The following is a 115,343-nucleotide window of genomic DNA, read 5'->3' as shown; positions in this document are numbered from 1 at the left end:
CTCCAGTGGGGACTACAAAACCACGTGCTGGTGATGAATGGTATCCTCATGTAGCGAAAGAGTTAAAAAATACGGAAGTTGTAGGAACTGAACGTGATATTAATTTAGAGGCTGTAATGAAGCTTAAGCCAGATTTAATTATCGGAAATAAAATGCGTCACGAAAAAATATATGATCAGCTAAAAGAAATCGCACCAACTGTTTATGCAGAAACATTACGCGGTGATTGGAAAGAAAACTTTACGCTTTATACAAAAGCTGTAAATAGAGAAAAAGAAGGGCAAAAAGCTCTTGATGATTATAAAAAACGTATTGAAGGAATGAAAGAGAAGTTAGGAGATAAATTGAATTCTAAAGTTTCTATTATTCGTTTCGTGCCAGGTGATGTTCGTATTTATCAAAAAAACTCATTCTCGGGAGTTGTTTTAAATGATATTGGATTTAAACGACCACCATTACAAGATAAAGATGATTTTGCGATAAAAGGAATTACAAAAGAGCAAATTCCAAATATGGACGGAGACTACTTATTCTATTTCACGTCTGATAAAGATGCAGATAAGAATAATGAAGGAAATTCGTTAGCAAAGGAATGGACAGAAGATCCACTCTTTAAGCAACTACAGGCTTCTAAAAATAATAAAGTATTCCAAGTAGATGAGGTAATCTGGAATACAGCAGGCGGTATTAAAGCTGCGAACCTTATGTTAGATGATATTGAAAAATATTTCCTTAAATAAATGATAAAATACATCACTTTTACGAAGTGATGTATTTTTCATTTGTGAAAATACAGAAAATTCCTTCTTTCGGGGTGACATAAGTTGTACAATAAAATCAATCATGTGATAAAGGAGTGGGGAAGAATGAAAGCTACTCATAAAGATTGGATCTTGTTTAATGGGAGAATGATTAATACGAAGGAAGAACAGCCGATGGTCGCATTAGAAGAGCGCGGTTTCCAATTTGGTGATGGTATTTATGAAGTATTTAGACTATACGATGGCAAGCCTCATTTATTAGATTTACATTTAGAACGATTCTTTAACTCTATGGCAGAAATAAAACTAATTCCACCATTTACGAAGGAAGAATTAGTAGAAGAGTTATATCAAATGATTGAAAAAAATCAATTTCAAGAAGATGGAAATGTATATTTACAAATATCAAGAGGTGCACAACCGCGCAATCATGTATATGAATCAGATTTACAACCGACATATTTTGCAAATCTTGTTTCGTTCCCAAGACCAGTTGCTTCAATGGAGGCAGGGATTAAGGTAACAGTAGAAGAGGACATCAGGTGGAAGTTTTGCCATATAAAATCTTTAAATTTGCTTCCTAATATCATGATCAAAAACAAAATAAATGAACAAGGGTATCAAGAAGCAATATTAGTACGAGGTGGTATTGTGACTGAAGGATGTCATTCCAATTTCTTTATCGTGAAAAATAATAAGTTAATTACACATCCAGCGGATCATTTCATTTTACATGGTATTACACGTCACTACGTGATTACATTAGCGACAGAGTTACATATCGAAGTAGAAGAACGAGAGTTTTTATTACAAGAAGTATATGAAGCTGATGAGTGCTTCTTTACAGCGACGCCACTTGAAATATTCCCAGTCGTTCAAATTGGTGATGAACAGTTTGGAGCTGGTGAAAGAGGACCAATTACGAAAAAATTACAAGCTGCATATGAAGAGAGTATTCGTTTGTTTAAAGTGACAAATTAATCATGAAGAAAAAAGCTGGTATTCTTCCGGCTTTTTTTCATGATATAATTCAAGCATAGGACAAGTTTTGAAAACGCTGTAAAAAGGGGATTTAATATATGAATTATGAAGATTTTAAAGAAGTAATTCACGGAAGACGAAGTGTTAGAAAGTTTACAGATCAAGAAGTATCTACTAATGATATAAAAGAAATAATTGATTGTGCGCGTTACGCACCGAGTGATACGAATTCACAGACGTGGGAATTCTTAGTTATTATGAATCGAGAGAAGATTAAAGAAATTGAACAAATGACATGGGATGCATTACATAAACTTGCGGCAAAAGCAGCAGAAAATGGAGAAGAGAAAGCAGGGAAATTACTTACACGTTCTTTCGGACCATATGCAACAGCTTTCTCGGAGGCACCAGTATTAATCGTATGTTTGGCAACACCATATGAATCAAAGTTCCGTGAAAAGATATTTGATCCAATTGCTTTTGTTCCAGATTCAGTTTGGGAAGAAGAAGGGATTAAGAGTAGCTGTTTAGCGGCACAAAACTTAATGTTAGCTGCACATGCAAAGGGACTTGGTACTTGTCCAATGACAGGGCCAGTATTGCTAGCTCAAGATGAACTGCGCCAATATTTACAAATTGAGCCTGAAAAACAAATAAATATGGTTATTTCACTAGGATTTCCGAAAGATAAGCCAAAAAAACTTCCAAGAAAAGAAGTAGAAGAAATCACAACATTTGTTTTTTAAAGTGCTACATAGAAAAGACATTGGACATATCAATGTCTTTTTATTTTTGAGCGGGTATTATATCGATTTGTTGGGCTAAAATGATAAATAAGAAGGAATTACTATTTATTTCATAAAAAAAATTAATGTTCTATTAAGGAAAGTATGATACATTAATCGTGAGCAAGCTTCTATATGTTCATAAAAGTTTTAAAAGTTGTCTTAAAATTTAAAAGTTATTTTTGTATAATAAATTATAATCAAATGACAGGGGGGATGAATTTTGAAAAAATTCATAATCACTGGATTGTCTGTATTGTTATTAGTAGGTTGCGGTGCTCCACAGGAAAAAGAGGACGCGCAATCAAAACAGGAAGAACAAGTTGTAAACGCAAGTGATGAGAATATGGTTGTATTTCCTGAAGGTGCAATGTCAATTGGAGAAGGGAAAGTAAAAGTTATTACTCCAGATGGTACTTCTGAAAATGGCAATATACCGACTGTATTCATTAAAAAGGATACTTTAATTCAGCAAGTTGAATTAGAACTTTCTAATTTTCAAAGTGATAAAGAAACCTTCATATTTGTAGATCAAATGTATACAGATAGACATCAAGTAACTAGTACAACGCAGACAACAGTACAATTAAAAGAAAAGACGCTTGAAACAGGTAGTCATACGATTACTGCAGTTCAGTATGAAAACAATGACCCGAAAGGAAAGGTTATTAGTTTTAATCAAGCAACATTTGAGACAAAGCCTGCGTCTTAATAAGAATAAAAAGTACATTACTCAAAAAAGTAGTGTGCTTTTTTATTTGGACTAGAGTGTGCAAGAGTAAATAACTTGTTTCGTTTTCTAATACGATTAAATAGGAAGAAATCACTTGCTACTACTATGACAGAGAAAGAGGTTGAAGATGTAAATCGGTGTATTCGTATCGTCTTGATTAGTATAATGATGGCAGTAATTTGGTTTACGATACAAGAGGTGATTCAAATTACGTTTAATTACCAAATTCATGACTTAGTAATAGGAGCTAGTTGTTTTACCATTGTGTATCTATTATATCCCGCATTTATGGGCAGTAAGACCTCGCCTTAAAAATCGGTATATGTGAGGAGATTAGGTGGGAGATCAACTGTCCGATTGGTTTAACTAATAATCATTGGAGATGAACAAACTCTCCAATGATTAAAGTTTCACTTTATGATAAACTCGAATTAAGGTAAGTTTTACAAGAAAAATGTAGGTATTTCATTTGAAATGTCGAATAGTACATACGATGTCGTAATAACAAATTTTCTATTGTTTACTGTGAAACAGAAGAAGGAGAGATAGTAGTTATGAAACGAGCTCTTATTAATATTGATTATACATATGATTTTGTAGCGGAAAAAGGTGCTTTAACTTGCGGAAAACCAGGTCAAGAAATTGAGAAGGAAATTGTACATATAACGACGCAATATATTGAAAATGGAGATTACGTTGTCTTTGCGATTGATAAACATGAAAAAAATGATGTATATCATCCAGAATCAAAATTATTCCCACCCCATAATATAGCTGGTACAAGTGGAAGAGATTTGTTTGGGGAATTACAAGATGTATACGAAACATATAATAATGCTGAAAATGTATATTACATGGATAAAACACGATATAGTGCATTTGCAGGAACCGACTTAGAAATGAAGTTAAGAGAAAGAGGAATAGAAGAAGTTCATCTTGTAGGTGTTTGTACTGATATTTGTGTTCTTCACACAGCAGTAGACGCTTATAATAAAGGATTTAAAATTGTTGTTTATGAAAAGGCAGTTGCATCTTTTAATGCGCAAGGGCATGAATTTGCACTTGGACATTTTAAATCTTGTTTACATGCAGAAGTGAAATGAAAAAGAGGCCTTTAAAAAGGTCTCTTTTTTGCGTTTAAACTGAGACGACATTTTGTTCAATTAATTTTTTTATGAATGGGCTAATATTTTGTGGTAGCTCATTTACATTAAAAAATTGTACATGTAATGATTCGACTCCATCAGCTTTTAGCAAGCCACCTGTAATATCTTTGCAAAGGTAAGCGATTGTTATAGGGGAAAATTCATCTCCGTTCGGTAAATTCACAAAACATTCTTTACCTGAAAACACAGTTGCTAGCTGAAGTGTACCAATTTCGATTCCGGTTTCTTCAAGTACTTCTCGTCTTCCAGCTGCTTCTATAGATTCACCAAGTTCTACAAAACCTCCTGGAACGCCCCACATGCCATTTCACCTTTGTTGTAGTAGTATTTGTCCTTGTTCATTGAAAACAGCTACCGCAACGCCTGCTAAATTAAGCGGTCTTGATCCAACAACTTCGCTTAGTTCTTCAATATATCCCATTGCTTGTAACCCTCGTGAGTAATAATATTTTCAAATGAACTATTCGATATCATGTAAATATTTCCCTTTATTAGGGTGGGTTGTGTAGTCTTAAAGTGAAGTCATAAAAAAATTCAATTGCTAGCTCCCTTTAGGTTATGAAAAAGGGTATATTTATAGAAGAATGTCTAATGAATTTTAAAAATATAGCAGCTTTGTATAGAATTTTTATTAGTTAAGGAAGTGGATGGATGAGTTTATTAACGTATACTGAAGAATTTTTTAATTATGTAAGGGAGTTTTTACTTTTAAGATTTTTACTATTTGCTTTAGTTTTAATCATTATTTCGTTTGTAATAAACCGTATTATTGATTGGTTTTTTAGGAAATCAAGCTTTTTTGATGAAGAGGTAGAGCAGACGATTCAAAGTGTAATTCGATCTATTTTTAGATATATTATTATCATCAGTCTTATCATATATTTAATTAGCCAATTTGTAGATATAAAAAGTATTATTGCAGGTGCAGGGATAGCTGGAGTTGTCATCGGTTTTGCAGCACAACAGATGCTAAAAGATGTAATATTAGGCTTTGCAAGATTAGCGGACAAAGAGTTTCGAGTTGGTGATTTTGTAACTTTTAACGGAACAAATTCAGGAACTATTGAAGAGATTAGTATTCGTTTTATGCAAATACGTGAATGGTCAGGAAAACTACTTACCATCCCGCACGGAGAGATTAGAACGATACAAAATTTTAATAAAGGATGGATGCGTGTAATTGAACGCATCACGGTAAGTTATCAGGAAGATCCAACAAGAGTGAAGGAATTGTTAGAAGAAGTATGTGTTATATGCAATGAAAAATTGGATCAAACTCTTTATAGAGTAGAGGATGACGCTGTTGAACCATTTAAATACGTCGGTGTTACAGACTTAAATCCTAACTTGAAATATGTTGGCTATGAATTTTGTATTACAGGTTTAATAAAGCCAGAAGATTATTTTGAAACTTCTAGACAAGTAAGATTTGAATTAATGTCTATGTTTCATAAGAATCAAGTGCAAATGCCAGCAGCGAATATGGTTGTTACTACTGAAAATTTACAGCATATCCATGGTGGAAAATCTTTATCGGACAGCTAAAGTAGAATCGTTTGTTAACAAAAATTCTGATTCCAACATTGGATAGAATAACAATAATAAAATGATTGATATAAAGAAAGGGCTGAAGAGATTTGGTTCTTTTTTTATTTATAGAATTTAGAAATTTCTTAATGTTATAATTGTAGTTGGTGATGAGAATGAACTTTGAAGAAAAAGAGATGCATCGTTTAGAAGCATTAAAAGAAATTGCTGAATTATTAAATGAAGCAACAAACTTACAGGATATGTTAGAAAAAGTGTTGCATACATTGTTACAAGTAATGAATTTACAAACAGGGTGGATATTCTTTATTGATGAAAGTGGAAAGCATAGCATGCTTGTAGACGAAAATTTACCAGAGGCTCTTACGTGGCAAGAGAAGAAGCCGATGTGTGAAGGAAACTGTTGGTGTGTAGAACGTTTTGTGAATGGGAGATTAGAAAAAGCGACTAATATTATTGAATGTAAGCGAATAGAAGATGCAATTGAATGTAATTGGGGAGAGACAGAAGATGTTACACATCATGCGACAATTCCGCTTAGGTCTGGATCAGAAAAATTTGGTCTACTAAATGTGGCTGCGCCTCATAAGACTCATTTTTCAGAGGAAGAGTTAGCATTATTAGAATCAATTGCATTTCAAATTGGAACGACAATACAACGTATTCAGTTAGTTGAGAAAGAACGTAAATATGTAGTGGTAGCGGAAAGAAATCGACTTGCACGTGATTTGCATGATTCAGTAAAACAATTGTTATTTTCTATTATGCTAACAGCGAAAGGTACTCTGAATATGACGCAAGATAGAGAATTGCAAGAGATGTTAAGTTATATTGGAGAATTATCACAAGAAGCATTACAAGAGATGACTCTATTAATTTGGCAATTAAGACCTGAAGGATTAGAGAAAGGGTTAGCAGAAGCAATTCAAAATTACGGGAAGTTATTAGGAGTTCAAGTGGAAGTTCGAATTGATGGGATGGTTTCAATTGGGGATGAAATAGAAGAAGTTTTATGGCGTATTAGCCAAGAGGCGCTACATAATTGTAAAAAGCATGCTTCGTGTGAAAAGGTATATGTTCTTTTGAAAATAGAAAATAACCAGTTACATTTTTACATAGAAGATAATGGAATAGGATTTATACAAGAGCAAGTAAGGGAGTCAGCACTTGGCCTGAAAAGTATGAAGGAACGTATTCAGTTAATGAAGGGGTCGTTTCAAATTATAACAGAGCTGAGAAAGGGTACAAAAATAGAAATTCAATTGCCGATTTGAAGGGGAGAATAAGATTGAAGATTAAATTGCTACTAGTTGAGGATCATCATATCGTTCGAAGAGGACTTGTATTCTTTTTGAAAACGAGAGAAGAATTTGAAATTATTGGGGAAGCGGAAAATGGCGAAGAGGCATTACATTTCGTGCAAAAAGAAAGACCGGATGTCGTACTAATGGATGTATCGATGCCGAAAATGGATGGAATTGAGGCAACAAAATGTCTAAAGCAATACGATGAGACGATAAAGGTACTTATATTAAGTAGTTTTTCAGAGCAAGATTATGTTCTACCAGCACTTGAAGCTGGAGCAGATGGTTATCAATTAAAAGAAGTACAACCTGAGCAACTTGTCGCTTCTATTATTGCAGTACATCAAGGAAATGCGAATTTTCACCCGAAAGTAACACCTGCATTAATGGGGCGTACCGCAGTAAAGAAGGAAATAGAAAATCCTTTTTCAATGTTAACGAAAAGAGAGCAAGAGGTACTTCGCGAAATTGCGAAAGGAAGAAGCAACAAGGAGATTGCAGCAGAACTTCATATTACAGAACAAACTGTAAAAACACACGTTTCAAACGTTTTAGCTAAATTGGAAGTGGATGATCGTACGCAAGCCGCATTATACGCAGTGAAACATGGGGAGAATTATTCATAAGTATGAATAATTCTGTTACATCGTATGACAGAATACATAGGAGCAATTAAAATCTATAGTAATCCCTAATATAGGTTTTTCTTCTTTCAATAATTAGGTACAATAAAGTTAAACTAATCGGTTTTTACAGGATAAAGCTACGATAGAAGAGGAGGATATGCTATGCCTGGTACAAGGAGTGGGATTGGAAAGATTCAGGCTTCGTTGAATGGTTTATCACCGAAATTGCGAAGTATTGCCGAACATATTTTGAAACATCCACAAGATGTTGTACATAAATCTATTACAGAATTAGCTGAAGTTACGAGTAGTTCCGAAGCGACGATATTCCGCTTATGTAAACACCTTGGTTTGCAAGGTTTTCAAGATTTAAAGATTACATTAGCTCGTGAAATTGTACATACACCGATGCAAAATATTCATGAAGAGGTATCAGCAGAAGATAGTATGGTAACTGTTGCTAAAAAAGTTTTTCATTCGCATATTACAGGACTGCAAGATACTTTACATTTGCTAAATGAAACAGCACTTGAGCAGGCTGTACGAGCTTTGCAAGAAGTAAGTCGAATTGAGTTTTATGGAAATGGTGGCTCTGGTATTATTGCGATGGATGCGTATCATAAGTTTATGAGAACGGGTATTTCTTGTATCGCTCATACTGATTCGCATTTTCAAATTATGGGAGCAGGTTTACTCTCGGAAAATTCAGTTGTTATTGGCATTTCTCATTCTGGTAGCAATAAAGGGTTACTTGAAGCGTTAGAAGTAGCGAAAGCAAGAGGGGCCAAAATTATTGCGATTACGAGCTATAAGAAATCAGCATTAAGTCAACTTGCTGATATTACGTTATATACATCAACACGTGAGACTGAGTTCCGCACAGAAGCAAGTTCATCACGATTAGCACAGTTAAGCTTATTAGATACTTTGTATGTAGGGTTGTCGTTGCAGCGACAAGAAGAAACACTAAAAAATTTACAAAGTATACGTGAAACGATTTCGATGAAGCGAATATAAAAAAAGCTCTTCAAATGAAGTGCTTTCAGACTGTAGACAAACTATTTTTGGAGAGTTCAAATGCTAAAAAAATAGTTTGTCTCTTGTTTTATTGATAATTTATCCGATTATATTTATATATAGTAATTATTATATTGAAATTTACTATAGGCGAGGAAGGTGTCTTATGAAAATATCTGTTTATGTTGCAAGTGCATTTAGCAAGGATCATAAAGGCGGAAATAAAGCAGGAGTGGTATTTATTGAGAATACAAATACATTGACCACTACTCAAAAAAAGACAATAGCGAAACAACTGGGTTATGCGGAAACCGCATTTATATCAGAATCTGAAATTGCTGATTATAAATTTGAGTATTTTACTCCAAAAGAAGAAGTTGATTTATGTGGTCATGCCACAATTGGCTCTTTCGCGATACTGATGCATTTAAATAAAATTTTCAAGAATCGCTATACGATTGAAACGAACAGCGGTGTTCTTACTATTACCATAACAGATGACATCATATTCATGGAACAAAATAAACCGATATTCTATGATGTTGTATCTCCAAATGAGTTCACCGACTGTTTTGACATTAAAGATATAGACAATAAATACCCAATCCAAATTGTCTCCACGGGCTTAAAAGATATTTTAATTCCTATAAAAAGCGAAACACAATTACATGCACTGCAACCTAATTTTGAAAAAATTAAAGAAATCAGCAAGTATTATAATGTTGTTGGGATGCATCTATATACTTTTAATGACAATCGAATTATATGCAGAAATTTTGCTCCACTATACGACATTAATGAAGAAGCAGCGACTGGAACTTCAAACGGTGCATTAGCTTGCTACCTTTATGAACAGCACTATTTGCAAAAAGAAGTCTATGTATTTGAACAAGGTTATTCTTTACACTCGCCTTCCGAAATATTAGTTAAATTAGCAACCAATAGCAAAAATAAAATAGAAAAAGTTTATGTTGGCGGTAAAGGCTATTACTGTGAAACTAAGTGTTTAAATATAGAAAATATTGAGTGAAGAGCTTTTTTATCGATGAGAAGTTTGTTACTTTATTTTCTTTTAGAAATGTATGACTTACTTATAGTCAGTGATAAACTCTCATTTTTAAAAATTTAAAATAAAGACCGATTTGTGTAATAATTCAAATATTGTTCATAATTTCACAAGCTGTTTATGAAGTGTCATGTTATGATGAAGATGTAATGATGATTGAACACTTAAATTTGGTACAATAACTAGCCAAAGTAGTGAGGAAAGTAGTTGTGAGATAAACTCATTAAAAGGCTAAAACAATAAAGGGGAGATCACATATGAAAGCAGTAGTGGTTAATAAAAACAGCAAAGCAAACATCGAAGTGATTGAAAAAGAATTACGTCCGTTACGCTCAGGCGAAGCGTTAGTAGATGTAGAGTATTGTGGAGTTTGCCACACTGATTTACACGTTGCGAATCATGATTTTGGTAACACTGATGGCCGTATTCTTGGTCATGAGGGTGTAGGTATTGTTACGAAAATAGCTGATGATGTTAATTCGCTAAAGATAGGTGACCGTGTAAGTATTGCATGGATGTTCCAATCTTGTGGACGTTGTGAATATTGCGTAACTGGTAGAGAAACATTTTGCCGTGAAGTTAAAAACGCAGGTTATTCAGTAGATGGTGGTATGGCTGAACAATGTATCGTTACAGCTGATTATGCGGTAAAAGTACCAGAAGGATTAGATCCTGCTCAAGCATCATCAATTACATGTGCTGGTGTAACTACATATAAAGCTATTAAAGTATCAGATATTAAACCTGGTCAACCTATTGTAATCTATGGCTGCGGTGGATTAGGTAACTTAGCTATCCAATATGCTAAAAATGTATTTGGTGCAAAGGTAATCGCAGTAGACATTAATGACGACAAATTAGCCTTAGCGAAAGAAGTTGGTGCTGATATGACTATCAACTCAATTTCTCAAGGTCCTGCTGATAAAATTGTGCAAGAGGAATTTGGTGGCGCTTATGCTGCGGTAGTAACAGCAGTCTCTAAAGTAGCCTTTAACTCAGCAGTTGATGCAGTACGTGCTTGCGGTAAAGTAGTTGCAGTAGGGCTACCAGTAGAAACAATGGACTTAAACATCCCGCGACTTGTACTAGATGGAATTGAAGTAGTTGGTTCACTAGTTGGTACTCGTAAAGATTTGGAAGAGGCGTTTATGTTCGGGGCAGAAGGAAAAGTAGTGCCGGTTGTTCAAACTTGTTCGCTAGATAAAGTACAAAATGTATTCGAAGAAATGGAACAAGGTAGAATTCAAGGGCGTATGGTAATTGATTTTAAAAAACATAATTGTAATTGCAAATAATTCACTTTAAATATAAAAATTGTGAGTCTAGCACAGGACATGTAAAAAAAGTTAGACGGCATAAAAAGATGATCCCTGTATTTAATAGGGATCATCTTTTTTATTTTCTACTAATATCGATGCCAATTAATACTTGATTAATGAGAAATGATTAAAGGTTTACTTTATTTGCAAACGAAAAAGAATCTTTATGTTTAACAAATTTTTTATGATCTGGAACGTTTTGAATTGCTACAATTTGCGAATCTCTTGCTTTCAGTGCATCTTGAATCCCGATGGTCATAAGCTTAATAAATAGAATCGTAATAAAGAATGAAGCGAGAGTATAAAAAATAATCCACCATGAAAGATTCATTTCATTACGATTTAATCCAATAAGGCCTGCCCAATCATTAGATAGAGAAACAGGTTTGAGCACTCCGTCATAGAGTTCACGCATTTGTATGCCGCCAATTACAATGTTAAGCAACGCTAAATGGATAACGAGTATGAGTGTTTGGACAATATGTTCCATAAATAATACAAATAAGCGGTCAAGTAATAAGACTCGTAAGTGTTTTTTAATAATATGAAAACGACTAGCCCCCAGTAATTGTGAACTTAAGATGTAATCTTGTTTCATAAATTCATCAACCTCTGAAGATATGTATAAAGAAAGTGTAGGCAGAGCGACGAAAATAAGTACGAGTACTTGATAAAACGTAAATGAAATATTTGGATCTACCCCATCAGCATTTGATGTGATTATAATATTAACGGGCGTGATGAGTATGAATGCGATAAATAGAGTTGGAATATAATAAAAAACTTCTGAGCATGACTGGAAAAATCTCTTGAGTTTTGGAGCAAATAAACTTAAGAGGATTCCTATACATGTTCCGCATAAAATTCGAAAGAAGCTAATTGCCACGGCTAATAAAATAGTGAATTTTGCTCCTTCTACAATTTGTAAGAAAACAGACTCTCCAAAACGATCAGATCCAAAAGGTGGAATTAACGAAGGCGGAAAGGGGGCCTTTCCAAGTAATTCGTTATTGTCATTGTAAAGTAACTGAGGAGGTTTTGGGATGTTATCTTTAAAGAACCAACTATAAATAAAACTAGCTGAAATAAGTATGAATAGATAAGTAAAGCCGATTAAAAAGCGTTTTGATTTCCAAATAGATTTCATAAGGTTACTCCTTTCAATTGCTTTTTCCATCTATTCATCATGAATGAGACTATGTGGAAAAGGGCATAAAACGGTAAAATAATCATAACAAGTATGATAAATGCAGCGGGAGGTGAAACAAACGCCTTATTAAATAGAAATTGAATAATGCCTTCCATATTAAAAACAAATTCTAAAATGAATAAATTAGAAAGTAAGAAAACAAAAATCGTTTTTAAATGGTGAAAGAAGTGGATAGATATATTTTTGAATAAATGAATGCAGAGTATATAACTTGATGAAAGGCCTTTTCCATATGCAACCTCTACGTAATGTTTTCCTTGTTCTTCTTTTATGTATAACACCATCATCCGAAACATTTGTAATGTAGGTAAGACAGCTAATGATAAAATAGGGAGTAAATAAGCTCGATTTTCATTAAAAGAAATAATAGTGACAGGAGATTCCCCAAATTTCTGAAGTACCCATATGAAAAATATTTGTAAACAAATCATCATCATCATATCAGGGACAGCTTCTAATATGAACACAATTCGGTTTATCCATTTTTTTATATAATCTTTTGCTAAAAAATAAAAAAATGCCGTGCTAGATGATAAAAAGAGAGCAAGAAAAAAGGCTAAAAATAATATAGTAAATGAATATAGGTAAGGTTCTAAAACAGTTGGAAATAATGGTGTTTTTTTGAAATGGCCAAACTTCGGGTCTGATCCTATAATCACTAATGATTCAGGGGAGAAGACCTGTTTTAACATGGTAACGATCTGATTAAAAAAATAAATTGGTTGAAAGGTAAACCCTTGTTGAGTGATAAATAAATAAGGTAAATTTAATAATAGTAAGAGTGATAAAAGAATTGATGAAAGCTTAATTGTGAATTGAGATATTTTATTTAACATTAAATCCCTCCGACATCTTTTTACAACATTATACAATAAATTCTATATTATTGTTTTATTTTTCTGAAAAATAAAAATACTATTAAATTTTATAGTATGTAAGATATATTTACAAGATAAAAAAGTGATAGCAGGGGGGCCGCGCTCTATGTTTATCAAGATAAAAGGACTAGTGAATCTAAAACAATAAACAAGAGCAAAATGCACAGAATTCTCATTCTGCGGGTAGTTACTTTTCTTGGCTTGATGGTTATGTAACGTGATCCCTAAAAATGAATATTGCTTTTCAACGCTTTTTCATGCAAATGAGTAGAACGTATGGAGGACTATGTATGTGTTGTTAATGAGAGGAAAGAGTGTATTGCGTAAAGAAGATAACGTAATTTTACCGCACGGAAAAGCTAAATTTAGTATATAAGTGAAATGGAATGAGGGGATTTACTTTTTATTGTGAAAAAAATTTTCTTTTTATAACTTGATAAACGAAAAAATATTTTATATACTAATTCATGTAAACGGTTTACTAAATCGTATTTTGCTAGAAATGAAGGGAAGATTCGCATGGAAACAAGGGGGAGAGTAATCGGGATTGATATCGGTACCACAAGTACAAAAACGGTTGTGTTCACAGAAAAAGGAAAAGTCATTGCATCACATGCAATCGATTACCCAATTATTCAACCGAATGTAGGATGGGCTGAGCAAGATCCTGATGTAATATGTGCCGCTGTATACAAAAGTGTAAGCGTTGCCATTGAAAAAGGTAATGTATTACCAGAAGATATTTCTTCAATCGGTATTAGTACAGCTATGCACGCATTAATTGCAGTAGATGAAAATGGTGCGCCATTAACGCGTTCTATCATTTGGGCAGATAATCGAAGTACGAAGCAATCAGAAAAATTATTACAACAAATGAATGGGCATGAAATTTATAGACGTACAGGTACACCGATTCATCCGATGTCACCACTTTCTAAATTGTTATGGATGAAAGAAGAGGAACCAGAGTTATATACAAGTGCCTATAAATTCATTTCCATTAAAGAGTATGTGATTTACCAATTATTTTCACGCTACGTAGTTGATTATTCGATTGCTTCTGCTACAGGGTTATTTAATTTAGAAACATTAAACTGGGATGAAGATGTTTTGACTATGTTACATATGTCACCAGAACAATTATCAACCCCTGTACCAACTACATATATTTTATCAGGTATGAAGCCAGAATTAGCACAGAAGATGGGGATAAGTGCAGAGACACCAATTGTCATCGGAGCAAGTGATGGGGTTCTTGCAAATGTAGGAGTTGGTGCGATATCACCGGGTGCGGCTGCAATTACGATTGGAACGAGTGGTGCGGTTCGAACAATCTCATCAAATATAAATACAGATGAGAAAGGGAGAACGTTTTGTTACGCATTAACAGATGAGCACTGGGTAATCGGTGGTCCAACGAATAACGGCGGAATATTACTGAGATGGTTACGTGATGAATTTGGTAGTCCAGAGCAAGAAGTAGCAAGAAAGCTCGGCATTGATCCTTATGATTTATTAATTAAATATGCAGAAAGCGTACCAGCTGGAGCGGATGGGCTATTGTTCTTACCTTTCTTATCTGGAGAACGCGCACCTTACTGGAATGCAAACGCTCGTGGTACATTCTTTGGAATCAATCTTCAACATAAACGAGAACATTTTATACGTGCAGTGATGGAAGGTGTTTGTATGAGTGTATATTCAGTAGCACTCGCAATCAGGGATTGTACAGGGCCACTTACTGAAATACGAGTTTCAGGAGGGTTTGCAAAATCTGCATTTTGGAGACAAATGTTGTCCGATATGATGGGAAAAGAATTGTTTGTACCTGAAAGTCATGAAGCATCTGCGCTTGGGGCAGCGGCAGTTGCTTTATATGCTGTAGGAAAAATTGATTCTCTTGAAGAGGTAAAGGGTTGGATTGATATTGTCCATCACCATGTACCGAATAAAGAAAATACGGCTATATATTTAGAAATGTTTTATATGTATGAACGACTTTACAATCGCTTGAAAGAAGAATTTGATTGTATAGCTGCTTTCCAACGTAAACAATAGGGGGATTGGGAGAAATGGTAGTTGGGATCGTACTAGCGGCAGTTGTCATACTACTTTTACTTATTACGGTAGTAAAATGGCATCCATTTGTCGCATTAATTTTAACAGCAATTGGTGTAGGTTTAGCAATGGGAATGCCTTTAATTGGAACTTCACCAAAAGATCCAGGGATTATTGATTCTATTAAACTAGGGCTTGGTAATACGTTAGGCTTTTTAGCGATAGTTTTAGCACTAGGAACGATGCTTGGAAAAATGATGGCCGAATCTGGCGGTGCTGAACGTATCGCTAACACATTAATTAATCGTTTTGGGAAGAAACGAGTTCACTGGGCGATGATGTTCGTTGCATTTTTAGTAGGGATTCCGGTATTTTTCCAAGTTGGATTCGTCCTATTAATTCCGTTAGTATTTACAATTGCGTTAGAAACTGGGGTATCACTTATTACAATCGGTATTCCGCTAGTAGCAGGACTGTCAGTCGTACACGGACTTGTCCCACCGCATCCAGCGGCAATGGCGGCAGTGGGTATTTTTAAAGCAGATGTAGGGAAGACAATTTTATATGCGTTAATTGTCGGACTTCCAACTGCAATTATTTCAGGTCCACTTTACGGGAAATGGATTGGTGCTCGTATACATAAGGAAGTACCATTAGATATAGCGGAGCAATTTATTGAAAGAGATAAGAAGAAAGAACTTCCTAGCTTCGGAAATACATTGTTTACTATTTTACTTCCAGTATTTCTTATGCTTGGTGCATCCATTGCTGAAGTAGCGTTACATAAAACGAGTCAACTTGCACAAGTGTTACACTTTATTGGAGATCCAATAGTCGCTTTATTAATTGCAACGATTTATTCTTTCTTTAGCCTTGGTTATGCAAAAGGATTTTCTAAAGATAAAGTATTACAATTTACAAATGATTGCCTTGGGCCAATTGCAAACATACTGTTAGTAATTGGTGCTGGTGGTGCATTTAATAAGGTATTATTAGATTCTGGAATTGGTACTACAATTGCTGAAATGGCGAAAGAATCACATATTTCACCAATATTACTTGGATGGGGAATTGCTGCACTTATCCGAGTTGCGACAGGATCGGCAACTGTTTCTATGATGACAGCAGCTGGTATTGTTGCGCCGATTGCAGCAAGTACACCAGGTGTAAATGTTGAATTACTAGCACTTGCAACAGGTGCAGGGTCATTAATTTTATCACACGTGAATGATTCAGGATTTTGGATGATTAAAGAGTATTTCGGAATGACTGTGAAAGAAACGTTATTAACATGGACTGCAATGGAGACTATATTATCTGTAGTAGCACTTGGGCTAATTTCGATATTAAATATATTTGTATAGAATAGGAGATTGATTAATATGAAACTAGGATTAATTGGATTAGGAAAAATGGGATTCCCATTAGCTGAACACTTACATGAAGACAAGCATGAAGTAGTTGTATACGATGTAAATAAAGAGCTTGTAGAAAAGGCAGGAAAACTAGGAATTACTGCACGTCATACATTAAAAGAAATGATCGCTGAATTAGAAGCTCCTCGTACGATCTGGGTAATGGTGCCTGCAGGAGAAGTTGTAGAGTCAGTATTAAAAGATGTGTATCCGTTATTAGATGAAGGTGATATCGTTATTGAAGGTGGAAATTCATTCTATAAAGATACGTTACGCCGTGCTGAAGAAGCAAAAAGCTTCGGATTACATTATGTAGATATCGGTACATCTGGCGGTGTAGAAGGAGCTAGATACGGTGCTTGTTTAATGGTTGGTGGAGAAAAAGAAATTTACGACCAATTAGAACCTTTATTTAAAGATTTAGCAGTAGAAAATGGCTATTCTTATGCTGGCCGCGTTGGTAGTGGTCATTTCTTAAAAATGGTTCATAACGGTATTGAATACGGCATGATGCAAGCAATTGCTGAAGGATTTGAAGTACTAGATAAGAGTGACTTTGATTTCAATTATGAAGATGTTGCAAAAGTATGGGCGAACGGATCAGTAATCCGCGGTTGGTTAATGGACTTAACTGAAAAAGCATTTGCAGATGATCCTAAACTTGATGGCATTAAAGGTGTAATGAACTCTTCAGGAGAAGGGAAATGGACTGTTGAAACTGCGCTTGAGTTACAAGCAGCGGCACCAGTAATCGCGATGTCATTATTTATGCGCTATCGTTCTCAGGAAGATGATACATTCCATGGAAAAGTAGTTTCAGCACTACGTAATCAGTTCGGTGGACATGAAGTTGTAAAAAAATAAGGATGTTTTTGAAAAGAAACTTGTGCATAAGCGCAAGTTTCTTTTTTATAGTTTAAGAAATTACTAATTTAAAAATACCAATCAATCATCGTTTTTTTGTCACAAATGACAGCTTCAACATTCATTGATTGAACAATATATTCTATATTTTCTTCTTTAGCTAATAATAAGGTTGTAAAGGAATCGTATATACTCATAAACGCATACTCATTGTCTTCTCCAGTAATAATTAACTCATTATTGCTAATGTCCCAAATATCTAATGGAGTAGTATTATTTACCTGTAATAATCCGTTTGTATCAAGAATTGGTTCAGAGAAATATAGATTTTTTGCACCTTTAGAACCGAGGAGTTTAAGTAATTTGTGTAATAAAAATATAGACGTATAATCTTCTGTTGGATAATAAAGATCTTTTTTTTAGTTTGAATGTAGCTTTTCAGCTAAATCCTCTCTTTTATATTCTTCTGAAAAGGCACTAATGGAAGTCAACATGGCCATTGCTAGGTCTGCGTATGAATGTAATCCACTACAAGACATCATTTCCTTCCAAGAAACGGATTTCCCATTGTGAATGATTTCTTCAGCGCTAGGATAGATGTGCTCATATGGTCTTTTTCTCACAGACTTTTCCCATCCTAAAGGCATTTGGACAAATGGATGTAGCAATATAGCTGCAGATTTAAAATTACTTGGTAGTTGTTCTAAAATTGGTGATTTGTCATCTAGCCAAATGTAATCCAACAAAATATAACCTCCTCTTAGACTTTGAAATGTACGGATTCCCGTATTATGTTTTTTTGTATTGATTGTATCAAATATAAAGCGAAGCATGAAATATGTCCCAACATAAAAGTAAGAATAAATAAAATGAAGTTTTCATAAATAGTAAAAGGGTGCTTATGTCATCAGTATAGCTAAAAAATGTTGTTACATATGAGAAGAGCGTGTTAATAAAATATGAGGTGGTTAAATGGGAAATGAGCAAGTGAAGTCTGTAAAGGAAGAAAAAAAGTTATGTCTTTGTATGATTGTCAAAAATGAGTCTAGAATTATGGAAAGATGTTTAAATGCAACAAAATCAATTGTAGATTATGTTTCTATTTGTGATACTGGATCGACGGATAATACGCCTGAAATTATTGAAAATTGGTGTAAGGAAAATGAGATACCTGGGACGGTTCATCATGAGCCGTTTAAAAACTTTGGTTATAACAGAAGTTTAGCTGTTTCATTAGCGCAAAAAACATATCCAGAAGCAGATTATTTATTAATATTAGATGCGGATATGATTTTAGAGGTTGATCCGAATTTCGATAAAACGAGCTTAACGGAAGATCATTATCTTACATTGCAATATGATGTTCATATTAAATATTGGCTTACACGTCTTTTGAAAGCTTCTTTACCATGGAAATCTGTCGGTGTTACTCATGAGTATTGGGATATAGATCGTTCAAAAGTTGGAGCGAATTACAATACGAGGGTAGATCGGTTAGAGACTCTTGTCGTGAATGATCCCGGAGATGGCGGGAGTAAAGCTGATAAATTTGAAAGAGATGAGAGGTTGTTGTTACAAGGAATAAACGACCCAGAAACAACGCCAGATTTGCATATAAGATATTTATTTTATTTAGCCCAAACTTATTTTCATTTAAGTCAATTTGAAGATTCGATTAAATGGTATAAAAAACGAGTGGAAGCAGGGGGTTGGGTTGAAGAGGTATTCTATTCGTTATTGCGAATAGGGTTTTGTTATGAGCAGTTAGCAAATCGTTCAGCAAATAAACAAAATGAAGTGACAGATGCTGATGAAAAAGAAACTGTTAAAGGGCAAGAAGAGCAATATTTAGCATTAGCTGTTTTTTATTTTCAAAAAGCGTGGGAATATAGACCAACCCGGGCTGAACCATTATACCAACTTGCAAGGTTGTATCGATTACGATCTCAAAACAATATTGCTTTGATGTATGCTCTGCAAGGGAAGGAAATTCCTTTTCCAAAGGATGATCTTTTATTTGTAGATTATCATGTGTATGATTACTTATTTGACTATGAAATTTCTATTAGTGCTTTCTATATACCTCATAAAAAACATTTAGGGGCCGTGTCGCAAAAGTATTTGGAATCGATTAAAGAAGAGATTCCATTTCATATAGCAAATGTAGTAGAGAATAATGCGAAATTTTATTAAATACATTTTCGGTTAAAGGAGTAGTGGAGTAATCATGGAATTAATGCGATGGGCGATTGAACTAGGAGAATCGGTGCATGGAAATACGTATGAAGAATTGATGCCACTACTAGACTATTATTATGACCGTGATCATTTAAAAGCGTATTGTATCGCAAATCTTCTTTTAAACATGGATGTATTAGATGAACATCGTGAAAGAATCGAATTAAGAAGATGCATCGCTGCTTATTATGCTGGATTATATAAAGTAGCAAGAAAACATGCAAATGAGTTAGTGCTTAAACATCCGGATGTAGATTTATATAAAAATAATTTAAAATTAATGGAAGCTTATTTGAATAAAGAATATGATTATTGTCTTTTTATATGCCCAAAGACATACGGTAGTTTCATAGATGTTGCGCGAGCTTTAAAGTGGCGGTTGGAGCAGGAGGGAAATACAGTAATTATATCAGAAACAATACTAGAAAATGTAAAGAATACAGTTGTTTTTGGAGCACATACATACGCATATAACCCGAATCTTCTTCCGAAAGATGCAATTATTTATAATTTAGAACAGCTATACGAAGGAAGTCCATATGCGCACCCCCTTTATTTAATATTATTAAAAGATAGAGTGATTTGGGATTATAGTAAACAAAATATAGAATGGCTAAAACAAAAAGGGGTAGGAAAAGAAATAAAACATGTAAAAATGAACTATGCTCCAACTTTGGAAATAAAAAAAGATGCATTTGAAGATGACATTACTGAAGATATTGATATTCTGTTTATAGGTGCTCTTAATCCGAGGCGGCAAGCTATTTTTGATCATCTAAAAGCGATTGCCCCAAATTTAAATATAGTTTTTAAAAATAATGCGTGGGGAATTGTTAGAAATGAATTGATTGCTAGAGCTAAAATTATATTAAATATTCATTTTTACTTATCAGGAATTCTTGAAACACCTCGCGTGTCTTATGCAGTCGCAAATAAGAAATTTATTATTTCTGAAAATAGTAATCCAGAAGATGAGGTAGAGTGGCCGGGAATTGTATTTACTCCGTACGAAAAAATAATTGAAAACGTAATGAAATATATAGAATTACCAGAAGAACGGAAAAAATTAGCGGGAAAAGCATATAATCATTTTGAAGCAAATGAAAGTTTAGGTACATTGAGTCTGAGAGATGAAACGAAGTAATTGTGCGAAACTCATACGAAAGTATGAGTTCTTTTTTGTTTATCATACTATTTTATGAAACAAGTTAACTCTTTATATTGTGTTTTGTATAGAAATTTCTGATAATATATAAGTAGAACTTGAAAACAAAGGGGAGAAATAATCATGAAACTAGTCGTTATTAACGGTACACCAAGAAAATTTGGTAGGACTCGCGTGGTGGCAAAATATATTGCGGATCAATTTGAAGGGGAATTATATGATTTAGCAATTGAGGAGTTACCTTTATACAATGGTGAAGAGTCACAACGTGATTTAGAGGCAGTAAAAAAATTGAAAACGTTAGTGAAAGCTGCGGATGGGGTTGTATTATGTACACCAGAATATCATAATGCGATGAGCGGTGCGCTGAAAAACTCTTTAGATTACTTAAGTAGTAGTGAATTTATTCATAAACCAGTTGCGTTGTTAGCGGTTGCTGGTGGCGGTAAAGGTGGAATAAATGCATTAAACAGCATGCGAACGGTCGCTAGAGGTGTTTATGCAAATGCCATTCCAAAACAAGTTGTGCTTGATGGATTACATGTGCAAGATGGTGAACTTGGGGAAGATGCCAAACCATTAATTCATGATGTAGTTAAAGAATTAAAAGCATATATGAGCGTATATAAAGAGGTGAAAAAGCAACTAGGAGTGGAGTGATATGTCCTCACTTTATCATGATTCTCGCTTGTATTACATTCTAGGGGCCAATAGTCTATCTGCTATTGGTTCCGGAATTGTTATGATAACGATTCCGTGGCTGTTAATTAAAGAGAGTGGAGGAGAGACAACGTTTGGTTATGTTTCTATCATTGCAACCCTCGTTATGTTTTTATTAACACCATTCATTGGGCAAAGTATTGATCGTTTTTCAAGAAAATCTTTATTGTTATGTAACGAAGGAATCGGAATAGCCGTAATCGGAATAATGGTTATTTGGGGATTTGCTGGGCAACCTTATCATTCTATTCACTATATTCTTATTTATATAGCCGGATCATTCTACTATTTATTATTTTATCCTACAATATTTGCGTTCAACCAAGAGATATTTCAAGCAGAACATTATAAAAGTTTAAGTGGAACGATGGAAATACAAGGACAGTTAACACAAGTTATTTCTGGAGCGGCCGCGAGCTTCTTAATTGAAATTGTATCTTTGAAGTGGATTTTGTTAGTAGACATGTTAACTTTTGCTGGAGCATTTTTTCTTTTCTTATGTATACCGTACGTAAAGAAAAAAGAAGTGAAAAGAAAAATAACATTTAAGAAGCAATTGTTTGAAGGAATTCACTTTATGAAAAAACGTCCTAAGCTCTTTTGGTTCTTACTGGCCACTTATATGCCGTTTATAGGTGTTATGATGGCAAATTATTTAATACCAGTTTATATTTCGGATATACTTAAAGCCAATGCCTCTGTATACGCAATAGAGGGGATGATGTACGGTGTTGGAGCGGTTGTTGCAGGAATCTGTATTCCATTCATAATGAAATATGTAAAAACAGAAGTTTCAATCGTTATAACGATGTTTATTTATGTAATTTCAATTACCGCAATGAGTATTGAACCTTCCGTAATTTTCTTATATGGACTTGCAATTTTTCATGCAGTTGGAAATGCGGGTACAAGAGTGGCGAGAAATGTATTGATGATGGAGGAAATTCCAAACGAAGTAATGGGACGTGTAGACAGCTTATTTCGCCTAATTGGTACTGGAATACGAATTTTATTATTAATGTTGTTTACAGCGGGTGTATCTAAAGTCGGAGTCATGCTGTCGTTTTACGTATTAAGCTGCATATTGATTTTCTCATTAGGAATCGCTATTTATTATGTACTATCACAACGTAAAGTAGCGGCGCATGTTTCTAATAAATCAATCGTTTGAAAAAACACTTCTGCCTCCCTTTCTTTTTCTATATAATAACAAGAAAGGGAGTGAATACTTATTTATGAACAAATGGATCTTTCTTATGATTTTATTATTACCGCCACTATACATCATTTATATGACGTTTCGAATGAACAAAGTTGCTCGTGAAAAGTTGAGCTATCACTCTCCGTACGTTCTTATACTGGGTGCAAAGTTATTTGGAGATAGACCGTCTTTATCTCTTCAAAATCGTTTGGATGTAGCGTTGGAGTATTTATTTTCCCATCCTGAAGCGAAAGTAATTGTTTCAGGTGGTCAAGGAGAAGATGAAGATATACCGGAAGCTCATAGCATGAGAAATTATTTAATGGTACACGGTATAGATGAGAGTCGTATTTTAATAGAAGATCAATCTACAAATACGTATGAAAACTTAAAATTTAGTATGGATTTATATAATGTGAAACATGCGGTAGTTGTAAGTAATACATATCATTTATATCGAACGAAAATAATTGCAAAGCGTTTAGGTATGAAGATGGAGGCGCTAGCTGCTGAAACACCAATTCGTTCTAAGAGAAAAATGTATGTTCGCGAATATGCTGCTATTATGAAAACAATATTGTTCGACCGTTAGAGCTCAAATGCGAGCTCTTTTTTAATTTAAAAGCGTATCATTTGAAATGAATGCCATCTTCCATCAAAATAAAGGAAACAACAGTAAAGGAGTTGTGTTTGTGATTCAATTTAATCATGTGTCAAAATCGTATGAAGATGGCACGAAAGCAGTGGATTCATTGCATTTAGAAATTAAAAAGGGAGAATTTTTCGTTCTCATTGGTCCGAGTGGTTGCGGGAAAACAACGACAATGAAGATGATTAATCGTTTAATCGAAACGACTGAAGGATCGATTTTAATCGATGGAAAAGATATTCAACAATATAATATAAACGAATTACGTTGGGATATAGGATACGTGTTGCAGCAAATCGCTTTGTTTCCTCATATGACAATCGCTGAAAATATTGCAGTTGTTCCAGAAATGAGGCAATGGAGCAAAAAGGAAATAAAAGCACGCGTCGATGACTTGTTACATATGGTTGGATTAGATCCGGATATATATCGAGATCGTATGCCTGATGAATTGTCAGGAGGACAAAAACAACGTGTCGGTGTCGTGCGAGCATTAGCCGCAAACCCGAAAATCGTTCTTATGGATGAACCATTTAGTGCGTTAGATCCATTAAGTAGGGAACAGCTTCAGAAGGATATTGTACAGTTGCAAAAAAAGATTCAAAAAACAATCGTGTTCGTAACACATGATATGCAAGAAGCATTATCACTTGGAGATCGCATTTGTATTATGAAAGAAGGAAAAGTTGTTCAACTAGATACACCAGAAGGAATTATACATAATCCGAAAAATGAATTTGTAGAGGAGTTCATTGGAAATCGTGGACGAACTTGGTATGAGGAGAAAAGTGTAGCAGATGTATTGCCGCTTGATCAAAGTGTGCAATTAGAAGGGCAGGCACTATCATTACATTCTTCTTTACAAGAAGCGTTAGTTCGTGTGCGTGATGAGGAAATCGTTCCAGTTGAAGAAAACGGTCAATATATTGGAGCGTTAACAAGTCGTCATATCGTCAATTACATTGTTGAACAAATGAAGGAAAGAGGCTAAACAGTGACTAATTTTATACAAACGTTCCAAGAACGAAAAATAGAATTACTAACTGCATTAAGTGAGCATTTACAAATATCGCTTATTTCATTATTTTTTGCAGTAATTATAGCGGTGCCACTTGGCATTTTATTAACAAGAAAAGAACGAATGGCTGAATTTATAATAGGAACTTCTGCAGTAATGCAGACAGTGCCGTCACTTGCATTACTTGGACTATTAATTCCGTTAGTAGGAATCGGAAAACTTCCAGCGATTATTGCATTAGTTGTGTATGCACTATTACCTATTTTACGAAATACATATACAGGAATAAGGGAATTAGATGAATCACTAATAGAAGCCGCGAGAGCTATGGGGATGAATAGTTGGAGAAGGCTGTGGAAGGTAGAGCTTCCTCTTGCATTGCCTATCATTATGGCCGGTATTCGTACAGCGATGGTATTAATTGTTGGAACGGCTACATTAGCAGCTCTCATTGGTGCTGGTGGGCTCGGTAAGCTTATATTATTAGGCATAGATCGAAATGATCATGCACTTATCATTTTAGGGGCCGTACCAGCCGCGTTACTCGCTTTATTCTTTGATATAGTACTTCGCATACTTGAACGACCGAAACGCTCTTCTAAGCGTGTTATATTGACGATATGTATAGTTGTAGTAATGATTGCTTCTCCATTTCTTTGGAGTACAGAAAAGAAAGATATTGTTATTGCGGGCAAACTTGGATCAGAACCTGAAATTTTAATTCAAATGTATAAGCAGCTTATTGAACAAGATACCGATTTAAACGTACAATTAAAACCAGGTCTTGGAAAAACAGCATTTGTATTTGAAGCGTTGAAATCCGGGGAAGTAGATATATACCCAGAATTTTCAGGAACAGCTTTATCTACTTTCGTGAAAGAAGAACCAAAGAGCACAAATCGTGATGAAGTATATGATCAGGCTCGCATTGGAATGGAAAAGAAATATAATATGGTTATGTTGAAGCCAATGGAGTATAACAATACATATGCACTAGCCATGCCGAAAAAAATAGCAGATCAAAAGAATATAAATACAATTTCTGATTTAGGGAATGTTGCGCAGGAAGCCAAAGTAGGGTTTACATTGGAATTTACTGATCGTGAAGATGGTTATAAAGGAATGCAAAAATTATATAACTATAAGTTCTCGAATGTTAAAACGATGGAGCCGAAGCTGCGTTATAGCGCAATTCAATCTGGAGATGTTAACGTAATTGATGCATATTCAACAGATAGTGAATTGGAGCAATACGGACTGAAAGTGCTAAAAGATGATAAAGGGTTATTCCCACCTTATCAAGGAGCACCATTATTAAGAAAAGAAACGTTACAGAAATATCCTGAACTTGAAAAGGTATTAAATAAATTATCTGGAAAGATTACAGATGGAGAAATGCGAAAAATGAATTATGAAGTTAACGTAAATGGTAAAAGTAGTGAAGAAGTCGCAAAACAATTTTTAGAAAAAGAGAATTTACTTCGTTAAATTTACAAGAAATATACAAATTTATATGTTTGAAATGACCGTTCATTACAAAATGAGCGGTTTTTTTGTGCATACTTATACATTTTTTCAAAAAAGTATTCCATTTTTGTTCATTTTCTTTTAGAATAAGTAATGTTTTCCTGAAAAAATATAAGAGAAACGTCTATTAGAGAAAAAGGTGACTTTAATAGTTGAACGAACATAACACCTAGAATGACAGATGGGGTGGTACAAATAGAAAAGAAGTTAGGATTTTTTCCGTTAATCGCATTAGTAGTTGGAACAATGGTTGGTGGCGGTGTTTTTAGTTTACCGCATGATTTAGCAGTAGGAGCAAACAGTGGTGCAATAATAATTGGCTGGTGTATTACAGCGATGGGAATGATTCCACTTGCGCTCGTATATCAAACGTTAGCAAGACAAAAACCGGAACTTGAAGGTGGAATTTATAGTTATGCACGTGCTGGTTTCGGTGAATATATTGGATTTAATAGTGCTTGGGGATATTGGCTAGCAGGAATCTTAGGTAATGTCGCAACAATTATGTTACTGTTTAGTACATTAGGTTATTTCTTTCCAATTTTCAAAGGAGGAAATAATGTTGCATCTATCGTTGGGGCATCACTTTTATTATGGACACTTCATTTTCTAATTTTATTTGGAATCCGTGAAGCTTCTATTATGAATGTTATCGCAACAATAGGGAAGTTAGTTCCAATCGTTTTATTTATTGTTGTAATGGTAACAGCCTTTCGCTGGGACACATTTACACATGATTTTTGGGGAGAAGGAACCTTCTCACTTTCTGCTATACTTGGTCAAGTGAAAAATACAATGCTTGTAACACTTTGGGTTTTCATTGGAGTTGAAGGAGCGGTTGTATTATCCGGAAGAGCGAAGAATAGCCGAGATGTTGGTAAGGCAACAGTAATGGGACTTATTTTAGTAATGTCCATATATATTTTAATTTCTGTTCTGTCAATGGGAGCGATGACAAGAAGCGAACTTTCTGTGCTAGAAACTCCGTCAATGGGACATGTATTAGAGCATGTTGTTGGTTCATGGGGTGCAGTTGCGATTAACATTGGGTTAGTTGCTTCACTTGTCGGTACATTAATTGGCTGGTTTTTACTTGTTTCTGAAATTTCTCATGTAGCCGGAAAAGATGGCGTATTTCCGAAAGTCTTTACGAAAACAAATAAAAAGCAAACACCGCACATGGCATTATGGATTTCAAATGGTGTTGCCCAAATTATATTTATCATCGTTCTGTTTTCAGAATCAACATATCAAATTATGTATTTCATTGCATCAACATCAATTTTATTACCATATTTATTATCAGCGTTATTCCAATTTAAATTAGTCATTACAAACGAGCTAAAAGACGCTAAATTAAAAAATGGAGCGTTAGCTTTAATTGCTTCTATTTACTCTGTATGGCTTCTTTATGCAGCTGGTTTAAAGAATTTACTACTCGTTTCAATTGTATATGGAATTGGAATTATTGTTTACACGTTTGCAAGAAAAGAACAAGGGAACCGTTGCTTTGCAGGTGCAGAGAAATATGTGATGTGGGCAATTATTATTGCGGCTATCACATCACTGTATATGTTATTAACTGGAAATATAAAAATGTAAAAAGTCCTTTTCATTTAAAGGGCTTTTTTCTTTGTTTAGAGAATATTTACTACATAAGATATTCAGGAGGGATGAGAATGGAAGAAAAAGAACAGTTGTCTAGAATAATTGATTTAGCTAGTGAGTTAAGGAAAGTATTAGTGCAAGAATCTTTTTTTAATCATCATCCTGAACTGAGAGGAGTCATTGAGAATTTAGCAAGTTCTGTTGAAAATTTGGCGGAATTGCAAAAAAGTAAAGATGAAAATGCTGAAGATCGATTACGTTACGTACTTGCTAAAATGAAAATTGCTCATAATGCAATTTTACAAGAGAAAAAAGCATTTCCTTCTCATTAATATACGTTTTAATTTTGAACCTGGCGGATAACGTCAGGTTTTTTATTTCTAGTTTTTCGTTTCTTTCATACACTAAGAATAGTATGAAAAAAGAAGGTGACTAAGGTGAAATTACATAAAGCTCTTCAGCCAAGTTTTATAAAACGAATGTACTATATGAGATTTTTAGGGAAATTTACAAAAGCTGAAAAAGAGAAGAGTGGAGAGAATTTCTTTGTACAATGCTTATCGCCAATACCATTCACTTTACAGGAACAATTTGCAAATGAACCATATGTATTTGAGGGGTTATGTAGTAATAAAAAGAATGAAAAAATCTTTTTGGAATTAAAGAAAAGAAAACTAGAAAAGCAATTAGTGATGTTTCGTCTTTATTATGAAAGAGGAAATGTATACGTGGAGTTAATATGTACAGAAGAACCGAAAGAAATAGCAAGCAGCTATAAAATGATTCCGGCACCTAAAGTTACAAATAATAAAAAAAGAGAATCTTTAGAACGAAAACTTAGCAACGGTTATTTATCATTTCTTATGCCAAAATTTCCGAAAGACTTTGAGCCTCCCGAATTATTGTGGCACGATGGAAGACTGTATGGAAACATATCCTTAAAGTCATCAATTAGCTCAATCGCATATTTTGAACAGAAACGTGAATGTAAATATATAAACTGTAGTGACTGGACGAAGTATGTAGAAATAGCGGTAGAAGATCAATTATATTTTGTAAGTGATCATGTGTATGAGCAATTAAAAAAACGAATGCATGAAGAAGGTAAGCTAGTTGAAGTAGAGGATATAAAAGTGCAAAAAGATGAATGGGATGAGCGTGAATCGTCCTTTTTACAGTATGTACAAAGTATGGTGCATAATAAAGGGCTATATTTGGATGCAACGGATATTTATAATTTCCATATAAGTGTAAAAACAAATATGTTAACGATTCTTGGTGGTATACCGGGCGTTGGGAAATCACGTTTTGTGCAAACTTATGCAGAAGCATTAGGATTACAGTATGGGGAAGAATTGGTTTGGATTCCAATTTCACCATCGTATCAAGAACCACATGATTTACTTGGTTACCTTCATCCAAATGGTACTTTTATTGAAAGTGAAACGAAGTTAGTTAGGACGTTAATGAAGGCGAAAGAAAATCCCAATCAACTGTATATTATCGTTTTTGATGAAATGAACATGTCACATATTGAGCATTGGTTTACTCCATTTTTATCTGTTCTTCAACTTGAAACAAAAAATCGTATTTTAAACTTGTATGAGGGTGTTCAGGACATTGAGAATTCAATTCCATCAACAATTGAAATTGGAGAAAATATTATATTTGTAGGTACTGTGAATTTTGATGAAACAACGAAAGAGCTCTCCGATCGATTATTAGACCGAACGAACTTAATAACGTTACAAAAAATTCCGTTTTGTGAGATGGGCATGGAACTGGGGAAAGTCGTATTACACCCACCTTTGAAAGTAACAGCGGGAGAATTTCGGATAAATTGGATGAGAAATAAAGCGATGATTGAAGTGTTTTCTGAAGAAGAATTAGAGCTATTAGATAAGTTGCATGTCGTATTGTCATCACATGATGCGTCTAAGGGAATTTCTTTCCGATGTGCAAACGCAATTGCGACTTATTTGCAAAATATACCGTTCCAAAATAACCATACCTATATGATCAGTAGAGAAGAAGGGTTTGATTTACAAATAAAGCAGCGTGTATTGACGAAAATCAGAGGGACCGAAATGATGGTTGGTTCTTTACTTTCTGAAGAAGCAAAAAGGGGAGCGACCTTAGTACCTCTTTTGCAATCTGCACTTGCAAACAGAGTATCTACATTTGAACACTCTTTAGCATATATACGAGAAAAACGTAGGGAACTGGAGCTGTATGGATATGCAAAATGAAGGGCGTTACGAAACAAAAATCGTTGATACGAATGAAACGCTCCCTTTTGTATTAAAGTTAATCATTGGAAATGAGGGGAAAGGAGATTATATTTTATTAAATCGTCTTTGTACATCTACTACAGCATTAGTTCAATGCATTTATAAAGTACAAGAATTAAAACCGATTAGATTGCAGTACAATTATGAAATCCCAATGAATATTACTTTTATATGGAATAAAGTATATGAGGGACAGAAAAATATAAAAGAGGCTCAATATGAAATAAATGAAAAAAAACAAAGAGTATTAATATATGAACATGGGAAAACAGAATTCTTTTATCCATGGCGCTGTGGTTTATACCATTTTGAAGTTCGTATAGAAGATACAACGTATTATGGTGCTTTTCAAATCGTACCGAAAAACTTTTTTGATGATCAATTTGAAATGATTCAAGACTATGTGAAGTCAATTTTAAATGAGTTGATTTTGGATAGAGGTTATTATAAAAAGACTTTCTCTGCACTTAGCGATATTGAGGATTCTTCTTATTTAGTGTTGCTTAGAAAGTTACCCCAAAAAATGAAGATGATAAAGCAAATCTTTAAGAAAATAGAATCAAGCTCAAAATTTATAAATGCATATAAATGGGAAGGAAAAGAGAGAAAGCCAACAAGAAAAGGAACCATAGTGGCAGAAAGAAAACCTTATGCAAAACATTATAATCGTAAGTTTATGGAACAAAAAAATAGTAAGGAAAATGCATTTCTTAAATATAAATCGATGCAATTTTATCATTATTTAATTGAAGCTAAAAGTTTTTTACGTCAAACAATTGAAATATTAGAAAGAGAAAAAAAGAAAAAATCAGAAGAGTTTCAAGCCGTAAAAACAATTATACAAACAATTGAGCGTAATGGATCAGTAACCGATAGAGAGAAGCAAAAATATAAAAATATACATTTACTAAAAGAAGCCGATTTACGAAAGAGCTCAATGAAAATACAAGAATATAAAATATTGGCGCACATTGTTCATGAAAATGTACAATACTTTCAAATGTTAATGCACTCCTCGTTTTGGAGGGAAGTTACTGAAACAAGTAACATGAACTTACATGATTTACCGATACCACATCAACAATTACTACATCATTTAGAAGTACTCCCGCAATATACGGATCAATCTCCATCGTTATTATTTGTTTATAAGCCAACGTTTTTAGTGTATGAATATTACGCTTTTTTTATCGTTATTTCAATTTTAGAGCAAATTGGTTTTGAGGCTAGAAATTCCATTCGTGAACAAATACAAGAACATTTTTATGTAGATGGATTACAAGATGGAACGACAGTAGTTTTACAACGAGATGATTTAAAGGTGCATGTCGCATTTAATGACTTAATTGAAACACATCCTCTTATTGCATTAAGTAAAGGGAGTAATTTTTACAATGGTGAGGATACGAAGAAGCCAGATATTCGCTTAGACTGTTATGTAAAAGAAGATGGGAAATACGTATATAAATCTTCTATTATTATTGAAGTGAAGTATAGTCCAATGTACAATATTTTTCAGCACGTCGGAAATACGAAAGCAACTGAGCAAATGTATAAGTATTGGTCTATAAAGTATGTAGAAGAACAGGATGGAAAGCGAGTCTATTATCGAAGGTCAATTTATGAAGTCATTTGTGTATATCCAGGAAGCCATATGCATAGTAAAAAAATTGAGTCTGGATGCGGTGTTTTCTTGCAGTTATATCCATATAAGACGAAACAAGGGGAAGAGAAATTAGCTGGAAAACATGGGATGGTACAAATTTTTGAAAAGTGGTTAAAAAGCATTGAGAAGTAAAAAAAATCCTTTTTCATAAAGGATTTTTTTAGATTAAGAAGAATTATATGCTGTATGGAAAGAAACATATTGTAAGTTAGATTTGAAAAGTGATACAAATGTGTTATTAAAAGGAATGTGAGCGCGGGATAAAAGTCGATTAAATTGGAATCTAATTCATTTTGCAGAATATAATAAGTAATAAATATTTTTAGTTGCATACGAAGATTTGTTCTTATATGATAGATAGTGAAAGCGTTATCAAAAACAGAGCGACGATGGGAAAGGCGGTTAAATATGTTCCAGCGTGTTCAAACAAAGGAAGAACATTTTGGGTTCGAGCAACTATGGGGAGATTTTTGTGAAGAAAGAAACTTAATGTTCGTAGAACGTAATTTAAATCCATCACGATTTTTATTAATAGAAGATGAACATCCTATTGGTACAGTAGAATGTATTAAGTATACGGTACCTGAACAATCAAATTCTGAGTTTTTCTATCCGTTTTCTAAAAATGATTTAGTAAAAGATTTGAAGAATGTGTATGAAATAGGCAAGTTAAGTATTTCGAAAACGTCTCGTGGGAGAGGACATTTCAAAAGGCTAACAGCTATTTTATTTATACATGCGTTAGAAACAAAAGCTGAATGGTACATTGCAGCAGTAACAAAAAGAATGTATATGTATTTACTTACACTCGGTTTTCCAATTGAACCGATAGATAATCCATTTCAGTTTCATGATACTTTACAAGGTGTACCAGTAAGAATTCATGCTCGAAAAGGGGTTACGCATTTGTATTCTTTAAAAGAATTTCGCGATGTGATTCAAGGGAATGCTCATGCACAGGCATTAATTGCAGAATACAGTAAAAATATTATGTTAACGAAATAAAACGAAGTGAATATGTATAATAAAGAGAATAATATTTTTATAAGATATAACTCTTCATAAAAAAAGACCCTTATTATTTTAATAAGGGTCTAAAAATTATAATCCAAATATACTAAAAATCATTTTGCGGCGCTTCGGTTTCTTTTCTCGTTCGTATGTTGGTTTTGAATCAGGAGTAATATAAATGGGTTCTTCTTTCGTTAGGGCAGCTTCTAACTTTTGAATTCGTTCTAACATTTCCTCCATTTCACGACGGTGTTGTAAAAGTTGGTACGTGACGACATCATTTGCCTTATCTTGCATTTGTTCTTCCATTCGATCGAGTCTTCTCGTAATAGTGTTTAATTGATCAGCTAATTGTTCAAAATCATTCGATGATATGTTTTGAACAATTGTATTGACTTGAGTTTTTAATTCTTCAACCTCATTTGAGGAAGTCTTTTGAGTAGGTTGAGGATTTTGAGACTGCTCTATTTGAAATAGATGGTGTTCTAACATTTGATCGACATCATCTTGTGTAAAAATAAAGTGGCCATATTTGTTTTTTTCTATCGTAAGATTTAATTGTTGCGCGATCCGGACAACAGCCTTTGGGCTAACACCTAATTTTTTTGCGATAAATGGTGTTTTATATTCCAAAATAATCCCTCCTATATATATCCTGTTGAATGATTTCGAGCTATGAAGTAAGTTCCCTTCTAGTGCGACAAAAGAAGTGTGGAATCGGCAAAGAAAGTGTTTTTTCACGAAATTGAGTTGAGAAGAATAGTTAGTTTAAATAAAAATGTTTTATCGTAACATTTAGAATAATTTGACGAGTGTAAATGAATTAGATTATCATAATGATAAATATCTTTTTTATGTATGCATATAATATATAAAAAGGTGGTTGCTAATGTAGAATTTTGTTAGAGTATTAGAATGCTTACTTCACTTGAATAAAATTAAGTAGGAGGTGGCTTCCTTGCTTACAATGTAAGTAAGGAAAAGTATTTGGACATATATAGTATAAGTATAGTGATTGTTTTAATTGCCTTAACGGCATTTTTCGTTGCAGCAGAATTTGCAATTGTTAAAGTGAGAAGTTCACGAATTGACTATTTAATTGCAGAAGGAAATAATCGTGCAACATCGGTCAAAACAGTCATTACAAACTTAGACGAATATTTATCTGCTTGTCAGTTAGGAATTACTGTTACAGCTTTAGGAATTGGGTGGTTTGGTAAACCTGCGTTAAAGCAAATGTTTGATACGCTTTTTGCAAATTGGAATATCTCTACTCAACTAGCAGACATTTTTGCTGTAACTTTAGTATTTTTGTTAATTACTTTTTTACATGTTGTAATAGGGGAATTGGCCCCAAAAACATTTGCAATTCAAAAATCTGAACAAGTGAGTTTGCTTGTTTCTAAGCCGTTAATTTTCTTTTATCGTATTGCATTCCCATTCATTTGGCTATTAAATGGTTCAGCTCGAATCATTACGAAGCTGCTAGGGCTGAAACCGCCGAAGGGGCATGATGAGGTTCATTCAGAAGAAGAATTACGGTTGTTAGTTTCAGAAAGTTATAAAAATGGTGAGATTAATCAATCTGAATATAAATATGTAAATAAAATTTTTGAATTTGATGATCGGATTGCAAAAGAAATAATGGTACCTCGAACTGAAATGAATATTATAAGTAAAGAAATGCCTGCTGAAGAAGCTTTGCAAAAAATGTCTCGCGAAAAATATACAAGGTATCCAGTTGTTGATGGCGACAAAGACCACGTAATAGGTTTTGTGAATTTTAAAGATATTTTTACTGAGTTTGTACAACATAAAGCTGTTAATAAGAAGACAGTAGAGCAATATATGAGACCAATTATTTTAGTTATCGATTCTATTCCAATTCATGATTTGTTTTTAAAAATGCAAAAAGAAAGAACACATATTGCTATATTGATAGATGAATATGGTGGGACATCTGGACTTGTTACTGTTGAAGATATTTTGGAAGAAATTGTTGGAGATATTCAGGATGAGTTTGATACGGATGAGCAACCAGAAATTCAACAAGTTAGTGAAACGAAGACGATACTAGAGGGAAAAGTACTTGTTAGTGAAGTGAATACGTTATTTGGTTTAGGGATTGATGATGATGGTGTTGATACAATCGGTGGTTGGATTTTAACGAAGAATATAGAGATTGCTGAAGAGGATTCCATTGAAATTGAAAATTATAAGTTTTGTGTGAAAGAATTAGATGGACATTATATAAAAAGATTAGAAGTTACAAAGATAGTAGAATCGATTGTTATTTTAGAAGATGAAAAACAAATTCCGTTACAAGAGCAAATTAGCTCGTAAACTCTGCTATATAGCAGAGTTTTTTTGAGCATAATGTTTTTTGAGGGATAGGGGCTATGATACAATGACATAAGTTGAACCTTTCACTAGGTGAAGTATTGTTGTATACATATATTTGGAAGGAGAAGAAGTATGAAAAAGCATTTATATATAAACGGAAATTGGAAATCTGTAAACACGTATAAACCATTATACGCACCATATTCTGAAGAAACATTAGCGGAAATTGCACAAGGAACGGAAGAAGATGTAAAAGAGGCTGTTACTGCTGCAAAAAATGCAATGATAAAAATGAATAAATTATCTGCATATGATCGTGCGACTATTTTAGAGAAAGTTGCACAAAAAATGGATGAAAGAAGAGAAGAATTTGCAGAGATTATTGCAAAAGAAGCTGCAAAACCAATACGTGCTGCAAGGGGAGAAGTAGATCGTACTGTTCAAACGTACAAATTTGCAGCTGAAGAAGCGAAGCGTATATATGGTGAGACATTGCCATTAGACGCCGCACCTGGTGCGGATGGGCGTATTGCATATACAATCCGAAAGCCGATTGGGGTTATAGGGGCTATTACACCATTTAATTTCCCGTTAAATTTAGTAGCGCATAAAGTTGGACCAGCAATTGCTGCTGGAAATACAGTTGTATTAAAGCCAGCTGATCAAACGCCATTATCATCTTATGCATTAGTTGAGTTATTTGAAGAGGCAGGATTGCCAAATGGAGCTTTAAATATCATTTCTGGCCCTGGTGCCACGGTTGGTGAGGCAATCGTCAAAAATGGTTACGTTGCTTCTATTACTTTTACCGGAAGTCCAAAAGTTGGAATCGGAATAAAACAAAAGGCTGGGCTAAAACGAGTTACGTTAGAACTAGGCTCAAATGCTGCTGTTATTATTGATGAAGATGTAGAGTTAACAGATGAAATAATTGAACGTGTAAAATGGGGAGCATTTGTTAATAATGGGCAAGTTTGTATTTCCGTACAACGTGTTTTTGTACATGAAACGAAAATGCATGAATTTCTCTCGAAGCTAAAGAAAGCGATGGAATCAGTTGTTGTTGGTGATCCACTGCTTGAGGAAACGGATGTATCAGCTTTAATTTCAAAAAAAGATGTAGAGCGAATTGATATGTGGGTTCAAGAAGCAATCAAGGAAGGAGCAACTGTTTTATGCGGTGGTAAGAAGCGGGATGCAAGAATTTTTGAACCGACTGTATTAACAAATGTTCCAGATCATGTATCTGTGCAGTGCCAAGAAGTATTCGGTCCACTCATGACAGTAAATACATTTAAAGAATTTGATGAAGCGATTGAGCAAGTAAATAATTCGCGTTACGGCTTACAGGCAGGAGTATTTACAAATAATTTATTTAAAGCAATGCGTGCAATTGATGAGCTAGAGGTTGGTGGTGTCATGATTAATGATATTCCAACGTTCAGAGTAGATCATATGCCTTATGGTGGTGTGAAAGAAAGTGGCACGGGGCGCGAAGGAATTAAATATGCAATAGAAGAAATGACAGAAATGAAATTAGTATGTATTAAAAAATAAAATAGAAAACTTAAAATTTGTGCTAAAAAACGAGTAGGGAATGTTTACGATTCCATACTCGTTTTTTTACGCTTTTAGTAACTATTTAATTAAGTGTAACTTTTACTTCATTTCTTGTTTGAAAATAGTATCTTCTACATAAATTTGTTCTTTATCTACAGCAGTAGCATGAGTTAATACTAAACCGATTGGTGTTTCTGTATCTTTATTTTGAACAATTGTAAAAGGAACATTTTTTTCGTTTGCTAATTTAATGTATTTTGATAAATGTGGGTAAGCAATGCTACCATTTAGGAGGAGTTGTAATGATTGAGAAGAGCGCATGCTACCTGCCACTTCAGAGTATACATTACTTTGCATTACTTGACCGATCGTTAAAGCGATTTCTACACGCTCACGTAATGTAGTTAAATACATATTACGTTCTTCTGGTTTGTTTTGCTTTTGGCCGTAAATGCCTTCTTGGAGATAATCTTCCACATTTTTATTTACCATATTTTTCACACCTTTCATTTTCTATTGTACGCAAGAATTAAAAATGATGCAAAAAAAAGTCGTTTTGACTACGGAAATAATGAAAATATGTGAAGGAAAAAGGGAATTTGCATACAATTAGTTAAATAAGAAAGAAAAAATAATTTTATCAACAGAAATTAACAAAATGTGACAAAAATCTATTAACGAATCGTATTTTTTGTGTTAATATTCAAAATATAAAGGGTATTCGTCGTATGGAAATGGAGGGAATGGAGGTTTTTCCAATCGATAAGGATATTAAAGAAATATTTTGTTCACACTTGAAAAACAATAGGCACCAATTCGTAGAGAACTGGAAAAACAAAATGATAATTTCCGAAAAAGATCCATTTAAACTAGAAGTAGTTCAAAATGGAGAGGATTTACTAGAGTTAATTATCGAACTTACTATGGAAGATAAAGATATAAATTATCTTCAACCGTTATGCGAGAAAATTGCTATTGAACGTGCTGGAGCAGATGCGAATATTGGAGATTTTGTTTATAACGCAAACGTGGGAAGAAATGAACTTTTCGAAGCGATGTGTGAATTAGATGTTAGCGCTCGTGAATTGAAACCAATTATGGCAAAAATACATACTTGTTTTGACAAATTAATTTATTATACTGTTTTAAAATACTCGGAAATTATATCGAAGAATTTAGAGGAAAAACAGCAATATATTAACGAAACACATAAAGAAAGACTGACGATTTTAGGACAAATGTCAGCTAGTTTTGTACATGAATTTCGTAATCCGCTTACTTCCATTATGGGGTTTGTCAAATTATTAAAGGCAGATCATCCGAGTTTATCGTATTTAGATATTATTTCGCATGAATTAGATCAATTAAATTTTCGTATTTCGCAATTTTTACTCGTATCGAAAAAAGAAATGTGGAATGAATCGGAACGGTTTTGGCTTAATGACTTGTTTCAAGACATTATACAATTCTTATATCCGAGTTTGGTCAATGCGAATGTTTTGATTGAAAAGAATTTACCGTATCCAATTCCGCTTGTTGGTTATCGAAGTGAAGTGAGACAAGTATTTTTAAACATATTAATGAATTCAATTGATGCTCTTGAATCAATGAAAGAAGAACGAAAAATTATCATTGATGTATTTGAAGAAGATCAAGCTATTCGAATTGTGATAAAAAATAATGGACCAATGATTCCAGCTGAAAATGTAGAAACGATTTTTGAACCATTTGTAACTACTAAAAAGTTAGGAACTGGTATTGGATTATTTGTATGTAAACAAATTGTGGAAAAACATAATGGATCCATTATGTGTCGATCAGATAACGATTGGACAGAATTTCAAATTGCATTTCAAAAATAAACAGTCTACACCAAATGAATGGTGTAGACTGTTTTAATTTGTAAGTATAACGGCTTCTAATTTAGGATCTTTAGTTGAATAACCTACTATTGAAATTGTATAAATAACATTTGGTTCAACATTGAATTTCGGTATAGTCAATAAAACGTTTTTATTATCTGCGAGTGAAATTTCAATATCTGCTGTACCAGGGCTAACTTGTAAAAAATCTGTTATTTGTTTAAAGAGTACATTTTCAAATAAATGATCTCCATCTTTTAAATCTACATTTACAACAGGGGTATCTGGAGAGAAATGTGCAAAGCGTATTTTAGCTTGACCAGCTGGTAAATGTGTATTATCAAGTATAGGTTGTAATTGTAGGTGATTATCACTATTTATTGCAGCAAGAGTATAAGTATGATTTCCCATTATTGGTACCAACGCTGAAAAGATTGGAGTTTCATTTCCGACAGGAACAATATCTATACGGTATTTACCTTGCACTAATGATAAATAAGGGCTGAATTGCTTAAATGAAATATTTTTAATAACTTTTTGTCCGTTTACTAAAATGTCAACCGCTGGTATATTTGGATCGGCATGAAAAATTCTTATATGTGACGGTAAAGCAGCTTCTTGTGAGTCTCTTGTTTCATACGCCTGTACAAGTTTTGATAGTGCATCGTAATATTTCATATATAATTCTATATATTTTTTAGGGTTACGAAACTGATAATAACGTGCGAGCTGTTCGTATTGTGTAACTTCTTGTCCATATTTTTCGATTTCAGATTGAGACATGAACATTCCTCCTTTGTCATCATTAAAACTATATGCGAAGCAAGAAAGCGGTTATGCAAAAAAAATGATTTTATAAAGGGAAAATTAAAAATTGACAACAAATATGTTTTCATAAAGAGGTGCTGGTGCTTACGAGAATTTCACAGAGTAAAGCAGTACATATGACTGTACGAAAGTAAAATAAATGCCAATTTGAAAGTGCATTTCAATTAACATATTGAATACATGTCCAAAAATCGCTAGAAAACTAGGGATTTTTTTAATTATAGGCAAATACACATACAAAGTGATAATTGTCCTACATAAATTATAAAGGAAAGATACTTTGAATCTGAGGAAAGGAGTGCCACTTCGGGATAGGGATATCCCGATAGTAATTGTGAATGAAGTTATGAAAAGGTTTTGTGTTATAGGCTGTAGGATGAATTTGTAAACTTCATTTTTCTATTTATTTTAGCAATTGACAGTATTAACCCATAAGAGAGCGTCATGACGAACTGATTAGTGTGGTTAATCGGTTCTTTTTTTATAGTTTAAAACTGAAAAGTTTACATAATGAATAGAAATCTGAATTGATTAGTAAGGTGGGTGTCGAAATTTGTTTTAAAATATGCAATTTAAAGTAGGATAATAGGAAGGAGTTTAACGGGAGTTCCGTCGAAGTGTACACAATGTCGGCATTTAAGGGCAGCTGGCATTATGCTATAAAAACATTTGGTGATGTAGTCATTTCATATAAAAGGGAGGGTTATTTGGGCGTATAGAAAAGGGTTGGTCTTCGCTTTGAGTTCTGAATTTTCTGTTTTATAAATATTTTTAAGCACTCATTTGTATATTTTATAATAGTTTTTTGATAAATTCACTGCTTTTGCAGAGGATTCTTTTTTATGAAAGAAACGTCAATTTTCTTCATATATATATACAAATTGGAGAAATGGGGGAGCGCTATGCGCGATTACTTAATTAAACCACTTGTTGGTCAGCCGTATCCAATGATTTCACATGGAAAAGGTGTTTATTTGTATGATCAAAATGGTAATAAATATTTTGATGGTTCGTCAGGAGCAATTACGGCAGGTATTGGGCATGGCGTAAAGGAGATTGCAGACGTTATTAAAAAGCAAGCTGAGGAGATTGCTTTTGTTTATAGATCACAGTTTACGAGTGAACCGGCTGAAAAATTAGCAAAGAAGTTAAGTGATTTAAGTGTAGGAGATTTGAACTGGAGTTTCTTTGTAAATAGTGGTACGGAAGCAAATGAAACAGCTATGAAAATTGCAATTCAGCATTTTCAAGAGCGAGGTATTCAAGGGAAACATAAAATATTATCAAGATGGATGAGTTATCACGGTATTACGATGGGTGCGTTATCGATGTCTGGTCACCCACTACGTAGACAACGTTTCGTATCTATTTTGGAAGATTATCCGACTATACCAGCTCCATATTGTTTCAGATGCCCTGTTCAAAAGGTATATCCAACTTGTCAGCTGGCATGTGCGACTGAACTAGAAAGATCAATTGAAAGAATTGGTGCAGAGCATATTGCTGCTTTTATTGCTGAGCCGATTATCGGAGCAGCTGGAGGCGCGGTTGTTCCGCCGAAAGACTATTATAAAGTCATTAAAGATATTTGCGACCATTACGATATTTTATTTATTGCGGATGAAGTGATGACTGGGCTTGGTCGTACTGGAGCATGGTTTGCAATGGAGCATTGGGGTGTAGAACCGGATATCATGACACTTGGTAAAGGGTTAGGAGCGGGATATACACCGATGGCAGCGACAGTTGTAAGTGATCGTGTTATGGAACCAATATTACGTGGGTCACGTTCAGTAATGAGCGGTCATACGTTAAGTGCCAATCCATTGTCTGCAGCAACGGCTTTAGCTGTTATTGAATATATGGAGAAACATAATCTCCCTGAAAAAACAGCAGAAAAGGGAGAGTATTTAATAAAAGGCTTACAGAAAGTTCAGCAACAATCGACAATCATTGCTGATGTGCGCGGAAAAGGGTTGCTAATCGGAGTAGAATTGCAACCGTTTACAAAAGCGTCGGAGCTTATTTCAGTTGCAGCTAAAAATGGCCTACTTTTATACCAAGCAGTTTCAGGGCAAGCAGGAAAAGAAGATAGTGCACTGCTTGTAGCACCGCCAATGACAACTACATATTCCGAGTTAGATGAATTACTTTCAATTTTCTCTAAAAGTGTGGAAGAGATGATGCAAAAAGGAGGGCATAGTATCGCATGACAACTATTACAAATACATTCGGTAAATTAAAAGAAATTGAGGAAGTAATTTCTTTGTTCCATGATGATATGACATTAATGTTTGGGGGATTTGGAGGGATTGGATCCCCTCCATCTTTAATACAGGCAATTTTAGAAAAAGGCGTTACAAATTTAAATTTGATTGGAAATGACACTGGATTCCCTGATGTAGGTATCGGTCGTCTTGTTACAAATGAAAGAGTTAAATCACTAATTACTTCTCATATTGGCTCCAACCCAAATGCAGGAAGGCAACTAAACGAGGGAAGATTACAAATTGAGTTTTCTCCGCAGGGAACATTAGCAGAGCGCATTCGCGCTGGTGGCGTTGGTCTTGGTGGTGTTTTAGTTGATGTTGGTGTTGATACGATTGTGGAAGAGGGAAAACGAACAGTTGAAATGAATGGTAAGACCTACTTAGTTGAAACAGCATTAACTGCTGAAGTTTCAATTGTATATGCGAAAAAGGCAGATCCGTTTGGTAACCTTGTATTTGACAAAAGTGCACGAAATATGAATCCTCACGTAGCGATGGCTGGGGATATAACAATTGTAGAAGCAGAAGAAATAGTCCCGCTTGGAAGTTTAGATCCAGAGGAAATTGTCGTTCCAGGTGTTTTCGTAAATTATATTGTACCGTCGGAAGGAGTGAACTGGAAATGGGTATGGGCGTAGAAGTGAGGGATAAGATTGCTAGGCGAGCGGCGAAAGAAATACAAAATGGCATGATTGTAAATTTAGGTATTGGCATACCATCGCTTGTACCAAATCATTTGCCTAACGATATAAATGTTATGTTTCATGCGGAAAATGGAATCGTCGGTATGGGACCAACGCCAAGTAAAGGGAATGAAGACGAAAATTTGTGTAACGCGGCAGGTTTACCAACTTCTCTTATAACAGGAGCGAGTTATTTCGATAGTTGTACAGCGTTTGGTATGATTCGAAAAGGTTTGCTAGACATAACGATTCTTGGTTCATTACAAGTAAGTGAAAACGGTGATTTAGCAAACTGGATTGTACCTGGAAAACGTGTTCCAGGTATTGGTGGAGCAATGGATTTAGCACAAAAAGCGAAGCGGGTCGTTGTTGTGATGAATCATGTTGATAAGTACGGAAATGCAAAAATTATTTCAGAGTGTACATTGCCATTAACTTCAAAGAAATGTGTAGATTTAATTATTACTGATATGGCGGTCATGGAGGTAACTCCGAGTGGACTTATATTACAAGAATTAATGAGCCCATACACAGTAGAAGATATAAAACGACATACAGAAGCTGATTTTCAAATTAGTTCTAACTTACTAGTAATTGAATGAAGGGAGATGTAATATATGGAGCAATTAAAAAAGCAAGTTTGTGATTATATTGAGAGCCATGAAGAGGAAAGTGTGAAATTTTTAAAACGATTAATTCAAGAAAAGAGCGTATCTGGTGATGAAAGCGGTGCGCAGGCGATTGTGATTGAAAAATTACGTGAATTAGGTTTAGACCTCGATATATGGGAGCCTTCTTTTTCTAAAATGAAAGATCATCCTTATTTTGTATCACCCCGTACAAGTTTTTCAGATAGCCCAAATATTGTAGCAACTTTAAAAGGAAGTGGCGACGGGAAATCTATGATATTAAATGGGCATATTGATGTAGTTCCAGAAGGGGATGTGAATCAGTGGGAACATCATCCTTATAGCGGTGAGAAGATAGGAAATCGTATATATGGCCGTGGAACGACGGATATGAAAGGTGGAAATGTCGCACTCATGCTTGCGATGGAAGCGATTATTGAATCTAGCATTGAATTAAAAGGAGACATCTATTTTCAAAGTGTAATAGAAGAGGAAAGTGGCGGAGCAGGGACATTAGCAACTATATTACGAGGATATAAGGCAGATGGTGTCATTATTCCAGAGCCTACTAATATGAAGTTTTTCCCGAAACAACAAGGTTCCATGTGGTTTCGTTTACGTGTAAAAGGGAAAGCTGCACACGGTGGAACGCGTTATGAAGGGGTTAGTGCAATTGAAAAAAGTATGTTTGTTATAGAACATGTAAGAAAGCTAGAGGAGAAAAGAAATAGTCGAATTACAGATCCGTTATTTAAAGGGATTCCGATTCCAATTCCAATTAACATTGGGAAAATTGAAGGAGGGAGTTGGCCAAGTTCTGTTCCAGATGAATTAATTTTAGAAGGAAGATGCGGTGTTGCGCCGAATGAGACTATAGAGGCGGCAAAAGAAGAGTTTGAGAATTGGATTGTTGAATTAAATGATGTGGACAATTGGTTTGTTGAAAATCCAGTAGAAGTAGAGTGGTTTGGAGCGAGATGGGTTCCTGGTGAATTAGAAGAGAATCATGAACTCATTACAACACTTCATCACAACTTTGTTGAAATCGAAGGGAAAGAACCAATTATTGAAGCATCTCCGTGGGGGACTGATGGAGGTTTATTTACACAAATTGCAAACGTACCAACAATAGTATTTGGTCCAGGAGAGACGAAAGTAGCACACTATCCAAACGAATATATAGAAGTTGATAAAATGATAGCTGCCGCAAAAATTATTGCATGTACATTACTAGATTGGTGTGAGGTGAAAAAATGAAATACTATGAATCTTTTAGAGAACAGACGAATTGTTATACAGTAGAAGGCGTTTTAGATTATTTTAATAAGCGTATTCGGGTAGATCACTATACAGGAAATGTTGAAAGTATTATACAGACAATTGACGAACTAGCAGAGGAACATTCTTTCACTAAATGTATTATTAAAGGAAAGGGAGAGCATGTTTCAACATGGCTCTCTTTCGGTTTTTTGTTGGAAGCAACGATACCTCATTATTTTCAAGGACACGATGCATACTTTTTTGTGAAATATAATAATGATGAAAGACGAAATAGTATGCATTGGACTGAGGAAGATACTATATTAAGCGGTGTAAAAGGAAAAGAAATAAAAGAAAAAGTAGTTCCAGAGAAATTTTTGCTGAGAAAAGCGACTGAAGAAGATGCAGAAGAATTAGCAACTGTATTCGGAAAAGTATTTGAAGTGTATCCGACACCTTTAAATGAAGCGAGTTATGTATTACAGACGATGAAAGAAGACGATACAATTTACTACGTATATGAATATGAGGGGAAAATTATTAGTACAGCATCTGCAGAAATGAATATAAAAGAAGGGAATGCAGAATTAACGAATTGTGCTACTTTACCTGAATATCGTAAACATGGATTTATGAAAAGTTTACTAATTAAATTAGAGGAAGAGCTTCGAGAAAGATCTATTTTCTGCTCCTATACAATTGCTCGATCGCTTTCTTTCGGAATGAATGCTGCCTTTCATCAATTAGGTTATACGTATACAGGAAGACTGGCGAATAATTGCTACATTTTCGATAAGTTGGAAGATATGAATATATGGGTGAAAGATCTTTCTAGCTATTCGAAAGCAGTAAAACTTCCGCCTCAAAATTCGGCTGTAAAGCAAAACAGTTAGGTGGAGCTGGGTGTTCGAAAAGCTGTACTAATTAGAGTTTCGAGTTATCTAATGAAAATATAAAATTGGTCAAAATTATAGAACGGAATCGTCATGCTTACAATCGCACATAGGTGTGCCGAAAATTCGGCATGTAATTGCTGGATTTTCGGCAAGAGGGGGGATGACATTGCTAGCAGTTTCGACACAAGAAGTCATTGAAGCGATTTTGGGCAGTATTGATGAGGCTATACACGCTGTAGATGAGAATGGAATTACAATATTTTATAATTCTGTAGCTGCAAAACACGATGGATCGAAGATTGAAAAAGTGTTAGGGAAACATCTGTTAGAAGCGTTCCCGTCTTTATCAAGGGAAACGAGTACATTGATGAAAGTACTAGATACAAAAAAACCTATCGTACATCAAGCACAGCATTATCAAAATTTAAATGGTGAAGATGTTTGTACAGTAAATACGACGTTACCTATTTTTATAGATGGGAATATTGCTGGGGCTGTTGAAATTGCAAAGGATTACTCTACAATTCAAAAACTTACTGACACAATTGTTGACTTACAGTCGAAAATAAAGCGATCATCTAGAAAAAAAGTGATTAAAAAGCATGCTGCATTTGAGACGATAGTGACAAATGATACGCGGTTTAAACAGACGAAAGAGTTAGCACAAAAAGTAGCACCAACAGACGCAAATGTTTTAATATATGGTGAAACAGGAACAGGAAAAGAACTGTTCGTGCAAGCAATTCATGAAGCTTCTAAAAGAAAAAACAAGCCATTTATCGCACAAAACTGTGCAGCTTTACCAGAGTCGCTATTAGAAAGTTTATTGTTTGGAACGACAAAAGGAAGCTATACAGGAGCGATTGAAAGAGCTGGGCTATTTGAACTTGTTGATGGTGGTACATTATTTTTAGATGAACTGAATTCAATGCCTCTTGATTTGCAGGCAAAAATGTTACGAGTGTTAGAAGATGGAGTCATTAGAAGAATTGGTGATAATAAGACGAGAAAAGTAGATGTTCGTGTTATTACCGCAATGAACCAGCCTCCAGAAATATGTTTACGAGAGAATAAAATTCGCACTGATTTATATTATCGCTTAAACGTATTTTCATTATATATCCCACCGCTTCGTGAAAGAACTGAGGATGTACTATTATTAGCATCTTATTTTTTGAAAGAATATAATAAAAGTTATAAAAAAGGTGTACTTCAAATTGATGAGGAAGCGAAAGATAGACTGCAAGCTTATCAGTGGCCTGGAAATGTCCGAGAGTTAAAACATACGATTGAACATGCTGTTATTATTGCAGAAGGGAATACATTAACAGCCAATTGTTTACCACGTACATTTCGGAAAGAGAATTTTTCGAAGAAGAAGGGTATAATGCCACTTAGAGAAGCACTTCATCAAACAGAAAAAGAATTAATAGATCAAGCGTTGATTGAAACGGAAGGGAATATATTACAAGCCGCAAAAATGTTAGGTATCCCTCGTCAAACGCTTCAATATAAACTGAGCAAGTACGACAAAACCGCCGAATAATCGGCGGTTTTTGTGTGTTTGCACGAATAAAAGAGCGTTTACATATATAAAAAGTAATGAATATGATGTTAAGTATTGATTTCATACAACGCTTAAAAATATTTTTTCGCTTATGTAATAGGGTTCTCCGCACATTTACTTATCAACAATGTAAAGTTGGCATAACTATTGCTTATATAAAGGATGAGCGTATAAAAAGGGGGAATAGCAATGTTACATGATGTATACAAACCAAATCGTCACTGGAAGGATATCGAATTATGGAAAGATGTTACTGAAGAGCAATGGAATGATTGGGTTTGGCAATTAACGAATACGATCAAAACGTTAGATGACTTAAGAAAAGTAATTAACTTAACACCTGAAGAAGAAGAGGGCGTTAAAATTTCAACGAAAACGATCCCGTTAAACATTACACCGTACTATGCTTGGCTAATGAATCCTGATGATCCACGCTGTCCGATTCGGATGCAATCAGTACCGATTTCGGAAGAGTTATATAAAACAAAATATGATTTAGAAGATCCGCTTCACGAAGATGAAGATTCACCAGTTCCAGGGCTAACACATCGTTATCCGGACCGTGTACTATTCTTAGTAACAAATCAATGTTCTATGTATTGTCGTTACTGTACACGCCGTCGTTTTAGTGGACAAATTGGAATGGGTGTACCGAAGAAACAATTAGATGATGCGATTGCTTATATTAGTGAAACACCACAAGTACGAGATGTATTAATCTCCGGTGGTGATGGACTTCTAATTAACGATAAAATTTTAGAATATGTATTAAAAAATTTACGAGAGATTCCGCATGTTGAGATTATTCGTATCGGAACGAGAGCACCAGTAGTATTCCCACAACGTATTACAGAAAATTTATGTAACATTATTAAAAAATACCATCCAGTATGGTTAAATACACATTTCAATACATCTATTGAAATTACTGAAGAATCGAAAAAGGCATGTGAAATGTTAGCGAATGCTGGTGTTCCAGTCGGAAACCAAGCAGTAATTTTAGCTGGTATTAACGACAGCGTCCCAATTATGAAAAAACTTATGCATGACTTAGTAAAAATCCGTGTACGTCCATATTACATTTATCAATGTGATTTATCTGAAGGTATCGGTCACTTCCGTGCACCAGTATCTAAAGGTCTTGAAATTATTGAAGGTTTACGTGGACACACATCTGGTTATGCTGTTCCGACATTCGTTGTTGATGCGCCAGGTGGAGGCGGTAAAATTGCACTTCAACCAAACTATTTAATCTCACAAAGTGCAGATAAAGTTGTACTTCGTAACTTTGAAGGTGTTATTACGACGTATCCAGAGCCAGAGAGCTATATTCCAGGAAGAGCGGAAGGATACTTTAAAGAGATTTATCCGAACTACGAAGAAAAACGTTCAGATGTTGGTATCGCAGGTCTTATGAGCGATAAGAAATTTAACCTCGTTCCAGACGACTTACAGCGTATGAACCGTCGTAAAGACTATGAAGATAATGATACGCATGCATCTTTAAAAGATAAACGTGATAAGCGTGATCAATTAAAAGATAAAAAATATCAAGCACAAATGGCTAAATTAGAAGAAAACGACAAAAAAACTGAGGGTGATGCAGTATGAATTGTATGTGGTGTGACAGTACAGAAGCGAAAGAAAGCTTGAATACTGTATATTGGGAATTACCAGATGGTACGAAAGCCATTGAAATCCAAAAGACACCATGTATTTCTTGTTCCTCGTGCGGGATGGACTATCAATCAGACCATACAGTAAAAGAAATTGAAGATCAATTATTTTTAATTTACACGAAAGATTTACCAAAACAACTAACGTATGAAGAATTAATGGGAAGACCACGTCTATTAAAAAGAAATTATTTCGACTTTTAACCAGCTTTTATGCTGGTTTTTTTCTTTTTTGCCTTGTATAATGTACCCAAGTTAGAAAGGTAGGGAATATTTTTGAAAAAAACATTTTACCATTATATGATGAAGCATCGTGCAGCTTTATTTAGAAATGAAATTTCAGATTTAGCAGAGGCGATGTATGATGATTTAAGTTTTCCGAAGCAATCTGAAGACTATGATGAAATTAGTTCATACTTAGAGTTGAGCGGAATGCTAGAAAGTATGTCTATATTTGATGAAGCCTGGGATTTATACATACAAGATAGATAAAAACTATTTGAAAACATACAGAATACATTACTTTGTGTAAAGTGAAGTATTCTGTATGTTTTTTTATACGAAATTTGTTGATTTAAAGCTAGTCTAGTTACTAGCTTTTTTTTGAGTGTAACGTAAATTTTATAAGATTATAATTTTTATTGAAAAAATTTATGAATATAAGCTTCTGTGATAAGCGTTTTTATGTAGGTTGCATATACTGATATCAAAATCACGACGTCAAAAAAAGGAGAGATAGAGATGGCAAGAAAAAAACAACCTAAATACAACGTAGGGGACATAGTCGTGATTACGCTATATGGAACCGTTGGGAAAATCACAAATATGAAGGTTTTAGATGGAGTTTATGTATACGAAGTCAATAATCACGATGGATTTTACGTAGAGCAAACATTGCAGCACGTTACAGAGCAAGATATGAAAAAGGGCGATACGGAGTGGATTGAATTAAATTATAATTTCACGTTTGGTGATCTTGTGCAAGTAACTGGATATGATAAAGATGTTTTCCGTATTGTTGGTTTTCGTACAGAAGTATGGAGATATAAGAATGACGCCTGGGAAGATACAATTTATGAATTGTCACGGATTACGGATGGTGAATGGTTAGAAGCGGATGAGTCAGATTTAACGTTACTTGCGAATGCTCAAACGGCAAATGCAATTTTGAAGAAACTGAAACAAGATAAAGCAGGTATGAATAAATTAGATTTAGGTAAGTTAAAGTCAATTAACAACTCGAAAAAAGTGAGTGTTAAGACGAATCGTCAAGAAATCATTGATGGGTTACTTGATATTTATAACGATTATCAATTATTGTTCGATACATTTAAAGATGAAGAATATAAAATTGTAATGGATGTTGTTCATAATTATTTAGTTAAATTGACAGAGAAAAAATAGTTAACTAGAAAGAGAGAATAAATTGAACAACAACATATGCAGTATAAGGTATGCCTACAACTATTAAAAAAATAAAAAGCCACTTTATAAGAGAGTCTGCCCATTGATCTTCATGCATGAACTCTTCTTTTGTTTGTCCTACTTCATATTGATTTTCCATTATTATTTCCCCCTTTGAATAGCTTGTACTACAATCGTATGCATCTCGTCCAAAGCTTATGACCTATAAAAAAATAAAATCTATTTTTCTAATCTCATATACATAATTTTGAGATTTTTTCATAAAACAGAAATAAAGGAGTGATGCTCATGAAGGAAATTGAAGTCGTGATTGATACGGAAGAGATTGCGGAGTTTTTTTATGAGCAACTAATTGAAAGAGGGTACGTCCCAAAACGAGAAGAAATTGAAGATCTCGCAGATATTACATTTGAGTATTTATTAGAGAAATGCATGATTGATGAAGTTTTTGATGAAGAGGATGAATGAAAGTAACGACGGGCATAACTCGTCGTTTTTTACTCTTTACAAACCTGTCACAAATATAGTCAATAATTATTGGTATAATGAAAAGGAAATTTTACTCAAGAGGTGAAGGGATGTTCAAAAAAATTATTGATTCTTTATTAGGAAAGAAAAAATATCGTTCGTATTCAAGTAGTGATTATCGTCGTAGAGGGCGCTCTTATTCAAGTAGCGATTATAAACGACGTTCATCTGGTTATGGACATCAACATTATAAAAGAAAACGTAAAAGCCGTAGCTTCTTTTCAAGTAGCTGATGAAATGGCGTCGTGTACTAGCATTATTTGATAGACCACTGCGAAAAAATACAATTGTTGCAGAACGTTATAAAATTGAATCAGTAATTGGAATGGGCAGTTATGGGGTTACATATGTCGTTAATGATTTACAAATAAATAGATATAAAGTCTTAAAACAATTAAGACAAAGTAAACAAAGATATGAGTCTGGTAGAAAATCATTTGAACAAGAGAAAATGATTTTACAAACATTGAATCATCATGCAATTCCTAGTCTATATGATCATTTCATATGGGAGAAAAAGAGCTTCTTTGTGATGGAGTACATGCCTGGTAAAAATTTTGAAGATTATATTTTCATAGATGGGTATGTATATACAGAACGTGAAGTTTTTGAGATTTTATATAAAATATTAGAAATTGTATCGGTGTTTCATAGTGAAGGCATTATTCATCGAGATTTACGCATTCCAAACATACTAATGAAAGAAAATCAAATTAGTATTATTGATTTTGGATTGGCTAAATGGAAAGGTGAGGATGATGAGCGAGCTACAACTTACGAAGGTGAACAAGCTTTGATGCGAGAAGTTCACTTTCGTAGCGACTTTTATGCGCTCGGTCATTTCTCATTATTTTTATTATATGCAGGATATGAATCTAATGAAAAACAGGAAAAACCATGGTACGAAGAATTAACTTTGGAAAATTATAATCGCGAAATTCTTATGAGAATGTTACAAATAAAAACGCCGTACTATGAGAATGTACAAGATTTAAAACAAGATGTAGCTTCTGTTTTAGAAAGGATGGAGACTCCATGTTTCAAAAGTTTTTAGCAAGCGTTGGTATTGGAAGTGCAAAGGTAGATACTGTTCTTGAAAAAGATGAGTATATTGTTGGGGAAGAAATAGTTGGAAAGGTTCATATAACTGGAGGTTCAGTTAGCCAACAAATTGAAAGCATTTACTTAACATTATCGACGTCGTATGTACGAGAAGTGGATGATAAAAAAGTAACAGCAACATATGATTTAGAGCGAGTACGCTTAACAGAACCTTTTTCTGTAGAACCGAATGAAAAAGTTGAAATTCCATTTTCTTTTCCAATGCCAATTGAAGCACCACTTACACTTGGTATGAAAACGGTTTGGATTCATACAGGTCTTGATATTAAACGTAGTATAGACCCAAGTGACCGCGACTACGTTCAAGTGTTACCCAATGCATTATTAAGTAGTGTTTTAGATAGTGTAAATGAATTAGGATTTAAAGCACGTCATATAGAATGTGAAGAATTACCGCATCGATTACGTAAGCAAGTTCCATTCGCACAAGAATTTGAGTTTATTCCGGTTTCTGGAGAGCATTATGGGAAATTAGATGAATTAGAATTATTAATCTTGCCATGTGCATACGACAGACTAGAAATTATTATGGAAGTAGATAGAAAATCCCGTGGTTTAGCTGGATTATTCGCTGAGGCGCTTGATCTTGATGAGAAGGTGATTCGTTTTACCGTAACAAGAGAAGATATCCCTGAGATGAAGCAAAAAATTAATAATTATATTTTTTAATAAACTATGCATAAAAAAGAAATGGAGAGGAAAACTAAAACAACCGCTCCATTTTTTTGCATAGTGAGGTTATGTATGTGAAACGATATCGACATTTATACTTGCTAAGTTTTACGTTACTCATTTGTTTTGTCGTATTATCACTTTCGTATCATACCGCTTGTATTGAGAATTTTGACAATATAGTCGCACATTTTATTCAAAGCTTTCGAAACGATTATTTGACGACCTATTTTACTTGGGTGTCTTTTATCGGTTCCAAAAGAATATATTTTCCATTACTCATTATTCTTGTAATGTATTTTCTCGTTAGAAAAAAGTTGCTTAGTGCGTTACTTCTAACAATTAATTACTACGGATCTCGTTATTTAAACAGTATGCTTAAACTATGGTACGAACGAGCAAGACCTGATGTCACGCAGCTTGTTACTGCGACTGGATATAGTTTTCCGAGCGGTCATACGATGAATGCTACTGCTTTTTTAGGATTTATTGCATACGTCACAATTACTGAAGATCGTATTTCGTTGCATAAAAAATTATTAATTATTCTTATAGCAAGCTTTGTTGTATTATCTATTTCAGTTAGCCGAATATATCTTGGCGTGCACTATCCATCTGACGTATTAGCAGGATGGGCAGCTGGCGGTAGCTGGCTCGTTTTATGTGTTATATTTCATAAAACGTTCATAAAAAAAGAACCTATGTCATAATAGGTTCTTTTTTCATTGGCTCAACATGAATGTGTGCATGGTAAATTCCAAACTTTTTGCGAAGCATAGCCTCGATATTGTCAGTAATACAGTGACTTTCTCCAACATCCATACGAGCATCTACTTCAATTGTAATATCAACGTACGTTTGATTCCCGTACATACGTGCTCGAATATCTACAATGTTTTCCACACCGCCAATATGCTCAATAGCATCAGCGTATTCTTCCATTTTATCAGGATCAATTCCATCTGTTAGCATATGAGAAGATTCTACGAAAATCTCCCATGCAGTTTTACAAATAATAAGACCGACAATTAAAGCGGCAATAGGGTCTAAAATAGGCATTTGGAACTGAGAACCGACAATACCTACTACAGTACCAATACTTACGAGTGCATCTGATAAATTATCCTTTGCAGCGGCTTCTAATGATTTACTTTTTGTTCGTGCTGCAATTTTTTTCGTATACAAATACACGCAGTACATAACGACAGCAGAAAATAAAGCAACCCATGCAGCGAGTACATTTGGTGCTGCTTGTTTCGGATTTAAGAAAGATTGAATGGCACTAATAACAACTTCTAATCCGACTGTTGCCATAATGAAGGACGCAACAAGTGATGCGATTTGTTCGGCCCGCGAATGCCCATACGGATGATCTGGGTCACGAGGTTTACGAGATATTTTTAGACCAATTAATATCGCTAAAGAAGCACCGATATCCGTTAAGTTATTTAAACCGTCAGCACGTAATGCGCTAGAGAGGGTAATATAACTGATGATGATTTTCATAGAGGATAAAAATATGTAGGCCATAATGCTGACAATAGCACCTTTATCAGCTTCTTTATGAGAAAGAGTATCCATTTTAATCACTCACCTTTCTTTAAAGGAATTTCTTTCTATAAATAGAGTATCAAACGAAAGTCGTGTGGGTCTATACAAACATTGTTGACGTTTTATAGCTTTTTAAGAAGGGGATAACAAAGTTTCGTGAAGGAAAAATATGTTGAAAAGTACAAAGTCAGGGTGTAAACCGAATGGGAGTTTATTTACTAAAGAGATAGGAGGGTAGATGGATGAAGAAACGAATACTTTTCTTACTATGTATTATTCTTATAATGACAAGGTGTAATTCATTAAACGATGAAAAACGTCAAAAGATAATTGTGAAAATAGATGAAAGCCCTCTGAAAAATATTTTCCAGAGGGCTTTCATCTTAGTATGCTTCTAAAAACTCAGTAACTTGCTCTTCAGTTTTTGCGTTAGCACTATGTAAGTGGCCTAGCTTCTCACCATTTTGGTATACAAGTAAACTTGGAATACCCATTACTTGATACTCTTCAGCGATACTTGGAAACTCATCTTTATTAATAGAATACCATTCAAATTTATTGAACTCTTCCATTACATCTCCGATAAAGTTGTCCATACGTACGCAATCTGGGCACCATGTAGTAAAGAACTTAACAACTACAGGCTCCTCGCTTGCGATGATGTCTTTGAATTCTTGTTCTGTTTTAATTTCTTTCATAAGTAAAACTCCTTTCAATATCATACGAATTTATATACAAAATTCGTATTTGCAAACATGTTGCAAACTTATTATTTGTTTTTTAGTTTTGTAGTTCGTTCACACTTATAAAATTGTATGTAACATGACTGCGCTACTAAGTGTGAAAATAACGAAACCTCACTTTTCTTTATAAGCTTTTTCCAGGATTGTGTCAAACTTTTGAATTTTATACAGAAATTAAAGAAGCCCACACTTTGATTGAGTATGGGCAGAGGGACTAAAATTAATCGCTTATTAATTTCGAATAGATATTTAAATCGATAAGCTTTCCAGCTGATTTTTCGCTCTTTCTCAGAGTACCTTCAAAAGTAAAGTTTAATTTTTCTAATACTTTTATGGAATTTACATTTGCAGGTTCAACTTTTGCTTCAACACGATATAGTTTTAGATGTGTAAAAGCATAATCTAATAAAGAGGATATTGCTTCAGGTGCATATCCTTTACCCCAAAATGTTTTTGAAATATCATAGCCAATCTCAGTCTTTGAGTTTTCAAAATCTAAGGAATTATAGCCACATGAACCGATAATGTGATTAGATTCTTTTTCAATAATAGTAAAACGTATAGCTTTATTATTTTGAGCGAGTTCGTTAAGGAATTGAATCATATCTTTTGCCTGGTTCTCATCAGTGAAATTACTTATATTCATGAATTTAGTAACATCAGGATCAGACCATATTTTAAACATACTTAGTGAATCAGATGCTTTCATTTTCCTTAAATATAATCTCTGTGAGTGTAGTTCTGTAATCAATACTTTTACCTCCGTTATGTTGTAATGATAGGTAGATTAAAAATATTGATATCTGCGCATAATTCAGTCCCTTCTAGATTAATTAACTTTTATTATACAAGAAAATTACTACATTGAACAAAGGCGTTAATTGGAGGTAACGAAATGACAAACTCATCAATTGAATATTGCGTTCAGTGTGATTAAGAAAGTGGTGTATAAAGATGGGACGAGATGAGAGTTACTTCCAAACTAAAAAAGAGTAGATAATTTAAAAACATTTTACATTCATTTAACCATCTACATACTAGTCAATCTGATGCTTTTTTTACTTTTTAAGTAGTGAATTAGCTATTTTTTATTTTAATTACAAAAATTGAATAAGGTTAGAAATTATATGGTTGTAATGGGAATTAAGGGATATGAATAAAAAAATTTATCCCGCATTAACGAGCAGTAAGATCCTCACCTCAAAATTCAGCGGAAGCAAAGAAGTTAGGTGGAGTCGGGCTGCCCGTAAAAGCCCGATTGGTGAGGGCTGATTAAAGTTTCACTTTATTAGGGATTTGCCTTAAACATTTATTACAGTCAAGAATATTTATAATAATATGAACTAAAAAAGGTCCAATTTTTGTAATGTTGGAGGGGATTATTGTGGACATAACTCAAAGCGTATCAAGAATAGTGGTTAATGGGAAAGACCTTTCTTTCACTTCAGTTCAAACCTCTGCATGGAATCATGGACCTGTAAATGATTTAATCGTTACGACGAATCAGAGAGTGAATGAGCTTTATCAATTCATGTGGTCACAAGTACCGGTTACGATTTCGGTATATTTCCTTCAAGGAGCGGATTTACTTAGGTTCGTTAGGGTTGCGGGAATTAATGAGCGTGTAACAGGAGAATATGTATATCATTTCATTTGGTGATAAGAAGGAGTCAAAGTAGTCTAGCAGCTACTTTTTTATTTTGTCATTTGAATATAAGCGAGCGGACTAGCTTTATAGTACCCACTGAAATAAAGAATCATAATATAATTTGTAATAACTTATACGGAAGTGAGTTGAAAATCATGTTTTATTCATATTTTAATTCTGAAACTGGTATGCGACCAGCGTATGGTACATCTATAACGTATAGTGGAGCACAAAGTACAATCCAAGCTATTCAACAAGCATTGCAAATGCAACAACAATTGCAAATGCAGCAGCAAGGTGTACAACCGTATTATTCATCCGTAGAGTATTTTTACCCAGTACATCAAGTTACACCGTACGGAAGTTCTTTTCTGACTATTCCATATGGGACTGTATACAACTTATAACTAGTAAGGAATGAAGTGGTGTATATAAATAAGGGTGCAGGTTAATAGCGCCCTTATGAATAATAAAAATAGCTAGTCCAAACCTTATAAATCAATCTTACATAATATGTAGTAATAAGTTTGAAAGGGGAATTAGTATGTCTTGTTATTACTACTGTAAGTATTGTAAGGAGTATAAAAAGAAGCATCATGATTGTTGTAAGAACACTTGTAAGTGCCATGATAACAAGGACAATCTTGTTAGAGCATCCGCATTTAGAGCTAGAAATACAGTAAATCAAAATGTTCCTGCTAATACTTTTGTGAAAGTGTTATTTCAAAATGAACAATTTGATTTAGCGAATGAGTATAATCCAGCAACATCTATTTTTATGCCGAAGACTAAAGGAGTATATTCTATTATTGTAACGATTGGTTTCTTTCCAAACGATCCAACTTTAAATTATAGAGCACGTGTAGAAATTCGTGTGAATGGAAACGCAGCGATAGCTATAGATAATGACTTTTTTGGTCCAATAAGTTTTGGAAATGTAGTAAGTGTTTCGACGATTGTTCAATTGAATGCAGGGGATGAAGTTGAGATTTATGCGCAAAGTAGTATAGATGGAGTTTTAAGTCCTTTAGAAGATGGTGCACATTTTGAAGCAGCAAGATTTCCTTCTCCAATTAAATAAAGTCATTAAACAATGAGTTTACAGAAGCTTAAAGGTAAACCCTCACCGAAATGGTGAGGGTTTTTTACTCTATTAAAAATAGTAACAGGTCGTCCAAGCTATTCTAACCTATATAGCATACTATGTAAAAATAAGTGTAAAGGGGGACTAACTATGTCTTATTATTACTGTAAGTATTGTAAAGATTACAAAAAGGAAAGTCATGATTGTTATAGGAAAAGTAGTAAATGTGATAGGAAGTATGTAAAGGTGAAGTGTTGTGATGATAAGAAAGAGGAGCTTGTAAGGGCATCGGCATTTAGAGCTGTGAATACAGTTAATCAACCTGTTCTAGCAAATACTCCTGTTAAAGTATTATTTCAAAATGAACAATTTGATCTAGCGAATGAATATAATCCAGTAACATCCATTTTCACTCCGAAAACTAGAGGGGTATATAATGTATTAGGAAATATAACATTTTCTCCAAATGATTTTAATGTGAATTACAGAGCTAGAGTAGAAATTCGTGTAAATGGAAATCCAGCAATAGCGATAGATAATGATTTCTTTGGAACAGGAGTATTTTTTAATAATGATGTTTCAGTAACTACTATTCTTCAATTAGAAGCAGGAGATTTAGTTGAAGTTTTTGCAGAAAGTAGTATTGCGGGCGTAATTATACAAAATGTTAATGGTTTAAATACGGTTCACTTTGAAGCAGCAAGATTTCCTTCTCCAATTAAATAAAACAGATCATTAAATATTTTTTAGTAGGTTTAGTTAATCCCCTTACCAAATGGTGGGGGATTATTTTTGTTTTTCTAAAATATATAAGTAAATAGGTAAAGTATAGTTTAATTTTCAGAGGCTTCAACCTTCTTCAGGTAATGAACAAAATAATATGTAAATAAGTAACATGCTTCTGAAAACTCATTGTTAGTAAGTTTACTAGTTTTCTTATAGAACAAGAAAGACGGAATACATAAAAAATCGTATCATTACGTTTTTTTTACTATATAGAAATTACATATTGAACATAGATTTGTGTAGGCAATGCTAATACACTGAAAAGAATAACATAAAGGCGAGTACACTATATAAAAACAAAATCAATCCTAAGATGAGTAGTATTGGATGCAGCTTGAACATATTTGACCTCCTTGCGTATATAAAGAATTTTAATATATTGTTGGTCAATTTAGAAGGGGGACGGTTACATAAAAAAAGAGCATACATAAAAAGTACGCTCTAAAGAAAGATAGGTTTTATGAGTGGATAATCTCCATACGATAATATATGTTCTTTTAATAAAAATGTGTAAAAAATCAATGAATTATCAATGGAATATCATAAAATGTGTAATTTTAGTTTAGGAATGCATCTATTTTCTTTCTCAGTTATTTTAGGTAACAAATTTGTGAAAATCGTACATTATGCGGACTAACAACGGGATAGCGATCGTACTTCAGTCACATATTTCTTAAAGTCTGGATATTGCGTGATAGTTTGACATTTAGGGGTGCATAGTTGATTAATTATAGACACATTTGTAATTACTTCGTTACAAGGACCGAAAAATGTAACTTTTAGCTTTGAATTTGGTGGGATTTTGAACAAGATAGGTTTTTTTTCCATGAAATCAGCTCCTAATATTGAGTATTATAAGTTAAAGGATATAGAGTCGTATTAGTATAATATGAAATTTCAGTGGATTTGCTTATAATAAAGAATTTCATAGTAGTAAAAGTGCTTAAAGATGTAAAGGGGAAATTGAAAATACGAAGTAAAATGTTTAATTAATATAATCAATAAATACGCAAATGGTTAATATAACTAATGCATTTTTTAATTTGCTACATATTATGTTAGTAAGAATTGTATAAGGAGGTAGTATAAAATAGTGGAAGAAAATGTACAAGCTCAGCTTTCGCCACCATGGATCACATATTTTAATGAATTAAAAAATTCAATAGGTGCTGATCCAACTGTTACAGTTGGGCCGCTTATTCCTGTTGGTGGTAATTATATTATTTTAGTGCATGCGTTAAGTAATGAAAAAGCGAGAGCATTAGCAACGCTTTTAAAATCTTTTGTACAATTTGGGAATGTAAGTGTGACAGTTATTGTAACGAATAATGAGAATGAAATTGTAAATCCATTTCCTTGTCCACTAGATGCATTTGAAATAGCTCATTTATTTCAAGTAGCACTAGAAAATAATCCTTATTTTGAACAAGTTGTGGTACAGCCTCAGTTCCCTGGCGGACCGACTGTTGTCTTTCCGGTTTTCGCTGCGGAAGTCATTCAGTTTTTCAATGACGATATTTCTAACTTATGTCAAACGTTTACAGGTGTTGCTGCCAATGTATTTCGCGATGTAATGAATGATGAGGTTTGTGATAGCCCAATATTATTTTCTACAAGTTGTGTTATGAACAGTGAAAATACACAATTACAAAATAAAGATTTAACACCAAAATTGTTTTATTAGACTATAAAAAGACATTTTCATGAATAGAAAATGTCTTTTTTATGCACCAATAGTGTGCAGATTGGACAATTGTAGGTTAGCAGGAATAATCTTCAATGAATTAAAAATTTTCTGAATCTCAAATTTCATGGAAAGATAGTAATTTTGACTTAAGAAGATATAGAAAATGAGGAATGATTTATATTAGCTGAAAGGGAATTGATATTGGAAGTTTTAATTTAATAATGTAGGGGGATTTTTTCTAATATCCGTAAAAATGATTGATACCTTGATTGATAGGACGAGATTACATAACAAATGAATAGTAGGGTATATTTCAAATATGAGAATGTTTTATATGGTATATATGTTAAAGTTAATAGAAATATTTCTGAAAGAGAATATATTTTTTAAAACAGTAACGATTCTTTTTATTTATATTATAGATAGCTAGTTTTAGAGAGATAAGGTTTACAATAAAACAAGCTATGAATAAGACATTAAAAAGGAGCTGGAATGTATGGGTTATATTGTAGATATTTCAAAATGGAATGGAACTATCAATTGGGATATTGCAGCATCTCAGCTAGATTTAGTGATTGCTAGAGTTCAAGATGGCTCTAATACGGTGGATTTTATGTATCAAAATTATGTTAGTGAAATGAAAAAGTATAGTATCCCATTCGGTAATTATGCTTTTTGCCGTTTTATATCTATTGCTGATGCAAAAAAAGAGGCACAAGATTTTTGGAATCGTGGTGATCAATCAGCTAAGTTTTGGGTGGCGGACGTAGAAGTTCAAACGATGGCAGATATGCAAGGCGGGACACAGGCATTTATTGATGAATTACGCCGTTTAGGTGCGGAAAAAGTAGGATTATATGTAGGGCATCACATGTATTTATCATTTGGAGCACGTAATATTGAAGCTGATTTCGTATGGATCCCTCGTTATGGAGGGAATAAGCCAGCATATCCATGTGATATTTGGCAATATACGGATTCAGGGAATGTTCCTGGGATTGGGAAATGTGATCTGAATCGATTAGTAGGAAATAAGTCACTTTCTTGGTTTGTAGATTCGAACAAAGCAAATCAATCTAACATAGTGTATAAACAGCAACCGAATGGCATTGGTATTGCAGTTTCGAAATATCCTGATGGATACGGAATAAATTTATATGAGAATCCCATGAATCCTCAATTTACAGGTGCACTCACTCAGAAAATTCCATATTTAATCTTAACAGGTTATTGGGGAGGCGGTGAGCAAGATATGATTTGTTTAGGGAACGATAAGCAGTGGGCATATTTAAAACATTTTAAGGTGAAATGGTTTTATGCAACTTCGAAATATCCTGTCGGCTACAGAGTAAATTATTATGAAGAGCCTGAATGTATGAATTATAAAGGAAATATAGATGGATCGACATCTTTTCGAGTGTGGGGTAGAGTGGGAAATGCGGTAGATATCGGGCAGAATAGTTGGATACCTGAAGAACATGTAAGTATTAAGTAACTATAGCAGCCGTATTGTTTTTGAGGTGTATGTAAAGAGTCTTCTTACTATACATAATAGTAAGAAGACTCTTTATGTTTAAAAATGGAAATGCATGATACATAGTCAACTCATATGAAATGAATTACATGCAGAAAACACACTATTTTCACAATGCCTGTGTATAGTTAATTTGCATAATGATAAAAGTGAGGTATTTGAATTGAAAAAGAAAAAAATATTTATTGGAACAATTATTTCATGCGTGATGTTAGCATTATCTGCATGTGGTTCTTCAGACAACGTAGTAACATCAAAAGTAGGAAATGTTACAGAGAAAGAATTAAGTAAAGAATTAAGACAACAATATGGAGAAAGTACTTTATATCAAATGATGTTAAGTAAGGCATTGTTAGATAAATATAAAGTTTCGGATGAGGAAGCAAAAAAGAAAGTAGAAGAAGCAAAAGATAAAATGGGTGAGAACTTTAAATCAACTTTAGAACAACTTGGATTGAAAAATGAAGATGAATTAAAAGAAAAAATGAAGCCAGAAATTGCATTTGAGAAAGCGATTAAAGCAACAGTCACAGAAAAAGATGTGAAAGATAACTATAAACCAGAAATGAAAGTAAGTCACATTTTAGTGAAAGATGAAAAGACAGCTAAAGAAGTAAAGGAGAAAGTAAATAATGGTGAAGATTTTGCTGCCTTAGCAAAACAGTATTCAGAAGATACTGGTTCAAAGGAACAGGGCGGGGAAATATCTGGTTTTGCTCCTGGACAAACAGTGAAAGAATTTGAGGAAGCTGCGTATAAATTAGATGCAGGCCAAGTAAGTGATCCAGTTAAAACAACTTACGGTTACCATATTATTAAAGTGACGGATAAAAAAGAATTGAAGCCATTTGATGAAGTAAAGGAAAAAATTCGTAAAGATTTAGAACAACAAAGACTACAAGATACGACAGGTAAATGGAAACAACAAGTAGTCAATGATTTATTGAAAGATGCTGATATTAAAGTGAATAATAAAGAATTTAAAGATACATTTAAATTTCTAGAAAAGAAATAATGATTGTAATCATAATTAGAAAAGGGAACTCATATAGAGTTCCCTTTTCTAATTAGTGTGTGAGTTATAAATAGATAGTAAGACAATACAATATTACATTTAAATATTAAGAATTACAATGGGAAATAATGGATGATAATTAAAGGTGCTATAACTATTTCAACGAAAGTGGATATTATACGGTTTTCATTATGCAAGTTTGTTACATATATTTATTCTTTAATAATGGATATCGAACATAATTTAAAAAATAATACATATAATGTTTTTGAATAAATATTTAATATGGATAATTAGTAAAAAGCTGAGCATTCGAATGGAAAGGATGTTCTTTTTGGTGTGAAAATTTTAGGATAAATAATGAATCGTATTAAACGCGTCATTTACCACATCAATAAATTAAGGTGGGGAGAATATATGAAAGTAATCTTTCAAGGAGAGGGCGGCGCGAAAATTTTTGAGTCATATGATGAAAATGTAAGTGATTTATTAGCTATATTAAAAGAAACGAAAGGGATTAAAATCGGAATTGTTGAGTATAAAGTGTTAAAGTACGAACTTAATTATTTTCGTCATCCGAAAAAAGCGGATACAGAGAGAGAGTTACATATAATAGTACAACCTAAGTATATGTAATGAAATATAATAATAAAAATCACTGATTCAGTTTTGTAAAGTTTCATAGAGTATGTAAGAAAAGAGAGTGTTGTAAATGCTCTCTTTTCTTATGCTTTGTGAGTTCGTTCATCATAGTATATGTGTTCAGTTATAGATGGTTAATAAACGAAAAAATTTAAAACTTTTTTGTTTAGGCAGGGATTTTATATTTGAGTAAATAAATATACTATGAAGTATTTTTTATACGAATATTGGAGGAGTATAAAATGAGTTTAGCAAGTTACATAGGCTGTAATGTAGAAATTCCGTTAACGGAGCCCGATTCTAATGATGTAATTGTTTTTGGACGATGTTTTGCAGATGAAAGTATGCTTGAAATTGTACAAGAGTATCAATTCCAAAAAAATTACATATATGAGGTTTCAACTAGTTGGGGAATTGAACTTGTCGAGTGGCAAAACGTAAAGGAAAAAAAAGAAGCGAAAGAAAAACTTTTAACTTTATGCAAGATTATGGAAGGTTATTTGGAAGATGGAGACTATTTCGAATTATTCAGTTGTTGGGTTGGTGATGAAGATAAGGAACGAGTAGGGGAATTGAAATTAAAAATAAATCATTTTAATATAGATGAATTATGTATTCCAGAAAGAACATTAGTTAGAATAGAAAAATAAACATTGAAATATTTTTTAAGAAAAGGCGATTTCACTTTGTGTGAAGTCGCCTTTTAGTTGTTATATGCATTTTACATAAGAAATGAGAAGTTTATTTGATAAAGGAAAAAGTATGGAGATAAATAAAATTATGTTTTTTGTTAAAAAATAATAAGTATGGCTCTTCTCAAAAGAACATAAGTTCGTGTATAATAAGAACGAATGTTCTTTTGAGAGGTAACCTAATTATAGTTTAGAAGTAAATCCGAATTTAGTGCGTATTAAAAATAACTAAGGGATAGTATGGCTAAATAAATGTATAAATGATCAAGGAGATAAAAAATGAACGATGTAAAGATACAAAAAGAAGAAAGAGAGTGGGTTCCGTTTACAGTAATATCCGAACAACTTTTAAGTATGAGAAAGATTATTGGAGAGAAATTAAAAGTACAAAAACCGCTTTTAACAAACGAAGCAAAAGAGAGAATTTCTGATAAATTATTAACGTCATTACTGTCTGAGAAAGAAATATTGGTAACATATTTTGAAGATGGTTACATACTAACAAACTACATGACTGTTGTACATATCAATCCGGTAAAACAAATTGTAATTTGTACAGACGCCTTTTATAAAACTTACGTATTTAACGCTATGGATATTATTGAAATAACGTAAAAGAAGCTGAATATTAAATGGCAGCTTCTTTTATTTCTGATTTATGAGACAAATAATACAAGAAAAAGCAGCTAGCTTCGTGCTAGCTGCTGAGCCCCAGGGAAAGGGAGAAAAAGATAGGGTACTCCAAAATCAACAAGAGCTGTCAAACAGCCTGATTATAGTATAGACAAATTAAAATTTTCTATACAAAAAGTTGAACATAAGATTAGGCTGTACCCACTTGGTTTTGATCTGCAAGGTCAGAATCAAATGTATTGGTCGCGCTAACACCGCTAAAAGTATTAACAACAAAACCAACGTTTGATGCGCCAGAGCCATTATAAGCTTTCGTATTTTCTTTTGGAGAAACGTTGTAGAAATCACCTAAGTTAAATGAACCATTACTATTTTGTACAACTAAATTCCCTACAACTGATGGCATAATTTTCACCTGCTTTATAATAAGTTGTTAACATTACTATATGGAGTTATAGTCCAGATGGTTCATATAATAAAAATTGTGGAATAGTAAAACGTTTGGAGCATGGATTTCAATAAAAGTGTGTTAAAATTAATATAATAAAGTTGAGTAATTTTTTAAAAAAATTTGTATAATTGATATATACGAAAATAAAGGAGGCAAAATGTAATGAAAGATATTATGAAAAAAGTTGATTTAACAGATGCCAAATCAAGTAATCTTGTTGCACTAATTTATAGTAATGAAGTTATATTAGTTGAAGACGCATTTTGTCCAAATGAAATAAAATTAAAGTTTAATGAAATTGCAATTTTATCTGCAATTAAAACAGCTCATATTGCGAAAGTGTCTATTAGGAAAGAACTTGAAGCGCTTTTTCATGATACGGGTGTTATATTAGTGAAACAAAATGTTGATTATGGTAGTAGCCAATCTATTACCATGCATTTTGAGCAATTTAAAAAATTGCAATATGAGATTGAATATTTAAATAAAAGTATGTAATAAGGCAGCTAAATAAAGGTTCTATCATAAAGGTGGAATGTGTTGTGTTGAAAAAGTGGTTTGAAAATTATTTGGGTGAATCGCATTGTAAACATAAATATATTTTTATTAAGATGCAGGATAATGAGGATTTTAAAAAAAGGTACATTAGGTGTAGTTTATATTTACCAGTGTGAGAAATGTGGAAAAGAGAAGTTGAAATGTAAAAACGATAATGAAATAAACAATGAATTTTTAGATATATAGCAAAAAGTAACCATGATGGTTACTTTTTTTATTTATGTATGCAATATCAAAACCATTACTAAAGTATGAGTTGAGTTGATACTATAGTAAATGGCTGAATAAAAATGAAGAGAGTAAGATATAGGGAAGGAGGATGAGAGAAATGCAGAGAAAAGAAATTGGTAAATCTGTAATTATTACAGGTGTGACACAAGGGTTAGGACGTGCGATGGTTGATCGATTTCATGAATTAGGGTGGAACATATATGGTTGTGGACGTTCAAAAGATAAAATTGAGGAACTAAAAAAACAGTACAGTAAAATACATGATTTTCAAGTAATTGATGTTTCAGATTCTCAGCAAGTTAACAACTGGGCAAATTATATACTTAATAGACATACGGCTCCCGATATGATAATAAATAATGCATCGATTGTAAATCAAAATGCACAACTCTGGAAAATTACGGATCAAGAATTCGAAAATGTAATGAATGTAAACGTGAATGGTGTAGTGAATGTAATAAGAGCGTTTGTTCCCGCAATGGTAGCTAGGAAAGAAGGAATTATCATTAATATGAGTTCTAGTTGGGGGAGAGAAGGTGAAGCTGAGCTTGCGCCATATTGTGCCTCGAAATTTGCAATTGAAGGTATCACTAAATCTATGGCACTGGAATTACCTCATGGCATGGCTGTAGTTGCTTTAGATCCTGGAGGGAGTATTAGTACTCCAATGCTGAAGTCATGTGCGCCACAATATATAAATGAATCACCTACACCTGAAACTTGGTCACATAAAGCAACTCAATATATATTGAATATAACAATAGATAAAAATGGAGATTCATTGACATGCCCAGCATGCATATAAAAAGCACCTTTAAGGTGCTTTTTATATTAGTAGCACATTATATCATTCACAAAATTACATTTGAAAAATAAAATAAAAGATTAAGGGTGGAATTTATTTATTCCGCTATTTGCCAATCAGTAAGACCCCCACCTCAAAATTCAGCGAAAGCAAAGAATTTAGGCGGGGGATGAAGAAAACCCCACTGATTAAAGTTTCACTTTATTTTGAAGGGTTTAGAAAATATTTAAATAGGTGATAAAAATGAATCCAAGCGGTTTAAAAGTTACAGGGGCATGGTTTCAAGTAGGAGGGAACCTTACAGCTGCAATTGGAACGACAAGGGGATTTATTGGAGAAGAGAAAGTTGAATCGGATCTTGTTATTGTAGGAAGCTCATTACAAGCCCTCGGGTATATATTACAAATCATTGCGAGCAATTATGATGATGGGGAAGAAAAAAGAGAAAATCAAAATATAGGCTTAGAGAATCAAAGTAAATTACTTGATCAAATAGGAATTGAGCTATTAGCATTAGGGAATATATCAAATGTAATAGGAACATATTTTAATATAAATGAACAATCGAAAGAAAATGATTATCTTATTATTACAGGGAACAGTTTACAATCAATCGGTGCTTTTTTAGGAGTAGAAGCAGCTTTGATGGATATAAATGTACTACAGAAAATGATTATATTAGGTAACTCCATGCAAAGTTTAGGTGCTGGATTACAAGCGTATCAAGGTGTTTCAAATGTATTGAAAGATGAGAGAGAAAATGAAGATAGTATTTTTGATAAGAAGGATGAGAGAATAATTGCACTCATTGGTATTTGGATACAAGCGATAGGAACGTTAATTTCTGCAATTGGAGTAACTGCAATAGAGGAAGAAAATAGGCTAGAAAACAATGAAAAGGTTGAAATACTTATATAAATAGAAGGAGATACATGAATTTTATAGGTACGTTAAGATTAAAATAGTAGTAGGTTTTTTTGCCTATAGATAGAATAGATAAAGTAAGAGATGTTATATATACTTAATGAAAATTTATGTAACAACAACATCATAAGGTTTCTTTACGTATGTTTTGAAAAGGGATATATAAAATACAAAATAAGGAGTTTTCAAGGGATGATGTATTTATTAGCAATTTTTCTTCCACCTGTTGCTGTACTATTTTGTGGAAAACCAATTCAGGCAATAATAAATTTCATATTAACATTAATATTTTGGGTTCCAGGAGTTATACATGCAATTCTTGTAGTGCATGATAAAAAAGCTGATCGGCGTTTGAAAAAACAAATTCAAGCATATGATGAAATTAATAAGAGGAATCGAAGATAATTCATCTGTGAAATGTTTTTAAAAGAAAGGAGGATTAACCTCCTTTTTTTAGTGGGTGTTAAGTTTAAATTTTTGTGTGGCGGAAAGAATTTTTAATATAAGTTTTATGATAATAACTTTTAGATTGTGCATGTAATAGGCCAGTATAAATACTTTCTGGTACATTAAAGAAATCGTACATACCGTTCTTTAATTGGATTCGCAAAATCATAGAAAAAGGATTATAGCCAACAGCAACTATATTTTTTGAAATCACGGGAGATAGCTTCATCATTACGCAACTCCTCACTTTTCATTTTTAATAATTTCTTGTATATGTTGAGGTTGTGATGTTGAAATCCTTATAATTTAAGAGGTATTATACTTATATGCAATATATTAAATGTTTGTTATACGTAATTATAAGGAAGTTCACACGAAGTACATATCGTTGTGCTATTTTTATTTCACCTTTGATTTATAAATAAGAAAATATTGACCATTTGAAAAAAAGGTATATTATTTATACGAGGTATTAAAAATTCACTTTTTACATTCTATGCTTAAAGGGGCAGCGTTATTAGGAAAAATAGAAGTGAAAATAGTTTGTATAAGAAGTATTCTAAAATTTATAATCTGTGAATTGGGAAAATATTGAATGCTCCAGGTCAATATACTTTCTTAATCAAATGCATTTTAGAAAGTGACCTCAATATTTTTAAGTAAATCAACGGGAGAATTGAAAGGCAGGAGAAAGTAACATGTCAGAAAATTATCGTTCTCGAGAGGAACGACGACAAGTTAAAAAGAAAAAACAACCAGCTTCTAAAACACAAAAACCAAAAGGTAAAACATCATTCTTTCGCAAGTTTTTAATTACTTGTTTATTACTTGGTATTGTTGGTTTAGTGGCGGGGGTTGCTACCTTTTTCGTAATGATTAAGGATGCACCAAAACTTGAGAAAGCAAAACTTGTTAATCCGTTATCCTCAAAAATTTATGATAAAAACGGGGATTTGGTATATGAATATGGAAAAGAAAAAAGGACGAATGTTACGTATGAGCAAATACCTAAATTAGTAGAAAATGCATTTTTAGCAACAGAAGATTCACGTTTTTATGAGCATAGCGGAGTAGATTTTAAAGGTACTGCGCGTGCTGTTCTAGTAAGTCTTAAAGGAGATTACGGTTCTCAAGGTGGAAGTACGATAACACAGCAAGTTATTAAAAACTACTTCTTATCAATGGACAAAACACCAAAGCGTAAGGCGCAAGAAATATATTTAGCTTATAAGCTAGAACAACAGTATTCAAAACATGAAATATTAGAGATGTACTTAAATAAAATTAACTTAGGAAACCGTTCATATGGGATCGCAACAGCAGCACAAAACTACTATGGTAAAGAATTGAAGGACTTAACATTACCAGAAGTTGCGATGCTGGCAGGTTTACCGAAAGCACCGAATAACTATGATCCAACGAAAAAAGAAAATGTTCAAAAAGCAACAGAAAGAAGAAATGTTGTTCTAAACTTAATGAATCGACATGGATATATAACAAAACAGGAAATGGAAGAAGCATCAAAAGTTGACGTAGAAAAGGGACTCAAGCCTGCAACTCAACTACAAACAATGCCATACCCTGCATTTATGGATGCAGTTGTGAAAGAAGTAGAAAAAGAATTGCCAGATGCTAATATTGGTTCTGATGGTTTAGAAATTTATACTACGTTAGATCCGAAAGCACAGAAACTTGCTGATAATATTTTAAATAATAATATCATTGATTATCCGAACGATAAATTCCAAGGTGCATTTACATTTATGGATACGAAAACAGGAGAAGTTCGTGCTATAGGTAGTGGCCGTGGAGAAAATAAAGCTGTATTTAAAGGGCATAATATGGCAATTGAATTAGATCGTGCAGCTGGTTCAACGATGAAGCCGATTTTCGACTACGCTCCTGCAATTGAATATTTAAAATGGGCTACGTACCATCAAATTGATGACTCTCCATTTAAGTATTCAACGGGACAAGAAGTACGAAATTCAGATAGAAGTCATATGGGCCCTATTACAATGCGTGTAGCATTAGAAAAGTCACGAAATATCCCAGCAATTAAGACTGCGAAAGAAGTTGGAATTAATAAATCAAAAGACTTCTCTGAGAAATTAGGCATTACATTTAATACGGCACCGACTGAATCAACAGCGATTGGTACAAATGAAGTATCACCAACTGAAATAGCGGGCGCTTATGCGGCATTTGGTAATGATGGTAAATATACGAAACCGCATTTTGTTAAGAAAGTCGTTTATCCAGATGGTAAGTCACAAAGTTTTGGACAAAAACCAAAACAAGTTATGACAGACTCTACCGCATATATGATTACAGATATGCTTCGTTCTGTAGTTACATCAGGTACTGGTACATCTGCAAATATAGCATCTTTAGATGTAGCTGGTAAAACGGGTACGACAAACTACTCATCAAAACAATTAGCTCAATATAAAATTCCAGAAAGTGCAACTCGTGATAGTTGGTTTGCTGGATATACACCGCAATATACGATGGCAGTATGGACGGGGTATATGAAAGATGGTAAAGACGAGTATATTAGTAGTAAAAATACGAAAATTGCACAGTTGATCTTTAAAGAAATGATGAGTGAAATGGCTACAGATAAATCACGCTTTAAAATGCCAAGTAGCGTTATTCAAGAAGGTAGTGAGCTACGTATAAAAGGTGAAAAACGTGATTCATCGCCAAATACTAGCGTACCGGATACAACGGAGCAACCAAAACAAGATCAACAGCAAAAAACTGAAGAAGAGAAAAAGCAAGAAGAATTAAAGAAACAAGAAGAACTGAAAAAACAAGAAGAGCAAAAGAAACAAGAGGAACTTAAGAAGCAAGAAGAACAAAAGAAACTAGAAGAGCAAAAGAAACAAGAAGAAGAAAAGAAACAAAATGAACAAAATAACGGAAATGGTCAAGGAACGACACCTCCAGCGAATAACGGAGGAGGCCAAGGAACGACACCTCCAGCAAATAACGGAGGAGGTCAAGGAACGACACCTCCAGCGAATAACGGAGGAGGCCAAGGAACGACACCTCCAGCAAATAACGGAGGAGGCCAAGGAACGACACCTCCAGCGAATAATAATGGAGGTCAAGGAACTCCAACCCCACCTGCAACAGTACAACCAAATAATGGTGGAAATGCAGGAGAGGTTCCTGCCAATAATGGACAATAAGAAAAATTTATAGAAAAGTTTTCAAAAGAGCACTTAAGATTTGTAGGAATTTACAATCTTAAGTGCTTTTTTTATTTTGCTACAGAAAATGTAATGTTAAGGGCTGGATAGAAGAAAAAGAATGAATTAACGTAAAGAGAGGAAAGCCTATTTGCAAAAGATGGTATGTGTTGGTTAGGCTATCCCGCAAAGTGACTAACTGTGATGAATCATATAAAGTATTAAATAAGTAAAAATTATATTCAAATCTTTAATAAATATCTTTCTTTAGTGGTTACTTTAGTTGGAAAAATAATTTGAAAAGTCGAATTTCTTATTTAGGAAATTCGACTTTTTATGTTGAAACTGGAGTGAAGTTAATCTTTATTGCAATGTAGGGGGAATACAGTGATGGCTATTAAATGTTAAACGTGCCATAAAAATTTTGAAAATAAATTGATGGGAAATGATAAAAGACTTGAGCCTGAGGTGGTGGAGCGTAGCTAGGGTGATAAAAGGTAGTGCTACTTGGATGGGCACCATGATGCCAAAATGAAGGGGTAGCTTGACCTGGTGATTGGTATTGTTGCCAAATTGCTGGAAGTTCAATGCCGACATCGGAACTTGCTGTATGAACGGCGGGGGCATGTATTTCGGGTATCGAAGGAACCGCGACAGTTACTCTTGATGATAATACCCACATAAAATAATCACTCCTAAGTTGTGATAATAAATTAGTATATTCTTTTCGCACGTATAAAGGTACATATATAGGACTTTCGTTTAAAACATGCGTACAAAGTCTTAAGACTAATGTAAGCTGATGGTGGACTATTTAATATGAAAAGATACGTCTATTTACGGAGGGAAAAGAGATAAAAAAAATGTACAATGAGGGTGTTAATCGTAATATTTTACGAGTGTATGGAGGTATTTTTATGGAACAATTATGGACGAAATCATTTATTCAAATGACTTTCGCAATGTTATTTTTATTTACAGGATTTTATTTACTTGTTCCAACGCTCCCGCTCTTTATTAAAGAGATAGGTGGCAATGAATCGCAAGTTGGACTCATGATGGGAATGTTTACAATAGCTGCTGTTGTAATACGACCGATTATTGGAGGAATGTTAGATCAATATGGTAGAAGATCCTTTATTATTTTCGGACTCATCTTTTTTGGATTAACGATGTATTCCTATAATATAGCATCGACTATTGTCCTTTTAGCTGTTTTACGTGTTATTCACGGAGTAACATGGGCTGTTTCTACAACAGCTGTTGGAACAGCAATAACGGATATTATTCCAGATTCACGCCGCGGTGAAGGTATGGGTTGGTACGGGATGGCGATGACAATTGCAATGGCAATCGGACCAATGATTGGATTATGGGTTGTACAAAATTATTCATTTCATGGTCTATTTTTATTAGCGACGTTGTTATCTTTTATGGCAGTCGTATTATCACTAATAACGAAGATGCCATTTACGCCACAAAAAGAAAAAGGGAAAATTCAGCTATTTGAGAAATCCGTATTAACAATCACGATTGTAGTATTCTTTTTATCGTTTGCATATGGAGGAATAACAACCTTTTTACCGTTATTTGCATCATCAATTCATGTGAATCCGGGAACTTTCTTTCTTGTATATGCAATTGCATTAACAATTGTAAGACCAATTTCAGGGAAACTATTAGATAAGTATGGAGAAGTATTCATCATAATCCCAGCATTATGTATTACTATTTTAGCTATAGTTGTTTTAACTATTTCAAATGGTTTGTTAGGTGTAATTATCGCAGCAACATTATACGGTATTGGATTTGGTTCAGCGCAGCCAGCTTTGCAAGCGGCAATGCTTACAATTGTTGATCCGAGTAAAAGAGGAGTTGCAAATGCTTCATTTTTTACAGCGTTTGATTTAGGAATCGGGTTAGGTGCTATTTTACTTGGAGTTGTTTCACAAATGTTTGGTTATCGTATTTTATTTTCAGGGAGTGCAATTTCGGCATTAATAGCTTTAATTATTTTCGTCTTCTTTGTAAAACAACGATTAGGAAAAAAAGAGTTTGCGTAAACTGGAGGAATAAAGATGAGAATTTCAATTGATCGTAAAGCTCTGCAATGGTTCCAGGAAGAATTACGTATAAAGCACGGTGAATCTGTACGTTTTACTGTAAGGTACGGAGGGGATAGTTCAATTCAGCCCGGATATTCTTTAGGGGTTGTTGCTGAGAAACCAGATGGGGAAATAGTGTCAGTTGAGAAGGAAGGTATTATATTTTTTGTAGATTCTGATGATCTTTGGTATTTTCAAAACTATGATTTATTTGTAAGTTATCATGAGGAAATGGAAGAAATTCAATTTAATTATGTAAAATAATAACTTTATTAAAAATGAATAAGTTTTATATAAAAATTATATTTAAGAGATAGTGAAATAAATATCATATAGTAACGAGCTGTATTTATGTACAGCTCGTTTTTTTTATTTCTCAAATAAAATTAGAATAATTGTATATTTGGCGGTGTTATATGAAAAATCTTTATATCTTGTTTTTGAAAATATGCAAAGAAGTCTATTCTTTCTTTGTAAAATATAAGAATTATTTTCAAAAAATTGTATTGTTACAGTAAGAAAAGTGTAGGAAACTTATCATTATAAAATAAATTGAAATCTTCTAAAAACTCTGATACATTGAAATAGAAATGTAGTTTCACAATATTGTAAAGGCTTACAGTTATGTGCACGAAGATCTATTAGGATTGGAGGAAATAATGATGAAAGCTGAAGAAAAATTTTCCCCGGGATTAGATGGTATAGTGGCAGCGGAGACGAAAATCTCGTTTCTTGACACAGTAAAAGGTGAAATTGTAATTCAAGGGTATGACTTAATCGAACTCTCAAAAACAAAAGAGTATTTAGACATTGTGCACCTTTTATTGGAGGAACATCTACCGAATGAAGATGAAAAAGCAACACTTGAAAAGAAATTAAAAGAAGAATATGCAGTACCAGAAGGTGTATTCAACGTACTAAAGGCATTGCCTAAAGAGACGCATCCCATGGATGGATTACGTACAGGTGTGTCAGCGTTAGCTGGTTACGATAATGATATCGAAAACCGCTCGTTAGAAGTGAATAAAAGCCGAGGGTACAGGCTGTTAAGTAAAGTGCCAAACATTGTAGCGAATAGCTATCATATTTTAAATAATGAGGAGCCAATTGAACCTCTTAAAGAATTATCTTATAGTGCGAATTTCTTCTATATGTTAACTGGTAAAAAACCAACTGAACTTGAGGAAAAGATCTTTGATCGTTCCCTTGTTTTATATAGTGAGCATGAAATGCCAAACTCTACATTTACAGCTCGCGTTATTGCATCAACACAATCAGATTTATACGGTGCTTTAACAGGTGCAGTTGCATCTTTAAAAGGAAGTTTACATGGCGGTGCAAATGAAGCGGTTATGTACATGCTTTTAGAAGCTGGTAATGTTGAGAAATTTGAAGAGTTATTACAGAAGAAATTATATAACAAAGAAAAAATTATGGGCTTTGGACACCGTGTTTATATGAAGAAGATGGATCCAAGAGCACTTATGATGAAGGAAGCTTTAAAACAGTTATGTGATGTAAAAGGTGATTATACACTATATGAAATGTGTGAAGCTGGAGAAAAGATTATGGAAAAAGAAAAAGGAATTTATCCAAATCTTGATTATTATGCAGCTCCAGTATATTGGATGCTAGGTATTCCAATTCAACTTTACACACCTATCTTCTTTAGCTCTAGAACAGTGGGATTATGTGCGCACGTTATTGAGCAACATGCAAATAATCGTTTGTTCCGTCCGCGTGTAAATTATATTGGCGAGCGACATGTACTTAGTAAATAAGAACAACTGGGGAGTTGTTAGCACCGCCCGCCAGATGGGTGTTTGACCGACACCCATCATTAATAATAACGAATTTTCGACAGAAAGGGAAGGATAGCATGATTAAAACAAATGAAATTAAGCAAAAAGATGCATTATTAGAAGAGATTACGGATTATGTATTAAATAAAGAGGTTACTAGTGCAGAAGCATTCAGTACAGCTCGTTACGTATTACTTGATACACTTGGATGTGGAATTTTAGCATTACAATATCCAGAATGTACGAAATTACTAGGACCAGTTGTGCCAGGAACAGTCGTGCCAAATGGTACACGTGTACCAGGTACGTCTTATGTACTAGATCCAGTAAAAGGTGCATTTAATATCGGATGTATGATCCGTTGGTTAGACTATAACGATACTTGGCTTGCAGCAGAGTGGGGACATCCATCTGATAACCTAGGCGGAATTTTAGCGGTCGCAGATTATATTAGCCGTGTTCGTATTTCAGAAGGAAAAGAAGCTTTAAAAGTACGTGAAGTATTAGAAATGATGATTAAAGCACATGAAATTCAAGGCGTGCTGGCTTTAGAAAACAGCTTAAACAGAGTTGGTCTTGACCATGTATTATATGTAAAAGTAGCAACAACTGCAGTAGTTGCGAAAATGCTTGGCGGAACACGTGAAGAAATCTTTAATGCATTATCACATGCGTGGATTGATAATTCTAGTCTTCGTACATATCGTCATGCTCCAAATACGGGCTCACGTAAATCATGGGCTGCAGGTGACGCAACGAGCCGCGGTGTTCATCTTGCAATGACTGCTCTAAAAGGTGAAATGGGTTATCCAACAGCATTATCTGCGCCAGGATGGGGATTCCAAGATGTATTATTCAATAAACAAGAATTAAAATTAGCAAGACCACTAGAGTCATATGTAATGGAAAATGTATTATTTAAAGTGTCATATCCAGCAGAATTCCATGCACAAACGGCTGCAGAATGTGCAGTGAAGTTGCATCCGGAAATTAAAGAGAGATTAGATGAAATTGACCGTATTACAATTACAACTCATGAATCAGCAATTCGTATTATTGATAAAGAAGGGCCATTAAATAACCCAGCTGATCGTGATCATTGCTTACAATACATTACGGCAATTGGTTTATTAAAAGGAGATATCGTTGCAGACGATTATGAAGATGCAGTAGCAAACGATCCACGTGTAGATGAATTACGTAATAAGATGGTTGTTGTTGAAAACAAACAGTACAGTTTAGATTACCTTGACCCGAACAAGCGCTCAATCGCCAACGCTGTTCAAGTTCACTTTAAAGATGGCACAGTAACAGAAAATGTGGAATGTGAATATCCACTTGGTCACCGTTTCCGTAGAGACGAAGCAATTCCAAAAGTTGTTCAAAAATTCACTGCAAATATGGCAGGTCATTATTCTAGTAAGCAACAAGAACAAATTCATGAAGTTTGTTTAAATGAAGAAAAACTAGAAAATATGAATGTAAACGAATTTGTAGATCTATTCTTAATTTAATAATAGGGGGAATTTAGAATGGCTTGGGTTGTGAAAAAGCAGTCAACACAAGAGGAGCTTGCGAATCGATTTCGAGCTTTAGTAGAAGCAAATGAAATTTTGCAAATTCCAGGTGCTCATGATGCAATGGCGGCTTTAGTTGCAAAAAATACAGGTTTTTCAGCTCTTTATTTATCAGGAGCTGCTTATACTGCAAGTAAAGGCTTACCAGATTTAGGTATCGTGACGTCTACTGAAGTGGCTGAGAGAGCAAGAGATTTAGTAAGAGCTACAGATTTACCTGTTCTTGTTGACATTGATACAGGATTTGGTGGTGTACTAAATGTGGCGAGAACAGCTGTAGAAATGGTGGAAGCGAAAGTAGCAGCTGTCCAAATTGAAGATCAGCAATTACCAAAAAAATGTGGGCATTTAAATGGTAAGAAACTTGTTACTACAGAAGAATTGGTTCAAAAAATTAAAGCGATTAAAGAAGTTGCACCGAGCTTATACATTGTAGCACGTACTGATGCTCGTGGCGTTGAAGGATTAGATGAAGCAATTGAAAGAGCAAATGCATATGTAAAAGCAGGTGCAGACGCAATTTTCCCTGAAGCGCTTCAATCAGAGGAAGAATTCCGTCTATTTAATAGCAAGGTAAATGCACCTTTACTTGCGAATATGACTGAATTCGGAAAAACTCCATATTATAGTGCAGAGGAATTTGCAAATATGGGATTCCAAATGGTTATTTATCCTGTAACTTCACTTCGCGTTGCAGCGAAAGCGTATGAAAATGTGTTTACTTTAATTAAAGAAACAGGTTCTCAAAAAGATGCACTTTCTAATATGCAAACGAGAAGTGAATTATACGAAACAATTTCATATCATGACTTTGAAGAGTTAGATACTGGTATTGCAAAAACAGTATTATCAGAAGATCAATAGATAAAGCAGCGAAGGCGATGAAAATACATCTTTGGCAAAATAAAATGCTTGATGTGAAAAATCATCGCCTTCTATTTTCAAAAAAGATATTCCACTCATCGTAGACGAGCATAAGCAAAAAGCTATGAAAGCCGAATGATAGGGGGATACATATGGAGAAAACGAAGTTACCATGGGATGAATTTTTTTCACTCAATAAAGATACAAATCATACTTACTTTACACCAGAAGATTTTTCAGGTGATGAAGATTTAATCGCAAAAACGACTGAACAATTCGTTAAACAAGAAATTTTTCCACAAATGGAGAATATTGAACAACATAACTATAAAGTTTCTCGTCAATTATTTGAGAAAGCTGGGGAACTTGGATTATTAGGCATTGAGGTACCAGAAGCTTATGGCGGGTTTGAGTTAGGAAAGGCTGTCTCAGGTCTTGTAGCAGAGAAAATGGGTTACGCTGGTGCGTTTAGCGTTTCTTTTAATATACACGCTGGTGTCGGTACATTGCCTTACATATATTATGGAACGAAAGAACAGAAAGAAAAATATTTACCGAAAATCGCATCGGGAGAATGGATTGGTGCTTATGCTTTAACTGAGCCAAATGCTGGTTCGGATGCATTAAGTGCAAAAACAAGCGCCGTATTGAATGAAGAGGGAACAGCTTGGAAGTTAAATGGTGAGAAGCAATGGATTACAAATGCTCATATGGCAGATGTATACGTTGTTTTTGCGAAGACAAATAAAGGAATGACAGCGTTTATTGTCGAAAGAACATGTGAAGGTGTATCTATTGGATTAGAAGAAAAGAAAATGGGGATTAAAGGTTCTTCAACAGCGACTCTTATTTTAGAAGATGTTGTCATCCCTGCTGAAAATGTTTTAGGGGAAGTTGGGAAAGGGCATCACGTAGCCCTTAATATTCTTAACTTTGCTAGACTTAAACTTGCTTTTGGGAATATTGGAACAGCAAAACAAGCAATTGGTTTGTCGGTTCAATATGGAAAAGAGCGAAAACAGTTCCAAACGGAATTAGTAGACTTTACGATGATTCAAGAGAAAATTGCAAATATGATCATTGCTACATATGGAGCAGAAAGTGCAGCTTATCGTACAGCAGGTGTAATCGATGAAGCAATTCATGAGAGCGATGAAGATCTTATGAAGAAAATGTCCCAATTTGCAATTGAATGTGCACTTAATAAAGTGAACGCTTCTGAAACACTTGCTTATATCGTAGATGAAGCTGTACAAATTCATGGTGGTTACGGTTATATGCAAGAGTATGAGGTAGAACGATTATATCGTGATGCTAGAATTAGTCGTATTTTTGAAGGAACGAATGAAATTAATAGATTAACAGTTGCCAAAATGTTAATGAAGCAAATCGAACAATTAGAAGTTACTGAAGTAGAAAGTGATGTAGCAAATGTCGAAAGAAACCATCGTTACATTTTATTAGCAAAAAAATTGTTGAAACAATCTTTGAAAACGCTCTCTAAAACTCCAGGTCTAAAAATCGACCAAGAACAAGAATATTCACGTGTAATTTCAAATATGTTGACGGACGTGTACGTCATGGAATCAGCGTTTTTACGTACGAGAAAAGCGGTAAGTAAAAATGGTGAGGAAAAAGAACGTACGAAGCAACTCATAACGGATGTTATTTGTGAAGAAGGATACCGTAAAGTAGAAGAATCAGTGATTTCTGTACTTTCGGCGGCTGTCACAGAAGAACAAGATAGACATGTGATTTTAGCTGAAATCCGTCAATTATTAGTACCTTTATACACGAACGTATTTACGAAGAAGAGAGAAATTGCGAAAGCTATTATAAATCGCGGGAAATATATTGTGTAAATAGGAGGAAAGCGAAATGAAAAAGATTGGTTTTATCGGTTTAGGTAACATGGGTCTTCCGATGTCAAAAAATCTAGTTAAATCAGGTTACACAGTATATGGCGTGGACTTAAATAAAGAGGCAGAAGCGTCCTTTGAAAAAGAAGGCGGAATTATCGGTCTATCAATCTCAAAACTAGCAGAAACATGTGATGTAGTTTTTACAAGTTTACCTTCACCTCGCGCTGTTGAAGCGGTATATTTTGGAGCAGAAGGATTATTTGAAAATGGTCACTCGAATGTAGTTTTCATTGATACAAGTACGGTATCGCCGCAGTTAAACAAACAATTAGAGGAAGCTGCAAAGGAAAAGAAAGTAAACTTTTTAGCAGCACCTGTGAGCGGCGGTGTAATTGGAGCCGAAAATCGTACATTAACGTTTATGGTTGGTGGATCAAAAGAGGTATATGAGAAAACGGAATCTATCATGGGCGTACTAGGCGCGAACATTTTCCATGTTAGTGAGCAGATTGATAGTGGTACAACTGTTAAGTTAATTAATAACTTATTAATTGGTTTTTATACAGCTGGTGTAAGTGAAGCTTTAACATTAGCGAAAAAGAACAATATGGATTTAGATAAAATGTTTGATATTTTAAATGTAAGTTACGGCCAAAGCAGAATTTATGAACGTAATTTTAAAAGTTTTATAGCACCTGAAAACTACGAGCCAGGATTTACTGTGAACTTATTGAAGAAAGATTTAGGGTTTGCAGTTGACTTAGCTAAGGAAAGCGAACTCCATTTACCGGTAAGCGAAATGTTATTAAATGTATATGACGAAGCGAGTCAAGCTGGATATGGTGAAAACGATATGGCTGCTTTATATAAGAAAGTTAGCGAGCAATTAATTTCTAATCAAAAATAAATTATACAAAGGAGAGAATACAATGATTACAACTGAAATTAAACGAGTTAAAAATCACATTAACGGTGAGTGGGTTGAATCGACAGGTACGGAAGTAGAAGCAGTTCCAAATCCAGCGACTGGAAAAATTATCGCTTACGTTCCACTATCTCCAAAAGAGGATGTTGAAAAAGCTGTTGAAGCGGCAAAAGCAGCATTCGAAACATGGTCTAAAGTACCAGTTCCGAATCGTTCAAGAAATTTATATAAATATTTACAGCTATTACAAGAAAACAAAGATGAGCTTGCAAAAATCATTACGCTAGAAAATGGTAAGACGCTAACGGATGCAACAGGTGAAGTACAGCGTGGTATTGAAGCAGTAGAACTTGCAACATCGGCACCTAATTTAATGATGGGACAAGCGCTTCCGAATATTGCTAGCGGAATTGATGGATCAATTTGGCGCTACCCAATCGGAGTTGTTGCTGGTATTACACCGTTCAACTTCCCAATGATGATTCCATTATGGATGTTCCCACTTGCAATTGCTTGCGGTAATACATTCGTATTAAAAACATCGGAAAGAACGCCACTTTTAGCGGAGCGACTTGTAGAATTATTCTATGAAGCAGGTTTCCCAAAAGGCGTATTAAATTTAGTACAAGGCGGAAAAGATGTTGTAAATAGCATTTTAGAAAATAAAGATATTCAAGCTGTTTCGTTCGTTGGCTCTGAGCCGGTAGCTCGTTACGTATATGAAACAGGTACAAAACACGGAAAACGTGTACAAGCGTTAGCAGGTGCGAAAAACCATGCGATTGTAATGCCAGATTGCAATCTTGAGAAAACAGTACAAGGTGTAATTGGATCTGCATTTGCAAGTAGTGGAGAGCGCTGTATGGCATGCTCAGTAGTAGCAGTAGTGGATGAAATTGCTGATGAATTCATTGATGTATTAGTAGCAGAAACGAAAAAATTAAAAGTAGGCGATGGCTTTAACGAAGATAACTATGTTGGACCATTAATCCGTGAATCTCATAAAGAGCGCGTTTTAGGCTATATTAATAGCGGTGTAGCAGATGGGGCAACTTTATTAGTAGATGGCCGTAAAATTAATGAAGAAGTTGGAGAAGGTTACTTTGTAGGTGCGACAATCTTTGATGGCGTGAATCAAGAAATGAAAATTTGGCAAGATGAAATTTTTGCTCCAGTATTAAGCATTGTACGTGTTAAAGATTTAGAAGAAGGTATTAAACTAACAAATCAATCTAAATTTGCAAACGGTGCGGTTATTTATACGTCAAATGGTAAACATGCACAAACATTCCGTGATAACATCGATGCTGGTATGATCGGTGTAAATGTAAACGTTCCAGCACCAATGGCATTCTTCGCATTTGCAGGAAATAAAGCTTCATTCTTTGGTGATTTAGGTACAAATGGTACAGATGGCGTTCAATTCTATACACGTAAAAAAGTTGTAACTGAGCGCTGGTTTTAATATAGAGTAAACAGCCAAATCAGCTATTAAATGAAACCCACCACCACTATTAATAGTGGTGGTGGGTTTCATCTTGTTAATTATTTTTTTCAAAAGCTAGTTTAATACCAAATCCAATTAGGACGACTCCTGTTAGCCCTTGAATATAACGTTGCGTCTTTGGTTTTTTCATAAAAGCACTAATTTTATCAATTAAAAATATATAAAATGCAAACCAAATGACTGTTAAAACGAGGTAAGTAAGACCCATTACAAGAAGTTGAATAAATGTATTATGATTTGGATTTAAAAATTGCGGTAAAAAAGTTAAAAAGAAGACTGCAACTTTAGGATTTAATAAATTTGTAAGAAATCCTTGGCGAAAGCAAGAAGTATGTTCGTTTTCATTATTCAAAGATAGATCATTTGTATCTAAGTTTTCTTTGTTTCTTACTGCTAAAAGGGCTTTAATACCGATATATATTAAATAGAGAGCCCCAACGTACTTGAAAATAGAAAATAAAAGAGCTGACTTTACAATAAGTGCAGAAAGACCAATTACAGCAGCTAAAGTATGAATTAATAGTGCAATACATGTACCAAACACTGTTTTCACTCCACCGACTTTACCAGCAACCAATGTGTTTTTCGTAGCCATTGCTGTATCTGGACCAGGTAAAATGATAAGGCAAATAGACATAATGATGAAAAGAAGATAATTTTCTATCATAGCCGCCCCTCCTTTTTATTTTTAGAATATTTGATTAAAATCAGTGTAGCACAAAAATGGATTTAATAAAATTAAATTTTATTAAAAATTATTAAATAAAAAAAGGCTATATAGTAGCTGTAATTTCACTACTATATAGCCTCGATTTTATCCCGCTATTTGCGAGTAGTAAGATTTCCACCGCACAAGATTTAGCTGAAGCAAAGAAGTTAGGTGGGGGATGAACAAAACACCCACTCATTACAGTTTCATTTTATGCATTAAGTAAATTAAAGAAACGATTCACATCTTCTTCTGAAACGTCACTTAACTGTTTATATTTATAATTCGGATTTTGATCTTTATCAACGACAACGGAGCGTACTCCTTCGAAGAAATCTTCATGTCTCATGAAGTTTTTAGCAAGTATAAGGTCCGTAGCGAAACATTCTTCAACGGATTTATCTTGTCCATCAATAAACTGTTTTAATGTTACTTTTAGTGAAATAGGTGATTTTGATAACAGTGTTTCTTTCGTTTTTAGAGCAAAGGAGCTTTCATCTTTCTCCAATGAATGGATGATTTCTTCAATTGTATCGTAAGCAAAATGTGAATTAATTACTTCTAATGAAGGAGTCAGCTCGCTTTCTAAGTTTGGAGCAGTTGCGAATGTACGAATAACTTCTTTTAAATTAGTATGTACATCATCTTCTTTATGCCAATTTACACTTTCAAGTTCAGTAAGAAACTCTGGTAATGAATCAGATGTCATAAAGTAATCAGCAGCATTAATAAATAATACGTCAGAAGCTTTTAAAATAGATGCTGTTAAAGCAACGAAGCGTCCTGTATATCCAGGTGCTTTATTTAAGAAATATGCAGCTCCGACGTCTGGGAAGAAGCCGATATTCATCTCTGGCATTGCCCATTTCGTACGTTCAGTTACAATGCGATACTTCGCACCATTTGTAAGACCGACACCACCGCCCATTACAATTCCATCTAAACAAGCAATAATCGGTTTTGTATATTGATAAATATATGTATCAATTTCATACTCTTCTTCAAAAAAACGTTCTGCATGTTGCAATGCCACTTCATTGGAACGCGCTTCATAAAGAGTTTTAATGTCGCCACCTGCACAAAAACCTTTTGTGCCAGCTCCTTTTAACACGATAAGTGCAATACGCTCATCGTGTTCCCACTCTTTAAGTTTTTGTCCGATAGGTTGTAACATGTCATAAGATAAAGAATTAAGTGCTTTTGGACGGTTTAAAGTAATTGTTGCAACGCCGTTTTCACTAACAGAAAATAAAACGTGTTCAGTCATAATGCATCCTCCCTTACATATCTTCTTATTCTTAATTCTTGATATGTACTGAAATGTCCTTTATAAATTTTGTCAAAAGTTGACGGTAAATATTAATTTGGTCACCGCATATTTTGACGAGTTATCTTTGCAGGATTTCAGAGACTGAGGGGGAATATTACAACATTACTGTAAGTGTAATTATTTGAAGTTATAATGATAAAAGCGCTATTATATAGGTGTGAATTGTTCATTATCAATTCTAAAAAGAGTGTTTGAAGAAAAAATGAATCGTACAATTGTAATAAGAAATTTTGCACTGAATTAGAAATAGAGAAAGGAGAAATCGGAATGCCAGGACCTTTACTATTGTCGGTTATTATTTTGTCTTCTTTAATGATAGGGATAACGCAGTATTTTCATCATACAGATACGACAGAAGAAGTGAAGGATAAAGTACGTCTCGTATTTCCGATTTTTATAATATCTATTTCATTCTGTATTTTATTAAATAAAGATGGGTACATTGTCGCAGTGTTCTCATTTTTCGTCGCAATCGTTTTAATTACCGTTTTATATTATGTAATGAAAGACTTTATACAAAAATAAAGATGTCACAATAGGCATTTTTATTTTGGAGAAAATATAAAATTTCACATACCGTACTTTATATAAAATACATAAAACATATAACAATAGAAAAGTGTGTACTTTGCTGTGTATGTACTTGTCAATCTTGCATAGCCACTATACTATTAAAATGTAGAGATTATAAAAAGGGGTTGTATCTATCATGAAATTTGAGATGCACACAAAAATTATTTCAAATGAAAAAGAAGTAAGATTACATATTGAAGAAAATATATTTCAATTAATATTGGATGGTTATCACTTATTTACAATTCAAGAAATATTGCCTTTATATAAATCAAATGAAGAAAGAATTGGAAGTGCAACGATATTGAAGCTAGAGTGGGAGAACGGAAAAACTACAATAAACTATCAACTCGTTTCACTAAAATCAGTAAATTAAAAGGAGTAGAAAAATATGAAGTTATTTCATACAGCGGATTGGCATTTAGGTAAGCTTGTTCATGGCGTGTATATGACTGAAGACCAAAAGATTGTATTAGATCAGTTTGTACAGGCTGTTGAAGAAGAAAAACCAGATGCTGTAATTATTGCAGGGGATTTATATGACCGAGCAATTCCACCTACAGAAGCAGTAGACTTATTAAATGATGTGCTGCAAAAAATAGTTATTGATTTACAAACACCAGTTATTGCAGTAGCTGGTAATCATGATAGTCCGGATCGTATCCATTTTGGGAGTAGTTTAATGAAAAAACAGGGATTACATATTGCAGGCCAATTTCAATTCCCGTATGAACCTGTTGTACTAAGTGATGAATATGGAGAGGTTCACTTCCATCTAATACCGTATGCAGACCCAAGCATAGTTAGACACGTGTTGAAAAATGAAGACGTACGTTCTCATGATGATGCGATGCGCATTTTTATGAATGAGCTCTCTGAAACAATGGATAAAGAAGCTAGACATGTATTTGTTGGACATGCATTTGTAACTTCTTCAGGAGAAGCGGAGGAGAATACAAGTGATGCAGAACGACCACTTTCAATTGGTGGTGCTGAATATGTAAATAGTCATTATTTTGATAAGTTTCATTACACAGCGCTTGGACATTTACATCAAGCGCATTTCGTACGTAATGAGACCATTCGATATTCAGGTTCACCACTTGCCTATTCAATTTCTGAAGAGAAACATAAAAAAGGTTATTACATTGTAGAACTGAATGAAACTGGTGAAGTAGCAATTGAAAAAAGGTTACTTTCACCACGTCGTAAAATGCGAACAGTAGAAGCGAAAATAGATGAATTATTACAGCACCCAGTAAGTGAAGATTACGTATTTGTAAAATTATTAGATGAAAACCCTGTCTTACAGCCAATGGAGAAAATACGATCTGTATATCCAAATGCAATGCACGTTGAAAGAGCGATGCAAAGGCGAGAACTCACAGATACAAATGAAGTAACGGTTTCAAGACATAAAACGGATGATTTATCTCTTTTAAAGGCTTTCTATAAAGAAATGAAAGGGTTAGATTTATCAGAAGAGAAAGAACGCCTATTTATAGATGTATTACAAACAGTGCAAGAACGGGAAGGTGAACGAGGATGAGACCGATTCAGCTTATTATGACAGCATTCGGGCCATATAAACAGAAAGAAGTAATCGATTTTGAAGATCTTGGAGAACATCGTATTTTCGCTATTTCTGGGAATACGGGAGCTGGAAAAACAACGATTTTTGATGCGATTTGTTATGTGTTATATGGTGAGGCTAGTGGAGAAGAACGTAGTGATACGAGCATGCTTCGAAGTCAATTTGCTGATGATGATGTTTATACAAGTGTAGAACTAACCTTTCAATTAAAAGGGAAACGCTATGAAATAAAAAGACAACTTGGACATAAAAAACAAGGGAATAAGACCATTACAGGACATGCAGTAGAATTATATGAAGTTATTGATGGAGAAAACGTTCCAGCCGTCGATCGTTTTCATGTAACAGACGTAAACAAAAAAGTGGAAGATTTAATTGGGTTAAGTAAACATCAATTTAGTCAAATTGTTATGTTACCACAAGGTGAATTCCGAAAACTATTAACATCTGAGACGGAAAACAAAGAAGAGATTTTACGTCGTATTTTTAAAACGGATCGTTATAAATTAATGCGTGAGTTACTTGATCAAAAGAGAAAACAATGGAAAGACGTCTTGCAAGAAAAACAAAAAGAGAGAGAGCTCTATTTCCGTAATGTTTTTAAATTACCAATCCGTGATGGAGCATTATTAGAGACATTAGCGGCACAAGAACATGTAAATACGCATCAAGTAGTAGAAGCGTTAGAACAAGAAACAACAGTGTATAAGGCAGAGGTTGAGCAATTACAAGTAGAACAAGATGTTCAAACGAAGCAATTAAAGGATGCAGAAACACGTTTTCATGCAGCAAAATCTGTAAATGAGAAATTTATAGATTTACAACAAAAGAATGAGAAATATAACACTTTACAAGAGAACCGTGCAGCAATTGAAAGGAAAGAAAAATCCTTTAAACGTGCGGAACAAGCAAAGCGCTTATTACCATTTGAACAATGGTATGAAGAAGCGATGCAAAATGAGCAGAAAGCTGAAAGTTTGTTAAAACAGATAATCGTCAAACAAGAACAGATAATGAACAGCTTTGAACTTGCTCAGGAGAAGTATGAAGTAGTAAAGAATAAAGAAGCTGAACGAGAAGAGGCTAAAAAACTTGTTCAAAGATTAGAAGAGTTACAAGCAATCATTGAATCATTAGCTGAGAGAAAGCTGAATTTACAAAATGCCGAAATTCAAATAGGGAAATTAAAAGAAAGTATGCAAAAGTTGGATCAACAACTAGAAGAGCATACAAGCCAAAAACAGAGAATGTCTGATGAATTGCAGCAATTAGAACAAGCACTTGAGCAATATGTAGCTAAAGTAGAAGAACTAACGAATATGCGAGAAGATGCAAAAGTTTTAAAGCAAGCATATGATGTTTGGCAAGAAAAACAAAAATTCGAGCAAGAAAAAGAAGTGGCAAATAATAAAATGCACGTGGCAGTTCGTGCATATGAAAACATGGAGCGCCGTTGGTTAAGTGAACAAGCTGGTATATTAGCTCTTCATTTACATGACGGTGCATCTTGTCCGGTATGTGGTAGTACGAATCATCCGCAAAAAGCTACAGAGCAAAGTAATGCGATCGATGAAAAAGAGTTAAACGATTTAAGAGATAAGAAGAACATTGCTGAAAAATTACATGTGCAAGTAGAGGAGAAATGGAATTTTTATCGACTACAATATGAACAAGTGATAGAAGAAGTTGTGAAGCGTGGCTATAACTCCGAAAAATTAGTTGAAACATATAGTGTACTTGTTCAAAAAGGAAAACAATTAGCAGCAGACGTTAATACGTTAAAAGTAAGTGAAGAAACACGTAAGCAGATTGCTGTGAACATGAAAAGCGTAGAAGAAAAAATAGAAGAACTTCAGAAACAAAAACGGGAAGTAGAAACAATGCAGCACCGTACAGAAATGGAGTGCATGCAACTTCGTACGTCATATGAACATGATAAACGAAATATTCCAGAAAACTTGCAAACAGTACAAGCTTGGAAAGCACAGTTTGACCAAGCTATGCACGAACTTAGGTTAATGGAGGACGAATGGAAGAAAGTGCAGGAAGCGTATCAACATTGGCAAAATGAAAATATACGTATTCAAGCAGAACAGAAAGGTGCTTCTAATCAATTTGAAAGTGCAAAATTGAAGAAAGAAGAGACTTTCGCACGCTTTATGAAAGAGCTAGAACAAAGCGGATTTACAGATCAATTCACGTATAAAGAAGCCAAATTAAGCGATGCCGAGATGGAGATGTTACAGAAAGAAATTCAAGGTTATTATTCATCTCTTGAAGTGCTTGCAAAACAAATTGAAGAGCTAAACTCAGAATTAAAAGATAAAGAGTATATGGATATTACATCTTTAGGTGAACACATAAAAGAACTAGAAATTAATCTCGATATAATTAAAGAAAAACGTCAACGTGCGCAAAATGCGGTAACATATATTTCTGATTTACATGAAAACATTAGACGTATTGACGAACAAATTCACGAGGAAGAAAAAGCCTTCCAAGAACTTGTTGATTTATATGAAGTAATGAAAGGTGATAACGAAAGTCGTATATCATTTGAACGTTACATCTTAATTGAGTATTTAGAACAAATTGTTCAAATCGCAAACGAACGACTACGTAAATTATCAAATGGACAATTTTATTTAAAACGAAGTGAACGAGTTGAAAAAAGAAACCGTCAAAGTGGATTAGGCTTAGATGTGTACGATGCATACACTGGCCAAACGCGCGATGTAAAAACATTATCCGGCGGAGAGAAATTTAACGCATCACTTTGCTTAGCGCTAGGAATGGCAGATGTCATTCAAGCATATGAAGGTGGTATTTCCATCGAAACGATGTTCATCGATGAAGGGTTCGGTTCATTAGATGAAGAATCATTAACGAAAGCAGTTGATGCCTTAATTGACCTACAAAAATCAGGCCGATTTATCGGTGTCATTTCACACGTACAAGAGCTGAAAAACGCAATGCCAGCTGTATTAGAAGTAACGAAGCAGAAGGATGGGTGTAGTCAGACTAGGTTTGTGGTGAAGTAAGCTTAGAAAATGGAGTAGGGAATCTATCGATACTTTTAGTGTCATATGTATGAATCATAAAACGTCGTCTCTTCATATTGGAGGCGACGTTTTATTTTATAAAATATCTATGAATTATCTGTAGAAGGCGGCGTATTCTCCAAACGATTATAAGTTTTAAAGGCTGAAATTGCTGAGATAACCCCGCCTACTAAAAATAAAGCGGATCCTCCAACTAAGATGATACGACTGACATATGTTTCCCGTGCTTCTTCGACTTCTTCTTGTAACGCTGTAGGCATATGAATTCCCCTTTATAAAAGTTGTTTTATAAATAGTATATACAAACGCCTAAAATGTGTTAAAATAACTGATGATTTTATGCAGTGGGTAATTAGATGAGTAGGATGCGAGTGGCTAAATAAATCTTCATCACAAATTTATGCGAACTTCACATAGAGCACATATTAACATTGTATTATGTATATGTACCAAATAAATAAAGTGAATGTAAGTTCTGTTTTCAAAAATTTAAAATCCTTTTATTTCTATATAAAAGTTTTAATCGAGGGTTTTAAAAATTTTGGAAATAGATCTTATAAAAATGGAATTCATATAAAAGGGGAATGTCTTATGACAACATATACAAGTGAAATGAAAAAAACTTTAGTTTCAGAAGAAGATGTAGATATTTTAAAAATCATGGCGCATCCAATCCGACTGCAAATTGTAAATGAATTAAGTACAAGAAAAACTTGTAATGTAACACAATTAACAGAGTTACTGAACATCCCGCAATCTACTGTTTCACAACATTTATCAAAAATGAAGGGTAAAGTGTTACGAGCAGAGAGAAGAGGTTTAGAAATTTATTATCATATTAACAATTTAAAAGCGAGTAAGATTGTTAATGTTTTAGGGTATATAAACTAGTGAAATATTTTTATATAAAATAGCCCCTGCTGTTTAGCAGGGGCTATTTTGTGTTGTTTTATGTATTTGTATTTAAAACTTTATAGTTTTTATGATTTACAATTGTTCGATCAAATTCAAAAGTACCACCGCTTACATTTGTAATTTCAACTAAGACCGATTCAGTATAAAGTTTTAGTACAGATCCTGTAATCTTTAAATTGTTTCGTTGAAAAAGTATAGTATCCCCTACGTTTGCTTTCATAGTACCTCCTCATTAAAGACAGAAATATTTTTTATTATATATATTAAACCACGGATAGATATATTAGTGAATATTTAGTTTTATTTATTGGAAAAAAATTTGTGATTTTATAAAAAATAAGGTGAATCGAAGTATAAAAAATTTTTCTATTGTATTTAATCAGTAGTTTTTTGTATTTCATCCTTCGTTTTTTGTAACTGATTCCATGTTTTTGACGCTCTATCTTGTAAGTACTTACATAAACAGAAACATCTTATACAATGAAGGTGTCAAATCAAAAGAGGTGACCAAAATGAACATAAAAAAAGTAAATTTAGCGAATAGCATTGAAATAGAAAGAGGAGGCGGAAAGGTATGAAAAAATCAACTGTTAATCCATGGTTTGTTGTCCTTGGCACAGTCATAGTACAAATGGGGCTTGGGACGATATATACATGGAGTTTATTCAATCAGCCTTTAGTTAGTAAATACGGTTGGAGTCTTAACGCTGTTGCGATAACTTTTTCAATTACTAGTCTTTCTTTAGCATTTTCAACTTTATTTGCGAGTAAATTGCAAGAAAAATGGGGACTTCGTAAACTTATTATGATAGCTGGATTAGCATTAGGACTAGGGTTAATACTTAGCTCACAAGCGTCCTCATTAATATTACTTTATGTACTAGCAGGAGTTGTTGTAGGTTATGCAGATGGTACAGCATATATCACTTCACTATCAAATTTAATAAAGTGGTTTCCAGAGCGTAAAGGTTTAATTGCTGGTATTTCTGTCTCTGCATATGGTTCAGGTAGCTTAATCTTTAAATACGTTAACGCACAGTTGATTGAATCAGTTGGTGTATCGCAAGCATTTATATACTGGGGTTTAATTGTTACAACTATGATTGTAATTGGTGCTTGTTTAATCCATCAAGCTGCAGATCAAGGAGCAGTTCATGAAACAAAAACTAAGGAATACACAACGAAAGAAATGTTAGGCACAAAACAAGTATACTTATTATTTATCATGTTATTTACATCATGTATGAGTGGCTTATACTTAATTGGTATGGTAAAAGACATTGGTGTTCAACTTGTAGGGCTTAGCGCAGCAACAGCAGCTAATGCGGTGGCTATGGTTGCAATCTTCAATACATTAGGTCGTATCATTTTAGGACCGTTATCGGATAAAATTGGGCGTTTAAAAATCGTTACTGTTACTTTTGTTGTTATGGCGAGTTCAGTCTTAGTTCTAAGTTTTGTAGATTTAAATTATGGTATTTACTTCGTATGTGTAGCAAGTGTAGCGTTTTGCTTTGGTGGAAATATCACTATTTTCCCAGCTATTGTTGGTGATTTCTTCGGTATGAAAAACCATAGTAAGAACTACGGAATTGTGTATCAAGGATTTGGATTTGGGGCGCTTGCAGGTTCCTTTATCGGTGCACTTCTAGGTGGATTCAAACCAACGTTCATGGTGATCGGTGTATTATGTGTCGTGTCATTCATTATCGCAATTTTAATTCAAGCACCTAAACAGAAAAAAGAACAAGAAGAAGAGTATCGCAGCGTAGCATAAGTATACAAATCTTCTATAACACTATGATTACGAAAAAGCATCCTATTCTATTAATTAGGATGCTTTTTTTATGAGTTATTTTAACAAGGTTAAATTACTTTTGGGATTTTTATAGATGTAAAAGTGAGTGGAATACCCATTTGGAATATATTAGAATATGATAAATTGATACATCCTATTCGAAATATATATTAAATCTTAAATGGTAAAGAAGACATTCATTAGTATTTGTAAGATATATTTTCAGAAAAATATTGAGAAAATATATACTTGAGTTTTTCATAAAGCATTGTAAATGAACGTATCTCTAGTTTATCTTCTTCAATTTTAAAAAGAGGAGTTTGAATTTTATTTATAATATAAGTACATTCAATGCGTTTAGGTATGATTTTATTAAGAAGCATTAAAATACTTTGTCTGAAAAATAAAAAAAGATTGACAAGTTTATTGAGAAACATTATCATTTCGGTGTAAGATAGTAAATGAAAAACATTATCAATAAAATGGATTTTAAAGTAATGCGCACTTGACCAATTAGTTTAGTAAGTGTATTATTTTTTACAACACAACTGATAATGAAAATCAATATCATTGGTGTTACTTAATGAAATTAATGTTTATGTGAAAGGATAGAGAAAATGAACTTAGGGGAATTTGATGGGAAAACAGTTTTAGTAACAGGTGCAGCACAAGGCATAGGCAGTGTTGTTGCCAAAATGTTTTTAGAAAGAGGAGCCACAGTTATTGCGGTTGATCAAAATGAAGAGGGGTTAAATGTACTCTTAAATCAAAATGAATTAAATAATACACGTATGAAAACGTTTCGTTTAGACGTGAGTGATAGCGCTGCTGTTGATGACATGGTAAATCATATTGCAAATGAAATAGCGCCAATAGATATTTTAGTAAACGTTGCAGGGATTTTGCGTATGGGACCAATTCATTCGTTAAGTGATGAAGATTGGAATAAAACATTCTCTGTAAATACTACAGGGGTTTTCAATATGTCCCGAGCGGTAAGTAAAAATATGATGTTAAGAAAATCAGGGGCAATTGTTACAGTCGGTTCAAATGCGGCAAATACGCCGAGAATGGAGATGGCTGCGTATGCTGCGTCAAAGGCTGCAACGACGATGTTTATGAAATGTTTAGGACTAGAGCTTGCGGCATACAATATACGCTGCAACTTAGTTTCTCCAGGTTCTACTGAAACTGAGATGCAAAGATTACTATGGGCTGATGAGAATGGAGCTAAAAATATAATTGCTGGTTCTCAAAATACATATAGACTCGGAATTCCATTACAAAAAATTGCACAACCTTCAGAAGTTGCTGAAGCAGTGTTATTTTTAGCCTCAGATAGAGCAAGTCATATTACAATGCACAATTTATGTGTCGATGGCGGTGCTACGTTAGGAGTTTAATAAAAATTCAGGAGGTTATTATATTATGAATGAACATATAGCTGTAAAGGAATTGTCAGAAAAACTTTTAGAAGATTATAAGACTGAATCTTCATTCTTTTTTGCTTCACCAACTCGAACTATATTAGCAGAAGGAGAGTTTACTACAGTAAAGCATCGTGAAATTGAAAATTTCCCAGAGCTTGTGCAAGCGACATTAAGTAATGCGAAACAAGCTGGAAATCCAAATCCTATCGTTGTGGGTGCTTTGCCATTTGATCGTAGAAAAGAAGTCCAACTTATCGTACCAGAATATAGTAGAATTTCTGAGCGTTTACAATTGGATACAACAAATCAGCTTGAAACAAATGAGAACGTAACATTTGAAATGACGCCAGTACCAGACCCTGAAGTTTATATGAATGGTGTGAAGCAAGGAATTAAAAAAATACAGGACGGTGATTTAAAGAAAATCGTTCTATCTAGATCGTTAGATGTTAAATCTTCCGAAAAGATTGATAAGCAAAAACTTCTGCGAGAATTAGCAGAACATAATAAGCATGGTTATACATTTGCTGTGAATTTACCGAAAGATGAAAAAGAGAACAGTAAGACGCTAATTGGAGCAAGTCCTGAATTGCTTGTTTCACGTAATGGTATGCAAGTTATTTCTAATCCGTTAGCTGGTTCAAGGCCACGTAGTGAGGACCCAGTAGAAGATAAAAGAAGGGCAGAGGAATTACTTTCTTCTCCAAAAGATTTACATGAACATGCGGTAGTAGTTGAAGCGGTTGCCGCTGCACTTCGTCCGTATTGTCATACATTACATGTTCCAGAAAAGCCATCAGTTATTCATAGTGAAGCGATGTGGCATTTGTCTACAGAAGTGAAAGGTGAACTGAAGGATCCAAATACTTCTTCTTTACAATTAGCAATTGCCCTTCATCCTACGCCAGCAGTTTGCGGAACTCCGATGGAAAAAGCAAGAGAGGCTATACAGCATATCGAGCCATTTGACCGCGAGTTCTTTACAGGAATGCTAGGATGGAGCGATTTAAATGGAGATGGAGAATGGATTGTTACAATTCGTTGTGCTGAAGTACAAGAAAATACACTGCGTTTATATGCAGGAGCTGGAGTTGTCGCTGAGTCAAAACCAGAAGATGAGTTAGCAGAAACATCAGCTAAGTTCCAAACAATGCTAAAAGCTTTAGGGTTAAGAGATAGTTCACTTAATGAAAAATAGGGGGAAGAAAGAATGCTAGTAGGTTATACAGAATGGCCAAAAGAATTTGCCGATCATTATCGAGAAGAAGGATGTTGGCTTGGTGAAACATTTGGAGGAGTATTAAGAGAGCGGGCTGAGAAATATGGAGATCGAATCGCGGTTGTAAGTGGTAAGAAGCATATAACATATAGTGAACTTGATAAAAATGCAGATCGTTTAGCAGCAGGTTTACTGAATTTAGGAATAAAGAAAGAGGACAGAGTTGTAATCCAGTTACCTAACATTATCGAGTTTTTCGAAATATGTTTTGCACTATTTCGAATTGGAGCGCTTCCTGTCTTCGCACTACCTTCACATCGAAGCAGTGAAATTAGTTATTTTTGTGAGTTTGGCGAGGCGAGCGCTTACGTTATTTCAGATAAGGCTCTCGGTTTTGATTATCGAAAACTAGCAAGAGAAGTGAAAGAGAAAGTGCCAACTTTACAACGTGTAATTGTAGTGGGGGAAGAAGAAGAGTTTGTGAACATAAATGATCTGTATATGGATCCCGTCTCATTACCAGAAGTTCAGCCAAGTGATGTTGCATTTCTCCAATTATCAGGAGGGACAACAGGTCTTTCTAAATTAATTCCTAGAACACATGATGACTATATTTATAGTTTACGTGTAAGCGCTGAAATTTGTAATTTGAATGCAGAAAGCGTCTATATGGCAGTTCTTCCGGTAGCACACAATTACCCAATGAGTTCTCCAGGGACATTTGGAACTTTCTATGCGGGTGGAAAAGTGGTATTGGCAACTGGTGGTAGTCCAGATGAGGCATTTGCTCTTATTGAAAAAGAAAAAGTTACAATTACAGCGCTCGTTCCGCCATTAGCAATGATTTGGCTTGATGCTGCATCTTCTCGTAATACCGATTTATCGAGCCTAGAGGTTATTCAAGTAGGTGGTGCTAAGTTTAGCGCTGAGGTTGCAAGACGTATACGCCCTACATTTGGATGTACGTTACAGCAAGTATTCGGTATGGCGGAAGGATTAGTGAACTATACAAGATTAGACGATCCGGAAGAAATTATTATTCATACACAAGGTAGACCAATGTCTGCACTCGATGAAGTACGAGTTGTTGATGAAAATGACAACGATGTACAACCTGGCGAAGTAGGTAGTTTATTAACAAGAGGTCCATATACAATTCGTGGTTACTATAAAGCTGAAGAGCATAATGCACGATCATTTACAAAGGATGGGTTTTATCGCACAGGTGATCTTGTAAAAGTAAATGAACAAGGATACATCATTGTAGAAGGAAGAGATAAAGATCAAATTAACCGTGGTGGTGAGAAAGTTGCTGCGGAAGAAGTTGAAAATCATTTATTAGCACACGATGCGGTCCATGACGTAGCAATTGTATCTATGCCTGACGATTATTTAGGTGAACGCACCTGTGCTTTTGTTATAGCTCGCGAACAAGTTCCGGCAGTAAGTGAATTAAAAATGTTTTTAAGAGAACGTGGTATAGCGGCTTATAAAATTCCAGATCGAATTGAATTTATTGAATCATTCCCGCAAACAGGAGTCGGAAAAGTCAGCAAAAAAGAACTACGTAAAGTCATTGCTGAAAAACTTATTACAGTAAAACAATAATAAAAACCGGAAGGAAGTGATTAGATGGCTATCCCATCTATTTCAGTATATAAAATGCCAATTGAATCAGAACTACCAAAAAATAAAGTGAATTGGACACCAGACCCGAAACGTGCAGTACTTTTAATTCATGACATGCAAGAATATTTTCTTGATGCATATAGCGATAAAGAATCACCAAAAGTAGAACTTATTTCAAATATTAAAATGATAAGAGAAAAATGTAAACAACTTGGTATACCAGTTGTTTATACAGCGCAACCTGGTGGACAAACGTTAGAACAAAGAGGTTTATTACAAGACTTTTGGGGTGACGGTATTCCTGCTGGACCAGATAAAAAGAAAATTGTTGATGAACTTACTCCTGATGAGGATGATATATTCCTAACAAAATGGAGATATAGTGCATTTAAAAAGACAAATCTATTAGAAATTTTAAATGAACAAGGAAGAGATCAACTCATTATTTGCGGTATTTATGCGCATATTGGATGCCTTTTAACAGCTTGTGAAGCATTTATGGATGGTATAGAGCCGTTCTTTGTAGCAGATGCAGTTGCTGATTTTTCACTAGAGCATCATAAACAAGCATTGGAGTATGCATCTAATAGATGCGCAGTAACGACATCAACAAACCTACTGTTAAAAGATTTACAAAGTGTAAAAGGTGATGAGAGTGAAGGAATCACTATACAGCAAGTACATGAACTAGTTGCACAACTACTTCGTGAGTCAGTAGAGAGTATTGATATTGATGAGGACTTATTAAATAGAGGGCTTGATTCGGTCAGAATTATGAGTTTAGTAGAGAAGTGGCGTCGTGAAGGGAAAGAAATCACGTTTGCAGATTTAGCAGAACGTCCAACTGTTGCAGGTTGGTACAGCTTACTATCTTCACAAACAGCACAGGTGCTGTAACAAATAGACTACATAATAAAGGGGTAGTAAAGAATGCCTAACAGTCAAAAGATTCGTCATTCGTTATCATCTGCGCAGTCTGGTATGTGGTTTGCGCAACAATTAGATCCGCTTAATCCGATATATAATACTGGGGAATATGTAGAAATAAACGGGAATATTCATCAAGACATTTTTGAATTAGCTGTACGTAAAGTTGTAATGGAAGCAGAAGCACTTCACGTTCGCTTCGAAGAGGATGAAATTGGCCCATGGCAAGTTATTGAAGAATCACAGTTCCGTATGCATTTTATTGACGTTCGGAAAGAAGAAAACCCTGAAGAAGCTGCTAAAGTATGGATGAAAAATGATTTATCTATGCCAGTCGATTTGAAAAAAGATACTTTATTTACTGAAGCACTTATTCAAGTTGAAAATAATCGTTTCTTTTGGTATCAGCGCATCCATCACATTGTGATGGATGGCTATGGATTTTCACTTCTTAGCCAAAAGGTAGCGAATGAGTATACATCACTTATAGAAGAAACAAACAAGAATGAAAAGCCATTTGGTTCTCTTGCAAAAGTTGTGCAAGAAGATATTGAGTATCGTGAGTCTAAACAATTTCAGGAAAATCGTACTTTTTGGTTAGAAAAGTTTGCAGATGCCCCAGAAGTTGTAAGTTTGGCAGAACGAGCACCGAGAACATCAAATGGATTTTCACGAGAAACAGCTTATTTATCTAGTTCTAGCACGAAAACTTTACTAGAAGATATCAATATTTCGTTAACAAGTTGGCCGGAATTCATTGTCGCTGTAACAAGTATTTATATGCATAAATTAACAGGTGAAAATGATATTGTTTTAGGTTTACCGATGATGGGACGTTTAGGTTCTGTATCTATTCATACACCAAGTATGGTAATGAATTTAGTTCCACTTCGTATTACAGTAACTCCAAATATAACTCTTGCGGAATTATTGCAGCAAGTTTCTAAAGAAATCCGAGATGTACGTCGCCATTATAAATACCGTCATGAGGAATTAAGAAGAGATTTAAAGTTACTAGGTGAAAATCAAAGGTTGTTTGGACCGTTAGTGAATGTTATGCCTTTTGATTACGGGCTTAATTTTGCTGGAAATCGTGGTATTACGCATAACTTATCAGCAGGACCTGTAGATGATTTATCGATAAATGTATATAAACGTTTTGATCAAAATGAACTAATGATTCATTTTGATGCGAATCCCGAAGTATATAATGGCGCAGAGCTAGCATTGCATAAAGAAAGATTTATGAATCTATTTGAATTAGTAATAAATAATTATGAGAAAAACGAGTCGATTGGAAAAATAAACATTACTCTACCTGAAGAAAATCATAAAGTTTTATTGGAATGGAATGAAACGAAGGAAGACGATGAGTTAATCAGTTTACCTATATCATTTGAAAAACAAGTGCAAAAAAATCCAAATAAACTAGCGATTACTTGTGACGGTGTAATCCTTACGTATAAAGAGCTAAATGAACGAGCGAATGAACTAGCACATTATTTAGTAGAAGAAGGAATACGACCAAATCAGTTTGTAGCTTTAGTATTCCCTAGATCAATAGAAATGGTAGTTAGTATGCTAGCAGTCTTAAAGGCTGGTGCAGCGTATTTACCAATAGATCCAGAATACCCAGCAGATAGAGTTAATTATATAGTAAAAGATGCAAAACCAGTTTGTATCATAACACATTCATCTGTTTCATCTAAGTTAGTTATAGAAAATGATATGAAAAAAATTGTATTAGATGACGAAGAAACGAAACTAGCGTTACATACATATTCTCGTATGAATATAGCATGTAAGAATGATGCATCACTTTTAAACCCAGCCTATACAATATATACTTCAGGCTCAACAGGAAACCCAAAAGGTGTAATTGTTCCTATGAGAGGTTTAAGTAACTTTTTAATGGCTATGCAACAAAAGTTTTCATTAAATGAAAATGATCATTTATTAGCAGTTACAACGTTTGCGTTTGATATTTCTGCTCTAGAAATTTATTTACCTCTTATTAGTGGTGCAAGTTTAACAATTGCGCAAAAAGAAGACATACAAGAGCCATCAGCATTAACGACACTTTTACAAGAAGAAAGAGTGACAATTATGCAGGCTACACCGACGCTTTGGCAGGCGTTAGTAACTGATTATCCAGAGAAGCTACAAGGACTAAATATACTTGTTGGTGGTGAAGCTCTTCCAGCGCATTTAGCAAATAAATTAAAAGAATTAGGTTGCTCAATAACTAATTTATATGGACCAACTGAAACGACGATTTGGTCTACTTTCATGAACATTGATGAAGGTGAAAAGGGTATACCTCCTATTGGAAAGCCAATTTGCAATACAGAAGTATATATATTGGATGCAGGGTTACAACCAGTTCCACCTGGAGTTATTGGGGAATTATATATTGCTGGGGAGGGACTTGCAAGCGGATATTTAGGAAAACCTGAGTTAACAGCTGAACGGTTTGTTGCAAATCCTTATGGAGAATCAGGGAAGCGCATGTACCGTACAGGAGATCTTGTGAAATGGCGTAGTGATGGTGCGTTAGAGTACATTAGTCGCGCAGATCATCAAATTAAAATTCGTGGATTCCGAATTGAATTAGCTGAAATTGAAACGGTATTACAACGACATGAAAATATTCAACAAGCGGTAGTAATGGTACGAGAAGATCGTCCAAATGATAAACGCATCATTGCGTATATCGTTGCAGAAGAAAAGGAACCGATTAATCTTTCAGAAATTCGTTCTTATGTTTCAGAAAGTTTAGCGAATTATATGATACCATCGGCATTTGTTGTGCTAGAAGAATTACCATTAACGCCAAATGGTAAGGTTGACAGAAAGAAATTACCTGCTCCTGATTTTAATGGAATGAACAATGAGAGAGTTGCTAGAAATCCGAAAGAAGAAATATTATGTGATTTATTTGCAGAAGTACTTGGTGTTTCTCGAATTAGCATTGATGATAATTTCTTTGAAATGGGTGGACATTCACTTCTCGCATCTCGTTTAATGGCAAGAATTCGTGAAACGTTAAGTGTGGAATTAGGAATCGGGAAACTATTTGAATCACCAACTGTTGCCGAACTGGCGAAACAATTAAACCATGCAAAAAGTGCAAGACCAGCTATTCAGAAAGCAAGTAGGCCAAATGAAGTTCCACTTTCATTTGCACAGCGCAGGTTATGGTTCTTAAATTGTTTAGAAGGTCCAAGTCCTACTTATAATATTCCGCTAGTCATTCGTATGAATGGAATATTGAATCGGGAAGCATTACAAGGTGCTTTTTATGATGTAGTTGAGAAACATGAAACACTTAGAACAATTTTCCCTAACGTATTAGGTAGTTCCTATCAGAAAATTTTAGATATGGAAAACTTAAATCTAGAAATGGTTATAACTAATACATGTAAAGATGAATTAGAAAGTGTACTTTCAGAGGCGGTAAGATATAGTTTTAACCTCGATATTGAGCCGGCAGTTCGTTTGCAACTTTTTACAGTGAGTGAAAACGAACATGTATTATTAATTTTATTACATCATATTGTAGGTGATGGCTGGTCATTACAGCCGTTAACGAGAGATTTTACAGCGGCGTATAAAGCACGATGTCAAGGTGACAGAGTTCAGCTGGAGACACTACCAGTTCAATACGCAGATTATGCACTTTGGCAACAGCAATTGCTAGGTGATGAAACGACACCAGAGAGTCTTATTTCAACACAATTAGATTTTTGGAAAGAAGAACTTAAAGGTTTACCAGACCAAATGGAGTTACCTACAGATTTCCAGCGTCCAATTGAGACGAGTTACCGCGGGGAAACAATTCATTTTCATATAGATGAAGGTATGCATAGTAGGTTAGTAGAGCTTGCACGTAAAAATGGAGTTAGTTTGTTTATGGTATTGCAAGCAGGGCTTAGTGCACTATTTACAAGATTAGGTGCAGGCACTGATATACCAATTGGAAGTCCGATTGCTGGAAGAAATGATGATGTACTTTCAGATATCGTTGGTTTATTTGTAAATACATTAGTGTTACGTACAAATACGTCAGGAGATCCAAGTTTTAAAGAATTATTAAATAGAGTGAAGCAGGTAAATCTTGCAGCTTATGAAAATCAAGATGTTCCATTTGAAAGGCTTGTTGAAGTGTTAAATCCAGTACGTACTCGAAACAGCCACCCGTTGTTTCAAGTTATGTTAGCTTTTCAAAATACACCAGAAGCAACGTTTCATGCACCAGATTTAGAAGCGAGCCTTGAAATTCAAAGCGTTGGTTCTGCAAAATTTGATTTAACATTTGAAATTAGTGAGAGTAACGAGGTTGATGGTACTCCGAACGGTTTACATGGATTACTAGAGTTTAGTACCGATTTATATAAACGTGAAACGGTTCAAAAACTAATAGAACGATTCATTTTGTTATTAGATGATGCAGCTACAAATCCGGATCAATCAATTGGCAGATTAGAAATATTAACTGTAGCAGAGAAAAATACAGTGTTAGAAAAGTGGAATGGTGGTTTTCAAATTGCACCAGAAATGACATTGCCACAATTGTTTGAAAAGCAGGCTCATATAAATCCAAATTCTATAGCTGTTGTCTTTGAAAATAAGAAATTAACTTATGAAGAGTTAAATAGAAAAGCAAATAAAATAGCTCGATTCCTAATAGCAAAAGGGATTGGTCCTGATCAACTCGTTGCTTTAGCGATGCCAAGATCATTAAACATGGTTGTAAGCTTATTAGCTGTTCTTAAAGCTGGTGCTGGATACCTTCCGTTAGATCCAGATTACCCAGCAGACCGCATTTCATTTATGCTACACGATGCGAAACCATCATGTGTTTTAACGAATTCAGAAGTGGAAATTGAATGTGATGAGGCACTAAAAGTTTTAGTTGATGATGTGAAAGTAATAGCAGAAGTTGAGAAATATAGTGATGACAATATTGATGAAGTGGAACGAATTAAGCCATTATCTCCATCACATATTGCTTACGTTATTTATACGTCAGGCTCAACGGGTAGACCGAAAGGCGTTATGATACCTCATCAAAATGTAGTAAGACTTTTAGGAGCAACTGATCATTGGTTCCAGTTTGACGGAAACGATGTTTGGACGATGTTCCATTCATACGCTTTTGATTTCTCGGTTTGGGAAATTTGGGGACCTTTATTATACGGAGGGCGTTTAGTTGTAGTGCCACATACTGTAAGTCGCTCACCGAAAGAATTTTTACAGCTTCTTGTTAAAGAAAAGGTTACGGTTTTAAACCAAACTCCATCAGCGTTCTATCAATTAATGCAAGCAGATCGTGAAAATGAAGAGATTGGCCAAAAATTATCTTTACGATATGTTGTTTTTGGAGGAGAAGCACTTGAGCTAAGTCGCTTAGAAGATTGGTATAGTCGACATCCTCATAACGCACCAAAGCTTATTAATATGTACGGTATTACGGAGACGACAGTACATGTTAGTTATATTGAATTAGATGAAACTATCGTCTCTTTACGAGCAAATAGTTTAATTGGGTGCAGTATACCTGACCTTAAAGTGTATGTGTTAGACAACTATTTACAACCAGTGCCACCTGGAGTAGTTGGAGAAATGTATGTTGCAGGTGCAGGGCTTGCACGTGGATATTTAGGAAGAGCAGGATTAACGGCTGAACGCTTTATCGCAGATCCATTTGGCAAGCCAGGTACAAGAATGTATCGTACAGGAGACTTAGCTCGCTGGCGTAAAGATGGGACGCTAGATTATATAGGACGTGCAGATCATCAAATAAAAATTCGTGGATTTCGAATTGAATTAGGAGAAATAGAAGCAGTCATAATGAAGCACCCTAAAGTTGAGCAAGTAGCCGTTATTGTACGGGAAGATCAACCAGGGGATAAACGGTTAGTTTCTTATATCGTTGCATCAAATAATGAAGCGATTGATACGAATGAAATGCGTCAGTTTGCTGGTGGTAGTTTACCAGATTATATGGTTCCATACGCTTTTGTAGTAGTAAATGAGTTACCTTTAACTCCAAACGGTAAATTAGATAGAAAGGCATTGCCAGCTCCAGAATTTATCGCATCATCTTCTAGTCGTGGTCCAAGAACACCGCAAGAAGAAATGTTATGTGACTTGTTTACAGAAGTGCTAAGTGTACCTCAAATTGGAATTGATGACGGATTCTTTGATCTTGGTGGCCATTCACTCCTTGCAGTACAGCTTATGAGCCGCATTAAAGAGGCGCTTGGAGTGGAACTAAACATTGGTACTTTATTTGCAGCACCGACTGTTGCAGGGTTAGCTGAAAGACTTGAGATGGGGAATGGTCAAAGTGCACTTGATGTGTTGCTTCCATTACGAGCAAGCGGGGATCAATTACCACTATTTTGTGTACATCCAGCAGGTGGATTAAGTTGGTGCTATGCAGGACTTATGAAATCTTTAGGGACAGATTATCCAATCTATGGTGTACAAGCACGTGGTATCGCTAAAAATGAAGAACTTCCAAAAAGTTTAGAGGAGATGGCGGCGGATTACTTGAAACACGTTCGTGAAGTACAGCCTCATGGACCATATCGTTTATTAGGTTGGTCGCTTGGAGGAAATGTTGTGCATGCAATGGCGGCGCAATTACAAAATGAAGGGGAAGAAGTAGAATTACTCGTTATGCTTGATTCTTATCCTGGACACTTCTTACCGAATACGGAAGCGCCTACTGAAGAGGAAGCGTTAATCGCATTACTTGCTTTAGGCGGATATGACCCAGATAACATGGATGGTAAACCACTTACAATGGAAAGTGCAGTTGAAATCCTTCGTAAAGATGGAAGTGCATTAGCAAGTCTTGAAGAAGAGACTATATTGAACTTGAAAGAAACATATGTAAATTCAGTAGGGTTGTTAGGGAAATATGTACCGAAAGTTTATAATGGAGATATCTTATTCTTTAGATCTACTGTTATACCAGACTGGTTTGATCCTATTTCTCCAAATACGTGGCTAAATTATTTAGACGGGCAAATTGTGCAGCACGATATTGATTGTAGACATAAAGATCTATGTCAGCCAGGTCCGCTTACGGAAATTGGACAAGTATTAGCGAAATATTTGCAGAATAAGAAAGGGGTAAGTAGAGTATGACGAATCCATTTGAAAATGATAATTACACATATAAAGTATTAATAAATGAGGAGGGCCAGTATTCTCTCTGGCCTGCTTTTCTCGATGTACCTATTGGCTGGAATGTCGTATATGAAGAAGCTAGTAGGCAGAGCTGCTTAGAATATGTTGAATATAACTGGAAAGATTTGAATCCAAAAAGTAATCAAGTTCGTGAAAAAACATTAGCAGGAAAACGATAATGAAAGCAAAACTAAATCCAAAAGTAGTCGTAAGTATCGTTTATATAACTGCGATGTTTATGGCTGCGATGGACGCAACGATTGTAAATGTAGCACTACAAACGATAAGTAAAGAACTACAAGTAACTCCATCTGCAATGGGGACGGTTAATGTTGGGTATTTAGTTAGTTTAGCTGTTTTCCTTCCGATTTCTGGTTGGTTAGGAGATCGATTTGGTACGAAAAGAGTGTTTTTAATTGCTCTTTTCGTATTTACAATTGCCTCTGCTTTATGCGGAATGGCTAACGATATTACTTCATTGAATATTTTCCGTATTATTCAAGGTGCTGGTGGAGGGCTTTTAACACCGGTTGGAATGGCAATGTTATTTCGAACATTTTCACCAGAGGAAAGACCGAAGATTTCTCGGTTCATTATACTTCCAATTGCTGTAGCACCAGCAATTGGTCCTATCATCGGTGGTTTCTTTGTAGATCAAATGTCTTGGCGTTGGGCATTTTATATTAATCTACCGTTTGGAATCGTTGCATTGCTCTTTGGACTTCTATTTTTAGCAGAGCATGTTGAAAAATCAGCTGGTCGCTTTGATTCTCTCGGCTTTATTTTATCAGCACCAGGATTTGCGATGCTCATATATGCACTCAGCCAGGGACCATCAAAAGGGTGGATTTCTCCAGAAATTATGAGTACTGGGATAGCTGGGGTTGTATTCATTACATTGTTTATAATCGTAGAACTGAAAGTAAAGCAACCGATGTTAGATTTACGCTTATTAAAAGAACCAGTCTTTAGAAAGATGAGCCTTATATCATTATTTTCATCAGCTGGTTTACTAGGAATGTTATTTGTTTTTCCACTTATGTATCAAAATGTGATAGGAGTTTCCGCGCTGGAATCAGGACTTACGACATTTCCAGAGGCGATTGGATTAATGATTTCTTCACAAATTGTGCCATGGTCATATAAGAAATTAGGAGCTCGAAAGGTAATTTCTATAGGATTAATTTGTACGGCGATTATCTTTGTTTTATTAAGTTTTGTAAATCACGATACGAATCCGTGGCAAATTCGGGCATTATTGTTTGGTATCGGTATTTTCTTAGGTCAATCTGTCGGTGCGGTGCAATTTTCTGCCTTTAACAATATCACGCCGCCTTCCATGGGGAGAGCGACTACTATATTTAATGTGCAAAATCGATTAGGTTCAGCGATAGGAGTAGCTGTTTTAGCTAGTATACTAGCTGGTTTTGGAAGTAATAACGTTCAATCCAATTTTTTACCATATCAAGCAGCATTAATTGGATCAGCAATATTTTTGCTCATAGCACTACTATTTTCTTTACGTATTTCCGATAAAGAGGTAATGTCAAATAAGAAAGAAAAAACATTATCTGTATCAAAAAAAGAGAAAGCACTCGTCAATGAATAACAATATACGTATGCTTTTTTATGAAAATTGATATTCGTTGAATAAAGGAGAGTTTACATGATAGAAAGTAAAGTTGTAGATTCTGTTCCAACTTTGAATGAGAATGATTGTCAAATATGGTGGGCAAGAATTTCAGATTTACAATCATGGCATTACAATTTACTAAATGATATAGAGCGAGAGAAAGCAAATTCGTATCATCATTCGGCAGATCGAGCTCGTTTTATAATAGGTTGCGTAATTAGTAGATTAGTTCTCGGTAAGATACTTTCTATGTCACCAGTCCAAGTACCAATTGATCGAATGTGCTCAGTATGTAAATTGCAACATGGTAGACCACAATTACCAGAAGGTATGCCGCAATTATCCGTTTCACATTCAGGTGAGTGGGTTGTCGTTGCATTTACAAAATCTGCACCTGTTGGCATAGATGTAGAACAAATGAATCCAAATGTAGATGTTATGAAAATGGCAGAAGGTGTATTAACAGACATTGAAATAGCGCAAGTTATGAAACTACCAAATGAACAGAAAATAGAAGGTTTTTTAACATATTGGACTCGAAAAGAAGCGGTGCTGAAAGCGACAGGTGAAGGACTAATGATTCCGCCAGTACATATTACAGTATCAGCTCCAAATGATCCTCCAAACTTGTTGGTTTTTAAGGATAGACAAGAGTTAGCAAGTAATACAATGATGGAAGATGTAAGGCCTAGTTTAGATTATAGGGCCTCTGTTGCAATATTCAGTAAGGAAGTGACTGAAATTACGCAATTAGACGCGGCAGCACTTTTAAATCTTAAATAAAAAAATTATAGAAGAGGTGTTCCTCATGTTAGTAGCGGAAAATAGAAAGAATGAATTCACTTATAACGTACAAGCAATTAAAAATATTTTATTTTCTGGAGATACATCATCCATTCATGCTTTAGAAAAGCTTTTAAATGATACAGTTCAGTTTGATGTTCTTGAACAAGAGGCACTTGGTAGACAGAACATTCCGAAAGAAGCAAAGAATTTCTTTGATAAAGATGGAACATTTCTTTACCGTGTATCTAATGTTAGTTATAAAGGAAAGGTGTTATCTGAAAATCTAATTTTTGCAGACACTTCGTTTTTACCGGACGCAATAAAGAGTGAATTAGAGAGTGGAAATATTCCTGTTGAAAAGCTTATAGAAAAGATGGAAGTAAGAAGAAACGTATTATATGAAGGATATCAGCCATCTGGAAATATTATTGAATTGTTTGATGGATGTTCTGTTACAGCGAATGTGTATCCAACTAGAAAGTATCAAATTGTAAGTAACTGCAAATGTGTATTTTATATTTGTGAAGTATATCATGCAGAGAATATAAAGCAATTGCTTAAATAAAAACGAGAAACCAGCCTATAAAATGGCTGGTTTCTTGTTTATTTAACAGCTTCTTTTAATTCTTTACCTGCTTTAAATGCAGGAACTTTACCAGCTGCGATTTGAATTTCTTCGCCAGTTTGCGGATTACGTCCTGTACGAGCAGATCTTTCGCGCACTTCAAAAGTTCCAAATCCGATTAATTGAACTTTATCGCCAGATTGTAATGCATTAGCAATTGTGTCAAATACGGATTGTACAGCTGCAGAAGCGTCCTTTTGAGAAATATCAGCTGATTGTGCTACGTTTTTAATTAATTCTGTTTTGTTCATGTTTTCACCTCATAAAAAAATTTTTGGAATGAATGTTTTAGTATAATAGATAGTAAAGATAAAGCTATCACTATGATTAGAAAGAATACTATATAATTATGTTAATTTCGTTGCAAGAGACTGAATCCCTTCTATTATTTAGGGATTAATTAAGAATCGATGCATATAAAAAGCTTTAATATGAGGATGAGGGGGAGTATATGAATGATTTTTCGTGAAAAAAATGAGAAGGAAAGTATATTAATTCGTCAACATGATCATGGTTTTTTAGCTGGAGAGATTGCAAAGCATATAAAAGAAGACTTTTTTGAAGGTAAAACATATTTAAAAGAAACAGTTGATGCAATATATGAGCATGACAGAGGATGGATAGAGCTAGATAAAGTACCAATTTTAAATGATGCTAAAAATATTCCATATACATTTATGGATTGTCCAAGCCCATTACGTTTTGTTTTTTATACGATTGGTTTGAATGAAATTGAAAATTATAATCCATACGGGGCATTGCTTTGCAGTAAACATTTTTTATCATTTCCACTAAACGAGGAAGATGAAGAGATGATGTCATTTTATAAACATGAATTAGAACGACAAAAAAGAATTTTGAAAACGTTAACAAAGGAACAGTTTGCGATGTTTGATAAACATTATAGATTATTAAAGTTTTGTGATGAACTTTCTTTATACGTATGTATGAATAAGCCTGGTGTAAAAAAGAAAGATGAAATTGATTTATTTAAAGATGGTTTTGAAGGAACAGAAATGTTTAATAGTAAGGATGAGAAACTTATTCAAGCTGAATGGGTGGACGAGGAAACAATTCGGATTACACCATTTCCATTTCAAACGGAATTTCATACGTATGTAAAATATAAAACGATAAATAAACATGAAATGAAAGAAAAAGGGATTGCAAAGGTTGATAGAGAATCGGAAACGAAGAAACAAATTATACGTTTCATACAATAGGGAGGTAATATAAATTGAAAGATTATATATTAAAGCAGTTTGATTACCATGCTTGGGCTAATACTAGATTATTCGATCGATTAAAAGAGTTATCAAACTATGAGACAATTTTTAATGAACAGATACAGAGTGTATTCCCATCCATTAAGGATACTTTTGTGCATATTTATATTACAGATCAAGTGTGGTTACACATATTGCATGGTAAAAGTATGAATGAAGCAATACAAGACCGAGAAGATTTACGAAAACAAATTGAAACTAAATCGTTACATGAATTAAAAAAAATGTTTGAAAACATGGCAAATCAATATAAAGACTTTTTAATTACAATACAAGATGTGAATGCTGTATTTGTTATTGAGAATCCATATGTAGGGAAATTAGAAACTTCGATTTTAGAATTAGTGCAACATGTCGTAAATCATGGTACATATCATAGAGGAAATATAACAGCGATGATCCGTCAACTTGGTCATTCGTCGACAATGATGGATTTTGTACTGTATTTACATATGGTTAAAAAGCAGGGAGAGTAATATAGTTTGTAAGAAGGAGAGGCTTTAATTATAGAAGTCTCTCCTTCTATTTTATTCCGCATTCATGGTAGATCGACTGATTAAAGTTTTCTTAAGAAGCTTTATTTTCTTGTAATTGCTTAGCGTATTGTACAGCCTTATATGCATTGACTCTACCGTTTTTCCAGTACGTACCTGTACCACTAATTTTATCAGAAGTTGACTCAATAATTTGGCGAATTTGTGTATTACTATATCCTTGATTTGCTAAAAGAGCAGCGACTCCTGCAACATGAGGTGTTGCCATAGATGTACCACTTAATGATTGATACGTGCTTCCTTTATATGTTGAATATATATTTGAACCTGGTGCTGCAACATCTACCCAGCTACCATAAGTAGAGAATGAAGATTTTCTATCTGATTGATCTGTAGAAGCAACTGCAATTACTTCGCTGTAATAAGCAGGGTAATTAGCTTTTGTATTTCCAGCATTTCCAGCAGCTGCAACTATAACAGAGCCTTTATTCCATGCATATTGAACGGCTTGTTGTAATGCAGTACCACCATTTGGAGCTCCTAAACTTAAACTAATTACTTTTGCACCCGAATCAGCAGCTTCTCGAATACCTTGCGCTACAGCATCAAGAGTACCACTTCCTTGATTATCTAATACGCGGACAGCATAAATTGAAGTTTGTGGGGCAACACCAGCAATTCCGACACTGTTATTCGTAAGTGCTCCAGTAATTCCAGCGCAATGTGTACCATGACCATTACCATCATCAGATGTGTTGTCGTTATCAACATAATCATGCCCGTAAATTACTTTCGAAGCCAAATCAGGATGTGAACCTTGAACTCCTGTATCAATAATAGCTACTTTGACACCAGGATCACTTCGTTGGCTATCCCAAGCTTGTGGAGCTTGAATCTTTTGTAATCCATATTGATTTTTAAAATATGGGTCGTTTGGAGTCCAAAAGGCGTGAACGTAATAATTCGGTTCTGCATATTCCACATCTGGATTATTTTTATAACTCTTTATTTTTTCTTTTACAGTACCTTTTGAAAATTGTACGACTTCAAAACCTAACTTATCATCTTTAGATAAGACATTAGCTCCGACAGATTTATGAAAAGATTGCACATTACTTAAAGATGCATTTTGCTTGAACTTAACGATTAATTGGTTAGGAACGTAATCAGTAGATGATGTTTCAGCGCTTGAAGTATTTGTGTTAAAGAAGAAACCACCAATAATAAATGATAAAACAGATAGGAAAACAATGATTTTGTTTTTCAAAAGATTTTTCCTCCCTTTTCTTGGATGAGTTTTTCAGCGACACTTTAATGTCGCATTCCTTTTCAACTATATAGTTAGACCATACGATTTATGACATTTATGTGAAAAACTTTTGGAGGAATAAAAAGGAGTAAACATTGATATAAATATATTTTTAATGATAGTAATTAAGTAAAAGAGGGGATGAAAAAAGGAATGCTCATCATGTATGAGTCATTCCTTTTTTCATAGATTAACTTGCCTGTTTTTTATTATTTTCTTTCAATTTCTCTGCTTGTAAAAAGCGATTCGTTTCAGCAACAACAATACTACTTAATCCAATTAGACCAATTAAGTTTGGAATGGCCATAAGTCCATTTGCAATATCAGCAAATGTCCATACGATTCCTAGCTTTAAATTAGCACCAATTGCAATCATGAAAATAAAGATTGCTTTATAATATTTAACAGCACTTTCTCCGAATAAATAAGCTACACATTTTTCTCCATAATACGACCAGCCTAAAATAGTAGAGTAGGCAAATAAAATAATTGCGATACCGAGAATCATACTACCAGCAGTACCAAATACAGATTGGAATGCAAGTGTTGTAGCTTCAACACCAGTTTTACCAGATTTCCAAGCACCTGTAGTAATTAATACTAGTCCTGTAATTGTACATACAATAAACGTATCTAGAAAAGTACCAGTCATTGAAACTAAAGCTTGCTTTGCAGGTGAATCAGTTTTTGCAGCCGCCGCCGCAATTGGTGCACTCCCTAAACCAGCTTCATTCGCAAATACACCACGCGCCATTCCGATTTGAATAGCTGATGCAACTGTTGCCCCAATAAAACCACCAGCAGCTGCTGTACCATTAAATGCACCAGAAAAAATAAGTGAAAATGCTTCAGGAATTTGGTCGTAGTGATAGAAAATAATTATAAGACCAGCAATTATATAAAAGAAAGCTTTAATAGGAACGACATATCCCGTCACTTTCCCGATTTTTTTTACACCGCCTAAAATAACAATTGCGATTAAAAATGCCATTAGTATACCAGTTAAAGCAGGAGGGAAAGAGAAATTAATTCGCATTGCCTCTGCAACTGAATTAGATTGCACCATATTACCAATACCGAAAGAAGCAGTTGTACCGAATATAGCGAATAATACTGCTAGCCATTTCTTACCCAAACCACGTTCTAAATAATACATTGGCCCACCTGAATATTCACCATTTTCATTACTAACACGGTATTTCACTGCAAGTATTGCTTCAGCATACTTTGTTGCCATACCGAACAATGCGGTAATCCACATCCAAAATATTGCACCAGGTCCACCTATAGTAACAGCTGTTGCAACACCGGCGATATTTCCCATACCAATCGTTGCGGCCATAGCTGTCATAAGTGCTTGGAAGTGACTAATATCTCCAGAAGAAGAGGTATCTTCTGATTTTTTAAACGCTAGTTTGTGAGCGTATAATAGTTTACTAAACTGTAAACCTTTTAAACGCACTGTGAGAATGACACCAGTTCCAACGAGTAGCAACAAAGTTGGTAATCCCCACACGTATTGATTTAGTTGTTCTAATACTTTACTTACTGTCTCCATCTTTATTCTCCTTTTTTAGAAAAAATAAAAACCACTTCAAGTAAATGAAATGGTCTCTGGAGAAACAAGGGATAGAAAAATAAACCGATACAATCGGCTTTTTCTTTCGCTTGTCTCTGTCCTTTTACCTGAGAGATTATCCGCTAAAGTAGCGGATTTGCTCCTTCGGTGCTCGTTTTCCTCCGCGCTCTATAAAAGCGAGAGGGAGTCTCTCCAGAGATTCGTCCCCATGCAGTTCTACTTGTAACCAAGACCTGAGAGTTTCAAAGTTGGTATAACAACTTTTTGCCCCGTCGGTAGATCAATAGACCTTCTCCTGAATGGTTCATCCGAATTATAAAATTTACAAACACATTGATTGTAAATCAATAAAAACATTATAGACATACAAATTGTGAATTGCAATCATTTTTTATTTTAAAATAGTAAATAGTTTTATTTTTTTGTAAGTCCTAATTTATCTTCAACTTCATTTAAAGTAGATAAAGCGATGACAATATGTTGATCCGCAAGTCCTAAAGCTTGTTTTGTTTTTTCAATAGTTTCATTGGTTGGAATAGAGTTATTTGTTCCGTCTATAATCAAATTTGCTGCATTTTTCATGAAATTTGATGCGGATTTAAACTGAGTTGTGAATTGAAGGAGTTGTTTTTGTATATCTATATCTGCTATGTTTTCTTCAATTTTAAGTGTGTCTATTTCGTTCATAATTGTTTCATACTGCTTGGAAACAGCATTCATTGTAACTAATAGTTTATTTCGATCTACTGAATCTCCATTCGTGTTAATCTCTTCCCAGGCAGGCAACCAATCTTTTTCGATGATGTCATTATAAGTAGTAGTCAATTCATTAATTTTAGGTTGTAATTTCGTTTTGAAAGTTTTTGTATCCGCTGTTTCTACAGGTGCTTTTTCGTTGTTATTTTTAACATTAGTAACGTAGAAAATTGTACCGAAAATGATGAAAATAGAAATAATAACTGTCCATTTAGTAAAAAATAATTTCTGCAATATGTAACGCCTCCAAAATTTAAAAACTTATAATTATAATATATAACAATAATGTTGTTTAGAGTAGAGAAAATAGGTTGGAAATGATTTAAATTATATCTTTTCTATACATAAATAATTAAAGTTAGTAAAATGATGAAAGTTATATGTGAGAAAAGAGGGTTTTTAGTGAAAATGAATAGAAGAAAACTAGTTTCAAATATTTCAATGGCTATGTTATTAGTTGGTGTAATTGCATTCATATTTATGAATAAAGAATCTAAAATTAAAGGTTTTCCAGTACCAATGTCAGCAATTCATATTAACGATGATAAGGAAGAGGACTATCAATATATAAGTGTAATGCCAATTACAAAGGCGAGTGGATGGGAGAACTTAGGGGAAAACGGGCATACTGTTAGTTTTAAAAAAGGGGAGCGGAAGGTAACTGTATTACATTATCCAGGAGAAATTATGTATTCTATATTTGAAAAATAATTGATGATAAAAAAGATAGGGAGTAGATGATATTGTAGGATTGTTTACTTCCTATCTTTTTTAGTTTTTAATTCTGAATTGTTTGAATTAAATTTATTATGCGTATAGAATAAAATAGTATTTCTTATGAAAATGAGTGGAAAGTTTACCAAGTATAAAAAATAGGATGTTTTATTGAATGATATAGATAATCAGTAAGGTATAATTATGTTATGTAAACTGAAAGTGGAATAAGAAAGCGAAGCAAGAAATTTGAATTTTTATATTCTAGATGTCTTTTTACAAGCTAAGTATTTCGGTAATCAACTTACAGCATTTACGGAGGGGCATCAAACTTCGAGTAAGTAAATGGATCGAATCATAAGGGGGAATTTAAAATGTTACTAAAAACAATCTACTGTAAGGTGGAAGAAGAGAAAAAAGAATTGTTTTCCAGTGCGCAAGAAAAATGGCGTGATATACAGCACCTAGATGGTTTTCATGGACAATTTGGTGGATGGAATGAAGATGAGGCATGTGTATTTACTTTATGGGAAGATAGAAGTGTATATCAATCATTTATGAATGGTGCTCACGATACAATTTATTTAAATAGTAATCAAGAGGATACGTTTCTTTCATGTGAAATTGAATTATTTCAAACGTTGTATGATATAACTGATATGCATTTGAAAGACGTTGTAATAGAGGGAGCATTCGTAAGAGTTGCTATATGTGATGTAAAGTTGGAAAAGGAAAAGCATTTTTTACATAAGCAAGAAACAATTTGGAATAAAGGAATGGAAAAAGCAAAAGGAATGCTAGGTGGAGTAGTTGGGAAGTCTTTGGAAAATGAAAATCGTTACATAGTGTTAACGTATTGGAAAGATGAAATAGCGCACCAACATTATGTGGAAGAGATTTTCCCAGATTTATATAAATTAGCTAATATTCATGAAGATATAGAAAAGATACAAGGAAAACAAGCTGTATGTAAGGAAGAATGGCTTGTATATTAAACGATGAAAAAGTGCATAAATGAATGTATAATAAAGATATTTTCTTATAAACAAGTAATTAATAGAAGACGTTATATACCCTTTCATGTTAATATATTTAAGTTATAATAGGAGGCTTACCCTTTTGTATTGTACGGTAGAAGCAGTGTGAGCTTGAAATTTTTTTTAGAAAAGGATGTGCCTAATTTGCGTATCAATAAATTTATTAGTGAAGCTGGAAAAGCGTCTCGACGTGGAGCGGATAAACTAATTAATGAGAGAAGAGTAATTATTAACGGTAAGGTTGCAAAAATTGGTGACCAAGTGAACCCAGGTGATGATGTACGAGTAAATGGAGAGCAGCTTCGAATTGCTCGAGATCACGTATATATCGCTTTAAATAAACCAGTAGGTATTACATGTACGAGTGAAAAAGCTGTAAAAGGTAATATTATCGATTTAGTGAACCATCCTTTACGAATTAGTCACATTGGACGTCTTGATAAAGACTCAGACGGTTTAATTTTATTAACGAATGATGGTGATATTGTTAATGAAATTTTACGTGCTGAAAACAAACATGAGAAAGAATATATCGTTTCAGTAGATAAGCCAATTACACCTGATTTCTTAGAGAAAATGGCAGCGGGTGTTAAAATTTTAGGAACAAAAACGCTTCCTTGTGAGGTTACACAGTTATCAAAATATGAGTTCCAAATTATTTTAACACAGGGGCTAAATCGTCAAATTCGCCGTATGTGTGAAGCTTTAGGTTATCAAGTATACACGTTAAAACGTACGAGAATTATGAATATCGAATTGAATAATTTACCAGTTGGACAGTGGAGAGATTTAACGAAGAAAGAGAAAAGACGTCTATTTGCAGACTTAAATTACGAACCACAAGATTGGTAAAATTGTGAAGTGAAACCAAAAAAATTTGGTTTCACTTTTTTAATTAAATAAATAAATTTTTTAAACACTTGCAAAAATAAAATGAATAAGATATATTAAATAACAATAAATGGATGTTTTACAAAAAGCAAAGAAAAGGACACGAGTTATTTTACCCGGTTATACAGAGAAGGAAGGAAAGCTGAGAACTTCCTAACGCAGAAAAATAACTTACCACCTTAGAGCTGCCCTAGGGAAATTAAGTATCTAGTGCCGTGTATGCGACGTTATCGCAAAAGAAGCCATTATGTTTTTTGTGATGGGAATCTGGGTGGAACCACGGATATAAGCATATTCGTCCCTATATTTAGGGATGAATATGCTTTTTTGCATTCAATTTCATAATAAGCGAAGAAAAGGACACGAGTTATTTTACCCGGTTATACAGAGAAGGAAGGAAAGCTGAGAACTTCCTAACGCAGAAAAAT

At 34.2% G+C, this 115,343-nt stretch carries 109 protein-coding genes, 4 pseudogenes, 1 riboswitch and 1 other annotated feature (1 of these 115 running past the window's edge); of the genes and pseudogenes, 90 read left to right on the top strand and 23 right to left on the bottom strand.

The genetic code is table 11. The features are described from left to right. From MRP26_RS00560 to MRP26_RS00535, 6 genes are all read left to right on the top strand, one after another. Nucleotides 1–740: the 3' portion of an ABC transporter substrate-binding protein gene (locus MRP26_RS00560; RefSeq protein ID WP_053564604.1), read on the top strand. It extends 223 nt beyond the left edge of the window; the window shows 740 of its 963 coding nt (coding positions 224–963); the start codon falls outside the window, past its left edge; the stop codon is at nt 738–740. 126 nt (nt 741–866) lie between these two features. Beyond that, entirely contained in the window at nt 867–1,742 is an 876-nt protein-coding gene (gene dat / locus MRP26_RS00555; protein ID WP_242805830.1) for a D-amino-acid transaminase, read from the top strand. Nucleotides 1,743–1,840: 98 nt separating this feature from the next. Continuing rightward, a complete protein-coding gene (locus MRP26_RS00550) occupies nt 1,841–2,488 on the top strand; it encodes a nitroreductase family protein (protein ID WP_053564602.1) in 648 nt (215 codons plus the stop codon). A gap of 262 nt (nt 2,489–2,750) precedes the next feature. Then, complete coding sequence (locus MRP26_RS00545) at nt 2,751–3,239, top strand: putative periplasmic lipoprotein (protein ID WP_000713495.1); 489 nt, start codon at nt 2,751–2,753, stop codon at nt 3,237–3,239. A gap of 126 nt (nt 3,240–3,365) precedes the next feature. After that, nucleotides 3,366–3,572, top strand: a complete 207-nt coding sequence (locus tag MRP26_RS00540) for a hypothetical protein (protein ID WP_242806009.1) — start codon at nt 3,366–3,368, stop codon at nt 3,570–3,572. 242 nt (nt 3,573–3,814) lie between these two features. Then, complete coding sequence (locus MRP26_RS00535; RefSeq protein ID WP_242805829.1) at nt 3,815–4,363, top strand: cysteine hydrolase family protein; 549 nt, start codon at nt 3,815–3,817, stop codon at nt 4,361–4,363. Between the two features lie 34 nt (nt 4,364–4,397). On the opposite strand, the pseudogene MRP26_RS00530 reads toward MRP26_RS00535, so the two are convergent. Continuing rightward, a pseudogene (locus MRP26_RS00530) lies at nt 4,398–4,847 on the bottom strand (NUDIX hydrolase). 230 nt (nt 4,848–5,077) lie between these two features. Here MRP26_RS00530 and MRP26_RS00525 point away from each other — a divergent pair. The 6 genes from MRP26_RS00525 to adhP all read left to right on the top strand — a co-directional run bounded on the left by MRP26_RS00525 (nt 5,078) and on the right by adhP (nt 11,282). Then, on the top strand, nt 5,078–5,971 hold the full coding sequence (locus tag MRP26_RS00525; protein WP_069355526.1) for a mechanosensitive ion channel family protein: 894 nt from the start codon (nt 5,078–5,080) through the stop codon (nt 5,969–5,971). 158 nt (nt 5,972–6,129) lie between these two features. Beyond that, nucleotides 6,130–7,248 carry a two-component system sensor histidine kinase CasK gene (gene casK / locus MRP26_RS00520; RefSeq protein WP_069355527.1) on the top strand — a complete coding sequence of 373 codons (1,119 nt, stop codon included), beginning with the start codon at nt 6,130–6,132 and terminating at the stop codon, nt 7,246–7,248. Nucleotides 7,249–7,262: 14 nt separating this feature from the next. Next, complete coding sequence (gene casR, locus MRP26_RS00515; RefSeq protein ID WP_242805828.1) at nt 7,263–7,904, top strand: two-component system response regulator CasR; 642 nt, start codon at nt 7,263–7,265, stop codon at nt 7,902–7,904. A 162-nt stretch (nt 7,905–8,066) separates the two neighbouring features. Continuing rightward, nucleotides 8,067–8,921 (top strand): MurR/RpiR family transcriptional regulator, encoded by an 855-nt coding sequence (locus tag MRP26_RS00510; protein WP_069355529.1) that lies wholly within the window; start codon nt 8,067–8,069, stop codon nt 8,919–8,921. Between the two features lie 166 nt (nt 8,922–9,087). Next, a complete protein-coding gene (locus MRP26_RS00505; protein WP_088023295.1) occupies nt 9,088–9,951 on the top strand; it encodes a PhzF family phenazine biosynthesis protein in 864 nt (287 codons plus the stop codon). 293 nt (nt 9,952–10,244) lie between these two features. After that, nucleotides 10,245–11,282 carry an alcohol dehydrogenase AdhP gene (gene adhP, locus MRP26_RS00500; RefSeq protein WP_089170917.1) on the top strand — a complete coding sequence of 346 codons (1,038 nt, stop codon included), beginning with the start codon at nt 10,245–10,247 and terminating at the stop codon, nt 11,280–11,282. 151 nt (nt 11,283–11,433) lie between these two features. Here the strand turns inward: adhP and MRP26_RS00495 are convergent, their stop codons facing one another. Together MRP26_RS00495 and MRP26_RS00490 are read right to left on the bottom strand one after the other, a co-directional pair. Continuing rightward, nucleotides 11,434–12,453 (bottom strand): ABC transporter permease, encoded by a 1,020-nt coding sequence (locus MRP26_RS00495; protein WP_000836567.1) that lies wholly within the window; start codon nt 12,451–12,453, stop codon nt 11,434–11,436. After that, a complete protein-coding gene (locus tag MRP26_RS00490) occupies nt 12,450–13,352 on the bottom strand; it encodes an ABC transporter permease subunit (RefSeq protein ID WP_242805827.1) in 903 nt (300 codons plus the stop codon). Before MRP26_RS00490 ends, MRP26_RS00495 begins: the two co-directional genes overlap by 4 nt. A 561-nt stretch (nt 13,353–13,913) precedes the next feature. Between MRP26_RS00490 and gntK the strand changes: the two genes are divergently transcribed. From gntK to gnd, 3 genes are read left to right on the top strand one after another with little or no spacing between them, the layout of a single operon-like run. Further along, on the top strand, nt 13,914–15,452 hold the full coding sequence (gntK, locus tag MRP26_RS00485) for a gluconokinase (protein ID WP_069355533.1): 1,539 nt from the start codon (nt 13,914–13,916) through the stop codon (nt 15,450–15,452). Between the two features lie 14 nt (nt 15,453–15,466). Further along, on the top strand, nt 15,467–16,816 hold the full coding sequence (locus tag MRP26_RS00480) for a GntP family permease (RefSeq protein WP_000260205.1): 1,350 nt from the start codon (nt 15,467–15,469) through the stop codon (nt 16,814–16,816). Nucleotides 16,817–16,834: 18 nt separating this feature from the next. Beyond that, entirely contained in the window at nt 16,835–17,731 is an 897-nt protein-coding gene (gene gnd, locus MRP26_RS00475) for a phosphogluconate dehydrogenase (NAD(+)-dependent, decarboxylating) (RefSeq protein ID WP_000765981.1), read from the top strand. Between the two features lie 68 nt (nt 17,732–17,799). Here the strand turns inward: gnd and MRP26_RS00470 are convergent. Then, a pseudogene (locus MRP26_RS00470) lies at nt 17,800–18,564 on the bottom strand (DUF2711 domain-containing protein). Between the two features lie 139 nt (nt 18,565–18,703). On the opposite strand from MRP26_RS00470, the gene MRP26_RS00465 reads away from it, so the two are divergent. The 12 genes from MRP26_RS00465 to MRP26_RS00410 all read left to right on the top strand — a co-directional run bounded on the left by MRP26_RS00465 (nt 18,704) and on the right by MRP26_RS00410 (nt 32,819). Then, entirely contained in the window at nt 18,704–19,924 is a 1,221-nt protein-coding gene (locus tag MRP26_RS00465) for a glycosyltransferase (protein WP_053564595.1), read from the top strand. Between the two features lie 34 nt (nt 19,925–19,958). Further along, nucleotides 19,959–21,113, top strand: coding sequence for a CgeB family protein (locus MRP26_RS00460; RefSeq protein WP_000422334.1), 1,155 nt, complete (start codon nt 19,959–19,961; stop codon nt 21,111–21,113). 144 nt (nt 21,114–21,257) lie between these two features. Beyond that, nucleotides 21,258–21,794 (top strand): NADPH-dependent FMN reductase, encoded by a 537-nt coding sequence (locus MRP26_RS00455; RefSeq protein ID WP_000780355.1) that lies wholly within the window; start codon nt 21,258–21,260, stop codon nt 21,792–21,794. A gap of 1 nt (nt 21,795) precedes the next feature. After that, a complete protein-coding gene (locus MRP26_RS00450; protein ID WP_242805826.1) occupies nt 21,796–23,025 on the top strand; it encodes an MFS transporter in 1,230 nt (409 codons plus the stop codon). A 64-nt stretch (nt 23,026–23,089) separates the two neighbouring features. Further along, nucleotides 23,090–23,647 (top strand): YdcF family protein, encoded by a 558-nt coding sequence (locus tag MRP26_RS00445; protein ID WP_001045718.1) that lies wholly within the window; start codon nt 23,090–23,092, stop codon nt 23,645–23,647. A gap of 100 nt (nt 23,648–23,747) precedes the next feature. Next, nucleotides 23,748–24,695, top strand: coding sequence for an ABC transporter ATP-binding protein (locus MRP26_RS00440; RefSeq protein WP_000614076.1), 948 nt, complete (start codon nt 23,748–23,750; stop codon nt 24,693–24,695). A gap of 3 nt (nt 24,696–24,698) precedes the next feature. Continuing rightward, nucleotides 24,699–26,210, top strand: coding sequence for an ABC transporter permease/substrate-binding protein (locus MRP26_RS00435; RefSeq protein ID WP_242805825.1), 1,512 nt, complete (start codon nt 24,699–24,701; stop codon nt 26,208–26,210). 213 nt (nt 26,211–26,423) lie between these two features. Next, entirely contained in the window at nt 26,424–27,851 is a 1,428-nt protein-coding gene (locus tag MRP26_RS00430) for a basic amino acid/polyamine antiporter (protein ID WP_061665986.1), read from the top strand. 77 nt (nt 27,852–27,928) lie between these two features. Next, the gene (locus MRP26_RS00425; protein ID WP_000391447.1) at nt 27,929–28,189 is read left to right on the top strand and encodes a hypothetical protein; all 261 of its coding nucleotides are present in this window, start codon (nt 27,929–27,931) and stop codon (nt 28,187–28,189) included. 105 nt (nt 28,190–28,294) lie between these two features. Further along, complete coding sequence (locus tag MRP26_RS00420; protein WP_242805824.1) at nt 28,295–30,106, top strand: AAA family ATPase; 1,812 nt, start codon at nt 28,295–28,297, stop codon at nt 30,104–30,106. Continuing rightward, entirely contained in the window at nt 30,096–31,946 is a 1,851-nt protein-coding gene (locus MRP26_RS00415; protein WP_001178725.1) for a hypothetical protein, read from the top strand. The genes MRP26_RS00420 and MRP26_RS00415 overlap by 11 nt, the downstream gene beginning before the upstream one ends. A 276-nt stretch (nt 31,947–32,222) precedes the next feature. After that, on the top strand, nt 32,223–32,819 hold the full coding sequence (locus MRP26_RS00410; protein ID WP_000487795.1) for a hypothetical protein: 597 nt from the start codon (nt 32,223–32,225) through the stop codon (nt 32,817–32,819). A 96-nt stretch (nt 32,820–32,915) separates the two neighbouring features. Here MRP26_RS00410 and racA read toward each other — a convergent pair whose 3' ends face one another. Then, nucleotides 32,916–33,458, bottom strand: a complete 543-nt coding sequence (gene racA / locus MRP26_RS00405) for a chromosome-anchoring protein RacA (RefSeq protein WP_000456013.1) — start codon at nt 33,456–33,458, stop codon at nt 32,916–32,918. A gap of 354 nt (nt 33,459–33,812) precedes the next feature. On the opposite strand from racA, the gene MRP26_RS00400 reads away from it, so the two are divergent. After that, nucleotides 33,813–35,168 (top strand): hemolysin family protein, encoded by a 1,356-nt coding sequence (locus tag MRP26_RS00400; RefSeq protein WP_069355536.1) that lies wholly within the window; start codon nt 33,813–33,815, stop codon nt 35,166–35,168. Between the two features lie 132 nt (nt 35,169–35,300). Further along, nucleotides 35,301–36,725 (top strand): aldehyde dehydrogenase family protein, encoded by a 1,425-nt coding sequence (locus MRP26_RS00395; RefSeq protein ID WP_069355537.1) that lies wholly within the window; start codon nt 35,301–35,303, stop codon nt 36,723–36,725. Nucleotides 36,726–36,827: 102 nt separating this feature from the next. On the opposite strand, the gene MRP26_RS00390 is transcribed toward MRP26_RS00395, so the two are convergent. Beyond that, complete coding sequence (locus MRP26_RS00390; protein WP_000247562.1) at nt 36,828–37,220, bottom strand: YueI family protein; 393 nt, start codon at nt 37,218–37,220, stop codon at nt 36,828–36,830. A gap of 236 nt (nt 37,221–37,456) precedes the next feature. Here MRP26_RS00390 and MRP26_RS00385 point away from each other — a divergent pair, with 236 nt between their 5' ends. Beyond that, nucleotides 37,457–38,590, top strand: coding sequence for a BA2291 family sporulation histidine kinase (locus MRP26_RS00385; protein WP_000425086.1), 1,134 nt, complete (start codon nt 37,457–37,459; stop codon nt 38,588–38,590). Between the two features lie 33 nt (nt 38,591–38,623). Here MRP26_RS00385 and MRP26_RS00380 read toward each other — a convergent pair whose 3' ends face one another. Further along, nucleotides 38,624–39,373, bottom strand: coding sequence for a DUF4397 domain-containing protein (locus tag MRP26_RS00380; protein WP_000083284.1), 750 nt, complete (start codon nt 39,371–39,373; stop codon nt 38,624–38,626). 947 nt (nt 39,374–40,320) lie between these two features. On the opposite strand from MRP26_RS00380, the gene MRP26_RS00375 reads away from it, so the two are divergent. From MRP26_RS00375 to MRP26_RS00330, 10 genes are all read left to right on the top strand, one after another. After that, nucleotides 40,321–41,631 (top strand): aspartate aminotransferase family protein, encoded by a 1,311-nt coding sequence (locus tag MRP26_RS00375; protein ID WP_001205877.1) that lies wholly within the window; start codon nt 40,321–40,323, stop codon nt 41,629–41,631. Next, the gene (gene atoD / locus MRP26_RS00370; protein ID WP_000208107.1) at nt 41,628–42,326 is read left to right on the top strand and encodes an acetate CoA-transferase subunit alpha; all 699 of its coding nucleotides are present in this window, start codon (nt 41,628–41,630) and stop codon (nt 42,324–42,326) included. Before MRP26_RS00375 ends, atoD begins: the two co-directional genes overlap by 4 nt. Further along, complete coding sequence (locus MRP26_RS00365; protein ID WP_053564592.1) at nt 42,311–42,973, top strand: CoA transferase subunit B; 663 nt, start codon at nt 42,311–42,313, stop codon at nt 42,971–42,973. The genes atoD and MRP26_RS00365 overlap by 16 nt, the downstream gene beginning before the upstream one ends. A 15-nt stretch (nt 42,974–42,988) precedes the next feature. Then, entirely contained in the window at nt 42,989–44,257 is a 1,269-nt protein-coding gene (locus MRP26_RS00360; protein WP_098679202.1) for a peptidase, read from the top strand. Further along, nucleotides 44,254–45,153 carry a putative beta-lysine N-acetyltransferase gene (ablB, locus tag MRP26_RS00355; RefSeq protein ID WP_000878589.1) on the top strand — a complete coding sequence of 300 codons (900 nt, stop codon included), beginning with the start codon at nt 44,254–44,256 and terminating at the stop codon, nt 45,151–45,153. The genes MRP26_RS00360 and ablB overlap by 4 nt, the downstream gene beginning before the upstream one ends. A 163-nt stretch (nt 45,154–45,316) precedes the next feature. Beyond that, on the top strand, nt 45,317–46,702 hold the full coding sequence (gene rocR, locus MRP26_RS00350) for an arginine utilization transcriptional regulator RocR (RefSeq protein WP_023521852.1): 1,386 nt from the start codon (nt 45,317–45,319) through the stop codon (nt 46,700–46,702). A 210-nt stretch (nt 46,703–46,912) separates the two neighbouring features. Continuing rightward, entirely contained in the window at nt 46,913–48,334 is a 1,422-nt protein-coding gene (kamA, locus tag MRP26_RS00345) for a lysine 2,3-aminomutase (protein WP_000902145.1), read from the top strand. Beyond that, nucleotides 48,331–48,603, top strand: a complete 273-nt coding sequence (locus MRP26_RS00340; RefSeq protein ID WP_000995766.1) for a YokU family protein — start codon at nt 48,331–48,333, stop codon at nt 48,601–48,603. The genes kamA and MRP26_RS00340 overlap by 4 nt, the downstream gene beginning before the upstream one ends. Before the next feature lie 72 nt (nt 48,604–48,675). Next, a complete protein-coding gene (locus MRP26_RS00335) occupies nt 48,676–48,891 on the top strand; it encodes a YozE family protein (RefSeq protein WP_000750717.1) in 216 nt (71 codons plus the stop codon). 249 nt (nt 48,892–49,140) lie between these two features. Further along, the gene (locus MRP26_RS00330; RefSeq protein ID WP_000101498.1) at nt 49,141–49,803 is read left to right on the top strand and encodes a hypothetical protein; all 663 of its coding nucleotides are present in this window, start codon (nt 49,141–49,143) and stop codon (nt 49,801–49,803) included. A gap of 4 nt (nt 49,804–49,807) precedes the next feature. On the opposite strand, the gene MRP26_RS00325 is transcribed toward MRP26_RS00330, so the two are convergent. Further along, nucleotides 49,808–49,963, bottom strand: coding sequence for a DUF3930 family protein (locus MRP26_RS00325; RefSeq protein WP_000431486.1), 156 nt, complete (start codon nt 49,961–49,963; stop codon nt 49,808–49,810). Nucleotides 49,964–50,112: 149 nt separating this feature from the next. On the opposite strand from MRP26_RS00325, the gene MRP26_RS00320 reads away from it, so the two are divergent. The 5 genes from MRP26_RS00320 (at nt 50,113) to MRP26_RS00300 (ending at nt 52,856) form a co-directional block, all read left to right on the top strand. Then, nucleotides 50,113–50,292 (top strand): YozD family protein, encoded by a 180-nt coding sequence (locus tag MRP26_RS00320; protein WP_000658451.1) that lies wholly within the window; start codon nt 50,113–50,115, stop codon nt 50,290–50,292. 110 nt (nt 50,293–50,402) lie between these two features. Next, nucleotides 50,403–50,585, top strand: a complete 183-nt coding sequence (locus tag MRP26_RS00315) for a hypothetical protein (protein WP_000473371.1) — start codon at nt 50,403–50,405, stop codon at nt 50,583–50,585. Next, nucleotides 50,585–51,406, top strand: a complete 822-nt coding sequence (locus MRP26_RS00310; protein ID WP_242805823.1) for a serine/threonine protein kinase — start codon at nt 50,585–50,587, stop codon at nt 51,404–51,406. The genes MRP26_RS00315 and MRP26_RS00310 overlap by 1 nt, the downstream gene beginning before the upstream one ends. After that, nucleotides 51,388–52,143, top strand: a complete 756-nt coding sequence (locus MRP26_RS00305; RefSeq protein WP_029442235.1) for a sporulation protein — start codon at nt 51,388–51,390, stop codon at nt 52,141–52,143. Before MRP26_RS00310 ends, MRP26_RS00305 begins: the two co-directional genes overlap by 19 nt. Nucleotides 52,144–52,220: 77 nt before the next feature. Next, nucleotides 52,221–52,856, top strand: coding sequence for a phosphatase PAP2 family protein (locus MRP26_RS00300; protein ID WP_000833369.1), 636 nt, complete (start codon nt 52,221–52,223; stop codon nt 52,854–52,856). Here the strand turns inward: MRP26_RS00300 and MRP26_RS00295 are convergent. The 3 genes from MRP26_RS00295 to MRP26_RS00285 form a co-directional block, all read right to left on the bottom strand. After that, the gene (locus tag MRP26_RS00295) at nt 52,846–53,727 is read right to left on the bottom strand and encodes a cation diffusion facilitator family transporter (RefSeq protein WP_000380385.1); all 882 of its coding nucleotides are present in this window, start codon (nt 53,725–53,727) and stop codon (nt 52,846–52,848) included. The two genes, MRP26_RS00300 and MRP26_RS00295, sit on opposite strands and share 11 nt — an antisense overlap. A gap of 353 nt (nt 53,728–54,080) precedes the next feature. Beyond that, a complete protein-coding gene (locus MRP26_RS00290; RefSeq protein ID WP_000658787.1) occupies nt 54,081–54,395 on the bottom strand; it encodes a thioredoxin family protein in 315 nt (104 codons plus the stop codon). Between the two features lie 265 nt (nt 54,396–54,660). Then, nucleotides 54,661–55,191: a GNAT family N-acetyltransferase gene (locus MRP26_RS00285; protein WP_069355541.1), complete on the bottom strand. Its 531-nt coding sequence runs from the start codon at nt 55,189–55,191 to the stop codon at nt 54,661–54,663. A 203-nt stretch (nt 55,192–55,394) separates the two neighbouring features. Here MRP26_RS00285 and MRP26_RS00280 point away from each other — a divergent pair. The 5 genes and pseudogenes from MRP26_RS00280 to MRP26_RS00260 form a co-directional block, all read left to right on the top strand. After that, nucleotides 55,395–55,504: pseudogene (locus tag MRP26_RS00280) on the top strand (2TM domain-containing protein); the annotation flags it as partial. A gap of 320 nt (nt 55,505–55,824) precedes the next feature. After that, a complete protein-coding gene (locus MRP26_RS00275) occupies nt 55,825–56,100 on the top strand; it encodes a hypothetical protein (protein WP_000355695.1) in 276 nt (91 codons plus the stop codon). 143 nt (nt 56,101–56,243) lie between these two features. Next, complete coding sequence (locus MRP26_RS00270) at nt 56,244–56,495, top strand: DUF3947 family protein (protein WP_053564577.1); 252 nt, start codon at nt 56,244–56,246, stop codon at nt 56,493–56,495. 137 nt (nt 56,496–56,632) lie between these two features. Continuing rightward, nucleotides 56,633–57,169: a complement C1q domain-containing protein gene (locus MRP26_RS00265; protein ID WP_242805822.1), complete on the top strand. Its 537-nt coding sequence runs from the start codon at nt 56,633–56,635 to the stop codon at nt 57,167–57,169. Between the two features lie 153 nt (nt 57,170–57,322). Continuing rightward, nucleotides 57,323–57,898 carry a complement C1q domain-containing protein gene (locus tag MRP26_RS00260; RefSeq protein ID WP_053564576.1) on the top strand — a complete coding sequence of 192 codons (576 nt, stop codon included), beginning with the start codon at nt 57,323–57,325 and terminating at the stop codon, nt 57,896–57,898. A 693-nt stretch (nt 57,899–58,591) separates the two neighbouring features. Here MRP26_RS00260 and MRP26_RS00255 read toward each other — a convergent pair. Continuing rightward, entirely contained in the window at nt 58,592–58,786 is a 195-nt protein-coding gene (locus MRP26_RS00255; protein ID WP_075716934.1) for a hypothetical protein, read from the bottom strand. A gap of 265 nt (nt 58,787–59,051) precedes the next feature. Between MRP26_RS00255 and MRP26_RS00250 the strand changes: the two genes are divergently transcribed. The 6 genes from MRP26_RS00250 (at nt 59,052) to MRP26_RS00225 (ending at nt 64,143) form a co-directional block, all read left to right on the top strand. Next, the gene (locus tag MRP26_RS00250) at nt 59,052–59,642 is read left to right on the top strand and encodes a hypothetical protein (protein WP_242805821.1); all 591 of its coding nucleotides are present in this window, start codon (nt 59,052–59,054) and stop codon (nt 59,640–59,642) included. 499 nt (nt 59,643–60,141) lie between these two features. Then, nucleotides 60,142–61,140 carry a glycoside hydrolase family 25 protein gene (locus tag MRP26_RS00245; protein WP_061660148.1) on the top strand — a complete coding sequence of 333 codons (999 nt, stop codon included), beginning with the start codon at nt 60,142–60,144 and terminating at the stop codon, nt 61,138–61,140. Between the two features lie 202 nt (nt 61,141–61,342). Continuing rightward, nucleotides 61,343–62,194, top strand: a complete 852-nt coding sequence (locus tag MRP26_RS00240) for a peptidylprolyl isomerase PrsA (RefSeq protein ID WP_000727352.1) — start codon at nt 61,343–61,345, stop codon at nt 62,192–62,194. Nucleotides 62,195–62,611: 417 nt separating this feature from the next. Further along, nucleotides 62,612–62,830: a hypothetical protein gene (locus tag MRP26_RS00235; RefSeq protein ID WP_000864277.1), complete on the top strand. Its 219-nt coding sequence runs from the start codon at nt 62,612–62,614 to the stop codon at nt 62,828–62,830. 248 nt (nt 62,831–63,078) lie between these two features. Continuing rightward, nucleotides 63,079–63,486, top strand: coding sequence for a hypothetical protein (locus MRP26_RS00230; protein ID WP_053564574.1), 408 nt, complete (start codon nt 63,079–63,081; stop codon nt 63,484–63,486). 321 nt (nt 63,487–63,807) lie between these two features. After that, entirely contained in the window at nt 63,808–64,143 is a 336-nt protein-coding gene (locus MRP26_RS00225) for a YolD-like family protein (RefSeq protein WP_242805820.1), read from the top strand. 208 nt (nt 64,144–64,351) lie between these two features. Here the strand turns inward: MRP26_RS00225 and gerPF are convergent, their stop codons facing one another. Then, the gene (gene gerPF, locus MRP26_RS00220) at nt 64,352–64,567 is read right to left on the bottom strand and encodes a spore germination protein GerPF (protein WP_001141569.1); all 216 of its coding nucleotides are present in this window, start codon (nt 64,565–64,567) and stop codon (nt 64,352–64,354) included. 207 nt (nt 64,568–64,774) lie between these two features. On the opposite strand from gerPF, the gene MRP26_RS00215 reads away from it, so the two are divergent. From MRP26_RS00215 to MRP26_RS00200, 5 genes and pseudogenes are all read left to right on the top strand, one after another. Next, nucleotides 64,775–65,110 carry a hypothetical protein gene (locus MRP26_RS00215; RefSeq protein WP_000651909.1) on the top strand — a complete coding sequence of 112 codons (336 nt, stop codon included), beginning with the start codon at nt 64,775–64,777 and terminating at the stop codon, nt 65,108–65,110. A gap of 44 nt (nt 65,111–65,154) precedes the next feature. Continuing rightward, nucleotides 65,155–65,356: pseudogene (locus MRP26_RS30870) on the top strand (hypothetical protein). A gap of 142 nt (nt 65,357–65,498) precedes the next feature. Beyond that, on the top strand, nt 65,499–66,206 hold the full coding sequence (locus tag MRP26_RS00210) for an SDR family oxidoreductase (protein WP_053564573.1): 708 nt from the start codon (nt 65,499–65,501) through the stop codon (nt 66,204–66,206). A 243-nt stretch (nt 66,207–66,449) separates the two neighbouring features. Next, on the top strand, nt 66,450–67,124 hold the full coding sequence (locus MRP26_RS00205; protein WP_053564572.1) for a DUF6944 family repetitive protein: 675 nt from the start codon (nt 66,450–66,452) through the stop codon (nt 67,122–67,124). Between the two features lie 198 nt (nt 67,125–67,322). Then, complete coding sequence (locus tag MRP26_RS00200) at nt 67,323–67,535, top strand: YqaE/Pmp3 family membrane protein (RefSeq protein ID WP_000990219.1); 213 nt, start codon at nt 67,323–67,325, stop codon at nt 67,533–67,535. 64 nt (nt 67,536–67,599) lie between these two features. Here MRP26_RS00200 and MRP26_RS00195 read toward each other — a convergent pair whose 3' ends face one another. Then, nucleotides 67,600–67,809: a KTSC domain-containing protein gene (locus tag MRP26_RS00195; protein WP_000977080.1), complete on the bottom strand. Its 210-nt coding sequence runs from the start codon at nt 67,807–67,809 to the stop codon at nt 67,600–67,602. A gap of 466 nt (nt 67,810–68,275) precedes the next feature. Here MRP26_RS00195 and MRP26_RS00190 point away from each other — a divergent pair, with 466 nt between their 5' ends. Further along, nucleotides 68,276–70,774, top strand: a complete 2,499-nt coding sequence (locus tag MRP26_RS00190; RefSeq protein WP_001293956.1) for a transglycosylase domain-containing protein — start codon at nt 68,276–68,278, stop codon at nt 70,772–70,774. A gap of 397 nt (nt 70,775–71,171) precedes the next feature. On the opposite strand, the gene MRP26_RS00185 is transcribed toward MRP26_RS00190, so the two are convergent. Continuing rightward, the gene (locus MRP26_RS00185) at nt 71,172–71,456 is read right to left on the bottom strand and encodes a hypothetical protein (RefSeq protein WP_063547175.1); all 285 of its coding nucleotides are present in this window, start codon (nt 71,454–71,456) and stop codon (nt 71,172–71,174) included. Between the two features lie 235 nt (nt 71,457–71,691). Between MRP26_RS00185 and MRP26_RS00180 the strand changes: the two genes are divergently transcribed. The 8 genes from MRP26_RS00180 to MRP26_RS00145 all read left to right on the top strand — a co-directional run bounded on the left by MRP26_RS00180 (nt 71,692) and on the right by MRP26_RS00145 (nt 81,374). Further along, nucleotides 71,692–72,837 (top strand): MFS transporter, encoded by a 1,146-nt coding sequence (locus MRP26_RS00180; RefSeq protein ID WP_242805819.1) that lies wholly within the window; start codon nt 71,692–71,694, stop codon nt 72,835–72,837. A gap of 15 nt (nt 72,838–72,852) precedes the next feature. Beyond that, a complete protein-coding gene (locus MRP26_RS00175) occupies nt 72,853–73,143 on the top strand; it encodes a HesB/YadR/YfhF family protein (RefSeq protein ID WP_001222842.1) in 291 nt (96 codons plus the stop codon). A gap of 395 nt (nt 73,144–73,538) precedes the next feature. Next, nucleotides 73,539–74,660, top strand: coding sequence for a citrate synthase (gene mmgD, locus MRP26_RS00170; RefSeq protein WP_069355554.1), 1,122 nt, complete (start codon nt 73,539–73,541; stop codon nt 74,658–74,660). Nucleotides 74,661–74,758: 98 nt separating this feature from the next. Then, nucleotides 74,759–76,195, top strand: a complete 1,437-nt coding sequence (prpD, locus tag MRP26_RS00165; protein WP_000598139.1) for a 2-methylcitrate dehydratase — start codon at nt 74,759–74,761, stop codon at nt 76,193–76,195. An 18-nt stretch (nt 76,196–76,213) separates the two neighbouring features. Beyond that, a complete protein-coding gene (gene prpB, locus MRP26_RS00160; protein ID WP_000312640.1) occupies nt 76,214–77,122 on the top strand; it encodes a methylisocitrate lyase in 909 nt (302 codons plus the stop codon). A 152-nt stretch (nt 77,123–77,274) separates the two neighbouring features. Continuing rightward, nucleotides 77,275–78,984 carry an acyl-CoA dehydrogenase family protein gene (locus MRP26_RS00155; protein ID WP_053564568.1) on the top strand — a complete coding sequence of 570 codons (1,710 nt, stop codon included), beginning with the start codon at nt 77,275–77,277 and terminating at the stop codon, nt 78,982–78,984. Nucleotides 78,985–79,000: 16 nt separating this feature from the next. Next, nucleotides 79,001–79,891: an NAD(P)-dependent oxidoreductase gene (locus MRP26_RS00150; RefSeq protein ID WP_016081726.1), complete on the top strand. Its 891-nt coding sequence runs from the start codon at nt 79,001–79,003 to the stop codon at nt 79,889–79,891. 22 nt (nt 79,892–79,913) lie between these two features. Next, nucleotides 79,914–81,374, top strand: a complete 1,461-nt coding sequence (locus tag MRP26_RS00145; RefSeq protein ID WP_000633339.1) for a CoA-acylating methylmalonate-semialdehyde dehydrogenase — start codon at nt 79,914–79,916, stop codon at nt 81,372–81,374. Nucleotides 81,375–81,450: 76 nt separating this feature from the next. Here the strand turns inward: MRP26_RS00145 and MRP26_RS00140 are convergent, their stop codons facing one another. Then, nucleotides 81,451–82,083, bottom strand: a complete 633-nt coding sequence (locus MRP26_RS00140) for a LysE family translocator (RefSeq protein WP_000572360.1) — start codon at nt 82,081–82,083, stop codon at nt 81,451–81,453. Nucleotides 82,084–82,336: 253 nt separating this feature from the next. Further along, complete coding sequence (locus MRP26_RS00135; RefSeq protein WP_074047299.1) at nt 82,337–83,392, bottom strand: enoyl-CoA hydratase/isomerase family protein; 1,056 nt, start codon at nt 83,390–83,392, stop codon at nt 82,337–82,339. 330 nt (nt 83,393–83,722) lie between these two features. On the opposite strand from MRP26_RS00135, the gene MRP26_RS00130 reads away from it, so the two are divergent. The 4 genes from MRP26_RS00130 (at nt 83,723) to MRP26_RS00115 (ending at nt 88,663) form a co-directional block, all read left to right on the top strand. After that, on the top strand, nt 83,723–83,980 hold the full coding sequence (locus tag MRP26_RS00130; protein ID WP_001119409.1) for a hypothetical protein: 258 nt from the start codon (nt 83,723–83,725) through the stop codon (nt 83,978–83,980). Between the two features lie 184 nt (nt 83,981–84,164). Continuing rightward, on the top strand, nt 84,165–84,404 hold the full coding sequence (locus MRP26_RS00125) for a DUF2584 family protein (protein WP_000667344.1): 240 nt from the start codon (nt 84,165–84,167) through the stop codon (nt 84,402–84,404). Nucleotides 84,405–84,419: 15 nt separating this feature from the next. Next, on the top strand, nt 84,420–85,577 hold the full coding sequence (locus tag MRP26_RS00120) for an exonuclease SbcCD subunit D (protein WP_078400722.1): 1,158 nt from the start codon (nt 84,420–84,422) through the stop codon (nt 85,575–85,577). After that, the gene (locus MRP26_RS00115; protein ID WP_242805818.1) at nt 85,574–88,663 is read left to right on the top strand and encodes an AAA family ATPase; all 3,090 of its coding nucleotides are present in this window, start codon (nt 85,574–85,576) and stop codon (nt 88,661–88,663) included. The genes MRP26_RS00120 and MRP26_RS00115 overlap by 4 nt, the downstream gene beginning before the upstream one ends. 107 nt (nt 88,664–88,770) lie before the next feature. Here the strand turns inward: MRP26_RS00115 and MRP26_RS00110 are convergent, their stop codons facing one another. After that, nucleotides 88,771–88,944: a hypothetical protein gene (locus MRP26_RS00110; RefSeq protein ID WP_001141667.1), complete on the bottom strand. Its 174-nt coding sequence runs from the start codon at nt 88,942–88,944 to the stop codon at nt 88,771–88,773. A 331-nt stretch (nt 88,945–89,275) separates the two neighbouring features. Here MRP26_RS00110 and MRP26_RS00105 point away from each other — a divergent pair, with 331 nt between their 5' ends. Further along, nucleotides 89,276–89,575, top strand: coding sequence for an ArsR/SmtB family transcription factor (locus MRP26_RS00105; protein WP_000214794.1), 300 nt, complete (start codon nt 89,276–89,278; stop codon nt 89,573–89,575). A gap of 58 nt (nt 89,576–89,633) precedes the next feature. On the opposite strand, the gene MRP26_RS00100 is transcribed toward MRP26_RS00105, so the two are convergent. After that, complete coding sequence (locus MRP26_RS00100) at nt 89,634–89,819, bottom strand: YkvS family protein (protein WP_000646793.1); 186 nt, start codon at nt 89,817–89,819, stop codon at nt 89,634–89,636. A 354-nt stretch (nt 89,820–90,173) separates the two neighbouring features. Between MRP26_RS00100 and MRP26_RS00095 the strand changes: the two genes are divergently transcribed. From MRP26_RS00095 to MRP26_RS00050, 10 genes are all read left to right on the top strand, one after another. Then, complete coding sequence (locus MRP26_RS00095) at nt 90,174–91,376, top strand: L-lactate MFS transporter (protein WP_157418121.1); 1,203 nt, start codon at nt 90,174–90,176, stop codon at nt 91,374–91,376. Between the two features lie 638 nt (nt 91,377–92,014). Beyond that, the gene (gene dhbA / locus MRP26_RS00090) at nt 92,015–92,800 is read left to right on the top strand and encodes a 2,3-dihydro-2,3-dihydroxybenzoate dehydrogenase (RefSeq protein ID WP_053564563.1); all 786 of its coding nucleotides are present in this window, start codon (nt 92,015–92,017) and stop codon (nt 92,798–92,800) included. Between the two features lie 25 nt (nt 92,801–92,825). Next, a complete protein-coding gene (gene dhbC, locus MRP26_RS00085) occupies nt 92,826–94,025 on the top strand; it encodes an isochorismate synthase DhbC (protein WP_001002071.1) in 1,200 nt (399 codons plus the stop codon). A 12-nt stretch (nt 94,026–94,037) separates the two neighbouring features. Next, on the top strand, nt 94,038–95,654 hold the full coding sequence (locus MRP26_RS00080; protein ID WP_053564561.1) for a (2,3-dihydroxybenzoyl)adenylate synthase: 1,617 nt from the start codon (nt 94,038–94,040) through the stop codon (nt 95,652–95,654). Between the two features lie 24 nt (nt 95,655–95,678). Then, on the top strand, nt 95,679–96,572 hold the full coding sequence (locus MRP26_RS00075) for an isochorismatase family protein (protein ID WP_016512869.1): 894 nt from the start codon (nt 95,679–95,681) through the stop codon (nt 96,570–96,572). A 33-nt stretch (nt 96,573–96,605) separates the two neighbouring features. After that, nucleotides 96,606–103,763, top strand: a complete 7,158-nt coding sequence (locus MRP26_RS00070) for an amino acid adenylation domain-containing protein (protein ID WP_095690954.1) — start codon at nt 96,606–96,608, stop codon at nt 103,761–103,763. Beyond that, nucleotides 103,760–103,984 (top strand): MbtH family protein, encoded by a 225-nt coding sequence (locus tag MRP26_RS00065; protein WP_000184057.1) that lies wholly within the window; start codon nt 103,760–103,762, stop codon nt 103,982–103,984. Before MRP26_RS00070 ends, MRP26_RS00065 begins: the two co-directional genes overlap by 4 nt. Beyond that, nucleotides 103,984–105,414, top strand: coding sequence for an MDR family MFS transporter (locus MRP26_RS00060; RefSeq protein ID WP_071730141.1), 1,431 nt, complete (start codon nt 103,984–103,986; stop codon nt 105,412–105,414). The genes MRP26_RS00065 and MRP26_RS00060 overlap by 1 nt, the downstream gene beginning before the upstream one ends. A gap of 57 nt (nt 105,415–105,471) precedes the next feature. Next, a complete protein-coding gene (sfp, locus tag MRP26_RS00055; RefSeq protein ID WP_063547185.1) occupies nt 105,472–106,221 on the top strand; it encodes a 4'-phosphopantetheinyl transferase Sfp in 750 nt (249 codons plus the stop codon). 25 nt (nt 106,222–106,246) lie between these two features. Beyond that, nucleotides 106,247–106,789, top strand: coding sequence for a hypothetical protein (locus MRP26_RS00050; protein ID WP_053564558.1), 543 nt, complete (start codon nt 106,247–106,249; stop codon nt 106,787–106,789). Between the two features lie 38 nt (nt 106,790–106,827). On the opposite strand, the gene MRP26_RS00045 is transcribed toward MRP26_RS00050, so the two are convergent. Then, on the bottom strand, nt 106,828–107,100 hold the full coding sequence (locus MRP26_RS00045) for an HU family DNA-binding protein (protein ID WP_001043905.1): 273 nt from the start codon (nt 107,098–107,100) through the stop codon (nt 106,828–106,830). 204 nt (nt 107,101–107,304) lie between these two features. Here MRP26_RS00045 and MRP26_RS00040 point away from each other — a divergent pair, with 204 nt between their 5' ends. Continuing rightward, complete coding sequence (locus MRP26_RS00040) at nt 107,305–108,072, top strand: DUF3891 family protein (protein WP_078400259.1); 768 nt, start codon at nt 107,305–107,307, stop codon at nt 108,070–108,072. A gap of 14 nt (nt 108,073–108,086) precedes the next feature. Next, entirely contained in the window at nt 108,087–108,611 is a 525-nt protein-coding gene (locus MRP26_RS00035; RefSeq protein WP_197241496.1) for a DinB family protein, read from the top strand. A 91-nt stretch (nt 108,612–108,702) separates the two neighbouring features. On the opposite strand, the gene MRP26_RS00030 is transcribed toward MRP26_RS00035, so the two are convergent. The 3 genes from MRP26_RS00030 to MRP26_RS00020 form a co-directional block, all read right to left on the bottom strand. Then, entirely contained in the window at nt 108,703–109,896 is a 1,194-nt protein-coding gene (locus MRP26_RS00030; RefSeq protein ID WP_065223657.1) for a S8 family peptidase, read from the bottom strand. 232 nt (nt 109,897–110,128) lie between these two features. Further along, nucleotides 110,129–111,496, bottom strand: a complete 1,368-nt coding sequence (locus tag MRP26_RS00025) for an alanine/glycine:cation symporter family protein (RefSeq protein ID WP_071730145.1) — start codon at nt 111,494–111,496, stop codon at nt 110,129–110,131. A 106-nt stretch (nt 111,497–111,602) separates the two neighbouring features. Beyond that, nucleotides 111,603–111,723: riboswitch (glycine riboswitch) on the bottom strand. A gap of 208 nt (nt 111,724–111,931) precedes the next feature. Further along, on the bottom strand, nt 111,932–112,507 hold the full coding sequence (locus MRP26_RS00020) for a hypothetical protein (protein ID WP_071730147.1): 576 nt from the start codon (nt 112,505–112,507) through the stop codon (nt 111,932–111,934). Nucleotides 112,508–112,639: 132 nt separating this feature from the next. Here MRP26_RS00020 and MRP26_RS00015 point away from each other — a divergent pair, with 132 nt between their 5' ends. From MRP26_RS00015 to rluF, 3 genes are all read left to right on the top strand, one after another. Further along, on the top strand, nt 112,640–112,984 hold the full coding sequence (locus MRP26_RS00015) for a hypothetical protein (RefSeq protein WP_071730148.1): 345 nt from the start codon (nt 112,640–112,642) through the stop codon (nt 112,982–112,984). Nucleotides 112,985–113,361: 377 nt separating this feature from the next. Continuing rightward, nucleotides 113,362–113,982: a YdbC family protein gene (locus MRP26_RS00010; RefSeq protein ID WP_197241497.1), complete on the top strand. Its 621-nt coding sequence runs from the start codon at nt 113,362–113,364 to the stop codon at nt 113,980–113,982. 186 nt (nt 113,983–114,168) lie between these two features. Beyond that, the gene (rluF, locus tag MRP26_RS00005) at nt 114,169–114,876 is read left to right on the top strand and encodes a 23S rRNA pseudouridine(2604) synthase RluF (protein WP_001222162.1); all 708 of its coding nucleotides are present in this window, start codon (nt 114,169–114,171) and stop codon (nt 114,874–114,876) included. A gap of 121 nt (nt 114,877–114,997) precedes the next feature. Then, nucleotides 114,998–115,221, top strand: a binding site (T-box leader). The last annotated feature ends 122 nt before the right edge of the window (nt 115,222–115,343 follow it).

The organism is Bacillus sp. CCB-MMP212 (assembly GCF_022748145.1).
Classification (GTDB): Bacteria; Bacillota; Bacilli; order Bacillales; family Bacillaceae_G; genus Bacillus_A; species Bacillus_A cereus.
This window is presented reverse-complemented; position numbering and strand designations above follow the sequence as displayed.

Coding starts and splice junctions, on each gene's coding strand:
- MRP26_RS00100 (WP_000646793.1), bottom strand. CDS start 89,819: ATGAAAGCAAACGTAGGGGATACTATACTTTTTCAACGAAACAATTTA.
- MRP26_RS00210 (WP_053564573.1), top strand. CDS start 65,499: ATGCAGAGAAAAGAAATTGGTAAATCTGTAATTATTACAGGTGTGACA.
- MRP26_RS00290 (WP_000658787.1), bottom strand. CDS start 54,395: ATGAAAGAAATTAAAACAGAACAAGAATTCAAAGACATCATCGCAAGC.
- MRP26_RS00150 (WP_016081726.1), top strand. CDS start 79,001: ATGAAAAAGATTGGTTTTATCGGTTTAGGTAACATGGGTCTTCCGATG.
- MRP26_RS00390 (WP_000247562.1), bottom strand. CDS start 37,220: ATGGTAAATAAAAATGTGGAAGATTATCTCCAAGAAGGCATTTACGGC.
- MRP26_RS00305 (WP_029442235.1), top strand. CDS start 51,388: ATGTTTCAAAAGTTTTTAGCAAGCGTTGGTATTGGAAGTGCAAAGGTA.
- prpD (WP_000598139.1), top strand. CDS start 74,759: ATGATTAAAACAAATGAAATTAAGCAAAAAGATGCATTATTAGAAGAG.
- rocR (WP_023521852.1), top strand. CDS start 45,317: ATGACATTGCTAGCAGTTTCGACACAAGAAGTCATTGAAGCGATTTTG.
- MRP26_RS00145 (WP_000633339.1), top strand. CDS start 79,914: ATGATTACAACTGAAATTAAACGAGTTAAAAATCACATTAACGGTGAG.
- MRP26_RS00060 (WP_071730141.1), top strand. CDS start 103,984: ATGAAAGCAAAACTAAATCCAAAAGTAGTCGTAAGTATCGTTTATATA.
- MRP26_RS00395 (WP_069355537.1), top strand. CDS start 35,301: ATGAAAAAGCATTTATATATAAACGGAAATTGGAAATCTGTAAACACG.
- MRP26_RS00025 (WP_071730145.1), bottom strand. CDS start 111,496: ATGGAGACAGTAAGTAAAGTATTAGAACAACTAAATCAATACGTGTGG.
- MRP26_RS00135 (WP_074047299.1), bottom strand. CDS start 83,392: ATGACTGAACACGTTTTATTTTCTGTTAGTGAAAACGGCGTTGCAACA.
- adhP (WP_089170917.1), top strand. CDS start 10,245: ATGAAAGCAGTAGTGGTTAATAAAAACAGCAAAGCAAACATCGAAGTG.
- MRP26_RS00105 (WP_000214794.1), top strand. CDS start 89,276: ATGACAACATATACAAGTGAAATGAAAAAAACTTTAGTTTCAGAAGAA.
- MRP26_RS00450 (WP_242805826.1), top strand. CDS start 21,796: ATGTCCTCACTTTATCATGATTCTCGCTTGTATTACATTCTAGGGGCC.
- MRP26_RS00080 (WP_053564561.1), top strand. CDS start 94,038: ATGCTAGTAGGTTATACAGAATGGCCAAAAGAATTTGCCGATCATTAT.
- MRP26_RS00295 (WP_000380385.1), bottom strand. CDS start 53,727: ATGGATACTCTTTCTCATAAAGAAGCTGATAAAGGTGCTATTGTCAGC.
- MRP26_RS00040 (WP_078400259.1), top strand. CDS start 107,305: ATGATTTTTCGTGAAAAAAATGAGAAGGAAAGTATATTAATTCGTCAA.
- MRP26_RS00095 (WP_157418121.1), top strand. CDS start 90,174: ATGAAAAAATCAACTGTTAATCCATGGTTTGTTGTCCTTGGCACAGTC.
- dhbA (WP_053564563.1), top strand. CDS start 92,015: ATGAACTTAGGGGAATTTGATGGGAAAACAGTTTTAGTAACAGGTGCA.
- MRP26_RS00190 (WP_001293956.1), top strand. CDS start 68,276: ATGTCAGAAAATTATCGTTCTCGAGAGGAACGACGACAAGTTAAAAAG.
- atoD (WP_000208107.1), top strand. CDS start 41,628: ATGACAACTATTACAAATACATTCGGTAAATTAAAAGAAATTGAGGAA.
- MRP26_RS00320 (WP_000658451.1), top strand. CDS start 50,113: ATGAAGGAAATTGAAGTCGTGATTGATACGGAAGAGATTGCGGAGTTT.
- MRP26_RS00430 (WP_061665986.1), top strand. CDS start 26,424: ATGACAGATGGGGTGGTACAAATAGAAAAGAAGTTAGGATTTTTTCCG.
- sfp (WP_063547185.1), top strand. CDS start 105,472: ATGATAGAAAGTAAAGTTGTAGATTCTGTTCCAACTTTGAATGAGAAT.
- MRP26_RS00265 (WP_242805822.1), top strand. CDS start 56,633: ATGTCTTGTTATTACTACTGTAAGTATTGTAAGGAGTATAAAAAGAAG.
- casK (WP_069355527.1), top strand. CDS start 6,130: ATGAACTTTGAAGAAAAAGAGATGCATCGTTTAGAAGCATTAAAAGAA.
- MRP26_RS00330 (WP_000101498.1), top strand. CDS start 49,141: ATGGCAAGAAAAAAACAACCTAAATACAACGTAGGGGACATAGTCGTG.
- MRP26_RS00480 (WP_000260205.1), top strand. CDS start 15,467: ATGGTAGTTGGGATCGTACTAGCGGCAGTTGTCATACTACTTTTACTT.
- MRP26_RS00215 (WP_000651909.1), top strand. CDS start 64,775: ATGAAAGATATTATGAAAAAAGTTGATTTAACAGATGCCAAATCAAGT.
- MRP26_RS00465 (WP_053564595.1), top strand. CDS start 18,704: ATGGGAAATGAGCAAGTGAAGTCTGTAAAGGAAGAAAAAAAGTTATGT.
- MRP26_RS00365 (WP_053564592.1), top strand. CDS start 42,311: ATGGGTATGGGCGTAGAAGTGAGGGATAAGATTGCTAGGCGAGCGGCG.
- MRP26_RS00140 (WP_000572360.1), bottom strand. CDS start 82,083: ATGATAGAAAATTATCTTCTTTTCATCATTATGTCTATTTGCCTTATC.
- MRP26_RS00185 (WP_063547175.1), bottom strand. CDS start 71,456: ATGTGGGTATTATCATCAAGAGTAACTGTCGCGGTTCCTTCGATACCC.
- MRP26_RS00445 (WP_001045718.1), top strand. CDS start 23,090: ATGAACAAATGGATCTTTCTTATGATTTTATTATTACCGCCACTATAC.
- MRP26_RS00045 (WP_001043905.1), bottom strand. CDS start 107,100: ATGAACAAAACAGAATTAATTAAAAACGTAGCACAATCAGCTGATATT.
- MRP26_RS00245 (WP_061660148.1), top strand. CDS start 60,142: ATGGGTTATATTGTAGATATTTCAAAATGGAATGGAACTATCAATTGG.
- MRP26_RS00460 (WP_000422334.1), top strand. CDS start 19,959: ATGGAATTAATGCGATGGGCGATTGAACTAGGAGAATCGGTGCATGGA.
- MRP26_RS00195 (WP_000977080.1), bottom strand. CDS start 67,809: ATGATGAAGCTATCTCCCGTGATTTCAAAAAATATAGTTGCTGTTGGC.
- MRP26_RS00325 (WP_000431486.1), bottom strand. CDS start 49,963: ATGGAAAATCAATATGAAGTAGGACAAACAAAAGAAGAGTTCATGCAT.
- MRP26_RS00270 (WP_053564577.1), top strand. CDS start 56,244: ATGTTTTATTCATATTTTAATTCTGAAACTGGTATGCGACCAGCGTAT.
- MRP26_RS00495 (WP_000836567.1), bottom strand. CDS start 12,453: ATGAAATCTATTTGGAAATCAAAACGCTTTTTAATCGGCTTTACTTAT.
- MRP26_RS00380 (WP_000083284.1), bottom strand. CDS start 39,373: ATGTCTCAATCTGAAATCGAAAAATATGGACAAGAAGTTACACAATAC.
- MRP26_RS00255 (WP_075716934.1), bottom strand. CDS start 58,786: ATGGAAAAAAAACCTATCTTGTTCAAAATCCCACCAAATTCAAAGCTA.
- dhbC (WP_001002071.1), top strand. CDS start 92,826: ATGAATGAACATATAGCTGTAAAGGAATTGTCAGAAAAACTTTTAGAA.
- MRP26_RS00125 (WP_000667344.1), top strand. CDS start 84,165: ATGAAATTTGAGATGCACACAAAAATTATTTCAAATGAAAAAGAAGTA.
- MRP26_RS00490 (WP_242805827.1), bottom strand. CDS start 13,352: ATGTTAAATAAAATATCTCAATTCACAATTAAGCTTTCATCAATTCTT.
- MRP26_RS00410 (WP_000487795.1), top strand. CDS start 32,223: ATGTTCCAGCGTGTTCAAACAAAGGAAGAACATTTTGGGTTCGAGCAA.
- gerPF (WP_001141569.1), bottom strand. CDS start 64,567: ATGCCATCAGTTGTAGGGAATTTAGTTGTACAAAATAGTAATGGTTCA.
- MRP26_RS00550 (WP_053564602.1), top strand. CDS start 1,841: ATGAATTATGAAGATTTTAAAGAAGTAATTCACGGAAGACGAAGTGTT.
- MRP26_RS00065 (WP_000184057.1), top strand. CDS start 103,760: ATGACGAATCCATTTGAAAATGATAATTACACATATAAAGTATTAATA.
- MRP26_RS00505 (WP_088023295.1), top strand. CDS start 9,088: ATGAAAATATCTGTTTATGTTGCAAGTGCATTTAGCAAGGATCATAAA.
- MRP26_RS00375 (WP_001205877.1), top strand. CDS start 40,321: ATGCGCGATTACTTAATTAAACCACTTGTTGGTCAGCCGTATCCAATG.
- MRP26_RS00155 (WP_053564568.1), top strand. CDS start 77,275: ATGGAGAAAACGAAGTTACCATGGGATGAATTTTTTTCACTCAATAAA.
- MRP26_RS00110 (WP_001141667.1), bottom strand. CDS start 88,944: ATGCCTACAGCGTTACAAGAAGAAGTCGAAGAAGCACGGGAAACATAT.
- MRP26_RS00425 (WP_000391447.1), top strand. CDS start 27,929: ATGGAAGAAAAAGAACAGTTGTCTAGAATAATTGATTTAGCTAGTGAG.
- MRP26_RS00315 (WP_000473371.1), top strand. CDS start 50,403: ATGTTCAAAAAAATTATTGATTCTTTATTAGGAAAGAAAAAATATCGT.
- MRP26_RS00455 (WP_000780355.1), top strand. CDS start 21,258: ATGAAACTAGTCGTTATTAACGGTACACCAAGAAAATTTGGTAGGACT.
- MRP26_RS00070 (WP_095690954.1), top strand. CDS start 96,606: ATGCCTAACAGTCAAAAGATTCGTCATTCGTTATCATCTGCGCAGTCT.
- MRP26_RS00510 (WP_069355529.1), top strand. CDS start 8,067: ATGCCTGGTACAAGGAGTGGGATTGGAAAGATTCAGGCTTCGTTGAAT.
- MRP26_RS00360 (WP_098679202.1), top strand. CDS start 42,989: ATGGAGCAATTAAAAAAGCAAGTTTGTGATTATATTGAGAGCCATGAA.
- prpB (WP_000312640.1), top strand. CDS start 76,214: ATGGCTTGGGTTGTGAAAAAGCAGTCAACACAAGAGGAGCTTGCGAAT.
- MRP26_RS00205 (WP_053564572.1), top strand. CDS start 66,450: ATGAATCCAAGCGGTTTAAAAGTTACAGGGGCATGGTTTCAAGTAGGA.
- MRP26_RS00385 (WP_000425086.1), top strand. CDS start 37,457: ATGGAAATGGAGGGAATGGAGGTTTTTCCAATCGATAAGGATATTAAA.
- MRP26_RS00050 (WP_053564558.1), top strand. CDS start 106,247: ATGTTAGTAGCGGAAAATAGAAAGAATGAATTCACTTATAACGTACAA.
- MRP26_RS00180 (WP_242805819.1), top strand. CDS start 71,692: ATGGAACAATTATGGACGAAATCATTTATTCAAATGACTTTCGCAATG.
- MRP26_RS00260 (WP_053564576.1), top strand. CDS start 57,323: ATGTCTTATTATTACTGTAAGTATTGTAAAGATTACAAAAAGGAAAGT.
- kamA (WP_000902145.1), top strand. CDS start 46,913: ATGTTACATGATGTATACAAACCAAATCGTCACTGGAAGGATATCGAA.
- MRP26_RS00200 (WP_000990219.1), top strand. CDS start 67,323: ATGATGTATTTATTAGCAATTTTTCTTCCACCTGTTGCTGTACTATTT.
- mmgD (WP_069355554.1), top strand. CDS start 73,539: ATGATGAAAGCTGAAGAAAAATTTTCCCCGGGATTAGATGGTATAGTG.
- MRP26_RS00175 (WP_001222842.1), top strand. CDS start 72,853: ATGAGAATTTCAATTGATCGTAAAGCTCTGCAATGGTTCCAGGAAGAA.
- MRP26_RS00535 (WP_242805829.1), top strand. CDS start 3,815: ATGAAACGAGCTCTTATTAATATTGATTATACATATGATTTTGTAGCG.
- MRP26_RS00235 (WP_000864277.1), top strand. CDS start 62,612: ATGAAAGTAATCTTTCAAGGAGAGGGCGGCGCGAAAATTTTTGAGTCA.
- MRP26_RS00115 (WP_242805818.1), top strand. CDS start 85,574: ATGAGACCGATTCAGCTTATTATGACAGCATTCGGGCCATATAAACAG.
- gnd (WP_000765981.1), top strand. CDS start 16,835: ATGAAACTAGGATTAATTGGATTAGGAAAAATGGGATTCCCATTAGCT.
- MRP26_RS00310 (WP_242805823.1), top strand. CDS start 50,585: ATGAAATGGCGTCGTGTACTAGCATTATTTGATAGACCACTGCGAAAA.
- ablB (WP_000878589.1), top strand. CDS start 44,254: ATGAAATACTATGAATCTTTTAGAGAACAGACGAATTGTTATACAGTA.
- MRP26_RS00230 (WP_053564574.1), top strand. CDS start 63,079: ATGAGTTTAGCAAGTTACATAGGCTGTAATGTAGAAATTCCGTTAACG.
- dat (WP_242805830.1), top strand. CDS start 867: ATGAAAGCTACTCATAAAGATTGGATCTTGTTTAATGGGAGAATGATT.
- MRP26_RS00010 (WP_197241497.1), top strand. CDS start 113,362: ATGTTACTAAAAACAATCTACTGTAAGGTGGAAGAAGAGAAAAAAGAA.
- MRP26_RS00340 (WP_000995766.1), top strand. CDS start 48,331: ATGAATTGTATGTGGTGTGACAGTACAGAAGCGAAAGAAAGCTTGAAT.
- MRP26_RS00015 (WP_071730148.1), top strand. CDS start 112,640: ATGATGAAAGTTATATGTGAGAAAAGAGGGTTTTTAGTGAAAATGAAT.
- MRP26_RS00130 (WP_001119409.1), top strand. CDS start 83,723: ATGCCAGGACCTTTACTATTGTCGGTTATTATTTTGTCTTCTTTAATG.
- MRP26_RS00525 (WP_069355526.1), top strand. CDS start 5,078: ATGAGTTTATTAACGTATACTGAAGAATTTTTTAATTATGTAAGGGAG.
- MRP26_RS00415 (WP_001178725.1), top strand. CDS start 30,096: ATGCAAAATGAAGGGCGTTACGAAACAAAAATCGTTGATACGAATGAA.
- gntK (WP_069355533.1), top strand. CDS start 13,914: ATGGAAACAAGGGGGAGAGTAATCGGGATTGATATCGGTACCACAAGT.
- MRP26_RS00120 (WP_078400722.1), top strand. CDS start 84,420: ATGAAGTTATTTCATACAGCGGATTGGCATTTAGGTAAGCTTGTTCAT.
- MRP26_RS00225 (WP_242805820.1), top strand. CDS start 63,808: ATGAACGATGTAAAGATACAAAAAGAAGAAAGAGAGTGGGTTCCGTTT.
- MRP26_RS00540 (WP_242806009.1), top strand. CDS start 3,366: ATGACAGAGAAAGAGGTTGAAGATGTAAATCGGTGTATTCGTATCGTC.
- MRP26_RS00075 (WP_016512869.1), top strand. CDS start 95,679: ATGGCTATCCCATCTATTTCAGTATATAAAATGCCAATTGAATCAGAA.